The organism is Singulisphaera sp. GP187 (assembly GCF_900129635.1).
Taxonomy (GTDB): Bacteria; Planctomycetota; Planctomycetia; order Isosphaerales; family Isosphaeraceae; genus Singulisphaera.
Map to the genome: position 1 here is coordinate 1,038,088 of NZ_FSRB01000003.1, position 115,343 is coordinate 1,153,430.

The following is a 115,343-nucleotide window of genomic DNA, read 5'->3' on the forward strand; positions in this document are numbered from 1 at the left end:
AAAAAAACGGGTAAACTCGGGAGGCGGGGGGTACTCCTTTTGCATGAGATGAGGCGACACCCCGCACTTCGGCTGACGCCCCCCGGTGGAGAGGCCGCGAGGGACCGCAACGTCTCTTCACCGCCGTGGAGACATGTTCCCATGTCGTGGAAAGACCTTGGACGGACCGGGGCGCGATCTGCGTCCCGCCTCGTTTTCCGCCCGGCCGTCGACGGCCTCGAAGACCGAAGATTGCTGACGACGCTTCCGACCGGATTCGTCGAGACGCCGGTCGCGACCGGCTTGAGCCGGCCGACAACATTCGAGTTCGCCCCCGACGGCCGGATCTTCATCGCACAACAAGGGGGGCAAATCCGGGTCGTCAAGAACGGCCAGTTGCTCGCCACGCCGTTCCTCAGCCTGAACGTGGATTCCAACGGCGAGCGCGGCCTCCTCGGCCTGGCGTTCGATCCCCAGTTCGCCACCAACCACTTCGTCTACGCCTACTACACGGTGCCCGGTTCCCCGGCGCACAATCGAGTGAGCCGGTTCACCGCTAACGGCGACGTCGTCGCACCGGGGAGCGAGGTGCCGATCCTCGACCTCAACGCCCTGAGCGCGGCGACCAACCACAACGGCGGCGCCATCCACTTCGGGGCGGATGGAAAGCTCTACATCGGGGTCGGCGAGAACGCGAACGGGGCGAACGCGCAATCGCTCGACAACCTGCTCGGCAAAGTCCTCCGGATCAACGCCGACGGCACGATCCCGACCGACAATCCGTTCTATAACACCGCGACCGGCCAGAACCGGGCGATCTGGGCCCTTGGCCTGCGTAACCCCTTCTCATTTGCGGTCCAGCCCGGCACGGGCACCATTTTTATCAATGATGTCGGCGAGAACACCTGGGAAGAAATCGACGACGGGATCGCCGGCTCGAATTACGGCTGGCCGGCAACCGAAGGCCCGACCACCGACCCCCGATTCCGCGCTCCGATCTTCGCGTACCCGCACGGTCCGAACAACGTGAACGGCTCAGCGATTACCGACGGCGTTTTCTACGATCCAGCGACCACCCAGTTTCCCACCAGTGCCGTGGGTGATTACTTCTTCACCGACTTGACGGGAGGTTGGATCCATCAGCTCGACCCCCGTACCGGCGTCCTGACCGGGTTCGCCACCGGCCTCCCCCCCCTGATGGTCGCACTCGGGGTCGACCCCGGCGGCAGCCTCTACTACCTCGCGATCGGCAGCGGCGCGAGCACCGGTGTTCTTGCCAAGATCCAGTCCACCGCAACCCCGCCGCCGACGGGCCAGGCTCCTGCCGTAACTCGCGACCCGACGAGCGTCTCTGCTCCTCTGGGAGGGTCGGCGACCTTCTCGGTCGCGGCATCGGGCACGGCCCCGTTGACCTATCAGTGGCAACGCAACGGAGCGAACATCCCGGGAGCCACCGGCGCCTCGTACACGATCGCGACGGTCTCGGCGGGAGACCTCGGCGCCTCGTACCGCGCCGTGGTGATCAACGCGTTCGGTTCCGCCGTCAGCCAACCGGCCGTCCTGACCGCGGATTCGCCCTATGCGCGGCACCTGTTCACCGCCATCTTCGGCCGTACGCCTGACCCAACCGCCCTGTCGACCTTGAGTCTTGCCTTGGCGCAAGGTGTGACCCCGCAGCAACTCGCCGCCGCCTTGCTCGCCTCACCGGAGCGGCACGCGCAGCAAGTGGTCGCCGCCTACCAAACGTCCTTGGATCGAATCCCGACTGCCGCGGAGTTCACGGCGGGGGTCAACCTCCTCAACGCCGGCACCTCCCGCGAAGTCTTCCTCGCCAGCCTGATCAGCTCGCAGGAGTACGCGGCCCGACACGGCGGCACCCCCCGAAGTCTGGTTCAATCGATTTATCAAGAGCTTCTTGGGCGTAGCCCCAACCGGCTCGAGCTGATCCAAGGAACTCGAAGCGTTTCACGTGGGGCAACCAACGCCCTGGTCACTCAACTGCTCGCGGGCGCCGAAGCACGAACCAGGCTCCTCACCGGCTGGTACGGGAATTACCTCGGTCGTCGGCCCACGGCAACCGAACTCAGAACGACTCTCGTCCAGTTCCGCCGCGGCCTCTCCTCCGATCAGGCCGAGGCCGCCATCCTCTCCGGACCCGAGTTCATCGCCCGGAGCTGAGCTCAGTTCCCGGCTCAATCAGCGGACTGACCTGCGTCGGTCCTTGGCTGTCACCGCTTGGTTTCCAAACATCCGAGATTCTGCCGACCCGCAAGCGATTTCAACGTTTCGAGGCCATCTTGACTAATCCGGTGTCGGCACGCTCAATCGTCGGAGCACTGAACGGGGTGTCGTGACCGAAAGGAACCGGACCGATCCATCCATGAACAAGAAGTTCGCGCCCGATCCTGACGGCCCGCCGAACCCGCCCGGGACCTGGTTCACACCAAGCCCCCGGGTCCCTCAGGTTCGCGGGGTCCCCCCATGGTTTGAACCCCTCGGCAATCTCGCCCGCAATGATCGTGTTCGCCGCATTCTCCCGAGCAATCGAACGCAACGCACGGTCGTTGCTGAGGACGTGAACGTTTCCGGCGTAATGGCTCAGTGCGTACCCCTCAGCGCTGCGGAAGGCCCGAATTTCCGGGTTCAAGTAGTAGGGAACCACCCCTTTGAAGTAGGCCGAGTTCTGAGGGTCATTCCAGGGTCGTTCGACATGAAGTGGCCCCCCAAGCGTGAAATTCGTGCCGGACAGGAGTACCGTCATCCAGCTTTGAATCCTCTCGGCGTTCGGACGAGGCTCGCCCGCAAGTACCGACTCCCGGTCATCGTCGACGAGCATGATCAACCCCATTCCGGTCAACCTGAGGTAATCGGCCGACGTGCCCCAGTCGTCTTGAAGCCGAGGTTTGACCTCAAGGAGCGACCGCCGGGACGCAATGAGCCACCCGGCTTGATGCACAACTCCCGTCGCCGAAAGGCCGACGATGAACATCATCACAATCAGAGCCACCAATGAGGTCGTCCACCAGAGGGACCAGGGGCGATGCCCCTCAACCGTCGCGCCACGTGCCTTCTGAACTTCGCCGGAGAACCACCTGAGGGTCAGGTGCAGCCCGATCATGAACAGGATCAAGCAGATGACGCCCGTCGCCGCCCCATCCCAGCCGATCGTGACCCTCGGCAGCACCCGCGCCGAATAAGTCAACCATCCGAAAGCGAGCGTTCCGAGGATCTCGATCGTCAGCATCCCGCGCCAAGCGAACAGCAGGCCGAGGACGATGACAACCGTGGTGATGATGGCGATGGTTCGTTTCACGGCTTCCTCGACGGGAGCAATCGCTCGATCTCCGACGCCGGCAGCCACCGGACAGACCGGTCCGTCATGAGAACGAGCCGGTCGGCACCCACGGAATCTGGCTCGTAGGCAAGAATCGTTGGAGACATCCACATTTCTTCGTCAGGCATTTGGCCGCCCACGTAGAGGTATCGGCCACCAGGGGGAACCGGAACCCTCCAGAGCGGTTCTTCCACCTCGACGGCCTGTTCAGGAGTTGGGAAGACCCCTCGGTGTACCGTCGCGTACTCGGCAAGCTGGTCCCCCAGGCGACGGATGGCCTCATCTCGGACGGCAATCTCGGCCTCAATGGGCGGAGCTGGGGGCGAGGGCGGCACCAGCCGGTGGGTCAGCCCCTGCTTCTCCCAGGCCCCCGGCGTCATCAACTCACGGGCACCCGAGATCATGGTCAGCACCAGGACGAACAGCAGGCCCCAGAGGACGATGATGCCAAGCGCTCTGGCGTACGAGAGCCGAGGGAGCACGGGGAAGTCGTTCCGCAGGCCGTTCCAGACCCACCGGATGACTCCGGTACAGGCGAGCAGTCCCACCAGGAAGAACGAGATGACCTCGAGCCGTTGACGTGCAAGACCCGTCAAACCCGTCTGAGTCAGCCCACCGACCGCTCGGGAAACGTCGGCCAGCGTGACCGACGGCATCCCCGCAGAGGCCACTTGCGGCCAGATCAACACCAAGGTCAGCGTCACGTATTTCGTATATTTCAAAGGGGCCATGAGAGCTCTCGGGCATCGAATTTGTTCGTGTCCCTATCCATCAAATCAGCCTGACCTTTGAAGTGAAGGCATGGAGGATCAGGCCCGCCGAACTGCCATGTCCTCCCGGTCAGTCACCCCGCAAGCACGCAGAACACACCCGGTTGAGCCGAACGACAGGCCTCTCCTCCAAGGAGGCTATGACAAACGTCTTTTACAATCAAGTCAGTCCGTTTTCTTTTCAAGAGTTTCGACGCCCTCGAATCGAGATCGGTCTTCCCTGGCCCGAGCCCAACTCAAATGGACACAGCGACAATGAGCCGCAATAGGATTCTCCACTCCGTTATGTATGAGCGACTCTGGCCAGTACTCCGATACCTCCGAAATCGCAGGCGGAAGGCCTCATGCCCGCACGGCGAGAATGTCACTGGCGCCCGGCCTCGACTCGCTTGACGGGTCCATTCCGATGGGCGAAGATCAAGGGGTAGATGCATCCGTGCAATGAGTGACGACGGCACGGGACGGCCCTCCCGGTCCCTTGGTATTGACCGTCGTCCGCGATTGGGGGAGCCGCTCAATGGTGCGCCGTGGACTGACGTGGGCCGCCTTGGTCGTCGCAACTGCGCTGGGGCAGGCGACGGCTTGGGGCGAGGAGGACATGAGGACCGCCCCGAAGTACCTCCAGGGCCTCCGGGAACGAGGCTATTACGAGCTCGCGGATCAGTTTCTCGAGACCCTTCGCAAAGCGCCGAGCACCCCGGAAGACTTCCGGGTGACGATCGACTACGAGCAGGGCCGGCTCCTGATCGACGAGGCGGCCCGAACGGGCGACCTCGGCCTGAAAAAGGAACTGCTCGATCAGGCGCGCGGCAAGCTCGTCACGTTCACCCAGAAGAATCCCAATCACGCGCTGGCGTCCGAATCATTGGTCCAACTGGCGCGTCTCCTGGTCGAGCGCGGTCACATGGCAATGATCCAGGAGGTGGAGACCGAAGACCCGAAGCTCAAGGCCGCCAAGCTGGTCGAGGCCCGCACCTCGTTCGACCAGGCACGCGACTCTTACGCCAAGGCCGACGAGAAACTCGTGGCCGCCTTCAAGGTCTTTCCGCCGCACCTCCCGGACAACGACCCGCGCAAGGACGAACGCGACCGAACCCACATCGCGATGATGGAAGCCGAGCTTCAAAAGGCGGTCGTCGACTACGAGCAGGGGCAGACCTACCCGCTGGGCTCAAAGGAGCGTGACGAGTACCTTGCCAAGGGCATGACCCAATTTGAAGAGATCTACAAACGCTATCGAACCCAGCTCGCCGGCCTGGTCGCCCGGATGTGGCAGGCCAAGTGTTACGAGGAGAAAGGGGACATCGGCCCCGCCCTCGGGATCTACAACGAGTTGCTCGAGCACCAGGCACCACAGCTCCGCGGCATGCAACGGCACGTCGCCTACTTCAAGATCATCGCGCACGGCAAGCGGAAGGAATACGCCCTGGCCGCCGACCTGGCCAACGCCTGGCTCCAGCGCTATAGCTCGCCTGACGAAGTCCGCTCCCGCGAAGGGCTGGGCGTGCAACTCGAGCTGGCCAAGAACATCCTGGCGCAGTTGCCCGGGGTCTCCGAAAAGGAGCAAGCCCAGGCCGTCAACCGCGTCGTCGACGTCTTGAGCCAGGTGGTCCGTTACTCCTCGCCGTTCAAGGGCGAAGCGCTCACGATCCTCAAAAAATACAAGCCGAAGGTGGCCGCCAACGCCGAGAACCTCTCGCGGATGGGCTACGACGAGCTCGATGGCCAGGCCGACCAGGCGATCGCGTCGCAAGAGTGGGACAAGGCGGCCGAGGCCCTGAAACTGGCCGTCCGCAAGGCCGACCCGGCGAAAGACCCGGACAAGGCCAACCTCGCCCGGTACAAGCTCGCCTTCGTCTACTACATGAACAAGCGATTCTATGAAGCCGACGTCCTGACCGAGCACCTGGCCCGACGCTATCCGCGATTCAGCATGGCGCCCAAGGCGACCGAGATCGCCATGGCCTCGATGGCCGACGCCTACAATACTTATCGCGAGATCGACCGGACCAGCGACCTGAACCGGCTGATCAACGTGGCCAAGTACGCCGCCGAGACCTGGCCCGACAAGGAGGAAGGGGACGCGGCGCGGATGACCTTAGGGCAGGTCTACCACGGCACCGGCCAGTACGCCAAGGCGATCGAGGCCTACCAGTCCGTCCGGCCCAAGGCCTCACGCTGGGTCGAAGCGCAGACGAGGGTCGGGGCCTCCTACTGGGACCAGAGCAAGATCCTCCAGCGCAAAGGCGATGCGAAGGAGGCCGACGCCGAGGCCACCAAAGCGCTGGACGCCCTCAACGTGGCCTTGAAGGCCAGGCGCGACGCCGGCGCTCTGCCCGCCGACCCTGACCTGATCGGCAACGTCTGCGACATCGCGGACATTCAACTCGAGACTGGCAAGGCGCCCGCGGCCCTGGCCCTGCTCGAACCGACCGCCCAGGCGGCCACCGGGGGGGGAGCCACCGGCCCGGCGTTCAGCCGGTTGATGACCGCCTTGCTCCGTGCCCACATCAATGCCGGCCAGATCGAGAAGGCGCAGGCCGACATGGCGGTCCTCGAGAAGCAGGGGGGGGGAGCCAACCTCGCCCAGCTCTACTTCGGACTCGGCAAGCTTCTCGAAGCCGAGATGAAGGTCCTCAAGGACAAAGGGGATCGCGCGGGTCTGGCCAAACGGCAAGCGGACTACTTGAAGTTCCTCACGGCGCTGGCCAACGCGAAGTCGGGCCAGACTTATGAGTCGCTCCAGTGGGCCGGCGAGCAGATGCTCAAGATTCAGAACCCCGGCGAGGCCGGTAAGATCTTCAAGCGAATCCTCGAAACGATGGGTAAGGACAAGGCGTTTCTCGCCCAGGAAGGCGCGGGCAACCTCCTGCTCCGCACCCGAATCAAGTATGCCGAAGCCCTCCGCGGCCAGGCCGACTTCACGGCGGCCGAAGACCTCGTCTCCGAGCTGCTCAAGGAGTTCCCACGGTCGAGCGACCCCCTCTTCGAGCAAGGGATGTTGCTTGAGAATAAGGCGGAAACCAAGCAGGGGACCTGGAAGGCGGCCTTTGCCCACTGGCAAAAGCTGGCGCTCCGACTCGGCACGAGCCGGCCACGGCCGCCGGAGTATTACGACGCCTGGTATCACGCCGCCTATGCACTCGCCAAGGACAACCAGCCGACCAAGGCCAAGCAAACGCTCGGCAGCGTGATGCGGCTCTCGCCCAAGGTGGGCGGGCCCGAGATGAAAGAAAAGTACGACGCCTTGCTCAAGAACATCAAGTAATCGTCATCCCCTTCCAGTTCCAATTCCGCTTCCACGCCGATCTCAGAGGGAACCCGCGCGATGCGATTTCGACGTTTGCTCCCGGCCGGATCGTTGATGCTCGCCCTGGGCGTCTCGGCCGTTGCCGACGATGTGGTCCTGGTTCCCAACTCCACCGTCAAGAACGCGACCGGCGGCCGGGTCCGCGGGACCGTCCAATCCGAATCGGCGAGCGAGGTCGTCGTCAAGCTGGGAACGACCACGACGAACGTGCCGAGCGCGGAGATCATCTCGATCAACTACACGGGGCAGCCCCCGAGCATGGTGCAGGCCGAATCCCGCGAGGCGGCCGGAGCCCTCGCCGAGGCGGCCGACCTCTACAAGAAAGCGGCCGGCGAGGCGGATGGCAAACCGTTCATCCAGCAGGCCGCGCAGTTCCACCACGCCAACGCTCTGGCCGAGCTCGCCCTGGCTGACACCGCACGCGCCCCTGAGGCGATCACGCTGCTCAACGCGTTTGTGAAAGCGCACCCCAACGGCAGGCAGATCGTCTCAGCGCTCGATAGCCTGGCCCGCCTCCAACTCCAAAAGGAGGACTACGCCGCCGTCGAGAAGCTCGTCGCGGAGATGGCGAAACAGCCCCAGAGTGCCGACCGTGCCAGTATCCTTCGCGCCAAGGTCTTCGCCAAGAAGGGGGAGTTCGATAAGGCGATCACCGAATACGACCGACTGATCAAGGACGCTCCCGAGGGCTCGGCACGCCGGCGCGATGCCCAGTTGGCCCGGGCCGAAAGCTTGGCGGGACAGAAGAAATTCGAGGCCGCCGAGACCGAGCTACGTTCGGTCATCAATGCAACCTCCCCCGAAGACTACGCGACCCAGTCGGCCGCCTATAACACCTTGGGCGATTGCCTCCGCGCCGCCGGCAGACCGAAGGAAGCGCTCGACGCCTACCTGCACACCGATATCCTCTACGCCAAGGACAAGGAACAGCATCCTCGGGCCCTGGCACATATCTCGCAACTTTGGCGCGTTCTCAAACGCGACGATCGGGCGGACGAGGTCTGGCAGCAGCTCAAAAAGGACTATCCGAACAGCCGCTGGCTCACGGCCGCGCGATCGACCCCGACTCCCTGAGCGTGCAAAGCACGCCCAAAGGTGTGCGCCCAATCCGGAACGTCGTCGAGCGGTTTCTTAATCGGTTGCGCCAGGTGCCATGGGTTCCGAGTCTGGACTCCATGGCACCCAGAATTCCCTCGTCTTCCGGTTCGGATGGGTTCCAAAGGCACGATGCGGTTCGGGCCGGTTCAGAACGGGGGAGGCGCTGCCCCCTTCGGAGTCGCGGGCGCGGTGGCCGGTGGGACACGCGTCACGGCCGGGGACGAGGCCCGGCTCTTGGTCGACGCCCCGGACGACCCTCTTGAGCCAGTGCGCGGCGGGGTGATCCCGGCGATTTCACCCCCTTCGGCGGGGTCGGGATTGGTCGGTTCGACCCCACCGTGGGCCGCCGCGGCGCCGCTGAATCGAATCAGGGTGCCGGCGATCAGGGGAACCGACGACGAAACGACCAGGGCATCCATCGGCCGAAAGAGACCCGTGACCTGAACCCGCTCGGGGCCGGGATTGCCCAGAATTCGAACCGGGATGTTCGTGACATACTCGTTGCGGATCACCTGAACATGTGACCCTCCTCCGGAAGTCCCTTTCGCCGGCTGGTGAAGCGCCCGCGCGGGGATCGTGGCCAGGGTTGAGGTTGGCAGCGACGGGCTCAGGGCCCGCTGCCCCGGCTCGAGTTCCCCCTTCTCATTGGGGAGAATGACCCAGGCGGCCGTAAAGGCCGTGGCCAGTTCACGAAGTGGGGCGAGGGTTTCGGGCAGCGGCAATGACGCCTGGACCTTGCCCGCAATCACCTGGCCTTCCACGTTGATTTTGACCGTCGAGCCCACCGTCGCGGCCGTCCGTTCGAGCGGGATCAGCACCCGCAGGCTCGTGTCATCGGCCAGTTCGGCGACCTTCGCCCCCTTGGGGAGAAACTGGCCGGGGCTGACCGCCACGTCGATCAGGCGACCGGCAAACGGCGCCCGTAGGGTGCAGCGATCGAGGTCGAGGGTCGCCAGTTCGGCCCTGGCCTGGGCCGCTTCCAACTGCGCCTGGGCGACCGCCGCGTTGGGGGTCTGCTTCAACAGGGCTAACGTCGCCTGCATCTCCTTGACGTTCGCGTCCGCAATCTTGACCCGCGCCAGCGCCTCGGCACGATCGAGCTGAGCGATCTCCTGCCGATCGCGGACCGAGGAGCCGACCGGCAACTCCAGGCTCCGCAAGATGTTGTCGCTCGGCGCGGTGATCGTGACCCGTCGAATCGGCTCGAGGAGCGAGGGAATCTGGTAGCGGTCGGGCGATTTCAGCTCGAGCGGAATCGACTCGACCTTGGCCGAGTCGGGAACCTGTTGCGCGTGCGTGACTCGCGTTGTCGAAGCCACGAGTGAGAGACCCAAGAGCGCCGTCGTCCATCCCCGGACCATCATTGGCAAACCTCGGGTTGGAAGCCTGAGGGAGAAGGGACCAGATCGGCCCCGGATGTGCGTCCCGCAATTCTCCACCCTAATCCGGAGCCCAGAGCACGTCAACACGCCGGCTCCCCGCGCCCGACGCGGCCGATTCCCGAGTCGATCGCCATCAGTTCGCGTTGACCAAATCACGAGAATCACCTAGAACGCCGTAAGCAAGGTCTTTTGCATTCTCCGGAGGAGGCGCAACGGATGCGCAACGACCGATCGGGCGTGGTCACGCGGGCCGTCAATCGTGTCAAACACTGGTCGGTCAGGGCAAGGGATCGGGTCCGCAGTCTGCCCGTCCGCGCCTCGCACCGCGGTCAGGGGCCGCCACTTCCCCCGGCCCGCCTGATGCATCTCGTCGCCGCGTCCGAGGACGTCTCCTGGTTCCTGGACGGTGGCAAGCAAGCCGCCGCGAGCCTCCGGACCATTCTCGCCAAGAACAACGTGGCCATCGAGTCGCTGGGGGCGATCCTCGACTTCGGCTGCGGCGCCGGACGCGTCCTGCGACACTGGGAGAAGCTCCAAGGGCCCACCCTTCACGGCACCGACTACAACCCGACCCTGATCGGCTGGTGCCAGAAGAACTTGCCGTTCGTGCAGTTCCAGCTCAACGAGCTGGGAGGCGGCCTCGGCTACCAGGACGAGTCATTCGACCTGATCTACGCCCTTTCCGTCTTCACCCATCTCGACGAACCGCTTCAATTCTTCTGGATCCGTGAGCTCTCACGAATCCTCCGTCCGGGCGGATACTTGTTCATCACCACACACGGTGAGCATTACCTTCCCCAGCTCGCGGCCGACGAGCAGGAACGGTTCCGCCGCGGCGAGATCGTGGTCGTGGGCTCGCGTCGCGAGGGGAGCAACGACTGCGCGACGTTCCATCCCGAAGCCTACATGCGATCGACCTTGGCGGCCGACCTCGAAGTGGTCGACTTCGTGCCCGAAGGGGCGCTCGGCAACCCGCGGCAAGATGTCTTCCTGTTGCGCAAACCGCGCGTCTAATCATCTCAGGTTATACGTACATTTTGTAGTCCTGAAACGGCGATCGTCCGAGCGAGTTCTCCACGTTGGACGGTCGCCCAAAGCATCGACGTAATTGGATGGGTACCAGCGGCGAGAGCTTCGTTTCCCTCCCTCCCCCCCCCCCGACCGGGAACGCCGGAGCGATTGCCGACCATGATCACGTTGCTCCAGATGGCGCTCTCCGTCGGCCTGAACGCCATCCCGGTCGGCGGAGTTGTCCTTCGCGGCTGGACCCCGGCCACGGCGTTGACGCTCTACTGGTGTGAGAATCTGGTCGCCGCGCTCCTGATCGCGCTGCGGATCGCGATCCACCGGCGGCTGACGCGACGACGCGGCCACTACCGGCTCCAGATCAATGCCAAAGGCAATCCTGGCAAGGGAGAGTCCCAAGCCCAAGGCACCTACCTGGGCGAGTTCCTCACGATCAGCCTGGCCTTCACCCTGGTTCACGGCATCTTCCTCGCCGCGGTGCTGGCCGTCGTGGTCAAGGTCGGCCCTCATCCCGCCCAGCTCGTTCAAGGATTGCGCTGGATGGTCGCCGTGCAGGTGGGGAGTTTCGTGCTGGACCTGTTCCAAGTGCGAAAGTGGCCATTCGCCGATCTGAAGAAGAACGCGGATCGGATCCTCGGCCGGGTCATCCTGATTCAGCTCGCAATCATTGGGGGCATGATGTTCGCGGCCTTCAGTTCGCGACCCGAGGCATTCTTCGCGGTCTTTGGATTTCTGAAGACGCTGTCGGACGTCGCCAGTCGGATCCCGTACACCCCCAAGCCCGGGGTGGAAGCCCCGCGTTGGTTCCTCTGGTTCGCCAATCGATTCGACAAGGGCAAGCACTGGAAGACCGGCCAGGACGCCGCAACCTGGTGGCGCGAGACGAGACTGGCCGAGCGGCGCCGGGTTGACGAGGACGAGTTGGTGATCGAGTCACCCGAGGGAGCGTAGGGATCAATGGGATCACATTAACGAAGGAACAACTGATAGACCGGGCTTTCCGTCTCGTCGACGCACGGATAGGCCAAGGTCTCAATGAAATCCTGGAAGGCCGCCCGCTCGTTGCTCGGGATCTGCATTCCGATCAGGATGCGACCATAATCAGCGCCTTGATTGCGATAATGAAAAAGGGTGATGTTCCAGTCCGGATGCATACTTGAAAGAAACCGCATCAGAGCGCCGGGTCGTTCGGGAAACTCGAAGCGGTAGAGCCGCTCATCGCTGGCCAACTGGCTGCGTCCGCCGACCATGTGCCGCACGTGCTCTTTGGAGAGTTCATCACCGGTCAGGTCCACGGTGGCAAAGCCATGTTCGGTGAAACGACCGGAGATCGCCGCGGATTCTTCGCGGTTGGTGGTGGCAAGGCCGACGAAAACGTGGGCGTGCTGTGCGTCGGAGATCCGATAGTTGAACTCGGTCACGCTGCGAGGGCCGATGATCTCACAGAGGCGTTTGAAGCTGCCACGTTGCTCGGGGATCGTGACCGCGAACAGCGCCTCACGCTCTTCACCGACCTCGGCCCGCTCGGCGACAAAGCGGAGCCGATCGAAATTCATGTTGGCCCCGCAGGTGATCGCCACCAACGCTTCGTTTTTGAGGCCGTACCGGGCGACATATTGCTTCAACGCGGCGACGCCCAGCGCCCCGGCCGGCTCGAGGATGCTCCGTGTGTCCTCGAACACATCTTTGATGGCGGCACACACGGCGTCGGTGTCGACCACGAGGAAGTCATCGACCAGGGCACGCGTGATCCGGAACGTTTCCTCGCCGACCAGTTTCACGGCCGTGCCGTCGGAGAACAGGCCGACGTCCTCCAGTTGGATCCGTTGGCCGGCCTTGACCGAGCGGATCATCGCGTCGGAGTCCACCATTTGCACCCCGATGACCTTGATCTCGGGCCTCACGGCCTTGATATAGGCGGCGACGCCGGAGATCAGGCCGCCGCCGCCGATCGCGACGAAGACCGCCTGAATCGGGTGCTGATGCTGACGCAAGATCTCCATGCCGATCGTGCCCTGGCCCGCGATCACGTCCGGGTCATCGAAGGGATGCACAAACGTGTAACCAAACGTTTTGCTCAGTTCGAGGGCATGAAGGTAGGCGTCGGAATAACTGTCGCCGTGGAGGACCACCTCTCCCTTGAGGGCATGGACGGCGTCGACCTTTAATTTCGGAGTCGTCACCGGCATGACGATCGTCGCCCGGCAGCCCAAGCGGTGCGCGCTCAGTGCCACGCCTTGGGCATGGTTGCCCGCCGAGGCGCAAATCACCCCACGACTCCGTTGCTCGGGCGAGAGGTGGACCATCTTGTTGTAGGCCCCGCGCAGCTTGAAGCTGAACACGGGCTGGCTGTCTTCGCGTTTGAGCCAGACCTGGTTCCCCAAACGCTCCGACAACTTCTTGGCCAGCTCCATCGGCGATTCGATCGCCACGTCATAGACCCGAGCCGTCAAGATTTTCTGAAGGTAGTCCATCAGTCCGAGCGGACCGTTGGGTGTCGCTTCGGAAGCGTCAGAATGAGCGTCCCTGGGCCGGCCTGGTCCGAGCATATTCACGTCTCGTCGATCACACCTGGGGTTGTCAGCTCAATGCGCCAAGCCGGTCAGAGCCGACACCATGTGGTCGGCTCGAGTCCTCAGCTTCGTCGGGTTGCAGCCCCCGAGCCCACGGTTCCGAGTCGCTCCAAACCGTGATCCGCCTCAAGCTGACATCGTACCCGAAACCCCGGGTCAGAGCGATCTCAGCAGAAATCGGGGCCGTGGGATCATTGACATCAAAAGACTGACAATTACAAAACCACGGATTCAAGCAACAATACGCAGGGCGATGTACGGAACGAGGTTAAACAGGATGATGCCGATCTTATAGAACGTCATCCCGGCGAGTTGGATCAGATCCATCTGCTCGGCCGTCATGCGATACCAGCGGCCGAGTCGATGCATCCAGTCGCGTGCAAACAGGAACAACAAGGCCCACAACACGAGCACCCCGTAGTTGATGATCGTCGACCACAGGAGGACACCACGCACCACCTCGATGTTCATGCTCCACCTCCACGTGACTTGGGGAAGCCCATTTCGGTCAAGCTACCTTTCAGCTTAACGTAGCCTGGTCGCCGTTTGCCACAGCCCAGCCCGGGGCGGAACCGCCCTGTGCGCGCTGAGCTCGCCGAGGCTTTGGAAACATGGGTCCCCCCTGGCGATGGGGGGGCGGGGCCGCTAGCATCGGTCGGAGACGCGGTCGCGGCCCGGGTGCACCGCGGTCTCGACCCCAACAGCCGAACCAAAAAAATGACGAGGGGAGAACCCAGCATGGCGACGGATCGGATTACCAGGCGCGGTTTCGTGGGTGCGGTGGGGGTCACGGCCGGTTCGGCCGCGGTCCTGGGCGCGAGTGGGCAGGCGGTCGCGGCCAACGACAAGATCCGGCTCGGCATTATCGGCTCGGGCAGCCGGGGAATGCAGGTCCTCGAAACCTTTCTGACCAACCCCGAAGTCGACATCGTGGCCGTCGCCGACGTGGACGACAAGCACGCCGAGCATTGCGCGAAGCACGTGAAGTCGAAGCGAGGGAATGACCCGGTCACCGCACGCGACTACCACGCGATGCTCGATCGCAAGGACGTCGACGCGGTGATCATCGCCACTCCCGACCACTGGCACGCCCTGCCCGCGATCGAAGCGGTGCTCGCCGGCAAGGACGTTTACGTCGAGAAGCCGGTCGCGCACAACGTGGCCGAAGGGCAGGCGATGCTCCGGGCCGCCCGGAAGACGAACAAGGTCATGGCCGTCGGCACCCAGCAGCGGTCGTCGTCGCACTTCCAGGAAGCCGTCGAGACCGTGCGCTCGGGGAAACTCGGCAAGGTGTTCTGGGTGCAAACCTGGAACTATGAAAACATCAGTCCCGTCGGTCTCGGCCGGCCTTCCGACACGGAACCGCCGGCGAGCGTCGACTACGACCGCTGGCTCGGCCCCGCGCCCAAGCGAGCGTTCAACCCGAACCGGTTCCATCTCCTCTTCCGCTGGTTCTCCGACTACGCCGGCGGGATGATGAGCGACTGGGGCGTCCACCTCAACGACATCGTCCTCTGGGCGCTCGACGCCAAGGGGCCCGAATCCGTCACGTCGACCGGCGGGATCTTCACGTCCGACGACAACCGTGACACGCCCGACACCTTGCAGGTCGTTTATGACTTCCCGGGCTGCACCCTGACCTACTCGATGCGGAAGGGGAACGGCCTGCCGCTCAACGGCCATGACTATGGCATCCTCTTTTGCGGAACCGACGGCAGCCTGCTCCTCGATCGGTCCGGCTTCGAGATCATCCCGGACAAAGTCATCCTGCCGTATGGGATCAGGCAGGCGCAGGGCGACCGGCCACTCCGCAAGATCGACCTCGAAGGGCGGAAGGTCAAAGGGGTCGACGGCCAAGGGCCCCACATCAGGAACTTCCTCGACTGCCTCAAGTCGCGGGAACGTCCCACCTGCGATATCGAAATCGCCCATCGCTCGACCAACACCTGCCACCTCGGGAACATCGCCTTCAAGCTCGGGCGAAAACTCGTCTGGGACAACGCCACCGAATCGTTTAAGAACGACAACGAAGCCAACGCGTTGCTCTCGCGCGAACCGAGGCGCGGCTACGAGTTGCCCCAAGTCTAAATCGTTGGTCTGGCGGCTTGGAATCGGAATCGAAGAGGTAGGCATGACTCCGCAAACCGGTCTGAAACTCCGACTCGTCGCCTACCTCATCGAAGCGATCTCCATGATCGGCCTCGTCTTCGCCTCCAGGCAGCGAGTCGAGCCCCGGCTGTTTGCCGGGCTCGACCCGCGCCAGTGGAGCGCGGGCCTCGCTTTCGGCCTTGTCCTCTGGATCATCAGCACCGCGATCATCCAATGGCCTCGAAAGAAGGGGGCCGGGCCGGCCGAGTAGCCCCCGAGCACGTCACATGGGTCCGAATTCTCAACTCAAGCCGAGTGGGTCCTACGCGCCTGGTTCGCGCGACGAGAGTTCCGGCTTCATCTCCTCGAAATCCGGCGACGAGGGGGGATCCACCTTCTGCCCGTACGTCTTCCCGAGCGGGGACGCGTCTTCAATAATCTTGTTCTGCTCGGCGGCGGTGAGGACGACTACGCTCGAGATCCAGAACCAGAAGAGCAAGACCATCACGCCTCCGAGCGACCCGTACGCCTGGTTGTAATTGGCAAAATTCTGAACATAGATCCGAAATCCAAACGTCTGGACCATGAAGGCAAACGTTCCCACAACACTGCCAGGGGTGATCCATTCCCAACGCTGCTGGGCGTCGGGGCCGTTGTAGAAGGTCAGGGCGAAGCTGACCGAGACCATCAAAAAGACCACGACCCACTGAATGATCGTGGCGACGATCTGGGCGGGCGTGCTTAATCCGAGCCAGCTCAAAATCTGCGGCCAAGCGACGATCGCAAGCAGAGAGCCGACCAGAATGATCGCCTGGATCAAGGTCATCACAATCGCCGTGAGCCGCAGCTTCCAGAACGGTCGGGTCTCGGTCACCCCATAGATCCGGTTCATCGCGTCGATCACGGCGAGGAAAAGGCTTGAGGCCAGCCAGATCGTGACCGCCAGGCCCAACGAGATCAGACCGAGATGTGAATCCTTCTGGATTCTCACGATCTGGTCCTTGATCACCCCATACGCTTCCTTGGGAAACATCGTCCGCAACGTCGAATCGAGTTGCTCGACGGTCAAGTTCGCCACGCCGACCGTATTTCCTGAGCGTCCAGTCAAGTCGGGCAAGAGCTGGACCACCAGGGTCAGAACCAGGCCGAGAAACGGCACGAGCGCCAGCATCGCGTAAAAGGCGACGGCCGCGGCCCTGGTGAAGACTTCGTGTTCCTCAACCTTGTGCCACGTTCTGACGATGAGCTCGCGGACGCTCAGACCGCCGAGCGTCAGCGCCTCGCGGAGTCGAAACGGAAGAAACATAGTCGCCTTCATTCCTTTCGATTCCGGGCCTGTTCCTGTGCCACCAAACAAGAGCGGCCCCCGGGTCGATTCTCCCGAGGGCCGCTGGTGTCGCTTCGATTCAACGGTCTCGGTCGCCCAAGGTTTACTTCGGGTTGGCGGTGGCGTCCTCGGCGACCGCCCCTTGGAAAACAAGGCGATTGAGGCCTTCCTGCAAGGCCTCCCGGTGCGCCTGGTCTTCGGTCAAGACGACGGCCAGCTCACGCGCGCTTTCCGCGTCGCCCAGGTTCTGGAACGTCTGGACCCAGGCGGTACACCAGTGAATCGCGTTGGCCTTGGCGACCAAGTCGTGGGCGACCCGCTGGTGTGCTGAGCTCCCCATTTCGCTGACCCGCTCCTTGAGCCGGCCCAGGGTCTCGCCGATCCCGCCCGTGACACTCCGGGAGGGCGTGTAGCCATAGCGGGTGGCGATGGTTTCGACGATCGCAAGGTGCCGTTCATCGGCCGCGGCAATCTCATGGTAGATCACCCCGAGCGAAGGGTCGGGCGGTGCCTGCGACCGCGCCTTGGCTTCGTCGAGCAGGCATTGTTCCGCGCCGATCCCCTTGGAGAACTCCGTTGCGATCCAGGTGCGATTGATTGTGGATGCACTCGCCATCAAGGGCCTGACTTTCTGATCTGAGGTGATGATCGATTGGCCTGTCCCTGGATTCTCGCGGTCCGACCGCTCGATCCTTTGCAGGGCAACCTTCATGCCAAGCTCAGGAATTGCTCCCCCTGACGTCACTTCGTTTCCGACCGTGCCGGCCAATCGAGGATGATGGTACTCCCACGCGTCTCGTCCACCTCGAGCCGGGCGGCTCCGCCGAACATCTCGCTGATCCGCGCCGCGATCGCCAGGTCCATGCCGCGCCGTTCGGCGGCCGTCCCGCACAGCCGCTCGAACAGGTCGGAGCGAAGTTCGACCGACGTGACCGTCGGAGGCGGGGGATGCTTGACGCTAAACTCGGTGACCCAGCGGTCCGGCCCGCCGTGCAGGGTGACATGGACCCCCTCGACCTTGGACGCGGCCAAGGCGTTGCCGAGCGCATACTGGATGGCCTGTTTCGCCCGACTCTGGTCAAGCAAGGCCTCCGGCGGACACGACTGGTGAACCTCAAGATGGATCGGGACCGCCTTGGCCCCCGCCTTCAAGACACGCGTTTCCACGACTTCGCTCAAGAGCCGCGCCGGGCTAAACTCCATCGATTCCACCGGCGCCTCGGGCTCGAAGAGTCGGTAGTAATCACTGAGTTGCGAGAGCATGCGCTCGATCTGCTTGAAGCTCTCCTCGACAAACCGCAGGTCCTCCTCGAGGTCGGGATTTCCCCGCGGCAACGCTTGATCGATCATCCGCAACGAGAGGCCGACGACGTTGAGCGGGGTTCTCAGGTCGTGGACGATGAGCGGAAAAAAGCGGGGGTCGGTGGGCATCGTCGACGCCGTCGGACCACTTTCCGCCTTACGGGCTTGACGATGGAGTAACCCGGCCACGCGGGCGGACAACTCGCTCGGCACGCTGGCGCGGGCGACCCAGTCGAAGAATTCAAGATTCTGATCGAGCAATGCCTTAAGATCGCCGCCCGGTTCGAGAATCACGAGCGTCGGGAGACTCAACTCTCGAGCGAGGGCAAAAAGTTCGTGGGCGGAGGAGGTGTTCGTTCCCGCCGGAGCCGGATCCGTCGCCAGAATCAAGAGCGCGGGACGTGCGGGATCCCTGAGCGAGGCAATGGCCTCGGTCGTCGAGTTGTAGCGACGAACTCGATATCCTTGAGCCTCTAACGGTAACGAGATCTCAGACCCTTTTGTGGGGTCGACCTCGAACACCGCGAGTTCGAGTCCTTTCGTCGTCGTCCTCGCGTGCCCAGCCGACTGCGCCGTCAGTAGCATGCTAAATCGTATCCTTTATTTTCAGAGAGTGGGCGTGACGTCCGCGTCAAGAACTCAGGAACTCCCTCGAATTGCAAGCTGACGAACGACGAAAAGCCAATCGGCCGAGATCGATCCGCCAGGCCTGGCACCAATCCGAAGCGAGTCTATCGAAGGACCTAAGGGATTCGGCTCAAGGTCGACGACGCGACCATTCTTGGTTGAGGTCTCCCAAAGGTCCCAACTCCATCGATTCGGGCCCCTCGTGATTCCTCTCCCCCGCATTTTAACTTCGCGTTCCAAAGGAGCCCACCACCCCCAGGACCCACGGCCGGAAACGGCTCCGGGAGCTGGGATCGCCCCAGGAAAGCGTGCCCCCAATTCGAAGGCTCGGTCCCGCATAAAACGGACAAGGGCCGCCCGCTCAGGACCGCGCCTCCGTTCCGTTCATTCACCAGGGCTTAAGTTTCCAGCCGAGCACAAAACCGATGCCCAACGCCCAGAGCGCCACCGAAGTCGGATGCTCCCGCGCATACGCTTTGAACGAATCCATGGCGTCGTTGGCGATGTTCTCGAGGGTGCCCATCTCTGGGAAGTCCGCCGCTCGCGCCATGTCCGCGGGGAATTCCGTCTTCAACGTGTCGATCATCACGACCGCTCCTTCCTCCGAACCGGCGGCTCGAAATCCTTCACGCGAAGGCTTCGAAAACCTCAGAGAGACCAAGGGAATCTCGTGCAGCAATTTTCATACCTCAGAACGGCGACCGCACCCCTTTTCGGCGCATCACTGGACGCCGATCCTCCCTTTGACCTAACCTAGGAAATGATTCGCTCACCTCTCCGCGAGCAAATGAGGCTTCCGTGAATAATCCCATCGATTCAGGAAAAGCAATTCGCGAAGGAACCGAATTTGCTCACGGCCGAGCAGACGTTCGCGCGGAAGACGAACGACCCGATGAGCGTCAAGGTTCCCCCGACGTGAGAGAGAAGGACGATCGCATGCGTCGAAAACTGCTGGTAGTCGATGACGACCCTTACTTGACGACTCAGTTGCGCAAGCTCCTGGAATCCGACGAACTGAGCGTCGACACGGTCTCGAGTGCCCAGGAGGCGTTGACCGCCTTGGGAGAGACCGATTACAGCGTGCTGATCACCGATTTGAAGATGCCGGGCATGGGGGGCATGGACCTGATCCGCGAAGTGGCGCAACGGCGGGTCTTGGTGACCACGATCGTGACGACCGGATTCGGCTCGATCGACCGGGTGGTCGAGGCGATGCGGCTCGGCGCGTACGACTTTTTGACCAAGCCAATCGACCCCAACAACTTGAAGCTCGTCATGGATCGAGCGCTCAAGAAAAGGGCGCTCCAGGACGAGGTGCTCAAGCTCCGTCAGCAGCTCAAAGAGAACTACAGCTTCAACAGCATCATCAGCAAAAACCCGACGATGCACGGGATCTTCGAGTTGATCCGGCACATCGCGGGTACCAAGAGCACGGTGCTGATCGAAGGCGAGACGGGGACCGGCAAGGAGTTGATCGCCAAGGCCGTGCACTACGCCAGTGAGGAGCGGCTAGGGAACTTAGTGGCGATCAACTGCGCGGCATTGCCCGAGAATCTGCTCGAGAGCGAGCTCTTCGGCCACGAGAAAGGGTCGTTCACCTCGGCCGACGCGCGACGCAAGGGGCGGTTCGAGCTGGCCGACAAGGGCACGATCTTCCTCGACGAGATCGGCGACATTTCCCAGGCGATGCAGGCCAAGCTGCTGCGCGTGCTCCAGGAGAAGCGATTCGAGCGGGTCGGCGGCCACGAAAGCATCGAGGTCGATGTCCGGGTCGTGGCGGCCACCAACAAGAACCTCGAGAAGGAGGTCAAGGAGGGCCGGTTCCGCGAAGACCTGTTCTACCGCCTCAATGTGATCAAGGTCGACGTCCCCCCGTTGCGCGACCGCCCCGAAGACATCCCCTTGCTCGTGACCCACTTCCTCAACAAGTACGCCAGGCCCAACGAGCCCCCCAAAAAGATGGCGCCCGAAGCCATGGAGCGACTGCTCGCCTATCGCTGGCCGGGGAACGTTCGGGAACTCGAGAACGCCATCGAGCGCTCTTCGGTCACGACCGTTGGCGACACGATCAATCCGGACAAGCTCCCCGCGCGAGTCACCGGGATCTCGGACGAGGAAAAACCCCACTACGACATCGACTTGCAGCACCCGTTGCCCTACTACCTCAAGGAAGCCACCGAGCAGATCGAGAAACAGTACATTCTCAAGGCGCTCGAAAAGAGCCGAGGGAACGTCGGTCGCTGCGCGGAACTCTGCGGCCTCTCCCGACGAAGTGTTTCGGGAAAGATCAGCCAGTACGAAATCGACAAGTACCCATTCAAATCGACATGAGTGGGCGTCTGGTCCAAGACTTGCACGGGAGAGTTCTCAAGGATTGCGTCGGCTTGACCCCCTAATTCCCTTGGAGTGCGTCCCCATGGCCGAACCCTCCCGCTCGAAGCTCACGGCCGCTGACGTGATGACGCCCGCCCCCCGCACCTGTTCGATTTTCAGCACCGTGCTCGAAGCGGTTCTCCTGTTTCGCGACGCCGATTGCGGGGCGGTTCCCGTCATTGAGGACGGCAAGCCGGTGGGTATCCTCACCGACCGCGACGTCGCCTTGGCCTTGGCCGAACACGAGGAGAACCTCCCCGACTTGCCGGTCGGCAAGATCATGACCCAAGGTGTTTTCACGGTCGCGCCCGAGCTGGACATCGACACCTTGGTCGGCCAGTTCGGCGATCGTCGCGTCCGTCGGCTGCTGGTCGTGGGCGCGGACGAACGCCTGCTCGGAATCGTCTCCTGGGCCGACGTCGCACCCTACGTTCCCGATCGTGAGGTTGGCGAGGCCGTCACTGAGGTCGTCGAAAAGCCCTGAGTGCGCCCCGGTTTCGATCCGTCGCCCCGCCGACGAGCGGGCGACGGAACCCGAAACCCCGCCAATCGAAAGCATGACCGCGCGGTGCCGTCTGTCCCGGACTCGAGACAGACGGCACCGCGCGGTCGAGCGTTTGGGCTCACCAGCGACGTTTCGGCACGGCGCGGCCGCTGTAGACGAGCACCGTACGAATCCAGGAGATGTTCCGGATCAGCTCGTCACGCGAACGCTGGAACCCTTCCAGCGATGCGCCCAGCTTGCGGCCGGCAACGACCACGACGACCGACGCCAGGCCGAGGGTGACGATGGCGGTCACCAGCAGGGCCCCGCCGATGCTGAGTTGCGTCACCTGGGCAATCAAGAGCGCGACGCCCCCGATCGCGACCGGCACGCTGCCCAGAATCACGACCAAGGCGACCACGACCAGGGCGAGCGGGACAAGGGCCCGGGCCGACGTTTCCTTGAAATCGAGCGCGGCGAGCTTGAGCTGAAGCTCGGCGAGGGTCGCCACATCGTTGCCGAAGCCGGCGATACTTCCCACCATGCTCTCGGCGGACCCGTTGGTCGAATCGTTTTTTACCTTCGCTTGATCATCCATCCCAGCAGCACCCCCACTCCCAGCGCGATGCCCAAAGCGCGCGCCGGTTCTTTGGCAACGTATTCTTTGATCCGCTCGCTCCCCTCGGCCAGTCGCTCGCGCGCGGTCGCCGCGTACTCGAGCGCCCGCTCCTTGAGTTCCTCGGCTTGAGGACCAAGGTTCGCTTCCAGGCCTTGCATGCGGTCGATCATCGTCATTCGCCTCCTCAACTCGAAACCTTCGAGCCTTTTCGGGATGAATCGATCAAAACGTCGTCTTCTCCCGCGGATGCCCGGCGCTTTCGGGCCGATCCGGCGGAGCAGGGGACGGCCCCCCGCCATCGCTTGCGCTTGCTGTTGGGCGATCCAGTTCTCCAAATACTGCACGGCGTAGCCTTGCACGGCCCGCATCGCCACCGGAGTCACGAAGCTCAACGCCGAGGCCAACAGCCCCTTGCGTTCCGCCCCTTTGACCTCGCCCTGCACCTTTTCGATCACCTCGCGCACCTCGGCCGCGTCAGTCGTCGGGATGGCCACGGGCATCGGGACGATTTTATGGCGCCGGGGGACGATCAGATAACCGATGGCGGCCGACACGCCCAGGGCGGTCCAGGGATACATCCGGATGTAGCGACGCCAGTCGGCCGCCGCCTCGGCGTTGGCCACGACGTCGCGGACGTCCGCATGGAGCTCGCGGCGAATCTGCGCCATTTTGAGTCGGAGTTCGTCAGCGTCATTGGTCGCGGTGGCCACAACCATTGCTCCCGTCGGGGTCGTTCGGACTCAGTCTCGAGGAACCGCGGCGGAAACAGCGCCCCACCGGTCACCCTTGGAGTCACCAGCAACCGCAATGCCAAGGAGAATTGTCCGCCGCCACTTTGGGAAGTTCAGAACCAATCACCGTATGATTGCGCCGGGCATTCCCTTACATGCGCAAAACAGTGCTCAGTTGCATCGTACTCAACCTTGCGGGGTCTTGCTCCCGGCCTTGCGCTTCCCTCGGGCCGCGCGGAGGTTCTCCCAGATCGACCGCCCCTGCTGGCCCACCTGCGCGATCAACCGGCTCGCTTTCGAGCGCGTGGAGACGCGGTGCAGGTGGCGGATCAGGGCGGTCCGCTCCGCCCGATGGAACAGGGAGGCGAGTGCGGGGAGCAACAGCTCGATGATCCCGAACGGCGAGCTTTCCGAGAGGCCGACCGCGACCACCTCGGTAATCGTCGGGGGAAGTGCGGCGCGGGTGGCGTCGAGCCGCGTTCTGACGGCCGTCTCGCGGCTCCGCTGGCCGCTGCCCCAGTTGTAAGGCGGGCTCCAGGCGGCGCCGAAGTCGGATTTATCCACCATGGTGACGACGGCCATGGCGGGGGGAATCTCCAGCCTTGGATGTTCGACATACCAGCGATCCCAGGCCTGAGCGAAGGACACGTCGGCGGTGATCGAGTCGCGACGACCATCGATCACCAGGATCATCAGGTCGGCCTCCACCGCCTCCTCCACGGCCTCGCGGCGGGTCGCCCGGTCGCGGGCCGACTCCCCCCCTGGGTTCGTCGTGTAGCCCGGTGTCTCCACGAACTGGGCCGTCCGCAGCCGTTCGATGAGCGCCTCGTCGAGCCCCCCCGCCGCCAGCTTGGCCTTCACCAGCGACAGGTCGCCCGCGCACGCCTGCTTCAACGACTCGATCAACCGGCTCTTGCCCGCTCCCCGGGCTCCGGCGACCGCCACGACCAGCGTGGCCAGTTCGTTGTCGATCGCCTGGACCGTCTTGGCCGACTTGCGGGTCAGCCGTCGGTATTGATCGGTCCCGATCGCCAGGCGGCCGCTGTAGAGCTCGATCAGGTGCATTCCCAGGCGGTTGACGAACGCCCGGTAAAACCAGCGCAGCAGATTCTGCTGCATGTTCTTCCAGGCCGGTTTCACCATCCACTGCTGTGTCCCCAGCCGCGCCAGGCCCGTGATCGGGCTGAAGATCGGCAGGAGATACGAATAGATGTCGTTGGCTTTCTGAAAGTAACCGGCCACTTGCACGGCCTGCTTCCAGTGCGACGCCGTGAGCATGTCACCGCCGGGCACCTGGTGGCAGAGGTTGTTGAGATCCTCGGCCGCCAGCTCCATGGCAGTCAAGAATTCCACGACCGGAACGTGCCCGATCGGGTCTCCGGTCAGCGGGTGATAGTGCTCCGCGAGCTTACGGGCCAGGCGACGGGAGGTCTCGATGTAGATGTCGATGTCGCTGAGGGCCTCCAGCGCGATCGTGTCCCCGTGGTCGGCCTCGTTCTCGACGAACTCCCAGGCTTTGCGGTCGAACGCCGTGAACGTCTGGGGCGCATCCCAATCGAGCGGCGGCAAGAGCGGAGTCGTCGCTTTCGTCCACCGCGCCGCGAGGATCGCAAAGACGATTCCCGAGGCCACCCAGAGCGCTCCGGCCGGCCAGAGCCATCTCCGCTCATACAACCAGAGGGTTCCGAAGCCAATGTAGGCCAGGAACGGACCGACCAAGAGGAGCAGGAGAACCCACGCCCGCCAGTTTTTGATCACCGCCAAGCCCCCGGACCGAGACGAGACCCCATCACCACCGAAATCAAAACGTCACCCGTCATTGACTTGTTCGCCGCGACCCTCCGCATCTTTCCCCAAATGGTCCGGCCGGAGCAAGGCCCTGGCGGCAAGTCGTTGGAAATCGTGGCCCCCCATTCGAAGGGACGGAAACGACGATCCGGCTCGCCGCTCGACCAGGATCGGGGTCGAATGACGGGCCGGAACCGAGGCCCTCAGGGCCGACGTTCGGGGCGAACCACTAAGGCCACTATGGAACGCGGTCACGTGGGTACGGTCAACTATTCCTCATGGCGTTGGGCAGGTGGCGGGCGATTGCTTCAGGAAGGTTGCGAAGCGTGTCCGCCAGGTGGCCGAGCGAGTCGGGCGCGTTGCGAAGTCGATCGGGAAGATGGCGCTCGGCCCAGGTTTCCTCGGGTCGAGGTCGCGTGAGCAGGGTGGTGAGGACGATCCCAAAGCCAAAACCGATCCCGAACCCGATCAAAACCGATGGCGCGGGGTTCCGGGCCACCATCCCCTCGGCGAGTCGGAGGCGTCGCGCGGCGTCCTCACGTGCCGAGTCGTAACCCTCGCCAAGCCGCTGGCCGACCTGGGCGACCCCTTCATGAATTTGGTGGCCCACCGCCTGAACCTGGTCGCGAACGCCACGGTTCTCGCCGCCACGCTCGGGTTCGCCGCGACCCATTCCACCGTTCTGTCGCTCTGAATTACCCTTTGGCATTGCCGTGACTCCTAAGCAGAAGGTGCATCATGAGGCCCGAAAAAGGACGGGGCCTGACGTCGGATTACCTCGTGCAACGACCATGCCGTCGCTCCTTTGTTTCCGCTGGGAACTTGACTGCATGCTCCAGGGTGGTAACGTACCCAGCGAGAACTCTGAAATCCTTCTTGAGAAGGGGTTGACCCTCTGCCATAGAGGTTGCGATCATCTCAAGAGACTTCGCGGCGTCACCGGCCCCATTGGGGGGTCCTCTCGTCGCCGATCGTTTGAAGTTCTCCTTCCCCAAGGGAAAATCTCCAATGAAGCGTTTCCTGGCTCTGTCGTTGATCCTTGGCGTCACCTCGTTCGGCTTGGTTGGCTGCGGCGAAGAAACCAAGGTTGAAGAACCGAAGGTCGAAGCCCCCGGCGAACCCGCGAAGGACGCCAAGACCGACGCGCCCGCCGCTCCGGACAAGGCTGAAGCCCCGGCCGTTCCCCCGGCCGACGCCCCCGCCGTTCCCCCGGCCGACGCCCCGAAGTAATTTCGGAACCGGCGACACTGCCTGCCTCGCCCCCCGGACTCAATCGGGGGGCGTTTTTTTTTGGCCAATCCTTGAGTTCAAAACCTGGTGATTCCCGAGGGTTGGCATTGCGGTTGCACTCCCTCACCTCCCAAGAAGCCCGGCTGTGTGGCCGGCCAAACGGGGGAATGACGGGAGAATCATCACCATGGCGATCAACGCACAAGAGCTGCAGGGTCAGTGGAACAAGCTACGCGGGCAGGTGAAGGAGAAGTGGGGTCAGCTCACTGATGATGACCTGCAAATCCAGGGCGGCAACATCGACCAACTCGTGGGTCGAATCCAGCAGAAAACCGGTGAGGGGCGTGAGAACATCGAGCGGTATCTCACCGAATTGACCTCACGAGGGGCGTCGGCCGTCTCCCAGGCGGCGGAGTCCGTCAGCCAGTACGCCCAGCACGCGGGGGGCCGGCTTCGTGAGCACTACAGCGAGTTCGCCGACGTGGCCCGCGAGCGAATCGACTCGGTGCAAGAACACGTGCGGCACAACCCGACCCAGTCCGTCGCCACCGCCTTCGGTGTCGGTCTGGTCGCCGGCCTGATCGTGGGCCTGGCCTTGCGTTCCCGATAACCCGTCAGACCGCGGAACGGACCGGGCGGACGCACGCACGAACGAATGAACGCCCGGTCGACTCCCGGCTAAGTTCGCACGGTTGACGTGATCTTGGCTCTGACAAAAAATGACAATTCTGACTGAGGAGACACGACAATGCTGCGCTGGGCCATTCTGTTCGCCATCGTCGCGCTGATCGCTGGCGTCCTCGGATTCGGCGGCATCGGTGGCATGGCATCCGACATCGCCCGAATCTGCTTCGTCCTCTTCCTGGTTCTGTTCGTGGTCTCGCTCGTGATGGGCCGACGGGCGCTCGACGGCCCGACGATCTAGGCCAAGCCGTTGGACGAGTCTGCCTTCGAGGGACACACGGGCACCCGGAACCGATCAGAAAATCAAGAAAAAATCGTGTTCAACGGCTGAGCGAATGACAGTGACCGGTCCCGACCGTGATCCCCAGAATGCCGCGAGGCGAGGCGCTCCTGATTAGGAGCGCCTCGCCTCGCGGCCGTTTTTTTTTGAGCGCGGGGGCTGGGGTTCTCACCCCAGTTGACCCCACAGGCTCAGGCTCGCCCCAGGCAACACTTCTTGTACTTCTTCCCCGAACCGCATGGGCAAGGGTCATTGCGGCCCGCCGAGGAGACCTCGGCCGGCCTACGGATCGGCACGCCTTTGACGCCTCCGCCCGGCTTGAGCCGCTCGTTGTACGACCGGGCGATCACGCGGATCTGCGCGGCCCAGTCCGCCCCTTCGCCGACCCGGCCGCTCTCTCGGAGATATTCGAGAAACTGCGCAATCACCTCGGGCACGAGCGGGCGGGCCTCCTCCGGCAGCACCAGCCGGGGCATCCGCTCGGTCAGTACGGTCGCAAACGTCCCCGGCGACACCTCGTCGGGAAAGTCACGGTCGATCGACCGGACAGACTGGCCGAAGTGAGACAGGATTTCGGAAACGGATCCAAGAACCCGCGGGTCGAGTTGCCCCGCCACGAACGATTCGGCGAAATCTCCCGACCAATTGTCCCAACGATTATCGAACATAGACTCACAATTCTCAGTAAAAGATCACGATCGCAACGTGGCACCAAGGCGATCCGCGCAGGCGGCAATCACCGTCTGGATCGCCTGTTCGACCTCCTCGCCGGTCAAGGTTCGCTCCGCGTGGCGGAACCGGAGGCCGAAGTGCAGGCTCTGGCGGTCGTCGTCGAGGTTCCCACCGCGGAAGGTGTCGAGGTAGTCGACCGCCTCCAGGGTCGGGCCAGCCGCGTCGCGAACGGCCCGCGCGAGCTCCGACCAGGCGAGACTTCGCGCAACGACAAGCGAAAGATCGCGCATCACCGCCGGAAACGGGGGGAGCGGATGATGGAGCGGAACCAGATTGGCCTTGGCCATCAGGACGTCGAGCTCGAGCTCGACGGCTGAGCTCGCGGCTCGAAGCTCGAGCGCGGAGAGCCGAGCGGGGTCAACTTCGCCGAGATAGCCCAGGTGCGTTCCCGCCAGGAGCAGCTCGGCGCCACGACCAGGGGCAAAATAAGCCAGGGCCGCGGGGCGAACCTCGAGCTCGTGGTCGGCATGCAAGCGGGTCAGGAGCGCCTCAACCACCCCTTTGAGCCCGCGATAGTCGCGGCCGCTCACCAGGGCCAGGCGGGTCGGTTCCGCGGGCAGGACCGACCCGGGACGCGGTCGATAGACGTTGGCGATTTCAAAGAGCTCAGCGTCGGGGTTGCCGTGCGCTTCGTTATGACGGCGGACGGCCAGCAAGCTCGGCACGAGGCTCCGCCTCAGGGCGTTTTCGCGTTTTCGGCTCGAGTGGTCGACCCGGATCGCCGTCGTCTCGGGATCGGGGTCGAGCGGAGCGCTGAGCTCGTCCGCCACGAGGCTGAATGTGACCGCCTCGTCGAACCCGCAGGCCGTCAGGGCCCCTCGGATCTCGGATTCGACCCGTTCCCGCAACCCGCGCGGGGAACTGGCCAGAGGGACCAGCCGATTCTCGGGAATATGCTCGTAGCCGTGGATCCGCGCGACTTCCTCGATCAGGTCGATCTCACGGTCGAGGTCGCTCCGCCAGCTCGGCGGCTGGAACTCGCCCCACTCGCTCGTGCCGCCGCGCGGCTCGAGCCCCAGATCTTGGAGGATCGCCTGAACCCGTGGCTGAGGAACATCGATCCCGAGCACCCGAGGGATCTGCGCATAGCGAAGCTGGATCGACGGCCGAGCGGGCAGGGGGGTGCTCACGTCGATCAAGCCGGGGTGAAGCGTTCCCCCGGCCAGTTCGAGGATCAGCTCCGCACACCGCCGACTGGCCCATTCCGTGCGTTCGGGGTCGAGCGTGCGCTCGAACCGGTAGCTCGACGGGCTGTGCAGCCCCAGCGCCCGGGCCGTCCGACGAATGGACATCGAATCAAACCGGGCGGCTTCGATCAGCACGTTCGTGGTCGTCGCGCCGATTTCGGTATCCAGGCCCCCCATCACCCCGGCCAGGCCGACCGGCCGTTCGGCGTCGGCGATCACAAGCATCTCGGGAGCGAGCTCATAGACCTTGTTGTTGATCGCGGTCAGGGTCTCCCCCTTGCGCGCACGGCGAACCACGAGCCGGTGGCCCGCGAGTCGGTCGAGGTCGTAGGCATGGAGCGGCTGGCCGCACTCGAACATGACGTAGTTCGTGATGTCGACGATGTTGCTGATCGGCCGCACGCCGATCGTCTCGAGTCGCTTGCGGAGCCACCAGGGGCTCTCGCCGACCTTCACGCCCGAGATCACCCGCGCGGTGAATCGCGCGCAGAGCGCAGGATCGTCGACGGTGATCCCAGTCCGGGTCGCGACGGCCGGCCCGGACTCCGGGGGCCTGGGATCGAGCGCGTTGAGCGTGCGTTCGAACAGGACCGAGACCTCACGGGCGACTCCCAGGTGCCCCAGGCAGTCGGCCCGGTTGCTGGTCACCTCCAGGTCGATCGCGAGGTCGCCACCGACCTCGGTCGTCGACTCGTGGTTCAAACCCGTCAGGGCGAGCCGCTCGGTCAAAATGTCCACCGGCATGTCGAGCCGGACATATTGTGCCAACCAGTTCCAACTAACGATCATCGGCTTCCCTAACCCAGGATGGAGTCAACGGCGAGGACGAGGTCGGGAAACGCCTCGGGAGAGACACTCTCTCCACGCGGCCGGATCTGGATCTCAGTGTGAACACCCGAGATCGGGCGACGATGGACTTCGATCCATTCCTTGTTCAGGTCGACGAGCCAGACCTCGGCGACCCCTTCGCGGGCATAGAGCCCCAGCTTGATTCCTCGATCGTACCCGGCCGACGAGTCCATGACCTCAATGAGAGTCAAGACATCGCTCGGCGACGCGGGGATCGCAGCGTAATAATCTTGCCGGGGCCGGAGCAGAACGAGGTCGGGTTCCGGCTCGGAACGATTACTCAATCGAATCGACCCCTGGACGCGGACGATCGCTCGAGGGCGGACCCCAGGAACCAACAGTTCTGTGAGACGGTCCACGCAAGCGAGATGACGCGAGCCGATGGGGCTCATGGTAACGATTTCCCCCTCGATCAGCTCGACGCGAGCATCCTCACTCAGAATGCCGGCCTCAGCCATCCGATGATAATCTTCAACGGAAAATCGATAGGTCTCGTACGGTGATGATGCGCTGGCCATGAGATATCCTCCCGAGAGCTCGAAGGAATTATTCCGCCTTCCGCCCAACCCGCGACCAGAGAAAGTAAACCGGGATTCCCGCCAGCACGATCAGGACGCCGATCCCCGACGTCTCGGGGGTCATCACGATGAAGTCGAGCACCACGAGCACGGCCAGACCGAGGTAGATCAGGGCGGGCAGCGGGTAGCCGAACGTACGGTAGGGACGTTCCGCCCCGGGCACTTTCCGTCTCAAGGCGATGACAGCCCCAACCATCAACATGTAGAACGCCACATCGACCGGAATGATGTATTCGAGAAGCTGGCTGTAGAGGTTGCCGTAGCTCGCCTTCTGGGTGGAAGCATCAATCGCGACCGTCACCGGCAGAGTCAGCAAGCAGGCCCAGACGCCCTGAGCCACCAGCGCGACGCCCGGCACGTGCTGGCGATTGGTCGTTCCCACCCGCTCGAAGAAGAGGCCGTCACGAGCCATCGCGTAATAGACCCGGGCCCCGGCCAGGATCAGGCCGTTCACGCAGCCAAACGTCGAGATCAAGATCGCGACCGCCATCGCGACCGTCCCCGCCCGGCCGAACACCGCATGCATGACGGCGGTTCCGACCCGGTCCTGAGGCGCCCCCTGGATCTGGTCGAACGGGAGCGTGACGAGGTAGGCGATATTGGCCAGCAGGTAGAGGAGGATGACCGTTCCACAGCCGAGCACCAAGGCGCGGGGAAGGTTGCGCCCGGGGTTGCGGACTTCACCGCCGGTGAAGGTGACGTTGTTCCAGGCCGACTGCGAGAACAAGGGGCCGATCATCGCGCGGCCCAGGAGCATCGCCAGGGCGACCCCGCCGGTCGCGCGGAAGCCGGTCTGAACTTGCGCGGGGTCCCAACCGTTGGCCACCGGGTTCCACCACGAGGAGGTCCAGGCCGCGGCCTTGGGGTTGAGCCCCAGAGTGAGGCCGACCACGATCAGGCCGAACAGGGCGGCGGTCTTGGTGAAGGTGAACGAGTTCTGGATCAGCTTCCCCGCTCTCAGGCCGCGGGTGTTCGTTACCGTCAACGCGACGATCAAGAGGATCGCGACCAGTTGCTGGGACGAAAGGCTGATCGCATAGTGGCCCCAGGCGCGGGGGGCGACCAGGTATTGGTCGGCGGCGACCGCGGGGATGAGCACGCCGAGGAACTTGGCGAAGGCGACGGCCACGGCGGCGATCGTCCCGGTCTGCACGACCAGGAACATCGACCAGCCGAACAGGAAGCCCAGCGAGGGGCCATACGCCTCGCGGAGGAAGACGTATTGTCCCCCTGCCTTGGGCATCATCGCCGCGAGCTCGGCACAGCAGAGGGCGCCTGTGATCGTCATCAGGCCGGCCAGAGCCCAGGCCACCAGCAGCCAGCCGGGGGAGCCGACCAGGCGGGCCGACTCGGCCGAGGTGATGAAGATGCCCGACCCGATCATCGAGCCCATCACGATCATGGTGGCGTCGACCAGCCCGAGCGCGCGGACCAAGGTCGGGGTCGGCTCGCTCGGCTCGATTGTCGTCGTCGGCATCGCGTCTCCTGCCTTGCGCCGGTCGCTCGTTTGATTCGGTTAAGAACCCTTGGCGACGACGAAGGCCTGAACGTCGGCGATCGCCTGACTCATGGTTTCCCGCCGCCACGGGGTCAGGGCGCTGTCGAGGGCGCGGGTCAGGTGGTTGACCAGGTACGCGGCCGCATCTTCCGGATTCTGTCCCTCAGCGCGAATCTCGGGGAAGTTGTGATGATGGACGCTCACGGTATGAGCCGTGGCACCAATCGTCACGATGATTCGGCTCTCGTCGGTCGCCATGGGAAGGGGCCTCATCGGGGGATCGAGTCCCGAGGCGGACTAGGCCGAGTCCAGGACTCCGATCCGGTCACGGTCGGAGCCCGGTCATGTCCTGGTCATTGATCCGCACCAGTGGACTCAGAACTGGGAGAGGAACCGCACATCGTTCTGGTAGAGCAGTCGGATATCATCGATCTTGTGTCGCCGCATGCAGAGCCGCTCGATGCCCAGCCCGAAGGCGAATCCAGTCACCTCGTCCGGGTCATAGCCGACGGCGCGGAAGACGTTGGGATCGACCATCCCCGCACCTCCCATTTCAACCCAACGGTCGCCGCCGTGCCAGAGCATATCGACCTCAACGCTCGGTTCCGTGAACGGAAAGAACGAGGGTCGGAACCGGATCTGCACATCTTCCCCGAGATAGCTCTGGGCAAATAAGCGGAGCACCGTCTTGAGATCGGCCATGGTCACACCGCGATCGACCATGAGCCCTTCGATCTGGTGAAACATGAACGAGTGGGTCGCATCCACCGTATCGGGCCGATAGACCCGGCCGATGGCGATCACGCGAACCGGCGGGGGCTGGTTCTCCATCACCCGGATCTGCACCGTGCTCGTCTGACTGCGCAGCATCGTGCCTTCGCTCAGATAGAAGTTATCGAGCGGATCGCGGGCGGGGTGGGACGGGGGAATGTTCAGCGCTTCAAAGTTGTGGCGGACATCTTCCACCTCGGGTCCGCGCGCCACGGCAAAGCCAAACCGACCGAAGAGGTCGATCAGCTCGTCGGCCGTCTGGGTGAGCGGGTGGCGATGACCGAGCCGGGGCCGATGCCCGGGCAGGGTCAGGTCGATCCCGCGATCGGCGAGGGCGGCAGGCCGCTCCAGGCGGATCTTGGCCTGGTCACAGGCCGCCTCGAGCGCCTGCTTGACAGCGTTGAAACGCTGGCCGTAGCCGCGTTTGGCGGCCGGTTCCAGCGTTTTGAGTCGTTCCTGAGCGGCCTTGAGCCGACCTTGCTTCTGGCCCAGGAACTCGATCCGGGCCTCTTCGACCCCTTCGGCGGACTCAACCTGACCGAAGGCGGCAAGGCCCGCCGATTCCAAGGAGTCAAGATCGGCGAGGGCCTGGGAATTTGGGTCGGCGGAGCTCATTGGCCTCGTTCCATCGGGCCGTGACCGGGCGCGAACCGATCCGGCCCTCTTCAGATCGGAGAGATGGCTTCAATCGCTCAGACATTGAGAGACAGAAGGCGCGTCTCGCTCGGCTCAGGCCGTCTTGACTTTGGCCGCCTGACGGTCGCGAATCTTGGCGTCGTGCTGGTCGAGCTCGTGACGAATCCGACCGACAATGACGTCAAACGTCTCGGGGTCGAGGATCGCCAACTCGGACAGGCTCTTGCGATCGAGGCCGATGTTGGCCAGGTGCAAGCCATGAATAAAGCGGCTGTAGCGAAGTCCGCGCATTTCGGCGGCGGCGCTCAGGCGGGTGATGAACAGACGGCGAAAATGACGCTTCTTGGCCCGGCGATCGCGAAAGGCGAACATGCCGGCTCGGAGCAGCGTCTCCTTGGCGGTCCGGAGCAGGCGGCGGCGACCGCCGACAAACCCCTCGACGGCCTTGAACAGTCGCTTCTTCGCCTTATTGCGGGCCGCGCCCTTCGTTGCACGCATCGTAGATTCTCAATTTCCAACACGACGCCCAGCGCCTTTCGGCGAACTGAATAAGGGCGTCTCAGGCCTGGTGAATCGTCGTGATCAGTCGTGATCCAACGGGACGTCGGTCGAGACGTCGCAGCAATGCAATTAGGCTGTGGGGGCAGCGGCGGCAGCCGCAGCCGCGGCACGTTCAGCTTTCCGTTCGGCAAGGAACTGGAGCCGGGCCGACTTGATGGCGTCGGGCTGCGAGCTCTCGCGAGTATCCAAGGCGCGACGCAGCCGATGGGCTTCGGCAGAAATCGACAGGATGGATTTCTTCCGGAGCCGACGAACCTGCTTGCCACTCTTGTGGCTCATCAAGTGCGACGACCCGCAGCGTTTGTGGCTGACCTTGCCGGTGGCCGAAACCGTGAACCGCTTCTTCGTTCCCTTGTGCGTTTTGAGCTTCGGCATAATGACCCTATCCTAACCGATCGCCTGGCGGTATCGCGCAGAAGGCCGGCGGGAAGTCCGCGAAATCGGCCGAGTCGATTAACATAACACGGCGACGGTCCCCCGGCCAACTCCAATTGACCGGCAAACCGCAAAAAAAATCCCTCTCCGACCGCAACGCCGAAGCTTCGCGACGGAGAGGGTTGTTTCGAGGCAAGTCAGGCATGACGGAGCGAGGCGGGTGCGGCGACCGGGGCGATCAGGCGCGCGGGGCGACGATCGCCGTCATCCGTTTCCCTTCCATCGAGGGGTTCTTCTCGACTTTCGCCACGTCATCGAGCGCCTGGAGCACTTCGTCCATGACCTTGCGGCCTTCGTCGATGTGCGCCAGCTCGCGACCGCGGAAGAGGACGTTGACCAGCACCTTGTCCTTGTGTTCAAGGAATTCGCGGGCGCGCTTGACCTTGACCTCGATATCGTGGTCGCCGGTCTTGGGGCGAACCCGAATTTCCTTGACCTGAACCTGGTGCTGCTTCTGCTTCGACGCCCGTTTCTTCTGCGAGTACTTGAACTTACCAAAGTCCATGATCTTGCAGACTGGTGGGCGCTCGTTGGGAGCGACCTCCACCAGGTCCTGACCCGCTTCGCGGGCCGCTTCCATGGCTTTGCCTGTCGGCATGACGCCGAGCATGGCTCCTTCGGCGTTGATCACCCGCACCGGTGAGATGCGGATCTGCTCGTTAACCCTGAGATTCCGGTCGATAGCGTCCTCCCCAGGACGATGGGATCAGCCTCACCAAAGGCGGGGCGCGGCCCGGCCCTCCCTCGCAGGGGAGAGAGACCGACAACCCCCGGACGTCCACGAAGCTCACCCCCGCGGCAAGCCCTCGTCCGTCGCGAGGCAACCTTATGCTCTACAATCGATCAATTTTACTGTCAAGAGGGTATTTCCGCAAGCCGCAATAAGCGTGCCGACCGCACCTTGCCTCAGAACTGTCCCTTGGCAGAGGCCGCGACCTTGGATTAGGCTGGAGTTCGCGCGCTCCCGGGGGGTCGGTTGGAGACGCCTTTTTTTTTCTGGCGCCTCCTCGGTTTTCGCGGCAGTCAGTTTGCGGCGTGACGGGCCGAACCGGCGTTGTGGGTCGGGGGGCGACCGTCCGCCTTTGGTTCTTGGGAACGGAAAGGCCGGCCGTCGGGCCGGGCGTGGGGCCATGGTCCAGATCAAGCTTCCGGATGGATCGCTCAAGGAATACCCCGAAGGGGTGCGACCGCGCGAGATCGCCGAGGGAATCGGCCGCCGCCTGGCCGAAGCCGCGGTCGCCGCGGTGGCCGACGGCACGATCGTCGACCTCGATCGCCCGCTCGAGAACGGCCGGGAACAGCCGATCGAGCTCCGCCTCCTGACCTCCAAAGACCGCGAGGCGCTCGACGTCCTCCGGCATTCGACCGCGCACATCATGGCGCGGGCGATCATGCGGCTCTTCCCAGGCGCCAAGCTCGCCTTCGGCCCGACCACCGCCACCGGTTTCTACTACGACGTCGTCCTCGCCGGCCGCCCCTTGTCCGAGGATGACTTCCCGGCCATCGAAGCCGAGATGGCCGTGATCCTCAAGGCGGCCGAGCCGTTCGAACGGTTCAGCCTCCCCGTCGACGAGGCCAGGCAGTTCGTCGACGAGCTCGGCCAGTCGTTCAAGGTTGAGCACATCAACGACGAGTTGTATAAGTACGGCATTCTCAGCTTCTACCGCCAGGGAGAGTTCGTCGACCTCTGCCGCGGCCCCCACATCCCCCACGCCGGCAAGGTCGGCGCCTTCAAGCTGATGTCGATCGCGGGGGCCTACTGGAAAGGCCGAACCGACGGCCCGGTCCTCCAGCGGGTCTACGGCACCGCCTACTTCGATAAGAAAGAGCTCGACGCGTTCCTCGCCCAGGTCGAAGAAGCGAAGAAACGCGATCACCGCCGGCTGGGCAAAGATCTCAACCTGTTCACGATCTCACAACTGGTAGGCTCGGGCCTGATCCTCTGGATGCCCAAGGGAGCGGTCGTCCGGGGCGTCCTCGAGAACTTCCTCAAAGACGAGCTGATGAAGCGCGGGTATCAGCCGGTCTACACCCCGCACATCGGCAAGGTGGAGCTCTACAAGACGAGCGGCCACTACCCCTACTACAAGGACTCGCAGTTCCCGGTCCTCCGCTTGCTCGACGACGCCGCGATGACCCTGCTCGTGGGGCTCGAGAAGGACGAGCTCGACGAACCCACCCAGAAGGCCCTGCTCGCCAAGGCGGGCATCCCCGAGTCGATGCCCCAGAGCAAGGCAGGCCAGGAAGGGCAGCTCGCGCCGGCGTTCACCGATTCGTTCTTCGCGCTCGACAAGGCCTCGAAGATCAAGTACGTCGAGCAACTCGGCGTGAGCGAGGAATACCTCCTCAAGCCGATGAACTGCCCGCACCACATCCAGATCTTCGCCGCGCAGCCGAGGAGCTACCGCGACCTGCCGGTCCGCCTGGCCGAGTTCGGCACGGTCTACCGCTACGAGCAGTCGGGCGAGCTCTCGGGCCTGACCCGGGTCCGCGGGTTCACCCAGGACGACGCCCACCTGTTCTGCACCGTCGACCAGGTCCGCGACGAGTTCCGGGCCACGATGGAGCTCACCCAGTACGTCCTCGGCAGCCTCGGCCTGACCGACTACAAGCTCCGGCTGTCGAAGCACGACCCGGAAGATCCGAAGTACGCCGGAGCGGCCGGCGACACCTGGCGCCGCGCCGAGGATGATATCCGCTCGGTGCTCGACGAGATGAAGCTCCCCTATGAAGAAGCGGCCGGCGAGGCCGCCTTCTACGGCCCCAAGGCCGACTTCATCATCCGCGACTGCATCGGCCGCCAGTGGCAGCTCGGCACCGTCCAGCTCGACTACGTCCTCCCCGAGCGGTTCGGCCTCGAGTACACTGGCCCGGACAACCAACCGCACCGCCCCGTGATGATCCACCGCGCCCCGTTCGGCAGCATGGAGCGGTTCATGGGGATCCTGATCGAGCACTTCGCGGGCGCCTTCCCCCTCTGGCTCGCCCCCGAACAGGTCCGCGTCCTGCCAATCTCCGATAAGGTCGCCGACTACGCCAAGCGCGTCCTCGCCGACCTCCAGGCGGCCGGCCTCCGCACGAGCATCGACCTCCGCCCCGAGAAGATCGGCGCCAAGATCCGCGACGCGCAGCTCGAGAAGATCCCGGTCATGCTCGTCGTCGGCGCCAAGGAGGCCGAGCAAGAGACCGTCTCCTACCGCGACAGGATCGACGGCGACCGCGGCGCCATGCCCCTGGCCCAGGCCATCGCCCAGCTCAAGGCGGAGTCCGAAGCCCGGACCATCCGCCAAACCGCCCCCCCGGCCGCCATCCCGGTGGCGACCGAGGATACCACGGAGAAGCACGCCTATTGACGGAGTGACGGGGAATCGCGAAGGACAGGCAGCCAGCCTGTCCTTCGCTCGCCTCGAAATCGAAAGAGGATTCCCTCCGCCTCGATACCTGCGTGGTGGCGACACACGCCGGCCTTCGCGATAATCCCCGCCGGATCTGGCTCCAACCATCACGCACGGATCGAGGGGAGTCCGCGATGAGCTTTGACGGGGATGCAGCGGAAGAGACCGAGGTCGTCATCCATCGCCTGATCAGTCCTCCCGAACGATGGGGCCAGGACGACGCCGGTCTCCTCTGGAATGAGGTCCTGGCCGATGGCAACGTCAAGACCCACTTCTGGATCGCCGACGACGCCGACGACCGCGCAAGGCTCGAAGCGTTCTGGCAGGCATGCCAGCAGGTCGACTGGGACGAAGTCCAGATCCACGAAGTCCCCGCGACCTCGATCAGGAAGCCGAAGTTCACCATGCCGAGCCCGGTGGAACCTCCCCCCCGGCCTCAAGGTTCGCTTCCTGAATTCACCGACCAAGGACTGATCCGCCGGGTCCCCCACGATCCCGCTCCGGTGGCCGAGTCCTGGCAACGGATCGAGGCCTGGATGGCGAGGCATTGCCCCGAGGTCGTCGCCAGGCTCCTGCCCGGCGTTTCGGAGAAGCATATCGCCGCTTTCGAACAGGCGATCGGCCAGAAGCTGCCGGAAGACGTCAAGGCATCGTACCGGATCCACGAAGGGATCGGCTGGGTGCCACGCGAATACGTGGAGATGTTCAAAGGAGACGACGAGGACGCGGACGAGCCCGATTTCATCAACACTGTCTTCTACGACTACGGGCTCGACTCGATTCGTGACGATCCCCGGAACGGGTGCGAGGAGATCCTGCCACACTGGCAGCAGTGGACCGACTTCGCCGATTTCGAAGACGAGGGGGCCCCGGAAGGGGGCAGTTTCAGCGACTCCGAGGTCTTCCCCGTCGATGCGATCCAGGTCCGCTACGCATGTCGCGGCTGGATCCCGCTCTACGCCTCACACAGCAACTACCTGGGGATCGACCTCGCCCCGGGGCCGAGGGGGGTAGTCGGCCAGGTGATCAACTTCGGCCGGGACGAGAACGAACACAAGTCCGTCCTGGCCACAAGTTGGGCCCAGTTCCTTGAAGACTACGCCGACGAGCTGGAGGCGGGGAATTTCCACTTCACCGGCGGCCCCGACGACGAGATCGGCGATCGATACCTCTACATGAAACGCCCCAGGGTGTCGTCGATCTGCCATCAATGGAAACACTGGGCCGAGGCCAAGCTCGCCCCGGAGTTTCAAGGGGTCAACACGCCTCCACCGCCCGATCCCACACTCGCCGACCCCGAGACCGACCGCGAGTGTCGAAGTGTGGTCGATGGCTTCCTCGCCGACTATCGCGCCTGGGAACTCCGATGGCTCGCCGTCCGACCCCTCGAGCAACTCGGCTTCGAGTCCATCAACGAACGCCCCGATGGTCAGATCCGGGGGAGCATCCACCCGCTCCGCAAATACGTCGACGAGGGCCTGCCGGTCCCCGAGGCGGTCGCGTTCGGCAAGGCGCATGAGGATCTGGATTACGACGAATTCTGGGAACATCCGTGGTTGAAGGACCGTCTCAATATCGGCCCTCACTACGCGCCGGCGATGGCCGAGCGATCGGCGATCTTCGCCAAATACCTGACCGCCTGGGCCCAGCGGAGCCAGAGCGACAACTTCACCCTCAACGACTCGCCCCGGTTCGCCCCAAAGACGTTCGAAGAGGTGTTTGTCTACCGAGGTGACGAGGAGACGGCCTACGTCTGGTCGACGCATATCTCGGATTCCTTGGAGGGAGAGCGAAACTGGCGGGTCCTCCTCAAGCGAGAAGGAGGCGGCTGGCGGATCGAGCGGTTGCAGAGTTCGACTGAGGGCAAGCCGTACCGGTCCAAGACGATCGGCTGAGACGTCGGGGGACGTCAACGTGATCAACCCCGCGCCCGCCACGCGTGCGATCGAGGGCTCCCTTCGCAATTGGACACACGCACAGTAACTCGAAAACCGTTTGAGCCGGCGCTGCGCGAACCTCCCGATCAGCGTGGCGTCTGACCCTGGTATACTTGCAGACAAGTCGGCATGCGCGACGCTCGAGTCTCACGGCCCCCAATCCGCGGTTGCTGGACTGCGTCCACCTCGACAAGCTGATGACTACTGATTTTCTGATGATTTGAACGAGGGTCGAGCTTCGTTCCCGATCCGTCACGCCAGTCCTCCAGGAGCCCTATCGCCGTGAACGACCAGTCCCAACCCGCGACCGCCTCGATCGACGTTGACGACATCCGACAAGCGGCCGAGCGACTCAAGCCGTGGGCTCACGTCACGCCCATCATGAGCTCGCGGACCCTGAACGAGCGCTGCGGCGGATCGGTCGTCCTGAAGTGCGAGAACTTCCAGCGGATCGGGGCGTTCAAATTCCGCGGAGCCATGAACGCGCTCTTGCAACTGGATGAGGCCAAGCGCGCGACCGGCGTCGTGACCCACTCCTCGGGCAACCATGGGCAGGCCTTGGCCTTGGCCGGCCAATTGCTCGGGATTCCCGTCTGCGTGGTCATGCCCCACACCGCGCCGGCGATCAAGCACGCGGCGACCCAAGGGTACGGCGCCCGGATCGTCTCGTGCGAGCCGACCCTGGCCGCGCGTGAGGCGGCCGTCGCCCTCGAGATCGAGCGGCATGGATCCACTCTCATTCACCCGTTCGACAACTGGCAGGTGATCGCGGGGCAGGGGACTGTCGCCTGGGAATTGCTCGACCAGGCCGGGCCGCTCGACATGATCCTCTGCCCGGTCGGGGGCGGCGGCTTGCTGGCGGGAACCGGGCTCGCGGTCAAGGGGCGATCTCCATCCACAAAAGTCATCGGTGTGGAACCGAAGCGGGCCGACGATGCCAAGCGGTCGCTCGAATCCGGCACCATCGAATCCTCGGGCGACCCCCGCACGATTGCCGACGGACTCCGCACCTCGCTCGGCGTTCGCACCTTCTCGGTGATCCGCCACCACGTCGATGCGATCGTGACCGCCACCGAGTCGGAGATCCTCGATACGATGCGGTTCCTCTGGGAGCGGTTCAAGATCATCGTCGAGCCGTCGAGCGCGGTGGCCGTCGCACCCGTCCTGACCGGGACACTGCCGGTGCGTGACCTCAAGGTTGGGATTATCATCAGTGGGGGGAACGTCGACCTCGAGCCCTTGTTCCAGGCGCTGGCCGCGAAGTGGTTGACCCAGGGAGAATAATCGATCATGGCAACGATTCGTGCGGATCACGAGCCTGGCGAGCGCTACGTCGGCCTGCGAATCATCAGCCTGATCTTCACGTGGATCGGGGTGATCCTACTGATCGTCGGCACCCTCCTCCTCGCCTTCGGACTCTATTACCTGACCAGCCAAATGGTCAGGCCGGCCAACGGCGGAGCTCCAGTCGCCGCTCCGCTGGTTGGCGACTCGTTCATGAATTCCCTGACCGGCCTCATCATCAGGCCGACCAGCGGCGGAGCCCCAGTCGCCGCGCCGCCGGTTGGCGGCTCGTTCAAGAACTTCCTGAGCCTGTTCGTCATCTTGTGGGCGATGGGTCCGCTGGGTGCCGGCCTCCAATTCCTGGCCATGGGCTACCTCATCCGCCTGGCGATCGACGTGGAAGAGAACACCAGGACCTCCGCTCGCTGCCTGGAAAAGCTCGCCGCCGCCGTGCCAAGAGCCGAGTCCCCCGGGCCTTTCTTTGTTTCCTGAGGTGATTTGCCTCGCGCGAGACTTCGCTTGCTTTCGGCATCTCGATCGCCCTCACCTTTTTGCAGTGGGGTCCCTCTTGATCGGCTCCTACAATGCAGTGAGGCCGCCGACTCGAACGACCAGCGTGTACTCGTCGTGCCGCACCGAGGCGCACCCATGCCATTGCCTCAGTACCCGATTCGCTCGATGCGATCGCGGGACCTGCTGTCGATCATAATCGCTGCATCTCTCTGCACCATTGGCGTGAGCATTCGCTTGCTTGGATGTCCCCCAGGCACCGGCGACCATGGAAACCGCACCGCGACGGCCGGACGGCTTGCCTGACACGACAGGGCATGATTTAAACACGAATTTCAGACACCAATACAAAACAACAAAAATTCGTACCAATTTGACCGACTCATCTCTGACGTCCACGAATCCGGTTAAACTGTCAATGCAAGGTAAAGGACGACGAGCCGAGCGCAGACCGACCGAGAGCAGAAGGCGAGGGTGGATCAGTGAACTCCGAGCCTCTCAATCGGGCAACTGACGAGCCGATCCATGGCAAGCCTGGGATCGAGCAGCCCTCATCGGGTCCTGCCTTCAACGAGCCCGCGCTGCTCGAGCAGATCATGCGGCTGCGGGCCGTCGACAACGTGACCAACCTGGCGTGCCTCGCGAAAGAGTATCTTTGCCTTGTAGCCGTGATCGGCGGGGCCATTGGATTCTGCGAGTACCGAAGGGCCTGGGGGTTGGCCTGGGCGTGGGATATTCCGGTCGTGAGCCTGGCCGCGGTGTTGATCGGTGCATTGCAGCACCGCCTGGCCGGGTTGGGACACGAGGCATCCCATTACACTCTCCTCAAGAATAAGTTCTTGAACGACTTGATCGGCGACCTCTTCTGCATGTTCCCGATCCTTGCGACGCTGCATTTCTACCGCCTGTTCCATCTGGCGCACCACCAATACACGAATGACCCGGAACGCGACCCGGACCTCGTGAGCTTGGGCGGAAGTAAGATGCTGGACCGGTTCCCGATGTCGCGAAAGTCGTTCATCAATGCATTTCATCTACGACCGTTCACTGAACCGCGAGCATTTCTGAGATACCAGCGCGATTATGTCGACATCAATGTGCTCGGAAGATCGGAGAACGTTTATTTGCGGCGATTGCCGGAGCGCGGCGCATCGAGCCGTCAATGGCCACGGCTCGGCACCGCGCTCGCGGGAGTCTACCTCGTTGCGTATATCGCGGGGCTCTGGGTGATCACCGCGCTGGGGCGGCCGGACTGGCTCGTGATTCAAGGGTTGGTCGGCACGCTTCTCGTGATCGGAGTCGGGTTCGCGCTACCGGAGCAGGCGTACTTCCGGTCGCCGTTGCGCCCGCCCCTCTCCGCCCGGTTCGTGAGCCTGCTGCGGCTCAGTTACTACTCGTGGTTCCTCGTGGCCCTGAGATCGCTCGGGATCGCGACCGCCGGAAGGGCCTCGGTCTATTTCTACCTGCTCTGGGTCCTCCCTCTGTGTACTTCGTTCCTTTACTTTATGCTCCTCCGTGACGTCTACCAGCACACAAACGCCGACGATGGCCGCCTGACCAACACGCGGGTGTTCCTCGTCGATCCGTTCACCCGCTGGGCAATCTTCGTCTACGGGCAGGATATGCATGTCCCCCACCACCTGTTTCCCGGGATCCCCCACTACCGGCTCTCCCTGCTCCACAAGCTCTTGAAAGAGCAACACGCCGAATACGCGACCCGAGTGGTGGAGTGCCACGGGACGTTCGCCAATCACAACGGGCGGCCCACCATCCTCGACCTGCTGGCCGAGCCACGGCCGGTGAACACAAGCCAAAGGCGGGGCTGATCCAAGAGCCGCCGGCAAGGCTGCAACCCATTCAACACACATCAATTCGACGGTCATCGCCTCGATGGGATCGTCGAAGAGGGGGCACATTCCCTGACCGCACGGAGTCCGTGGGGTCATCCCCAAGTCGGGTGAGAACCCGAATTCGAAAGAATTCTGGATAAAATCGCCCCCTGGTCTGCTTTATCAAGGCAGAAGACAACCGAACGCCCAGGGGGAGCGGCTCGTGGCGCAAGAAATCGGCGGGGCATCACGGCACGATCTCACGATCCTGTTTCAAGTCGGGAGCCTCGCCGGCCTGACCGACGGGCAACTCCTGGAGCGGTTTGCGACCGGCCGGGGCGATGCGGCCGAACTGGCGTTCTCGGCCCTGGTCGAGCGGCATGGTCCGATGGTGCAGCGCGTCTGTCGCACGATCGTTCGCGACGAGCACGAGGCGATGGACGCGTTCCAGGCGACCTTCCTCGTCCTGGTCCGCAAAGGCCGCTCGCTCTGGGTCCGCGACTCGCTCGGGCCTTGGCTCCATCGCGTCGCCTGTCGAGCGGCGGGCCGAGCCAGGGCCCAGGCCGATCGCCGGTGGGCGCTCGAGCGCAAGCTCGCGGCAATGACCGTCGGCCACACCGGGGATGACGACCGGAGCAAGCTGGCGGCCGCCGTGCAAGAGGAGGTCGACGGCTTGCCCGACCGGTTCCGCGTGCCGATCATCCTCTGCGACCTGCAAGGCCAGACCTGCGAGGAGGCAGCCCGCCACCTGGGCTGCCCGATCGGGACGATCGGCAGCCGCCTGGCCCGCGGTCGCGAACGGTTGCGGGGCCGATTGATCCGCCGTGGACTCGCCCCGGCAGTCGGAACCGTGGTCACCCTATCCTCAAGCGAGTCGCGAGGGGGAGGCGTGTCCGCCACGCTGATGGAATCCACAGTCCGTCTTGGGCTGGGCGTCGCGGCGCGCCAAACGGAGGCTGGCGTCTCCTCGGCCGCTTCCGCCAAGTTGGCCGAGGAGATTTTAAAGGGTTTGCACATGACCAATCTCATATCGGTGGGGACCGCCACGGCTGCTGTCGGGATCGTCTTTGTGACGAGTTGGGTGCTTCAGCCCGACAGCGGGACTCGGGGCCAGCCCATCGAGGTCAAGGCTCCGGCCAAGGTGAAGCGGGTGCGCTCGCCGGCGGACCGGTTCCCGTTCATGAATGACAAGGACCGGTTCGTCGACATGCAGTATGCGGAATTCGGCAACATGCGTCCGGTGATCCACGATGAGGACGGATACCGGTTCCAAAGCCGGCAAGCCATCCTCTACAAGGACGGAACGGCAAAACTCTGGAGCCTCGAACAGAAGGACCCGATCGCACCGGCCTTGAGTCACGAGGGCCCAATCCGAGAGCTGACATTTTTCGCTGAGTCGAACCTCTTGATCACAACTTCAGACCGATCGATCAAGGTCTGGAACGCCCTCACGGGCGAGCTTCGAGCCGAGCTGGACGGGCAGGGATTCCAGCCGCTGTGGCTCGCCTTCGCTCCCAAGTCGAAGCGATTCGTCACGCTCGAGACCGAGCGAAAGACCGTGACGGTCTGGGACGCGGTCAGCCTCAAGGCCATCGCCACACTCCAGCTCAAAGGGACCAAGGGGCAAGGCGTCGCGACCGGCCTGTCCGATGACGGTAAATCCGTCGTGACGTTCGATTTCGGCACCGATCCATCCGTCGAACTCTGGGACGTCGCATCGGGCCAGTCCTTCGCCACCCTGCGGCCACCGTCATCGGCCGTCGCCAGCGTTTTCAGCGAAAAAGGTACAAATCTGAACAAGAACGGCCTCATCCTGTCCAATACCGACCGCGGCACTCCATTCTGGGGGATCGTCCGTGACCTGGCACCGCGGGCCGGGAAATGACCAGAAAAACACATTTACATTTATCGATTCACTAATTGCAAACACGCGAACACTTTTCGTAACAACAAGAAAACCGAGTCTGTAGCAAGGATACCGGGATCTCGTTCCCACGCTCTACGCCATCATGCATTACCCACAAGTCGTAAGTCTCTGGCGTTCGGGCGGTTGGAAGAAGGGTCGGCGGGCACCGAACGAAGCCGCAACATGAGTGATTCCAACCGTTTACGTCGATCGCCCTCGCCAGGAACCGGGCCAGAACGGGACAAGTGGGTAATGCATAGGCTCTACGTAGGAATGCCGTACGCGACGCTCCGCGTCGTCTTCCCCGGCGGGTGGGGCCACAGAGCGGCCAGAACGGCATTCCCACGCCGAGCGCCTTGCATTACAAACAAGTCCTAACACGTTTACATGTTGTGACTTACTCGCAAGGATCCTGAAAACGGCCTCGCATCGCAATTACTGATTTTCCAAGCACTTGCGTCGATGACCTCCGACCAGAGCCGGACATGCCCCCGACTTGTGGGTAATGCATAGCGCCGAGCGTGGGAACGAGTTTCTCCCGCGAATTTCGGCCTCCGGGACAGACAGCCCGGTTTACTTGCGACAGACTCAGAAAACCTCGATCGTTCTCCGAGAATGGTGGAATGATCGAGCCACGGTCAAGCATGGAAGGGGGAACGGACACGTTAGCCTCTCGATAGGCACAACGGTCGCCGCCTATGTCGACCAGAGGACCAGCCCCACCAGGAGGATCCCACCCAGGACAATGACGGTCGTCAAGACCGTCACGGTCAGGGAGTCGGGTTCATAGCGGCCCGCGTCGATCGCCTGTCGGGTTCGAAAATAGAGCCGGCCCGACCAGGCGCAGAGCAAGGACCCGAGCACCAGGAAGACGATCCCCGTGATCATAAACTCATGGCTGCCTTGAGGAACATGAGCCGGGGGACTGCCGCTGACCAAGGCCAATTGCCGCAAGAGCAAGCCCATCCGGGCGATCACGAACCCGAGGCCGATCAACCCCAGCGAGGTGCGGATCCAGGCCAAAAAGGTTCGCTCGTTGGCCAGGTGATCCCTCGTCCGGCTCGAGGCGTCGGCGGGACGGAATGGTTCAGGATCGCGCTGCGGCATCTTGGTCCTCAATGATTTCCGGGCTCATTCCCCTCAGGAGTGGCCGGAGTCGAACCGGGCAGACGCCGTACCGCCAGGGGAAAAGGTCGCTTTCGGGCCGATTTCCCAGCGCTCGCGGCGGTCTGATTTTGATTATAATAGAGGCCTAACCTGAACTTACAGGACGAGGCCGAATGAGCCGAGGTCTGCCCTCGCCGATTCGACCATTCCCCGACCGGAGCGTTGAAAGCCGTGGCCGACAACCATGCATTCGATATTGTCAGCGAGATCAACAGCGCCGAGATGCACAACGCGGTCGTGCAGGCGCAGCACGAGATCGCAGTTCGCTATGACTTCAAGGGGACGCGGGCCTCGATCGAGTACAACAAGAAGGACAACAATCTGACCCTGCTGGCCGACCACAAAGGGCAGCTTGACACCGTGATCCAGGTGCTCAAGGAGAAGATGGCCAAGCGCGGGGTGGCGGTCAATGCCTTGAAGCGCGGCAAGCTCGAGGAGGCGACCCACGACTCGGTCCGCGAGATCCTCACGCTTCATACCGGCATCGAGACCGACGACGCCAAGAAGCTCGTCAAGCAGATCAAGCAAATCGGCATCAAGGTGCAAGCCCAGATCATGGACAGCAAGGTCCGGGTCACGGGCAAAAAAATCGACGAGCTCCAATCGGTGATCGCCTACCTGAAGGAGAACGGACCGGAATATCCTCTCCAGTACATCAATTTTACGTGAGTGGCGTTCTAGGCACGGCCCGCAGCCCGTCTCGCCCAAGGAGCAAGCTTCCTATCGAGTACCCCGGCGGAACCGGCCGATGTAATGAGGGTCCCGGATGGCCGGGCGGTTGGCCGTTGCGTTGAGTTCGCCGCGGCGCAGTACAAGGAGGATCTTCGCGATGGGGTTCTTGAACGGGCGCATCACCTACGTGCGATTTCGGGTCAGCGGCTCAAGCCCCTTGCCTTTCGGGGACGAAACCCTCGAGCAAATTCAATTGCACGCCCTCGGCCGGCACGGCGGGCCCGACCCCACCGACGGCATCACGATCGGCTGGGCCGGGGGGGACCATGTGCTCGACCTGACGTTCGACCCGGTCAAGAACATCCTCAACGACGCGCTTCACCTCTCGATTCGAATCGACACCAATAAGATTCCCGGCACGCTGCTCAAGGCCTACACCAAGATCGAAACCGATGCCCGGGCCCAACTTAACCCGAGCGGCTACCCGACCAAAGCTCAGCGTCAGGAGGCCAAAGAGGCCGCCATCGCCCGCGCCGAGTCTGAGGCGTCCGACGGCCGGTTCCGCCGGATGTCGCACTATCCGGTGCTCTGGGACGCTCAGTCCAACGTGCTCTACGCCGGGATGACCAGCCTGACCGCGATCGAACGGCTGAAAACCCTGTTTCGCGAAACGTTCGACCGCACGCTCGAGCCGATCACCGCGGGGAGCCTGGCGTACTCGCAGGCCGAGGTCCACGGCCTCGAGCGCTCGGTCGAGGATTTCGGGCCGGTCGGCTTCGTGGGCGAGGGGGGGGTTACTCCACCGTCGCCTGGGCGGATTCGGACGCCTCGAGCCGCGACTTCTGGGGCAACGAGTTCCTGATCTGGCTCTGGCACACCTTGCAGATCGACGGCGACACGATCAAGCTCCGGGACGACTCGGAAGTGACCGTGATGATGGCCAAAACGCTGACCTTGGACTGTCCGCTCGGCGAGCACGGCCGCGACGCCCTGACCACCGAAGGGCCGACCAAGCTCCCCGAGGCGTTCCGGGCGATCCAGGCGGGCAAGTTGCCGCGCAAGGCCGGCCTGATCCTGGTGCGTGACGGGCTCCAATACGAGCTGACCCTGCAAGCCGAAACCCTCGCCGTGTCGGGGGCCAACCTGCCCAAGCCCGAGGGGATCTCGCGAGAGGATGCCAAGCCCGCGCGGATTGAAGGGCTGAGACATCTGGTCGAGACACTCGACCTGCTGTACGATGCCTACGGTCGGTGCCGGACCGGGCCGGAGTGGAGCGGCGAAATCGGCCGCATTCGTCTCTGGCTCAACGCGGCGTGACACCCCGCCCCATATGTGTGGTTGAGGGGGGACACGCCTTTGCAAGGAGGCGTGGAGCTCACGCTCGACCCCGTTGGGCAACTACCGACAGCATATTAGCTTCGCGGCGGCGCTCGGGTGCCTCTATGCGTGGGCGACCTTCGTGTTCGCCGGCGTCCACTGGCTCTACGGCTCCGTCGCGGCGCTTCTGGCGACCCTCAGCGGCCTCCTGCCCGACCTCGACTCCCAGACCGGGTTCGGGATGAAGGGATTCACCGGAATCCTCGGAGTCCTGGTCGCCCTGATTGTCTGGCAGAAGATGGGGAATTTCAGCCCCGAACCCGCCTTCGAGTTCCACCTCTGGGCGGTCATCGCCGCCTTCGCTTTGGTGCGCCACGGCTTGCGACGGATCGTGGGCCGCCTGACGGTCCACCGGGGGATGTGCCACAGCATTCCCACGTGCGCGGTCTGGGGGGCAGTCGCCTATCTCTACTACCCGACCGACAATCAAGTTCTCCGGATCGTTATGGCCGTGGCGGTGATGACCGGCTATTTCTCGCACCTGCTGCTCGACGAGATCTGCAGCGTCGACCTCAAGGGAGCGCGGGTCAATAAGGCGTTCGGAACCGCCATGAAGTTCTGGGCCCCCTCACCGTGGTCGACGCTCGGGATGTATGCCTTATTGAGTTATCTGACCTGGCGAATCATCCAGGGTTGGCCGGAAGGCCCGCTGATTCTCACCCCACCCATCCCTCCGAAGATCCCGATTACGCTCCCTGAGAACCTTCGGATCCTCATTCCGAACTGGGAGCTCGAGCGCTGAGACTCGCAGTCGAAGTGCGAGGGGCGACTCCGAATATTTTCTCGCGCGATTCGCGCGGCAATATTTTCGCGAAATCCGTATAATCGCTCAAGTTTACGGCTCGACGGCCTGTCTGAGCTTCGTGAGTAGGGCGTTTTCGAAACTGTAGGGAGACGAGTTCGATGCGAGCGATTGTCCGACCCGTTTGGTTCGCCACGACCGCGCTGGGGGTGCTCGCAATGCCCCTCACCACCCACGCACAGGCCCAGGCACCCGCGACGAAGGGAACGACTCCCGCGGCGAATGCGGCGGCTCCCGCTCCAGCCCCAGCCCCGGCCCCAGCCATGCGGATCTCGTCAGCAAAGCTGACCGAGGTGCTCGCGACGGTGAACGGCGAGAAGATCACCCGGGGCGACCTGCTCGACTTCCTCAGTCGTTATGAGATTCCCCCCGAGAACGAAGAGCAGATCTACAACGACGCGATCGAAACGCTGGTCAACATGAAGCTGGTCAGTCAATTCCTCACCCGCCAGAACATCAAAGTCAGCGACGATCGCGTGACCGAGGCGGTCAATCAGCTCGAGAAACAGCTCAAGGCGGACGGCAGCAGCCTGGCCCAGGCCCTGGTGGAAAGCAACAAGTCGATGAACGAGGTTCGCGAGGAGTACGCGAACCGGATCCGCTGGATCGACTACGTCAAGCTTCGGGGGACGGACGCCGAGCTGAAGAAATACGCCGAGAGTCATAAGGACCTGCTCAGCGGATCTCAGATCCGGGCGAGCCACATCCTCAAACGGGTGGAGCCCACGACCACGCCCGCCGAGAAAGAAGCGATCAAGCAGAAGCTGATCAGCCTCAAGAAGGACATCGAGGCCAAGAAGATCACGTTCGCCGAGGCCGCGAACAAGAATTCGGAAGACCCCGCGAACTCCGAGAACGGCGGCGGCGACATCGGATTCTTCGGACTCAACAGCGGCATCGTCGAGGAGTTCGGCCAGGCGGCGTTCGCCCTCAAGCCGGGCGTCATCTCCGACCCGGTCGAAACGCCGTACGGCTTCCACCTGATCCTGATCACCGACCGTCAGGAAAAGCCCAAGGTCGACTACGAGCAGAACAAGCCGTTGATCTTGAACGCCTACGCCGCCGAGCTCCAGAAGGATCTCCTGATGTCTCAACGCAAGTCGGCCAAGATCGAAATCAAGCCGATGCCGACCGACCTCTTCGTCAAGGCTCCGGCCCCCACCACCGCCCCCGTCCCCGCCGGTGCGACCAAGAACGCGGCCCCTGGTACGCCCAAACCCGCGAAGTGACCGGAACGCGAGTCCGCCGGAATTCGTTGCAAGCCAACCCAAAGAAGGGGGCCATCATGGCCCCCTTCTTTTTTTTGGGGATGCGCTCGCCCGTCCGAACCGGTGGGTGCGCTACGCCAAGTCGGAGAGGTCGAGCCGTCCTTGAGCCTTGAGGGTCGCGAACCGCCGGTAGGTCTCGGCGATGCCGTCGCGGAGCGAGGTCCGGGGGAGGGGGCCGAGCCGGGCGTCGAGTCGGGAGTCGTCCAGGTCGGGGGCGATCGGAAGCCGGAGGTCACCGTGCGTGACCAGGTCGGCGGCCTCGGGGGCCACCTCCGCCAGGGTGGTCAGGAAGGTCTCCATCGGCACGACTGCGCCTCGGACGTTGAACGCGTCGGCTCCTTCGAATGGGGCCGACAGCGCGCGAAGGAAGGTCGCCGCGACATCGCCCACGTACTGAAAGTCTTGGAGGCCGCCGTAGCTGATCTTGAACGGTTTGCCGATCACGACCGACTTGATCGCCTTGGTCGGCTCGCTCGTCATCCCGAAGTCGCGGCCCACACCGTAGACGGTCCACGGCCTGAGTCCGACGCTCGAGATCTTCTGATCGAGCCAGTAGACCCGGGCGTTGAGTTCGTTGCACACCTTGTAGGCGCCATAGTGCGTCGACGGGGCGAGCCGAACCTCATCACCGAGCGGCCCGGTCGCGTGGGGATCGGCGGGCCCGTGCACGGCAGCCGAACTCGCATAGACGACGCGTTCGACCTGTCCCTTCAGGGCCACAGCGGCCTCGAAGATCGCGAGCGTCCCGAGCACGTTGACCTTCGCCCCGAGGATCGGGTTCGCCCGACAAGTGGGGGCTTGCAGGCCCGCCAGATGGAGCAGGTGGGTCGCCCCGACTTGCTCGATCGTCTTGAGGACCGCGGGCAGGTCGGACACGTCCCCGGGTAGGAAGTGAACCCGTTCCTTCTGCTCGGGTTCGAGGAGCAGGTCGAGCCGATGCGTGTCCTCTTTGAGGTCGAAGATCCAGATTTCCTGTCCCTGATCGACCAGTTGCTTGGCCACCCAGGACCCGATGCAGCCGTAGCCGCCTGTCATCAGCACTCGCACGCGGCACCCTCCGAAATCGATGTCGGCTCACGAATTCCGGGTGGTCAGGATACCAGAACGGATCTTCGAAAACGCGAAGGTTGCCTTGGCGACAACCAGGTCGCCGCCGCAATTTCGGCACAATGCGTATCAAGGGAGTGAAAAAAGGGGGGGGGGAAGACGAACCATCAATTCGCGGCGGGAACAAGCGGGGCGGGGGGGAGCAGGTGGTGGCTCAACCAGCGATAGGCGGCGGCGTGATTGGCGCGGAAGTAGGGCAAATTGTGATGGCCATTGGGAGCACACTCGAGCGTGACCTCGACCCCCTTCTGGGCGGCCAACCAGGCGAACGACCGGGCCTGGGCGTCGAAGTTATAGTTGTCATCGCCGGGGTAGTGCAGGTAGATGTCGAGTTGCCCCGGCTGGAGGTCGGTCGTGAAGATCAGGTCGGCCGGATTCTCGCGACGGATTCTCTCATGGACATCCGGCCCGGTGCCGAAGACGGGGGTGACATACTTCTCCGCATACACCGGCCTGAGGTCGAGGTAGAACCGGCCAATGACCAGCTTCGGGTCATAGTGGTCGTTCCAGCGATAGGTCGCCGGGTCGAACGGGGCGAGGCAATCGTCGTTGCAGGTGGTGTAGCGCATGTTGGCTGGCCCCGCCATCGTCACTACCGCCCCGAAGAAGGCTCGATCCTTGATCGCCAGGTTCAGCGCCCCGAACCCGCCCGCCGAAATTCCAAAAAGGGCATGCGCCCCGCTCTCCGGCCGGATCGAGTAACAGCGCAACAGAAACGGCAGGACTTCCTGGACGAGATGATCCTGGAACCGGCCGTGGCAGCCGTTGACGTAAAACGAGTGCGCATCAAAGACCCGATCCTCACCGCCGATCACGCCATCAGGGCAGGCGACCACGACCGGCGGGAACTCCCCGCGCTGAATCATCTGGTCGAGCTGCACGATGTAGTTCGACCCAATAAAGATATGCTCGTCGATATTGGCCAGGTGGAGGTAGATAATGAGCGGATAGGCCTTATCCGGCGAATAGCCGGGCGGCAGATAGAGGTAAAGATCGCGGGGCATCCCCAGGATCGGGGAAAAGATCCGGCGATCCTGGCCATGGTTGTGGGTGTAGTCGACCACCTGGCCGGCTAACTGGCGATTGATTCCTCGGAGGGTCGCCAACGACTTGACCTGGGCCTCTACAGGCTGAGTCGTACCCATGACAACCAGGAATGCACCGAGCCAGCCGACCGCCGTCGGCCAACGGAAGCGTGCTGCTGGGCCGGCCGCATTGTGAGTCGCTTGCACGGGCAATCCCTTCCCTCTGTGCTTCGAAGCCAATCTCAAGCAATATCGGCAGGGTTCGACCCCCGACGCGAGGAATCCACCACAACGCCCGCCGACCGTGCTCCCCGGCACCCTTCGATCGCCCCGAGGAACCTAGATTCGGGAATGGTCGGCACACCCTTCGACGACGAAAAATCGGTTCGCGGAATCAGAATCGATTGACACGGTATCCGGTTGCTCACGCATCACCCTCAAGCTACGCTCTTGAGCAGACCTCCGCCGCTCGAGGCCGCTGCGTCCTAAAGGGGTGAGGATCGTAACCGTTGAACATCCAATCTCGTCGACTGGCCGCTCTGGCCTGCTCGATCACGTCTGTTGTCGTCCTTGCCCTGGTCGCGGGTTGTGAGCAAGGCAATGCCTATGTCCCGCCGCCACCGCCCGAAGTCACGGTGAGCCACCCCACCCAGAAGTCGGTGACCAACTACGTCCAATACACGGGCACGACCAAGGCGGTCGAGACGGTCGACCTCCGCGCGCGGGTCCGTGGATTCCTCAAAGAGCGGAATTTCCAGCCTGGGGGCGACGTCAAGGAAGGCGACCTCCTCCTGGTCATCGATGAGGAACCGTTCCAGGTTCAGCTCGACGTGGCCAAGGCCAAGGTGGATGAAACCAAGGCGGCGCTGCTCACAGCCGAGCAATCCAAGAGCCGCGAAGTCGCCGCGGCACAGCTTGCCCTGGACGATGCGCTCCTGATGCTCGCCCGGGTCGAGGAGACGCGTCAGCGCAACCTGTACACGCGTAACGCCGCCTCGCGCGAAGACCTCGACCGGACCCAGGCCGAACTCAAGAAGAACGCCGCCCAGGTCGAGGCCGACAAGGCCAAGCTCGACCAGTCCCGGGCCGACTACGATACCCAGATCCTCGCGGCCAGGGCCAAGCTCGAGGCGGCCAATGCCGACTTCCGCAACGCCGAGATCAACCTCAGCTATTGCCGGATCAAGGCCCCGATCCGCGGCCGAATCAGCCGGAGCCTGGTCGATGTCGGCAACCTCGTCGGCGATGGCGAGGCCACACTCCTGGCGACGATCCTCAAAGAGGACCCAATCTACGCCTACATGAGCATTAGCGAGTCCGACGTGCTCGCCTTCCGGTCCCAGGTCCGCCAGGGCCATCGGGTCGACTACAAGAAGGAAACAGTGCGGCTCGACCTTGGCCTGGCCAATGAGAAGGGGTTCCCCCATGAAGGGCGGCTCGACTACGCCGATCCCGGGGTCGACCCCGCCACCGGCACCCTGATCGCGCGGGGAATCTTCCCCAACCCCAACGACGAAATCGTCTCGGGGCTGTTCGTTCGGGTTCGGATCGCGCTCGAGGCACGTCCCAACGCCTTGCTGGTGCCGGAGCGTGCCCTGGGGGCCGACCAGGTCGGCCCGTTCCTCCTGGTGGTGGACAAGCAGAACCTCGTCGAACGCAGGGCCGTGACGCTCGGGGCCGAGATCGACGGTCAGCGCGTGATCGAGGAGAACCTCAAGCCGGACGACCTGATCGTGATCAACGGCCTCCAACGAGCCCGGCCCGGCTCGAAGGTCTCCCCCAAACGCATCGCCAACTCGACCTCGACCTCGGCCTCAAGCGTAGGCGACACGAAATCGGTCTCTCCTGCCGGCGAGGCCAAGCCGGCCGCCGCCAAGGCAGCCACTCCGCCGGCCAAGACCTCATCTCCCTGAGCCCGATCGAGCGCCCACGATGCTGTACCGCTTCTTTATCGAGCGGCCGATCTTCGCCAATGTCCTCGCTTACGCCACGATGCTGATCGGCGCGGTCTGCCTGTTCGTGCTGCCGATCGAGCAGTATCCCTCGATCACGCCGCCGACGGTGCAGGTCTCGACCAACTACCCAGGGGCCGACGCCGGGGTCCTCTCCGACACCGTCGCCTCCCCGATCGAGCAGGAGGTCAACGGCGTCGAGGGGATGATCTACATGTCATCCACCTGCGCCAGCGATGGGTCGTACAACCTGACCGTGACCTTCGAGGTCGGCACCAACCTCGACATGGCCCAGGTGCTCGTCCAGAACCGGGTGGCGATCGCCCTGCCCAAGCTTCCCGAAGAAGTCCAGCGCCAGGGGATCACCACCAAAAAGAAGTCGACCAGCATCATCATGGTCGTTGCCCTCACCTCGACCGACGACAGCTACGACAGCCTCTTCCTGAGCAACTACGCCACGTTGCGCGTCAAGGACGTGCTGAGCCGGATCCGCGGGGTCGGCGATATCAATATCTTCGGCAGCAGCAACTACGGAATGCGGATCTGGCTCGACCCCGAGAAGCTCAAGGCGCGAAACCTCACGAACCTCGACGTCCTCGACGCGATCCGCGAGCAAAACGTGCAGGTCGCCGCCGGCCAGATCGGCCAACCCCCCGCGCCCGCCGATCAGGACTTCCAATACACCGTCACGACCTTGGGCCGATTGGCCGACCCCGAGCAGTTCGGCAACATCATCCTCAAGACCGCGCCGACCGAGAAACTCGGCAGCGCCGCCCGGCTGACCCGGGTGAAGGACGTGGCCCGCGTCGAGCTCGGCGGCCAGACCTACGACCAGTGGTGCGACGTGGGGGGCAAGCCCGCCGCCGGAGTCGCCGTCTATCAGCTCCCCGGGGCCAACGCCCTCGACGTGGCCACCAAGATCCGCGCGGCGATGGACGAGCTCAAGAAGTCGTTCCCCCGCGGCCTGGAATACTCGATCCCATTCAACACCACGATCTTCGTCGAAGAATCGATTCATGAAGTGTACAAAACCCTGTTCGAGGCAGGGGTCCTGGTCCTGATCGTGATCCTCGTGTTCCTGCAGGATTGGCGGGCGACGCTCGTCCCGGCGACCACAGTCCCGGTCACGATCATCGGCGCCTTCGCCGCCATGTACGCGCTCGGCTTCAGCGTCAACATGCTCACCCTGTTCGGCCTGGTGCTCGCCATCGGCATCGTGGTCGACGACGCCATCGTGATCGTCGAAAACGCGGCGCACCACATCGACCACGACGGCCTCCCTCCCAAGGAAGCCACGATCAAGGCCATGGGCGAAGTGCTCGGACCGGTCATCGGGATCACGCTCGTCTTGATGGCCGTGTTCCTGCCGACCGCCTTCCTGGGCGGGATCACGGGGCAGCTCTACCGCCAGTTCGCCCTGACCATTGCCGCGACCGCGGTCATCAGCGCGATCAACGCGGTGACTCTCAAGCCCGCGCAGTGCGCCACCTATCTGCGCCGGTCCCCGGAACGTCGAAATGCGTTCTACCGGGGGTTCAACGCCGTGTACGACCGTTGCGAGGCCGTCTACGTCGCGATCGTCCGCGTGTTGCTCCGCCAAACGCTCCTGGTGATGCTCGCCTTTGTGGCCTTGGTCGCATTGACCGGGTGGTCGTTCACCCGACTGCCCACCGGTTTTCTCCCCACCGAGGACCAAGGCTACGCCATCGTCGGCCTCCAGCTTCCCGACGCCGCCTCGCAGGCGAGAACCCGCGCGGTGGTCAATCGGGTCGAGTCGATCCTCAAGAAGACGCCGGGAATCGCCACCTGGGTCCAGATCGGCGGCAACTCGATCCTCGACTCCACGGTCGCCTCGAACGCCGCGACCTTCTTCGTGATCTGGAAGCCCTGGGAAGAACGGAGCGGGCACGACCAGAGCCAGCCAGCGATCCTGGGCAAGCTCCGGCAACAGTTCCAGGGGATCGAGGAGGCGATCGTCTTCGCCTTCCCTCCGCCGGCCATTCAAGGGCTCGGTGTGGCTGGTGGCTTCCAGATCCAGCTCGAGGATCGCGGCGGCGTCGGCCTCGCCGAGCTCCAGATGGTCAGCGACGAGATGATCGCCGACGGCAATGCCCAGTCGGGGTTGCGCGCACTCAACACGACCTTCCGCGCGGGGGTCCCCCAACTGTTCGCCGACATCGATCGGGTCAAGGCCAAGAGCCTCGACATCCCGCTCAGCGTCATCTTCGGCACGCTCCAAGCCTCGCTCGGCTCGGCCTATGTGAACGACTTCAACAAGTTCGGCCGCACCTACCAGGTCCGGGTGCAGGCGGACGAGCGATTCCGCAAGCGTCCCGAGGACATCAAGCGGCTGGAGGTCCGAGACCAGCGCGGGGACATGATCCCGCTCGGCACGATCGCCACCGTGAAGGAAGCGCTCGGGCCGCAGATCATCACCCGCTATAACCTCTACCCCTCGGCGTCGATCACCGGCGAGGCCGCCCCCGGGTTCAGCTCCGGGGAAGCGCTCAGGCTGATGGAACAGATGGCCGAGGACAAGCTCCCCTCGTCGATGGGATATGAGTGGACCGCGATGTCGTATCAGGAGAAGCTGGTCGGCTCACAGGCGATTTATATTTTCGCCCTCGCGGTGCTCCTGGTCTATATGGTCTTGGCCGGCCAGTACGAAAGCTGGCTCCTGCCGATCGCCGTGATCCTGGTCGTCCCGCTCGCCCTGCTCGGGACCATGATCGCCGTCGCGGCAAGAGGGATGGATGTTAACATCTACACCCAGATTGGCATCGTTCTGATCATTGCCCTGGCGAGCAAGAATGCGATCTTGATCGTCGAGTTCGCGCGGGATTTACGGCTCCAAGGTCATGGGATCGTCGAGGCCGCCACGCAATCGGCGCGGCTACGGTTCCGGCCGATCTTGATGACCTCGTTCGCGTTCATCCTCGGGATCGCTCCGCTCGTGGTCGCCGAGGGGGCCGGAGCCGCGAGTCGCCAGGCGCTCGGCACGGCCGTTTTCGGCGGCATGATCGCGGCGACCGTGCTGGCCGTCTTCTTCGTCCCCGTCTTCTACGTGGTGGTCCAAAGGCTCATCGAGTGGCGGAGCGGGCCTCCCGCCTCCACTACCAGTTCGCCCCCAACGCCAAACCACGATCCGGCTCCCACACTCCCTGAGCCGCACGAGGCGTGAACCAACTTCACCGCTTCCCGCCGGCCAAATGGCGGCGACGATTCGCCTGATGATATTTGCAAAATTTAATTGTCGGCATTTTCCAACACCAATGCTTGAACGGTTGTCGGGAAAGAAGAAGAATATGACCAACCCGGAAAACTACGACGTGGTGGTGCTTGGCAGCGGCGAGGCGGGCAAGTACCTCGCCTGGACCCTCGCGTCGAAAGGGAAGCGTGTGGTCGTCATCGAACGACGCTTTATCGGCGGCTCTTGCCCCAACATCGCCTGTCTCCCGAGCAAGAACGTCATTCACAGCGCAAAGGTCGTCTCCTATTTCCGAAGGGCCGCTGAGTTCGGGATCGACGCGGGCGACTGGAAAGTCGCGATGCCCGGCGTGCGCGAGCGCAAGCGGACGATGGTCGACGGGTTGGTCGCGATGCACCTCGACAAGTTCAAGGCCAGCGGCGCAGAGCTCCTCCTGGGGGAGGGACGGTTCGTCTCGCCCAAGACGGTCGAAGTGACCCTCCCCGACGGCGGGACTCGTGTCGTGCGCGGGGACATCGTTGTGGTCAACACCGGGACGCGGGCGCGGATCGACCCGATTCCGGGCCTCAGCATGGCGCGGCCCTTGACGCACATCGAGGCCCTCGATCTGGACCAGGTCCCCGAGCACCTCCTGATCCTGGGAGGGGGATTCGTCGGCTTGGAGCTGGCCCAGGCTTTCCGCCGCCTGGGGAGTCACGTAACCATCGTTGAGCGCAACGGGCGGCTGGCCCACCGGGAGGACCGGGACGTCTCCGTAGCTCTCCAGGAACTCTTCCGCGACGAGGGGATCAAGATTGTCACGGATACGAGCGTCGACCGAGTGGCGGGGCTGTCCGGTGGGTCGGTGACGCTGCACGCGACCCGGGATGAGGCCGAGATCACGATTGAGGGAAGCCATCTCCTGGTGGCGAGTGGGCGGGTGCCGAACACGGATGGCATCGGCCTGGAGCACGCCGGGGTCGAGACCGATGCCCGCGGTTTCGTGAAGGTCGACGAGCGGCTCCAGACGACGGCGGCGGAGGTGTGGGCGGTGGGCGACTGCGCCGGCAGTCCGCAGTTCACCCACATCGGCTTCGACGACTTCCGCGTCGTGCGCGATCAGCTCGCGGGCGGCCACCGCGTGACGACCGGCCGACCGGTTCCGTCCTGTTTGTTCACGGACCCGGAACTAGCCCGGATCGGCCTCAGCGAAACCGAGGCGCAAAATCGCGGCATCGCCTACCGCCTCGCCAAGCTTCCCATGGCGGCGGTGCTCCGGACGCGCACCCTCTCCGAGACTCGTGGATTCATGAAAGCACTGATCGAGGCGGAAGGCGACCGGATCCTTGGCTTCACCATGTTCGGCGCCGAGGCCGGGGAAATGATGGCCATCGTCCAGCTCGCCATGAGCGCAGGCCTTCCCTATACCGTCCTGCGGGATTCGATCCTGACCCACCCCACGATGGCGGAAGGACTCGGCTCACTCTTCGCAGGCGTGCCCGCCGAACCAACAGCAAACGTCGGAACACATTAGGATCCTGACTGCTGGCCCGATGAGCACTTGTTGCCGGCTTTCCCCTGGGCAACGGAACGGCATGACGCGACCGCATTCTCCAGGCGAGCGATTTTCCCAGCTCCACTGCAATGCGGCGTCAAAAAAAAGACAGAAGGCCGACGCTCCCCGCTCGCCTGCTGAGAAGGCGAGCGAATTCCCCGGGCGAGCGAGGAGCGACGACGACGACTTAGCTTCCCACCTTCTGGGTCACCTTCGACTGGGCGTACTTCTCGAGCTTGCGGGCATCGGCGTAGAACTTACGAATGCCATCGCTCAGCTTCTCGACGGCCATCGCGTCTTCGTTGTGCATCCAGCGGAAGGTCTTCTCGTCGAGGTGGATCTTGGCGTCCTTGCTCTCCTGGGCCGACTCGGGCGAGAGTCGACGGGTCAGCTCGCCTTCGGTCTCGCCAAGTTTCGCGAGCAGGTCGGTGCTGATGGTCAAGAGGTCGCAGCCGGCCAGGAGGGTGATCTGCTCGACCTTGCGGAAGCTCGCACCCATCACCTGGGTCTGATAGCCGTACTTCTTGTAGTACTGATAGATCCGGGTCACGGACTCGACCCCCGGATCCTCGTTGGGAGCAATGTCGGCGACCCCTTGGTCTTTCTTGTACCAGTCGTAGATCCGACCGACGAACGGCGAGATCAAGGTCACGCCGGCCTCAGCGCAGGCGACCGCCTGAGCGAAGCTGAAGAGCAGGGTCAGGTTGCAGTGGATTCCCTCGCGTTCGAGCTTCTCGGCCGCGCGAATCCCTTCCCAGGTGCTGGCCACCTTGATCAAGACCCGCTTGCGATCCACGCCGGCCTGCTCGTAGAGCGCGATCAGCCGATGGGCCTTGGCGATCGTCCGCTCGGTATCGAAGCTCAGTCCCGCATCCACTTCGGTCGAGACCCGGCCGGGAATGATTTTGAGGATCTCACGGCCGAACCCCACAAACAGGTGGTCCATGAAGGCTTCGGTCTGCGCGGCGTGATCGCCCCCTTCCTCGGCGGCGTCCTGAAGCGCCTGCTCGACCAGGTGGGCGTACTCCGCCTGCTTCGCGGCGTTGAACAGCAACGAGGGGTTGGTCGTCGCGTCCTGGGGCTTGAACTTGGCGATCGAGTTGATGTCCCCAGTATCGGCGACAACGGTGGTGTACTTCTTGAGTGATTCCAAGAGCGACATGACGGTTTCCTTCGGGAGTGATGACCTCGTCGAACCTCCATTCTACTAGATGCCGCCGGGAAGCGGCCAGCCGCGTTGGCAAGGTGAGCGAGGAAACGTTTGTCCATGCACCCGAACGCCTGCACTCGACGAAAAAAAGCGGACCGGCGGACGGGGCATGGGTTCCACCGGCCCGCCCGCGGTCCGCTTGATGGCAATCAGGAACATCGCATCGAAACCGGCGGATTCAGATCGTGTAGGGTGCGCGATGCGGCCGGGAGACCATGGCCGCCGCCTCGTCATCGCCGACGATCCGTTCGGCGGCCGGATCCCACTGGATCTTGCGACCGAGGCGAATCGCGATGTTCCCGAGGTGACAGATCGTCGCGCTCCGGTGTCCGATCTCGACGTCGCAGACCGGCTTCTTGCGGCTCTTCACGCTGTCGAGGAAATTCTGATAGTGGTTCGTGCTCTCGTAGAGATGAACGTCGCTCGCGGAAAGAGGGGTCTCGAGGATCGTGGACGGAGTGCTCTTCTTCTTGCCGCGATCGACGTAGAGCGTCCCTTCGGAGCCGGTGAACGTGGTCCCGCCGGGAATATCTTTCTGGGCCTGGCCGATGATCAAGGTCACACCGTTGGCATAGGTGTGGGTGACCCGGCAACTGTTGGGGACCTCGAACTTGTGCTCGGGATCGTAGGTGGCGGTCGCCTCGGTCGCGATCGGGCCGGTATCGTCGGTCCCCAGGCCCCACTGGGCGATGTCGATGTTGTGGGCGCCGAAGTTGGTCATCTGGCCGCCCGAGTAGTCCCAGAAGAAGCGGAACAGATAGTGAACATGCTTCGAGTTATAGGGACGGAGCGGGGCGGGGCCAAGCCAGCGGTCGTAGTTGAGGTGCGGGGGCGGGGTCGAGTCGGCAACGGCCTTGCCGTCGAAGTTCACCTCGGGGATCCCGACCAGGACCTTTTGAACCTTGCCGATCCGGCCCGACCGGACCAGTTCGCAGACCTCGCGGAACCCGGGCGATGAGCGCTGTTGCGACCCGGTCTGGACGATCCGGTTGTTGGTCCGCGCGGCCTCGACCATCTTCCGGCCTTCGCTGATCGTCAGCGAAAGCGGCTTCTCGCAATAGACGTCCTTGCCGGCCTGGCAGGCATGGATTTCCATGAGCGCGTGCCAGTGGTCGGGGGTCGAAATGACGACGGCGTCGATGTCTTTCCGATCGAGAAGCTTGCGATAGTCGTCATAGCCGTCACACTTGTTTTTATGGGCTTTCTCGACCTTCTCGACCGCCTCCCCCAGGAACCGGGTGTCAACGTCGCAGATCGCGGCGGGGGTGGTGAGCTTCAAGAAGGCGTTGAGGTTGGCCGTTCCCTGGTTGCGGACCCCGATGTGCCCCGTGATGACCCGCTCGTTCGCCCCGAAGACGCTGCGCGGGAGGATCGTCGGAATCGCCAAGGTGGCCGTGGCGGCCGTGAGGAACTGCCGGCGACTGGAATGTGCACGAATTGACATAAACACCTTTCGGGGCAACAGTTCGAGAGTCATGGGATCAGAGGGCGGGGCCGACGACCGACCATCCTCGGCCCCACAATATGACCGGATGGACCGGGCCCCACCCGACAAGAGCGGCAAACGTCTCTTTGATGTCTCGGGATTTCGCTAGTGTTTCCCACGGGCGCACCCGTTGCAAGAGGGGAGACGCCCGTTCCTCGGACGCGAGGATCAGTAGGTCCGGCCGAGCGACTTGACGATGGCGCGACGGACTTCCAGCGGGTCGAACGCGCCGACCTTGCGGTACACGATCTTGCCCCCGGGCTCGATCAACAAGGTATACGGGATCGGGCCGGGCCATTCCTTGTCGAGCGACTCGGCAAAGTGGTCACGATCCTTGGTCTCGAGCAAATAGTTGGTGGCCGCGACGTGGTGTTTCCGGAGGACGTCCCCCGCGTCTTCCTTCTTCTCGGGCTCGTCGATACTGATGGTCACGAGCCGGAAGTTACGGTTGCGGTACATCCGGTTGATCGTGACCAGCTCGGGCAACTCAGCCACACAAGGGCCGCACCAGGTCGCCCAGAGATTGACGAGCAGCAGATTCTTCCCGTCGTTTTTGACGAGCTTCGCCACCGCCGCATCGTCGATCGCGTCGAGCGTCACCGGCTCTGCGTCCCACTTCGCCAGCGACTCCACCGCGCTGGCCCGCTTGTCGGACCACTTGGTCGAGCAGCCGGCGACCCGCGTCTTCTCAACCGGCACCGGCGTGCCCGCGAGCAAGGCGTCGACCGCGTTGCGGGCATCGTGCGACTTCACGGTCTTGACTTCGGAGTCGTCGAACCGGCCCACATAGCGCAGCGTTCGCTTGGCGTCGAAGATGTAGACATGGGGGGTCGCGAGCACCCCGTAGGCCTTGGCCGTGGCTTGGGTCTCGCCGTCATAGAGGTACGGATACGGATAGCCGGCCTCCTTGGCACGCAGCTTCATATCCTCGAACGAGTCTCCCAGGTCGGTGTAGCCGAGCTCGTCGAGCCGGACCGCCTTGTCGTCGTTGGGCGAGATCGCGACCAGGGCGACCCCTTTGTCGCGGTAGTCGGTGGTGAGCTTCGCCAGCCGACCTTCATAGGCTTGCGCGGTCGGGCAATGGTTGCAGGTGAAAACCACGACCAGCACCTTGGCCTCGGCAAAATCCTTCAAGCTGTACGTTTTGCCGTCCACCCCCGGCAACCGGAAGTCAGGGGCTTCGGCGCCGATCGCCAAGGTTTTCAATCCAGGGGGATCCGCCACCGCCAGACCCACGGTGCCACCGAGCAACAAGACCGTCATCAACCCATACGTGCTGGCTCGAATCATCGTCTCGCACTCCCTCTTGTGAGTGTGTGTCTTGGATCAGGATCTGGCTCAAGCCGGTATTGTGTCACCCCACCGATGGGCTGCCAAGGGCCGAGTCCGGTTCCTCAAATCCCCGACGAAAGGAGCGATCTCAAGGGGATGCCTGACCGCGTGCGTGGTCTGATCAAAATGACAGTCGGCGTCGCCAATGATCAGGATCGGAGCCTCGACACCCCTGAGAACCGGACGCTCCCCAACCGAGGCTGGAACGCTCAGGGCTGGCATTTCGGGACCGAATTCGCCATAATTGCTTCACTCTTGAGCCGGAGGATTGCACCAGGACATCCTCTAGGAATCGACTCCGGCGAATTCGCGTGGTCGTCCTGCCGCTCTTGTTCACGGTTCCAACCAGCCCAGTCGACCTCTCCTTGATCCACGGTGCCCCGATGCCGCGACTTCCCTTGCGGACGATGCTCCTGGTGGCCGGTCTCACCGGCGCTTCGGCCACGCTCAGCCTGGCGGAAGAGTCTCCACCCACGGCGGAGCAGGCCCGGTTTTTCGAGACCCGGGTACGTCCCGCACTGGTCGAGCACTGCGCCAAATGCCACGGTGCCACCAAACAAAAAGCGGGCCTTCGACTCGACAATCGGGCCGCGACGCTCGCCGGGGGCGACTCCGGGCCGGCCATCGTGCCGGGGAACCCCGAGGAGAGCCTGCTCCTCACCGCGATCAGCCACGAAGACGCTGACCTCAAGATGCCCCCGTCGAAGAAGCTCGACGCCCGGCTCATCGCCGACCTCACCCTCTGGGTCAAGATGGGCGCTCCCTGGCCCGGAAGCGAGGACAGCCCCGCCGCCGCCAGCGCCGGGCCCGCGCCCCGCAAAGGGGCATTTACGATCAGCGATCAGGATCGGGCCCACTGGGCCTTCCAGCCGGTCCGCCGACCACCGGTGCCGAAGGTCAAAAATGACGCCTGGCTGACCAACCCGATCGATGGCTTCATCCTCGCCGGGCTCGAGGCCAAAGGGCTGACACCCAACCCGGCCGCAACCAAGCAAGAGCTGATCCGCCGCGCCTCCTACGACTTGACCGGCCTTCCCCCCACCCCGAAGGAAGTCGAGACGTTCCTGGCGGACCAATCGCCCACCGCCTATGAAGACCTGATCGATCGACTGCTCGACTCCCCCCGCTATGGCGAGAAGTGGGGCCGGCACTGGCTCGACCTGGTCCGCTTCGCCGAAACCAACAGCTACGAACGCGATAACCCCAAACCCAACGCCTGGCGCTACCGCGATTACGTCGTTCGCGCCTTCAATCGCGACCTCCCCTACACTCGCTTCATCCGCGAACAGCTCGCCGGCGACGAACTCCCCAACGCCGATGCCGACGCCCTGATCGCCACCGGCTTCTACCGACTCGGGATCTGGGACGACGAGCCGACCGACCGCGAAGCCGCCTTCTACGACGGCCTCGACGATCTCGTGGCGACGACCAGCCAGGTCTTCCTCGGCCTCACGGTCGACTGCGCCCGCTGCCACGACCACAAGCTCGACCCAATCCCCCAGAAGGACTACTATCGCCTCGTCTCGTTCTTCCGCAACATCAATCATTTCCGCAACGGCGGGCCCACCGACGAACGGCCGATCTTCGCCAACGATGAGGAACGGAATTCGTACGCCCGCCTGCTCAAGGAGCGGAAGCAGCAAGCCAACGTCGTCCAGACCGAAATCAGCGCCTTCGAAACCGAGATCCGCGTCCGGCTCGAGCAAGAGCAGGGGGGGGGAACCGGCTTCCAGCAGGCGGACATGGACGATCTCCACTATCGCTTCTATCGCGACACCTGGGATCTCCTGCCCGACTTCAACGTCATCAAGCCGGAAGAAGTCGGCACCCTGCGCCGTCCTTTCTTCGACCTCTCGCCCCGGACCCGCAACGAGGCGTTCGGCTTCGTCTTCGAAGGCGTTCTGGTCGTCCCCGAGGACGGGCTCTACACGTTCCACCTCGACTCCGACGACGGTTCCCGCCTGAGTATCGCGGGCCGATCGGTCGTGGAATACGACGGGATCCACGGCACAGGGGACGAGCGGACCGCGTCGGTCACCCTCCCCAAGGGACGCGTGCCTATCCGCCTGGACTATTTCCAGAAGACGAACGGCCTCGGCCTGAGCGTCGCCTGGTCGGGTCCGGGCTTCAAGCGGCGGCTCCTCTCGACGGCAAGCGATGCGGAAAAGGCTCCTGACCTCGCCGAACTCATCAAGAGTGAGGCGAAGCGGATCCTCGGCCCGGCGCGGGCGGAACGCTACAAGCAAGCCAAACACGCCTTGAAGGAACTCGAGAAAACGGTGGACCCGGCCTCAATGGCCCTCTGCGTCACCGAGGCCGGGGCCGAGGCTCCCGACACGTTCGTGCTCCTGCGTGGGAATGCCCACGTCAAGGGTGACAAGGTCGAACCCGCCTTCCTCGAGGTTCTCGGCGGTTCCAAACCAGCACTCTCCACGCCCTCCCCGGACGCGAAAACGTCGGGCCGCCGACTCGCCTTGGCCGACTGGATCGCGGCCGCCGAGAACCCGCTCTCCCCTCGGGTCATGGCCAATCGGATCTGGCAGCACCACTTCGGCCGGGGGATCGTTCGCTCCTCGAACAACCTCGGGCTCCAAGGGGACAAGCCGACCCACCCCGAACTGCTCGACTGGCTGGCGGCCGAGTTCATCGCCCAGGGCTGGCGGCTCAAGCCGCTGCATCGCGCAATCATGACCTCGAGCACTTACCGGATGTCCTCCAAGCCGAACGAAGAGGCGTTGGCGAAAGATCCGATCAACGACTCGTTCTGGCGGTTCGAGATGCGGAGGCTGTCGGCCGAGGAGATCCGCGACTCGATCCTCGCCGTGACCGGTGCACTGAACCTCAAGATGTACGGGCCGGGGGTCTACCCCGAGATCCCGCCCGAGGTGATGGCCGGCCAGTCCCAGCCGGGCAAGGGCTGGGGCAAGTCGACCCCCGAGGAGCAGGCCCGGCGGAGCGTCTACGTCCATGTGAAGCGGTCGCTGATCACGCCGATCCTCGAGATCTTCGACGTCCCCGAGACCGATCGGCCCTCGCCGGTCCGGTTCAGCACGACCCAGCCGACCCAAGCGTTGGCGATGCTCAACGGCGGATTCTTGAATGAGCAGGCGGGTGTCCTGGCCGCGCGGCTGCGACGAGAGGCCGGCGAAAACCCGGCGAAACAGGCCGAGCTGGCCCTCAAGTTGATCACGGGCCGACGTCCCGCGGAGGCGGACGTGAACCGCGGACTCGAGTTGATCGAGACGCTTCGGTCGCGATACCACTCCGACGCCAACGAGGCGCTGCGGTCGTTCTGCCTTGTGGTCTTGAACCTCAACGAATTCATCTACCTCGATTGAACCCGAACGAGGAAGTTGCCCGATGAACCAGCCTTCGGACCGATCGACGCCCCCCGGATCCTTCTGCGGCCGGACCCGCCGCGAATTTCTCTGGGAAGCAGGGGCCGGCTTCACGGGTCTGGCCCTCGCCGGCCTCCTCTCCGGTGACAAGGGCCTCGCGACGAGGGCTTCGGCCGCCGAGCTCGTCAAGAAGGCGAGCGCCAACCCGCTCGCGCCCAAGCTGCCGATGTTGCCGGCAAAGGCGAAGAGTGTCATTTTCTTGTTCATGTATGGGGGACCGAGCCAGGTCGATACGTTCGACTACAAGCCGAAGCTTTACGACCTCGACGGCAAGACGATCACCGTCAAGACGTTCGGCCGGGGCGGCAAGAAGAACGAAGGGCGAGTCGTCGGGCCGAAGTGGAAATTCCGCCCCTACGGCCAGTGCGGCAAGATGGTCAGCGACCTGTTCCCGCACCTGGCCACCTGCGTCGACGACATCGCGTTCCTCCACTCGATGACTGCCGACTCGCCGATCCACGGCTCGGCCATGCTCCAGATGAACACGGGGAAGATCCTCTCGGGGAGTCCTTGCCTGGGTTCGTGGGTGAACTACGGACTCGGCAGCGAGAACGAGAACTTGCCCGGCTTCGTCGTCATGCTCGACCCGACCGGCGGCCCGATCAGTGGCGCCAAGAACTGGTCGAGCGGCTACATGCCGGCGAGCTATCAGGGGACCATCCTCCGCTCAGGCGGAACCCCGGTGCTCGACCTGGCGCGGCCCTCGGGAAGCTCCGAGGCCATGCAGCGCCAGCTCCTCGACACCCTCAACGCCTATAACTCCGATCACCTGACCAGCCGGGCCGACAACAGCAACCTCGCCGCGCGCATCGCCAGCTACGAGATGGCCTTCTCGATGCAGCGGCACGCGCCCGAGGCCGTCGACATCGCCCAGGAGCCGGAAGAGACCAAGGAACTGTACGGCCTGAACGACGATCGGACCAAAGACTTCGGCAGGCGCTGCTTGCTCGCCCGCCGACTGGTCGAACGCGGCGTCCGGTTTGTCCAGCTCTACGCCGGTGGCGCGCACAACGACAGCAACTGGGACGCCCACGGCGACCTCGTCACCAACCACACCCATCACGCCGGCCGGACCGACAAGCCGATCGCCGCCCTTCTGATCGACCTCAAGCGGCGCGGCCTGCTCGACGAAACGCTGGTCATCTGGGGTGGTGAGTTCGGCCGTCAGCCAACCGCCGAGTACGCCGAAGGGACCGGGCGCGACCATAACGCCTACGGCTTCACGATGTGGATGGCCGGCGGCGGCATCAAAGGGGGCGTCAGCGTCGGCGAGACCGACGAGCTCGGCGGCACCGCCGTCACCGACCGGTTCCACGTCAAGAACCTGCACGCGACGGTGCTCCAGCAGATGGGCCTCGACCCCGAAGGGCTCACCTACTTCTACAACGGTCTCGACCAGAAACTGGTCGGCGTCGAAGGCGCCGAGTCGATCCCTCAGATCATCTGACGCGAGCTCTTGTCGGGTGGGCACGGCCCACCCAACAAGAGGGTACGCCTTACCAGGCCTCGCTTCAGGAGGCGTGGGTCGACGCGACAAGCTCAGGCCGGGGCGCCTTGGCCGGCGCTGGGATTGGGGCCGCCGCGTCGGCATGGCGTCCCAGGGGGAGTCGCGCGAGGTAGGCCCAGGAGAACAGGCCCGCTACGAACACGATGACGCTGATCCCTTGCGACATCGTCAAGCCGGCGAAGAAGACTCCTTCATCGCCCCGAAGCCCTTCGATCAAGAATCGGGTGATCGGATAGGTCACCATCAGCAGGGCCATCACCTCACCGTCACGACGACGGCGGGGGAAGTAGACGGTGAGCAAGGCCAGGATGACCAGCCCGTCGAGGGCCGCATAGACCTGCGTCGGCTGCACGGCCAGCGAATAGGCGTCATAAGGGGGGATCAAGCCGTCGGTGACATGACGGACCCAGGGGAGCGACTGCGCGGGGAACCGGATCGCCCAGGGGAGGTTCGACGGATCGCCATAGCAGCACCCGTTGAGCAGGCAACCGACGCGGCCGATCGCGCACCCAATGGCCAGGGCGGGGGCAACCGCGTCGGCCATCGGTCGGAACGGGAACGGGTGTCTCGCCCAGTAGAGCAGCGAACCGATCAGGCCCCCGATCAGGCACCCGTAGTAGACAAGGCCCCCTTGCCAGACCTTGAAGAGGTCGCTGAACCGCGCGACCGACTCCGGGTGCTGGAGGACGAAAAAGACCCGCGCCCCGATGATTCCGCCGGTGAGCAGCCAGACCGCCAACTCGGAGACGATGGCCGGGTCGAGCTTCTCGCGCCGGGCGCGCCAGGCGGTCAGGTAGAGAGCGGCGAAGCACGCCAGAAGGACCAGCACGCTGAAGCTATAGATCGTGATCTGCAGCCCCGGAACAACGAACAGTTCCCTGTACATGCCGATCGCCCTCCTGGCGCAAGCTGTCCCGTTCGCGTCCGTTCAACCCACCTCAGCGCCAGGAGCATGCCGAGAAAGCCGATTTCCGACAAGGCCAGATCGCGGTTCCGCACATCAAGGCTCGTCCTGCGCACGACGATGGGTGGTATTCCGACCGCTCGACGACTACGATCAAAGAGAATGGAAACGAACAACCAAAAGGCTGTGCGCCAGGCCCGCTTGATTCCGGGACACAAGGGTCATTTCGATGATGCGACGGTTCAGCGTTCCCCTGTTCACGACTCTCTTCATCCTACCGCTCGGGGCAGGTGCCTGGGGCGATGAGCCGGCCAGTCCGGCCGCGAAGGCCGAGTCCAAGAAGAAGACCGAGACAAAGCTCCTGGAGGGGATCAAGGCCCCGCCCGGCTTCGCGGTCACGCTGTTCGCCGCCCCGCCCGACATCCGTTACCCGGCCTGCCTCGCCGCCGCGGCGACGGGCGAAGTCTACGTCGGCGTTGATGAGAACGGCTCGCTCGACGCCAAGGCGGACCGAGGGCGGGTCGTCCGCTGCATTGATGACGACGGCGACGGCAGGGCCGACCGATTCAACGTGTTCGCCAAAATGGACAGTCCGCGCGGCCTGATCTTCGACGCCGGCACTCTCTACGTGCTCCACCCGCCCAAGCTGACCGCGTTTCACGACGATGATGGCGACGGTATCGCGGAGCGCTCCGAAGTCCTGGTCGACGGCATCGGCTTCGACCTGAAGTTCCGAGGCGCTGACCATACGACCAACGGGATCCGCCTGGGTATCGACGGTTGGATCTATGTGGCCGTCGGCGACTACGGCTTCATCAAGGCCGTCGGCAAGGACGGAACGATCCTGCAACTCCACGGCGGCGGTGTCGCCCGCGTTCGGACCGACGGCTCGGGGCTGGAGCAGTTCTCTCGCGGTCAGCGCAACATTTACGACGTTGCAATCGATCCCTTGATGAACGTTTTCACCCGCGACAACACCAACGACGGCGGCGGCTGGGACGTCCGGCTCAGCCAGGTCATCCAGACCGGCCAATATGGTTATCCGTCACTCTTCACCCGGTTCTCCGACGAGATCGTTCCGCCACTGGCCGACTACGGCGGCGGCTCCCCCACCGGCTCATTGTACATTCAGGAACCGGGCCTCCCTCCTGGTTTCGGCGATGCCCTCTACACCTGCGAGTGGGGCCGAAGCGTCGTCGACCGGCACCCGTTGGAGCCCAAGGGAGCCGGCTTCAAAGCGGGCAAAGAGCCGTTCGTCGAACTCCCCCGGCCAACTGACATGGACATCGACGGCCGATCGCAGATTTATGTCGCGAGCTGGCGTGAAGGGGGATTCGTCTACGACAAGCCCGACGTCGGCTACGTCGTCCGGGTCTCGCCCACGGGCCTGGCAACCCCCAAATTCCCCGACCTCAAGGCCGCGAGCGACGACCAGCTCGTGCGACACCTCGCCGCCCCCAGCGACGTGCTCCGCCTGAACGCCCAGCGCGAGATTTTGCGGCGTGGCAAGCCCTCGTTCGCCCCCGGACTCGAGGCCCTGGCGCTCGCGGACGGCCCGCTCCCCTCCCGCGTCGCGGCGCTCTTCACGCTCAAACAATTGCTTGGTCGAAAGGCGCAAGAAAGTCTCCTCCGCATGGCGAAGGTCGATCCACTCCGCGAGTTCGCCCTCCGCGCCCTGGCCGACCGGAAGCAGGAAGCCCCCCCGATCCCGGTCGAGCCATTCCTGAGCGCACTGGCCGACACCAATCCGCGGGTCCGCCTGCAGGCCGTCATCGGCTTGGCCCGCCTCGGCCACCGTGACGCGACCCAAGCGATCCTCCCCCGCGTCGAGGACGACGACCCTCTCGTTGCCCATGCAGCAATCAACGCCCTGGTTGCGCTCGATGCGGTCAACGTCTGCCTCAAGGCACTCGACTCGACGACACCGCGGCTGATCCCAGGGGCGGTGCGCGTGCTCCAGGGTCTGCACGAGTCGCGGACGGTCGACGGCCTCATTCAGAAGCTTCAGAACGACCGTGACGAGACGACCCAACGCGCCTGCTTGAAAGCACTCTGCCGGCTCTATCATCGCGAGGCCGACTGGGACGGACGGTGGTGGGGAACCCGGCCCGACACGAGCGGCCCCTACTTCACGGCCGCGACCTGGACCGAGACGGATCGGATCGACCGGACACTGTCCGAGGCGCTCAAGAAGGCCGATACAGGCCTGGCCCGCTGGCTACTCATCGAATTGTTCAAAAACAAGGTCGACCTGAAGGGATCCACCGCGTTGGCCATCAAATTGGCGGGCGACGACCCGACCTTGCGCGCGGCCTTGGTGGAATCGCTCGTCGGTCAACAAAACCTGACGGACGACGGAATCCGCTTCCTCGGTGCCGTCGCGGCCGCCGGCCGGGAAACCCCCGCCCTCAGAACCAAAGCGTTGCGGGGCCTGGTCCGCCACCTCGACCGGCCGTTGGCCTTGGACGCCGCGATCACGGGGTTCGCAACCGTCGCCGGTCAGGAGTCGCGTGACAGCGCCTTGAACGGGGTCCTCCAAGACTTTCTCCGCGAAGGCCGGCACGCGCGGGACCTCAAGCCGATCCTCGCATTCGTGAATGACACCGATCCGGCCCGGAGCACCTTGGCCTTCGCCGTACTCCTGGAGATCGACCGCAACACGCATTCGCCGGCCGAGGCCAAAGCCACCGTCCGAAAGGCGATCGACGCCGCCTGGAGCAAGCCCCAAACGGCCGCCAACCTGTTGCGGGCGATCGGTCATAGCCGCGCCGGCGTCTACGCCCTCCAGGTTCGCAACCACTTGCAGGATCCCAACCTGGACGTCCGTGACGCCGCGACCGTCGCCGCCCGCCGCCTCGACCTCGATCACGCGGCCCGCCGCGGCGGCAAGCCCGCGCCCACCGTCGCGACCCTTCCGTTCGACCAGGTCGTCGCCGGGCTTCAAAAAGTGAAGGGAGACCCGGCGCTCGGTGCCGAGCTCGTCCAGAAGCAAGGCTGCCTGGCCTGCCATACCATCTCGGCCGACGAGCCCCCCAAGGGTCCCTTCCTCGGCGGTATCGGAACCCGTTACAGTCGGGCGGAGCTGACCGAGTCGATCCTCAAGCCCAGCGCCAAGTTCGCCCAGGGCTTCGAGACCCAGAAGTTCGCCACCGTCGCCGGCCTGCAATACGAAGGCTTCGTCGTTCGCGAAGCCGGTGACGAAGTCGAGCTCCGCAACTCCGCCGGCGAAGTCACCGTTCTCCCCAAGAAAGACATCGAGGAACGGGGCAAATCCGAAACCTCCGTCATGCCAACCGGCCTGGCCGATACCCTGACGGTCGACGATCTCGCTTCACTCCTGGCCTATCTGGAGTCACTCAAGGCGAAGTGAGCCGAAACGGTTCCGACACCCATCTCAAGATGCCACGGGTTCCGTACTCAACCCGTGTGGGAAAACCACGGCCTGCCCGTCACGGGTTGGGTACAACCCGTGGCACCCATTAAAATCTTCAATGCAAGATTTGTCGTTACGATCCACATGGGTGCCACGGGTTCCGTACTCGGAACCCGTGTGGGAAAACCACGGCCTGTCACACCAGGACGGAGAGCAACTCGCAGTATTCCCCTCAGATCTCACGACTCGTAGGTTCGAGGCAGAGTTGAATCCATCTCCAGTGGCACAGGTCGGCACCCCGCATACCATCGTGCACTCGACCATTCCCATTCCACGGGCAAGTCGACCAGACCCCGTCGAACTGGGTTCTGGTGAAAGTAGTCGATGACTCGGATCAATGTATCCGGCTCGATGATATTTCGGTCGTATCCTCCGCCTGCCTGCCAGAATTGCCGAGCGATCGATCCGTCGGCTCGATGCACAGTGAGTTTCTCCAGCCATATCTGTGAATTCTGCTTAAGAAATCCGATGGCTTTTCGACCCACCGGTTGCTTCATCCTCCAAAGCATTTCAGAGATGTCATAGTCTACCACTCTTGGACAAACGAGGATGTGAGCGTGCTCTGGCATGACCACGTAGGCCCAAAGGTCGAATTGAGCCTGACGCCTTGCTTTATTGATCGACTCGACCAGCCACCGACAGGTACGTTCTTTCGACAAGAGCGGGAGTCGCTTATAGCAAGAGAACGTGAGTTCGTGGGCGTCGCCAGGAGCATTCGCTCGCCGACACGTCTTCCGATGCATCGTTACTCCACCGCAATAAGGCTGAGATCATCACCATGGCAACCGCTAACGTCGCACGATTTCCAAGGATAGAACCCGCCCCCATTCGAACAATCCCAATAGCCCATACGGAAGAAATCTTGCTTGAGTGCCACGGGTTTCACTCAACACGTACATGGCATGCCGTGGCTCTCCCTCACGGGTTCCGAGTACGGAACCCGTGGCACCCACCCACACAAACGACCGTGCTTCCCCACAAGAAAAGACTTCTCAATTGTTACTGCCATTCGAATCAGGCGGTGTCACTTCCCGGGCGAGCCGACTCCCACGGGTGGTTCAGTCGTGGCCACCGAGGGACCACCACGGCCGCAGGTCCAATCGACGGCGTTGCGTAGCAAGCGATTGAACTGAGGATCCGCGAAGTCGTCGACGTGCCCGAGCGAGGTGTAGAAGACCCGGCCGCCGCTGGCAGGGGCATTGACCCAGGCGATGGGTTCGGAAGGCTCGCCCGGGATGGTTCCGACGAGGAGTGGGGTCGCGGTCTTGGCCAGCGGGCTGACCTTGTAGAGCGAGCCGTGGCCGACCAGCTTGGTGGCATCGACCCCCTGTCGGATCGGGTGCGCGGTTTCCATGGGGGAGGGCTCGACAGTCACTTTCTCCCCGGCTTTGTGGTGGCCGTGGTAGTTACCGCCAAGGACCTCGGGGTCAAACGCCCCCCACGACGTGTGCCCGGCGGGGGCCGGCTTGTTGCCGGCGGCGGCGAAGGCGTGGCTCGCCGTTCGGATCCCGATGAGCGACTTGCCGCCGGCCACGTAGGCGCGAATCAGGGCGAGTTGAGGGTCGGGCAAGACGCGCCGGCGAACGCTGATCACGGCCGTGTCGGCGACGGCGAGGATCCCGAGGCCGGGGAGGTCGTTCCGCTCCGTGGTGCTGCCCAGGACATAGCTGACGTGGTAGTTTCGCCCAAGTTGCGCCGCGGCGAACACCGGAAGCGTGGTCTCGGTCTTGTACTCGTCCTCGGCGATCACAAAGACGACGTGCTGCCGTTTGTCCCCTTGAAATCGTGCGGGGGTGCCCCCCAGAAGCTGGTCGCTGGTGACGGTGGGACAGACGAACTTCTCGACGTGCTCGACCATCAGGTCGGTGCCGGCAAAATGGCTGACCCGCGGCGCGGAATGCGGGTCATACATCGTATCGGTCATGTCGCGCATCAAGACGACGTTCCGACCGTTCTTGGCCATCTGGCGAAGCCCGAACGGCCGCCCGAGCACACACATATTCAAATGAACGCCCAAAAGGACAACATTCTTGATTCCTCGGTGCTCGAGGACACTCCAGATTTCCTCGCCGCTGTCGCTGATCAAGTCGGTCTCGGGGACGATCGTGAGCAGCTCGGTCTGCGACTTCCAGGGCGCCTTGGGGTTGCGGCCCATCTTCGCGAGCGAGGCGGCCCAGGCCGCGTGTTCGGCCGGGTCGTCGTCCTCACCGCCGTTCGACTGGTCGATCGGGTAGGTCCCCTTTTCCTCGGCTGGAATCTGATAGCACCACTTGCCGATCTCGGCGGGAAGGGACTTCGAGCGGGGGGTCTCAATCGCCCGCCGCCGCGCTTCGTGATCTTTGTAGGCGTCCATGCAGCCGCTGGGGGCGTGGATGATCTGGACTCCGCGCTCGCGTGCCAGCTTGAGCACTTGATCCATCCTCGGCGCCATTTCCTTGGCGCGGCGGACGGCATTGAGGCAGTGGTGCAAGTCCCACATATCACAGACGATGATCGCGGTCTGTGTCGGCTCCCACGCCTCGGCCTTCTCCACGACCTGACATTGGCCGCTCGCCGGCGCGGTCTCCACGCGCGAGCGGAGGCGAAGATCGAGCTTCGGCCCGGCTCCCGCCGTGGGGAGTGTCTGTCCGAGCCCGGCCAGCAGCAGGGCTGGCATGAGGATTCGTCCCCAGCTTCGATCAAGGTGGAGCCGCACGGTTCGCATCGTTCTCTCCCTCGAGACACTCAAGCCAATGAGCGGAATCTTGTTTCATTCACGAATGAAATCGCCGAAGCGATCCCAAAAGGCCCGAACTCGCCGAGTATACCGCCCCGATGACACCGAGGGGAGAATGGGCCGAACCGTTCAGGTTCCCCGGCGAGATTGCTCTTTGTCAACGCCCCGCTGATGGGGTGCTTCGGGCATCACGAACTGCACACACTGGGAAATTCAGGCAAATAAGGCTGTCCTCCCCGTGGTCGAATTCCGTAAATTCCCAAGGACTCTGGAGTCGTGCCCGCTTCGTAGACGACGGTAATGACACGTCCAAAGCGTGGAAAGACGTGGTGGGCCGTGCCCACCAGTCCCGCTTGAGGAGAGCGGCCCGGCTCATTCGCAAGCCAAGGAGGCGACCGATGACGAGGTTGAGGATCGCGAGTCGTTACCGGAGCGGGGCGATTCTGATCGCTCTCTTTGCCGTCATCGGTAGTGGTTGTTCGGGCGATCGAGGGATGCGGCTGCGCTCCGAACGAGCCGGCCAAGATTCGGCGACCATCGCCAAGGACCGAAGGTCGTTCCCGCGAGGCCAGGTCATCCCCCCCGCAGGGCTCGGAGTCGACCTGGTCCGGGCCAACGGCGGCGGCGAGCCGCCCCAAGCTGAGGTGGGATTGGCCGGGTTCACCCACAATGGCGTACCCGGCCGTAACCCTTGATGCCAGAGGGGCCAGTCCGGTCAGCGAGGGCGGCTCTTGAACTCGCCGATCCCGACATCGACGTACTGGCCGCCACCGGTTTGATGACAGTGCACCGCGATGACGTTCTTTTTGCCGGGGCGGAGCGTCGCCCGAGCGGCGTCCGAGATCGGCATCTCTTCATACTCCGTCCCGTACCCGGCTGCCTTGGCGGCGAGAACGCCGTTGAGATAGACCTCCAGGTCTTCGTCGTGGTGCACTACCAGAACGAGACTGGCCACATCCGACGCGGGCAGTTCGACCTCTCTGCGGATCCAGATATCAGGGGACGACCAGTCGGTGCGGACCACCGCGTTCGGGGTTCCCTTGGTGCCGAAGCCGCCGGGGCCGGTCTTCCAGCTCGAGGCGTCGAAGTCGGGCTGGAACCACGCCGCGGCGGGCGCCTCGAACGTGTAACTCCAATCCTGCGGTGTTTCTCGTGAAGTCGGGACGACTTCCCGTTCCTCCAGGACGGTGGTGAACGTGCCGTTGTTCACGGCGGCCACCCGCGCGACGTCGACCTTGATGATCTCACGGTCGTAGGTCAGGAGACCGTTGGCCTCGGTCTCGACGTCGGTGATCTGGGTATAGATCGCCGCGCTCAGGCCACTCGACTCCTTCAAGTTCCACGATCGCTGAAGCAGTCGCTCATATTTGCGAGTCAGATCGTCCTTGCTCGCGGCCCCGCGATAGCCCCAGGTCTTCTCGGCCCAGGTGTGGCCGTCGACGCCCAGGCCAAGCCCGCCGAACTCGCCGAGCACGGCCGCGCGGTTCGGCTCGGTCGGAGGAGCGGCCGGACCGGGGTAAACGTGGATGTCGTGGAGGTCTCCCACGCCGGCGTGGTCGTTCCAACCGCTGGCGCAGTTGGCCAGTCTCGACGGGTCGAGCGACTTCGTCAGGGCGGTCATCCGCGCGGTCTCGAACTGGCCCCAGCCTTCGTTGAAGACCACCCACATAATAATGCTCGGATGGTTCGAGAACCCGGCGATCATTGCCTTGAGCTCGACCTCGTACTGCTTCGCGGACTCCGGGGTTCGCACCAGGTCCGGTTTGCCGGGCGCGATGCTCTGGTCGCCCGAGGGCATGTCCTGCCAGACGAGCAGGCCCAGGCGGTCGCACCAGTAGTACCAGCGATCGGGCTCGACTTTCACATGCTTGCGCGTGGTGTTATAGCCAAGCTTCTTGGTGATCTCGATGTCGTACCGAAGCGCCTCATCGGTCGGGGCCGTGTAGAGCCCGTCGGGCCAGAACCCCTGGTCGAGCGGGCCGACCTGGAAGACGAACTTGCCGTTGACCAGGAGTCGGGTAATCCCCTTCTCATCCGGTCCCAGCGCGACCTTCCGCATCCCGAAGTAGCTCGTGGCCGAGTCGACCACTTCGCCGTCGCGCTTCAGTTCGACGCGCAAGTCGTAAAGGAACGGACTGTCGGGAGACCAGAGCTTGGCCTGGGCGATCGGCAGATCGATCGGCTGGCCGACGCTCCCTCGGACGGTGGCCACGGTCTTCTCGCCGTCGAGGGCGACAACCTCGGCCGTGAGTCCTGCGTTGTCCCCCGCGCCCACGACCGTAATCTGTGCCTTGCCGCCGTCGACGTCAGGCACGATCTTCAGAGACTTGATCCGTGCGGGGGAAACCGGCTCGAGCCAGACGGTCTGCCAGATCCCGGTGATCGGAGTGTAGTAAATGCCGTTGGGGTTGAGGACCTGCTTGCCTCGAGGCTGGGTCCCTCGATCGGTCGGGTCGAAGACCCTGACGATCAGTTCCTGGTCACCTTCTGGTTTGAGGAAATCGGTCACGTCGAGCTCGAAGGGGTCGTAACCGCCTCGGTGGGTCCCCAGCTCCTTGCCGTTGACCCAGACCGTCGCTTCCCAGTCGACCGCGCCGAAGTGGAGCAACACGCGCCGGCCGTTCCACTGCTTGGGCACATGGAAGGCGCGTCGATACCAGAGGCGATCCGCATGCTTCATCACCCCCGAAAGGGCCGACTCGACCGGAAAGGGCACGAGAATCTGCTCGTCGAGCGCCCGCCCCACGGGCGGGGCCTCTCCCTCCTTGCCAAAGCCGAGTTGCCAGAGACCGTTGAGGTTGAGCCAGTCCTTCCGGACCAGTTGCGGCCGAGGGTACTCGGGATGGACCCGGTCAGGCTGGACGTCCTTGGCCCAACGGGTTGTTAACGGCCCCTGTTTCGGCTTCCAATCCGCCGCACGGACCAGGCTTAAGCCGGATCCGACGGCCAACCCGAGCCACAAGAGGGCCACTCGTTTGGTGTTCATGTTCGGTTGTTCCCTTCCACGACCTGACCTTACCAGACTCCTCGCACGATGGGCCTTCTACTATAACGAGTCTTCAACGGGGTGGGCACATAGCTCCCTGCCTGGGGGATTCTCCCTGGTCTGGGCGATCAAGACAGGGGGAACTCCGGAACGCTGACGAACCGACTTCCCGAAATCGGGCCACCCTGTGCCCCTGAATTCAGGAAGTAAACGCTGGTGGGCCGTGCCCACCCTACGAAAAAAAAAGTCGCTCATAACACTTGACCTGTCATGAACGACTTTAGTGATACATGATGATCAATTTCGCAATCAGGCCAGGAGCGGCGTAACGACGTGCGCCGGTTCGACTCCGGTCAGCTTCTGGTCGAGACCTTGATAGCGATAGGTGAACCGTTCGTGGTCGTAGCCCAGCAGGCGGAGGACAGTGGCGTGGAAGTCGCGAATATGGACCGGGTCTTTGACGATGTTGTACGAGAAGTCGTCGGTCTCGCCGTAAACCATCCCCGGCTTCGAGCCACCGCCGGCCATCCACATCGTGAAGCAGCGCGGATGGTGGTCGCGCCCGTAGTTCGTGGTGGACAGGCCCCCTTGTGAGTAGATCGTCCGGCCAAACTCGCCGCCCCAGATGACCAGGGTCTCGTCGAGCAAACCACGCTGTTTGAGGTCCTGGACGAGCCCCCAGCACGGCTGATCGACATCCTTACACTGGCTCGGCAGGCGGCCCGCCACGTTGCCGTGGGTGTCCCAGTTGTTGTGATAGACCTGGATGAACCGCACTCCGCGCTCCACCATCCTGCGTGCCAGGAGCACGGTGTGGGCGAAGCTGCCCGGCTTCTTGGCTTCCTCACCGTAGAGCTTGTAGGTCGTTGCCGACTCGTTGCTGATGGCCGTCAGGTCGGGGACGCTCGCCTGCATCCGGAACGCGAGCTCGTACTGTTGGATCCGGGTATGCGTCTCCGGGTCGCCCAGCGACTGATAGGTCATCTCGTTGAGCGACCGCAGGCCGTCGAGCATCTTGCGGCGGATCGCCGACGGGACACCGGGCGGGTTGTTGATATAAAGGATCGGGTCGCCACCGCTCCGGAACGAGACGCCCGCGTGCTCGCCCGGCAGATACCCCGACGACCAGAGCCGCGCTGAGATCGCCTGCACCTGCTCGGTGTTGCTCGGCTTGGCGACCAGCACGACAAACGTCGGCAAGTCGTCGTTGAGCGACCCCAGGCCGTACGAGACCCACGACCCCAGGCAAGGGCGGCCGGTGATCTGGTTCCCCGTCTGCATGTAGCTGATCGCCGGCTCGTGGTTGATCGCTTCAGTGTTCATGCTTCGGATGAAGCACATGTCATCAACCATTTTCGACGTATAGGGGAGCAGCTCGGAGACCGACATCCCGCTCTGACCATACTGGGCGAACTTGTACATCGACGGAGCGATTGGGAACCGTTTCTGCCCCGAGGTCATGGTCGTCAGCCGCTGACCTTTGCGGACCGACTCGGGCAAATCCTTGTCATACCACTCCTTCATCGTCGGCTTGTGGTCGTAGAGGTCGAGCTGCGAAGGCCCGCCGACCATGTGGAGGTAGATGACGTGCTTCGCCTTGGGCGCGAAGTGGGTCAGGATCGCCTGTTGCGTTTCCTTCTCGATTGCCGCGGCCCCCGCGCCTCGGCCGATCCCCGCGAGCGAGGCGAGCGCGGCCATTCCGACGGCGTTCGCCCCCCGACCGAAGAACTGGCGGCGCGTCTCGTAGCGAACCCATTCCTGAAAGAGACTCATCGCACGGTCCTCCGCAAAGAAAAGTGAGAGAAGGGGTGGCTCGCTTGACCGGTCAAAGGGACGGAAATCACGGCGGGCCATGCCCGACCGACTCGTTTATTTGTTGAGAACTTCGTCGAGGTTCATCAACTCGTTGGCCGTCATGGTCCAGGCGGCCAGGGCGGCCGGGTCGAGCCCGGAGTCGGGCTTCGACTCGCCGACGGTGATCAGCTCGGTCGCGTCCTTGGGATGTTCCTGGTAATAGGCGAACAGTTCTTCAAACGCATTCTGAATCACTTGCCCTTCCTCGGGGCGGAGTGGCCGGGCCAGCAGCCGCATCGCCATGAACTCGGCGCGGGTTTCGACCGATGTTCCCCCGCCCTTGATCGCGAGTTGGGCCAGGTTTCGCGCGGACTCAATGAACTGCGGGTCGTTGAGGGTCACGAGCGCTTGCAGCGGCGTGTTCGTTCGTTCGCGGCGGACCGTGCAGACCTCGCGGCTCGGTGCATTAAAGATATCCATTGATGCGGGGGGCGCAGCGCGTTTCCAGAAGGTGTAGAGGCTCCGGCGGTAGAGCTTCGCGCCGGCATCGCGAGCGTAGTCGCGGGTGTTGCTGCCGATCATCGCCACGGCTTCCCAGACCCCCTCGGGCTGATACGGCTTCACGCTCGGCCCGCCCAGCGTGTCCACCATGAGACCGCTGGCGGCCAGGGCGTAGTCGCGAACCATCTCGGCGTCCATCCGGAACCGAGGACCACGCGAGAGCATTCGGTTCGCGGGGTCCTTGGCCAGCTTCTCGGGCGACACGAGGGCCGACTGGCGGTAGGCGGCGGACGTGACCAGGGTCTTGAAGAACGACTTGACGTCCCAGCCTCGCTCCCGGAAGTCGAGGGCGAGCCAGTCGAGGAGCTCAGGGTGCGAGGGAGTTTCGCCGGTCACACCGAAGTCGCCCGTGGTCCGGACCAGCCCGGTCCCGAACACCTCCTGCCAGAACCGGTTGACGGTGACGCGGGCGGTGAGCGGGTGCTCGGCCCGGAGCAGCCACTGGGCCAGGCCGAGACGGTTGCGCGGCAGGTCGGCCGGCATCGGCGGCAGCACGGCGGGCGTCTCGGGCGTGACCTTGTCGCGTCGCTTGTCGTACTCGCCTCGGAACAAGATGTAGGCCATCGCCTCGTCTTTGCGCTCGTTCATCACGTGGGCCACCGTCGCCCGCGCCTGGATCGCCGCGTTCTCTTGCTCGAGCCCGGCCAACGTTGCGGCGAGCTTGCCGTATTCGAGGTCGAAGCTGGGGAGCCACCAGGAGAAAAGCTCGTCGTTCTCAGCGCTGGTCCGCTTGGGGTGGGACGCGTCGACAAGCCAGGTCGCGCGGCTGGTCTTCGCGAGCCGATCGACCTCCTCGGCGGGCAGCGCCCGCCCGTAGATCCGCACGTCCTGGATCAACAAGTTCGCCAAGACTGATGTGGAGTGCCGCTGCCCGAGCTTGAGGGGGACCGTCGTCTGGATCGACTCGGTGAGCGTGTCGGCCTGCACCTCGTGTTCCTGGCGCTGACCGTTGAGGTAGAGCGTCACACCGGCGGCCTTGCCGGAGCCATCGTAGGTGACGAGCAAATGGGCCCACTCGCCCGACTTCGGTTGAGTGTTGGCGAGGACCTTGATGGCGTTGCCGGGCCACTGATGAATGATGTGCGTGCCGATCCGCCCGTTCTCGAACCAGAGGTCCCAGCCGCGGTGGTCGTGCGCATCGTCCATCCGCGCCATGAACGCCCCGGTCGCGCTCGCTTTGGGGATCTTGACCCAGGCGCCGTAGGAGAAGGGCTGGCCCTTGTCGAAGTTGCCGGCTTCGGGCACCTGGGCCACCCCAGCCGCCTGGCTCTTGAAGGCCTTCGCGGAGAGATGCCCCGCCCCCCAGGCGGCGGACGGGACGGTCAGGGTCTTCGGGCGACCATCGACGGCCACGAACAAGGTCTTTCCGCTTCCCTCGCCGAGATAGGCGTGGAATCGAAGGCCGTCACTCGGGATCAAGGAGGCCAACGCGACGGCCGAAGTCGACCCGAGCCACTGGTCGAACTCGGGGCGGGCCGCTGGTTTGCGGGCGTCGGCTTGCTGCCTCGCCTCGACAAGCTTGCCCGCGATTTCTTTCGCGCGCGGCCGGTCGGCCGGCAGCGGCACGATGACGATCGGAGGCGTATCCTTGATATTCCCATCCCTGGCGATTTGCGTGGTGTTGTTGAAGAAGGCCGCCAGGGAATAGAACTCTTTCTGGCTGATCGGGTCGAACTTATGATCGTGGCAGACCGCGCAGCCGGTCGTCATCCCCAGCCAGACGAGCGAGGTGGTCTCGGTACGGTCGCGGGTGTAGAGGACGAGGTATTCCTCATCGATCAACCCACCCTCATTGGTCGTAATATTGCAGCGATTGAAGCCCGAGGCCACTTGCTGGTCGAGCGTCGGGTTGGGGAGCAAGTCGCCGGCAAGCTGCTCGACCGTGAACTGATCGAACGGCAAGTTCCGGTTGAAGGCTTTGATCACCCAGTCGCGATAGGTCCACATCTCTCGATAATTGTCGAAGTGGATTCCGTGCGTATCGGCATAGCGGGCGGCGTCGAGCCAGTAGCGGCCGCGATGCTCGCCCCAATGCGCGGAGGCCATCATCTGATCGACGAACCGCTCGTAGGCGTCCGGGGCCGGGTCGCGCAGGAAGGCTTCAACCACGGCCGGGCTCGGCGGCAGACCGGTCAGATCGAGGCTGAGGCGGCGTGCCAAGGTCCGGCGATCGGCCTCGGGCGCGGGGGCCAGGCCCGACGCTTCCAGCTTCGCCAACACAAAGCGATCGATCGGGTTGCGGACCCAGGCCTCGTTCTTGACGACCGGCGGCTCGGGCCGCGTCGGCGCGATCAGGGACCAGTGGGGTTGATACTCGGCGCCTGATTCGACCCAGCGTTTGAGGATCTGCTTCTGTTCGGCCGTCAGCGTCTTCTTGGTCGCGAGCGGTGGCATCACCTCATCCCGCTCCTCCGACTGGATTCGCTGGATCAGTTCGCTGCCGGCCAGGTCGCCCGGCGTGAGGGCGCCTGCCTTGATGGCCGGGTCGCGCTGGTCCAGACGGAGGTCGGCCTTGCGGCTCGCGCTATCCGGCCCGTGGCACGAAAAGCAATTCTCGGCCAGAATCGGGCGAACATCGCGGTTGTATTCGATCGCCCCGTCCCCCTCCGCCGCCCATGCCAACGCGGGCACGATCGAGAGGAAGAGTGCAGCCCCGATGACGGCGGTTCGCTTCATGACGTAACCTCGGGTCGTATCGAAGAGGAGGGAGTCGGCAGACCCCTTCCTCCCCACAGCGGGTGTGATCAGGCAGGAAAGTCGGGGGCAGGAATGCAAGCTGAGTGCAATTCTATAAAATACACGATCGCAATGCCAGCCTCGAGCGTTCCTCAGACGCGGGACGTACGGATCGCAACGCGGGCTGGTTCGTTGCGACCGTTGACCTGCTTCCGCGTTGATCCCGCGTCCTTCTCGGTCCTCCTGGCTTGTCACTTCGGTACTGAAGCGAGATGATCGGGCGATGAACGACGATCCCTCGGCACTGGAATACACCGGCGAACGAATGGTCCCCGAGCGGGCGAGCGGCCGGACCTTCTGGGAGCATCTCGGCCGCTATCGATTCGCCCGAAAGTTTGCGCGGGGGAGGCGGGTGCTCGACATCGCGTGCGGCGAGGGTTACGGGGCCGCGGCACTGGCCAAAGCCGGGGCGGCGAGCGTGATCGGCGTCGACCTCTCGGCCGAGGCCTGCGAACACGCCCGCAGCAAGTACGGGCTCGACGCCAGGTCCGGCGACGCCCTCGCCATCCCGCTGCCGGACCGTTCCCTTGACCTGGTCGTCTCGTTCGAGACGATCGAGCATGTCGACGACCCCGCCGCCTTCCTTGATGAATGCGCTCGGGTCCTGGCCCCCGACGGGGTCCTGATCGTCTCGACCCCGAACCGGCCGGTGTATAGCGCGGAGGGCGCGCACAACCCGTTCCACCGAATCGAGTGCGACGAACGCGAGTTCGAGGACTTGCTGCGCCCTCGGTTCAAGACCGTGCGCCTGTTTACCCAGTTCCCCGAATCCAGCGGCTGGTGGAGTCTCCGCGGGCTTGCGGCCGAACGCTCTCCCTGGCTTCGGATCAAGGGCTTCTGGCGCCTCTCGACCTGGCTCTGCCCCGCCAAGCGTCGTGAGGTCGATCCGGCGATCCGCAACTCGGCCGTCGACGTCATCCAGACCGACGAACCGTTCGCGTCCGCACTCTTCAGCCCGTACGTCGTGCGGCCGCGCTCACCCTGGAGTCGCGAGCGCCCCTATTATCTGATCGCCGTGGCCGAGGGGGTCAACCCGCCGACCGGCTGACGGTCCGAACTCAAGGCTCACTCAATTGGCCGGTTTCTCGACGTGTCCGCCGAACTCGTAGCGCAACGCCGAGAGCAGCTTGTCGGCGAAGTCGGACTCGCCCCGCGAGTAGAACCGTTCGAAGAGCGCGGTGGTCAAGACCGGGGCCGGCACGGCCTCGTCGATGGCGGCCTTGACGGTCCACCGCCCCTCGCCCGAGTCGGAGACCCGGCCCGAGAATGTCGCGAGGGCTGGATCCTTGAGCAGGGCGGACGCCGTCAGGTCGAGGAGCCACGAGGAGATCACGCTCCCACGCCGCCAGACCTCGGCCACGTCCCGAACATTAATGTCGTATTGATAGTGCTCAGGGTTGCGCAGCGGGGTGGTCTCGGCATCGACCTCGTGACTGCGTTTGCCGACATTCGCATGATTGAGGATCGCCATCCCTTCGGCGTAGGCGGCCATGATCCCATACTCGATCCCATTGTGGACCATCTTGACGAAATGCCCCGCGCCGCTGGGGCCGCAGTGGAGGTAGCCGTGCTCGGCGGTCCCCCCCAGCGCCTCGCGTCCCGGGGTGCTCGGTGCGGACTCGATCGGCGGCGCCAGGGTCTGGAAGATCGGGTCGAGGTGAGTGACGACCGGCCCTTCGCCACCGATCATCATGCAGTAGCCCCGCTCCAGGCCCCAGACTCCGCCGCTGGTGCCGACGTCGACGTAGTGTACGCCCTTCGCTTTCAGCTCGGCGGCGCGGCGGATGTCGTCGACGTAGTAGGAGTTGCCGCCGTCGATCACGATGTCGCCCTCTTCCAGGAGCGGCACGAGTTCCTCAAGCGTCTTGTCGACGACGGCCGCGGGAACCATCAGCCAGACCGCGCGCGGCTTGGCGAGCGTCCGGACGAACTCGGGGAGCGAGGCCGCTCCCACCGCCCCTTCCTTGACGACCGCGGCCACGGCGTTGGGGAACACGTCGAAGGCCACGCATGTGTGGCCTCCGCCGAGCAGCCTGCGCACCATGTTCGACCCCATCCGGCCCAGTCCGATCATTCCGAGCTGCATCGACCTCTCCTTTGGCTTCGGTTCGGTTCGCGTCTCGCTTGGTCCCGGTCCGGGCCGGTCGGTCCGGCAACGGGTTCTACGAAGTCCGTTTGAGGCGCCGGTAGCGGCGGATCAAACTGTTGGTGGAGCTGTCGTGAGCGAGTGGGGGCTCGGTCTCGCCGTCCAGTTCCGGAATGATCCGCATGGCCAGCACCTTGCCGAGCTCGACGCCCCACTGGTCGAACGAGTCGATGTTCCAGATCACCCCTTGGGTGAACACGACTTGCTCGTAGAGTGCGACCAGGGTCCCGAGCACCTCGGGGGTCAGCCGATCGGCCAGGATCACGTTCGTGGGCCGGTTCCCCTCGAAGGTCCGATGCGGCACGAGCCAATCCGGAGTCCCTTCGGCCTTGACCTGTTCGGCCGTCTTGCCGAAGGCCAAGGCTTCGGCCTGCGCGAAGACATTGGACATCAGAATGTCGTGGTGTTCGCCCCGGGGGTTGAGCGACTGGCAGAACCCGATCAGGTCGCACGGGATCAGCCGCGTCCCCTGGTGAATGAGCTGGTAGAACGAGTGCTGACCGTTGGTCCCGGGCTCCCCCCAGTAGACCGGGCTGGTGGCATAATCCACCGTCGCGCCCTCGAGCGTGACGTGCTTGCCGTTGCTTTCCATCGTCAACTGCTGGAGGTAGGCGGGGAACCGCTTCAAGTACTGGTCGTAGGGGAGGACGGCGACCGTCTCCGCCCCGAAGAAGTCGGTGTACCAGATCCCCAGCAGGCCGAGCAGGACGGGCAGGTTGCGTTCGATCGGAGTCGTGCGGAAGTGCACATCCATCGCATGCGAGCCCGCGAGCATCGCATGGAAGTTGTCGGGACCAATCGCGATCATCGTCGACAGGCCGATCGCCGACTCCATCGAGTAGCGACCGCCGACCCAGTCCCAGAAGCCGAACATATTCGCGGTGTCGATTCCGAACGCCTCGACCGCCTTGGCGTTGGTGGAGACCGCGACGAAGTGCTTGGCGATCGCCGCTTCGTCGCGGAGCGCGGCCAGGGACCAAGTGCGAGCCGTCTGGGCGTTGGTCATCGTCTCCAGAGTTGTGAATGTCTTTGAAGCCACGATAAAGAGCGTTTCGGTCGGGTCGAGGTCGCTCGTGGCCTCGGCGAAGTCGGTGCCGTCGACGTTGGAGACGAACCGCAGCGTCAACGAGCGATCGCTGTAGTGCTTGAGTGCCTCGTAGGCCATGACCGGCCCGAGGTCCGAGCCGCCGATCCCGATGTTGACAATGTTCTTGATCCGCTTCCCCGTCGCCCCCCTCCAGGCGCCGCTGCGGACCCGCTGGGAGAACTCGGCCATGCGGTCGAGCACGGCATGGACCTCGGGCACGACGTCCTTGCCGTCGAGGAGGATCGACTCCCCCTTCGGAGCCCGGAGCGCCGTGTGCAGGACCGCGCGTTGCTCGGTGACGTTGATCTTCTCGCCGCGGAACATCGCCTCGATGCATTCGGAGAGGCGGGCCTCCTGGGCGAGCCGAAACAGGAGCGTGAGCGTCTCGTCGGTGACCCGGTTCTTCGAATAGTCGACGTAGAGCCCCACCGCCTCGAGTGAGAGCCGCTCGCCCCGGCCGGGGTCGTCGGCAAACAACTGACGCAGGTGCAGGCCGCGGACCTGCTGGTAGTGGGCTTCGAGCGCTCTCCAGACCGGAAGTCGGGTCGCGGGCACGCCTGCTGTCGTCATCTCAGGGGTCTCCAATCGCCGTCGGCCTTACATTTTTTGTCGAGGGACGGCCAAGCGATCCGGGAGCAGACTCGCCCGCCCACAAATTCCGCGTTGGTCCATCACTACATAATCGCGCATGAGGGCCGCGGTCAACCGGGACCTGACGGTGGAGAAGTGCGAAATCATTCGACTTTGATTGAGAAGCGACCGAGCAACTGAGCAACCGAGCAGCGCAGCGGAGTAAGTGATCTGGCCCCGCTCGGCATCACGGAACGTCGATCCGGGATCGCTTACTCCGCTGCGCTGCGTGCGAGGCTCGGTTCAAGAAGGCTCACTTCAAGACGCCTCGCGGTCGCAACGCGATTTGGGCTCACGGAGAAATCGAAAAACGGGGGGGAAGAAAAGAAGAGGAAAAGGCCGGGCGTCAATGCCGGGAAAGACCAGGCTCCCCAGCCTCCGACTCCGTGGCTGGGCGGTACTCCGCGGGCGAACCGACCGGGCGAGTCCACGCCGCCGGATCAAGCTGTTCGAGCCGTCGAAGCGCCTGACGCATCAAGGCTTCATCCACCTCGTGGACGTCGACCGGGTCTCCGACGCCGCGGAGCATCGTCAGGGTCAGCCGCCCCCCCAGGTGCTGGCGGAACTCTTCCAGCCCCTCGAACAGGGCCGTTCCATCACGCAGGGCAGGGTGCCCCAAGGGGAGGCCCAGGTCGGTCAGACAGCGGAGCACCCGGTCAGCGACCTCGGTCGGCAGGCCGAGTGCCAGTGAAGAGTAGACCGTGTCAAGCGCCACGCCGATCGCGACGGCCTCGCCATGCCGCACCTGGAAGTCGGTCATCGCCTCCAACCGGTGGGCCGACCAGTGGCCGAAGTCGAGCGGCCGCGCCTCGCGTGCCTCAAACGGATCGCCCCCGCGGGTGATGTGCCGGCGATGCCACTCCGCCGAAGCCCGGATCGCCGGCAGGGCCGCCGTCAAGTCGCGCTGGCGAATCCGCGTCGCCGACGCGCACAACTCCGCGAACATCCCGGGATCCTTGAGCAACGCGACCTTCACCGCTTCGGAGAAGCCGCAAACGAAGTCGCGATCGGGCAAGGTCGCGAGTAGCGCGGTGTCGTTGATAACGGCCCAGGGGACCGCGAAGCTGCCGAGCCAGTTCTTCTTGCCGAACAGGTTGACCGCGTTCTTGACCCCCACGCCCGAATCGCCTTGAGCCAGCGTGGTGGTTGGCAGGCGAACCAGCCGCAAGCCGCGGTGTGCGATCGCCGCGGCAAAGCCGACCGCGTCCAGCACCGCACCACCACCAACCACGACCACGTAACTCCGCCGATCCAGGCCGGCGGCGTTGAACACCTTGAGCATGCGTTCAAGGATGTGGATATCATTCTTGACCGCCTCGCCCCCTTCGACGACCTGCACGTTTCCGGCCAGCGTGATGCGGCCGGCATGCGCGGCGGTGAAGGCACGGAGCCGGTGTCGGAGTTCGGGCTGAGCACGCGCCACGTGATCGTCGAGCCAGAACTGGACCCGCGCGGGGCGGTCTCCGGAGGGCTCGAGCACGTCGGCCAGCACCCCCTGATCGGCACCGAGCACGTCGTCAGTGAAATGCAGCCGATGGACGAACGAGGGGGCGAACGACACCTCAGCGCGAACCGGATCGATTTCGTAGTCCATCGCGGCAAGACTTCCCGGGTAGGTGGCGGGAGCTCGTCGGGCCGTCGAGTTCGGCCGCGACGCGCGGGTGGGTACTGATGGTTCTCAAAGTATACAGGCGCGTCAAGGCTCGGTCGAGACCTCAGAACCAACGGGCGGCACGAAGTCGATCCGCAGGAATCACCCGAGACACCGCCCAGCGCAGCGAAACGGCCACCGGCCCTCGCGTCGCCGCGTGGGCCGGTGGCCGGTCAGTTCGGTTTCAACTCATCCCGAAAAAACCTAGGAGCGGACCAACCTCTGTCTCAAAGACCGCTCAGGTCGGCCGCGATCACGCGGATCCCCTTCTTCAAGCCGAGTGCTTTGACCATCTCGTCGGTCGCGGGCAAGGTCAGGCTCCGCTGCGGCGAGATGCTGATACCCGCGAGCACCTTCGAGTCGGTCTCGCTCCCCTTGCCGAGGACCGCGATTCCGTTCAGGATCAGCGGCGAGGCGTTTTCGATCTTGATCTTGTAGGTCGGCTTCCCCTTCAAACGCGGGCCGGGAGAGAGCTGGGCCCGCACCATGCGGTCGAGGATCCCCTCGGCCAGACCGTCGGCCACCGCCGCCACGTTCAGCTCACCCGTCTTGGTCCGCGCGAGCGGAAGCGTGAACTTGCCCGCCGCCGCCCAAGCCCGAGCCGGGCCGTCGCTGGTCGCCACCTGCACGGTCGCCTCGTCCCCATTGACCTGAACCTTGCAGGCCACGGCCGGTCCCTTCGGCTCCGAAGGAACGCCCGAAACCCCCTTCAGACCCAGGAGCGTCTTTTCTTTGAGCGCGTCACGCAGTTCTTGAGCTGCCGACTCGCCGGCCGTCCCCTTGGCAACGATCTCGTACTGCAAGACCCCCGTCTCCTCGGCGGGGAGCGACCCCAAGCCGTCGACGAAGTTTCGGGCCAGGGTCAACTCGTGGGCATTCGACCAGGACTTCGACATCCCCTCGATCGCGTCCCACTCCCGACCAGAGGCGACCCGCAACATGACAAGCTGGGCCACAGCCTGAGGCGCCTTGTCTTCGGCCAGCCGCTTCATCGCCCCCTGAACCCGGGCATCATCGGTCAACTGGCTGATCTCGCCAAGCCGGAGCTTCTCGCCCTTGGCCGGCATCGCCATCGACTGATCCGCATTCGGGTCCGACAACCGCACCAGGCGGGTGGGAAGATGCCGGGTCTGCTTGGGGCTCAGCGCGGCGAACGGGAGGCCCGTCGGAGGAACCGACCGGAATCCACCCCCTCGCCCCCCCATACCACCGCCCATGCCACCCATACCGCCGCCCATGCCACCCATGCCACCGCCCATGCCGCCCATCATTCCGGACATGAGCGACTGCTGGTCCCAACTATCCCGCTCGCCGACCAGGGACATGATCAGGCGTCCGAGCATCATCATGCCCATCGAAGCCGGCATGGTTCCGCCACCACCCCCCATACCGCCGCCCATGCCGCCACCGCCCATACCGCCACCGCCCATGCCTCCCATACCACCACCGCCCATGCCTCCCATACCGCCACCGCCCATGCCTCCCATGCCACCACCCATGCCGCCGCCGCCCATGCCACCGCCACCCATGCCGCCCATGCCACCGAATTGGCCGGTGGCTCCCGAGGCGATCAGACCGGGGGGAAGCACGACTCGGAGGGGGCGCTTGGTTTTGTTCGTGAGCGACAAGGTCATCCGGCCGTCGCCACTCCCCTCGGCGTTGACGGAGACATCGCCTTGTCGAACGGCATCAAACAGACTGACCGGCTTGGTCTCGGAGGAAGTCGCCTGATCTTCGGCCTTGGCCGCAGGCTCATCCGCAATGCTTGGCGTCGCGGATACGGAGAGACAGAGACCAGCCGCCAAGGCGGCCAAGCGCCCAGGCGCAAAGAGTGCGCGTCGCATTGGGGGGAAACCTTTCTGGTGCTCACCTGAGCACGCGGGGGGAATATTCGGACAAATAATCGTGGAGGTCAGAGTAAGCAGGAGAATCAACGTGCTCGATCGGATCCGGCTCAGGAGAAGAAAGGAGAACCTCGAGAGCCGGAGGAACGTGAGGGTGAAGTCGCGTTCGACTTGATCTTGGACGCCGGCCGACCCGTAGATATTCAGACTTCCGCCAAAAAGAAAAAAAACGGGGTCTCAAGGCCAACCGTGCGCCCCACGGCTCACTTGGGGTTTGGTGTCGGCATGGGTGCATGAATCTGCTTACGCCAAGCAAGCATCTTGGCGTGGAGTTCCTTCACGCGCTCGGGCAATGAGGCGGCCAGGTCGATCTTTTCTCCGACATCATTTCGTTTGTTGTAGAGTTCAAGTTTACCGGTTTCGAAGAACTCCATGAGTTTCCAGTCCCCCGACCGGATGACGCCGACGGGGGTGGTCCGCCAGCTTCCCTTGCCCGCCCCCAGGTAGCCGGGGAAGTGCCAGTAGAGGTCCTCCCGGTCCCACGTTCCCTGGCCGCCGCTGGTCAAGAGGCTGACGTAGCTGGTCCCATCGAGCGGGTAGTCTTCCGCCACTTTGCCGCCAGCCAAGGCAACCAGGGTGGGGTAGAGGTCCACGCTGTTGATCGAACGATCACAGACGGTGCCCGCGGGGATCTTGCCAGGCCAGCGGAACAGGTACGGGACCCGGATTCCCCCTTCGTAAAGCATGCCCTTGCCCCCACGCAACGGCGCGTTGTCGGTCACGGCTCCCGCCTTGCCGATCCCTTCCCGAGCATATCCGCCAACCCCGCCGTTATCGCTCGAGAAGATCACCAGCGTCTCGTCGGAGAGGCCGAGCTCATCGAGCGTCTTGACAACGCGACCGACGCTCTCATCAACGCTGGCGAGCATGGCGGCATAGGTGGGGTCATGATGCCCTCCGGCCGCCGGCTTTGCGGCGAACTTCTCGATCAACGCTTTCTTCGCCTGGTAGGGCGCGTGGACTCCGAAGTGAGGCAGGTAGAGAAAGAACGGCTCGGCCTTGTGCCGCGTGATGAAGTCGACCGCCTTGTCGGTCAGGAAATCGGCGAGGTAGGTCCCGTCGGGATAGGTCACCTTGGGACTGGTCGTGAACTCGAAATGCTGGCCCATCGAGACGATCGCTTCGTCGAACCCACGGCGCCGGGGATGATAGTCCCCTTGCTGACCGAGATGCCACTTGCCGAACATCCCCGTAGCATACCCTGCCGACTTGAGGGCCTGGGCGATCGTCACCTTCTCCAATGGTAGCCCCTGGGCATTGTCGACCGGGCGCAGGGGACGGCTCTTCCAGTCGAACCGGTCAATCGAGCCGACGGTATAAACGCCGGTTCGCGGCCCGTACTGGCCGCTCATCAAGGCGGCACGCGTCGGCTGGCAGTTGGGACCGCACGAGTAGCCATCGGTGAACTTCAAGCCCTGGGCCGCGAGCCGGTCGATGTTGGGCGTCTCGTAATAGCGGCTCCCGTAGCAAGCGACGTCGGTGTAACCGAGGTCGTCGGCCAAGATAAACACAATGTTCGGCTTGCGGTCCGCCGCCCAACTGTTCCGCGGCGCCTGGGCAGCCGCAGCCAGCAACAGCAAGGCCACCATTCCACGAACGACGCTCCGGCTCATCCTGACCTCACTTGAAAGGATCCTTATACTGGACTGGCACGCGAAACGCGTTTGCTGATGCTAGTCGGTTCGCCGATCCGCCGCCACCAGATCGTTCGCGCCGACGAAAGACAACATCGCGATCGCTTTCGAGCCGCCCGCCCCCCTCTGGAGCGCCGCTCAACGCGTGCCTAAGATCAGAAGCTCCGCGAGTGATGGAGCCTCGCCAACCCGATTGGCGTCATCGCCCGCGAATCTCAACCTGGCTTGATCCCTCGCGGAGTTCAGCGACCATGCCCCAGATCCTCAAGACCGTCGCCCTGCTTCTGCCGACGACTTGCCTCTTGTTCCTGCCCTTGCTCTCGCTCCAGGCGCAACAGCCCGCGGCGAACCAGCCGACGGCCGAGGACGTCATCAAGGCGGTCGAGGCCAAGAAAGGCCCGGCCAAAGCCGCGAACGATCCGATCGAGCGGATCAAGGAGGAAGGGCTGAAGCGGTCGCAGGTCATGGCGACCTTGAGCTACCTGACCGACGTGATCGGCCCCAGGCTCACCGGTTCGCCGGGGCTGACCCGAGCGAACGAGTGGACCCGGGACAAACTCTCCGGGTGGGGCGCGGAGAACGCTCACCTCGAGCCGTGGGGGCCGTTCGGACGCGGTTGGTCGCTTCAGCGGTTCTCGGCCCAGGTCGTTGAGCCCCACGCCATCCCCTTGATCGGCTACCCCAAGGCATGGTCACCCGGCCTCGAAGGAACGCTCGTTGCCCCGGTCGTCCACCTCGACGCCAAGTCGGAAGCGGATCTAACCAAGTTCAAGGGGACGCTCAAGGGGGCGATCGTGCTGGTCGGGCCGGCGCGTGACCTCGACGCCCGAGTCGAGCCGCTCGCCACCCGGCTGACGGACAGCGAGCTGCTCACGTTGGCCAATGCCAATGAGCCCAGCAACGGGCGAGCGCAACCACGCCGCCGCGAGGCCCCCTCATTCGAGCGGCAACGGCTGCAATTCCTCGTGGACGAAGGCGCCGCGCTGGTCGCTGAGCCCAGCCCACTCGGTGACGGCGGCACCCTGTTCGTCAGCGGGGCCCGTCTTCCCGGCCCCGCGGCCGCGCCCGGCTCCAATGCCAGGCGGCCCTCGGCCTGGGACAAGGACGCACCTCGGACCGTGCCCCAGATCGTCCTCGCCATCGAGCACTATAACCGGCTCGTCCGCATGATCGGCCAGGGGGAATCGCTCAAGATGGCCGTCGACCTGTCCGTCCAATTTCATGAGGACGACTTGATGGGATACAACACGATCGCCGAAATTCCCGGCACCGACCTGAAACAGGAGGTCGTCATGCTCGGCGGGCACCTCGACTCCTGGCACAGCTCCACCGGCGCCACCGACAATGCGGCCGGCGTCGCGGTCGCCATGGAGGCCGTCCGAATCCTCAAGGCCCTCGACTTGCACCCCCGCCGGACCGTCCGGATCGCGCTCTGGACCGGAGAAGAGCAGGGGCTCCGCGGCTCGCGGGCCTACGCCTCCAAGCACTTCAGCACCGGAGACGACCCCGCCGGGTTCGATCACCCCAGAGATACGGAGGCTGAGGAGTCCGAGGAGGCTGAGGAGTCTGAAGAATTCGAGGAATCCGAAGAGTCTGAAGAATCCGAGGGGTCCGAGGCCGAATCGACGCCCACCCCCGAGTTCAAGTCATTCTCGGGCTACTTCAACCTCGACAACGGGACAGGGAAAATCCGCGGAGTCTACCTCCAAGGGAACGAGGCGGTGCGGCCGATCTTCCGCAAGTGGCTCGAGCCCTTCCGCGCGATGGGGGCTACGACCCTCTCGTCCGCCAACACCGGAGGCACCGACCACCTCTCGTTCGACGGCCTCGGCTTGCCTGGCTTCCAGTTCATCCAAGACCCCGTCGAATACTCGACCCGAACCCACCACTCGAACCAGGACGTGTTCGACCGCATCCAGGCCAACGACATGAAGCAGGCCGCGATCATCATGGCCGCGTTCGTTTACAACACCGCCGTCCTGGACGAGAAACTGCCGCGGAAACCAAGACCGAAGCCCACCGCCACCACCGTCGTCACAAACCCCGGAGCCAAGGCTTCGCCCCATTGAAAACAAGGCGTCCGAAGCCCCCACGCCACGATCGCGTCCCCGAACCCCATCCAGTTTCGACGAGCCGCCTGAGGGTTCGGGGAATCCGAATATGCTTGTTTTGCGCTCCTCTTGACTCCACTGAACAATCAACGATGATGGTAGAGGAACTTTGTCGATTGCGATGACGCTCGACAGGAAGCCGGGCCGAAGGCTGGCCCAAATCGGCCCGATTGGGACTCGAAAGTCGCGCAAACCTTGTCCGGGCCCGAGTTTCCCAGGTTTCCCGCGCCCGGCAAGTCGGAAGCTTGAGCGGCCGGTGTCCCTGACGACTCGCAATCGAGAGGTCACGATGTCGTGCAATTCTCGGTTCTCCAAAAGCAGGGCCAGGTGACGATTCCGCCGCACTCCTTCCCAGGCAGGCGGCGGTCTCGGTCCTCGACCCTTGTGCCGAAGGAGCGGGCATGGCTCATCGCATTCTGTCGAAGCGAGCAAAAGTCCGTGCATTGCTCGCGAGAACGGGCCTGACCGCGGTTCGTTGGCACACGCTCGGCCGCGGCCTTTATTGCTTCAACTACCACCGGATCGGTGATCCGGAGGCCTGCGCATTCGACCGAGGGGTCTATTCCTGCTCGACCGCTCACTTTCGGGAGCATGTCGCCATGCTCAAGGAACGGTTCGAGGTGGTCAACCTGGCGCGGCTTCTCGAGGAGGGGGGACGTCCACCCCGGAAACCGTTGGCCCTGATCACGTTTGACGACGGCTATGCGGACAACTATGAGGTCGCCTTCCCGACCTTGAGGGAGTTGGGGGTCACGGCCGCCTTCTTCATCCCGACGGCCTTTATTGGGGGCTCGCAACTCCCCTGGTGGGACGAGATTGCCTGGTCGCTCCGCAACGCGACCATCGAGCGGATCCGCCTTGAGGACGCCGAGGGAGACTTTGATTTGGGGGCCGAGGGGATTGAGCGGTCGATCGAAGCCGTTCTCGAACGGGTCAAGCTCCGCACACGCATCCCGATGGACGAGCAAGTCAGGGAGATCCGCGCGCGTTGCCGCCCGGCCGGGTCGATGCGGGACGCTGGTGCCCGCCTGTTCATGGATCGGGAACAGCTTCGCGAGATGCGGCGGGCGGGAATGGACATCGGCTCACATACGCACTCGCACCGCATTCTCTCGCACCTCAACGGCGACACCCAGCGCGAGGAGCTGGAACAGTCCAAGACGATCCTCGAAGGCTTGCTCGATGAGCCCATTACCTCGGTCGCCTACCCCGTTGGCAGGTCGTCTTCCTACACCCCGGAGACTTGCCAGATCGCGGAGTCGCTTGGCTACCGCGTCGGGTTCAACTTCATCTGCCAATCCAATCGCCTGCCGCTGAGCAAGCCGTTCGACATTTTTCGGTTTGGCATCCATCGCGATATCGATTCCCATGAACTGAAATCCCACACCTGTTTTCAATGGATTTAAATTGAAACGGGAGCCGATTCCAGGCAGCGAGAGCGATTCCCAAGAGGGGGAGGGAACTCGATGGGACACAAGGTGCTGGTTCTCGGGCACGACAGCCGATCATTCCTCAGCGTCGTTCGCTCCCTCGGGCGCGGCGGCATCGAAGTACACGCGGCCTGGCACCGGCCGGGAGATCCGGCTGCGCGGTCGCGTTATCTCGCAAGACGGCACGACCTGCCGGCTTACCGCGAGCACGACGACCAGTGGAAAGTCGACTTGATCGCGTTGTTGTGCCGTGAGCAATTCGACCTGGTCATTCCCTGTCACGACTCGTGCCTGGTCCCGCTCCAGCAACACCGAACGGAATTGGAGCCGCACGGCCGACTCGCCCTCCTGAGCGACGAATCGTTCGCGGTCTTCTTCGACAAGTTTCAGACGAACGAGTTGGCCAGATCCGTCGGGGTCCGGGTTCCTCGCGAGACGATTCTTTCAGATTTACACAACTCAGAATACCTGATTTCTGAGTTCACGCTGCCGGTCGTTCTGAAGCCCCGCGAGTCGTTCAATCCAGGCACCCCGGACTCCCGGCACGAGGTCCGCAAAGTCTACACACGCGACGAGTTGGACCAGGCGCTCGAGGCAATGATCGGCGCGGGCCCGGTCGCCATCCAGGAGAACGTTCTCGGCCGAGGGGTGGGTGTCGAGCTCCTGATGAGGGGGGGGAGGTGCTGATGGCGTTTCAGCATGTGCGCGTCCACGAGCCGCCACGCGGCGGGGGCAGTTCCTATCGCATGAGCACGCGACCGAGTCCGGAATTGGTCGACGCCTCGGTGCGGCTCCTGAAGGCCCTCGACTACACCGGGGTCGCGATGGTCGAGTTCAAGGTCGATTCCCGGACCGGCCGGTGGGCCCTCATCGAAGTCAACGGACGGTTCTGGGGCTCGCTCCCGCTGGCCCTGGCCGCCGGGGCCGACTTCCCCCTAGCTCTGGTCCAGATGCTCCTCGAGGGTCGGACCGCGTTTCCGCAGACCTACCGCGTGGGACTCTGTTGCCGCAACTGGGAGGGAGACGTGGAGTGGCTCTCGGCCAATCTCAGAGCCGACCGGTCGGACCCGACGCTGACGACTCGCCCGCTGGTTGGGGTCCTCGCCGAGACGCTCAAGAACCTGACACTCTTCCGCGAGCGGAGCGACACCTTCGTCCTCGACGACCCGACCCCCGCGTGGCACGAGCTGTCGGGGATCGGCCGCCGGAAATGGTTGGGCTTCCGCGGCAAACTCGCGTGCCGTTTCCTCCAGTCGAGCCGATCGCGTCGCGGCCTCGCGAAGCGATTCCGAGAACGGGTCCGCGTGGCCCGGCAGGTGCTCTTCCTCTGCGCGGGAAATATCTGTCGGAGCCCATACGCCGCCGCCGTCGCCGTCAAGAATCTGGGGCACCGCCTGGAAATCGACTCGGCGGGCTACCTGCCGCTCCCCGGGCGACCGTCCCCGGAAGTGGCCGTCGCCGTGGCGGCCGCCCGCGGCATCGACCTCTCGGACCACGCATCGCAAGTCCTGACGGAAACCCTCGTCCGCCAGTCCCATCTGATCATCGTATTCGACTACGCCAACTACCAACAGTTCCGGCGGACCTATCCGTTCGCTCGAGACCGTGTCTTTCCCCTTGGGGCGATCCGGCCCGAGGGTCCGCTTTTCATCGAGGACCCTTGGAATGGCGGGGCCGAGGAATTCGAGAGGTGCTATCAGGAGATTGACGAGAACCTCGAACGGGTGATCGAAGAAGTCGGGCGAGCTGGACCGACCACATCCCCCAAGGCGACGACCACCGAACCGCGGAACCTGGCATGATCGAATCACGATGAGGGTCCGCAGACGACCTCTCGGAAGCGTGCGCGAGGAATCCATCTGGCTCTTGTCTGGCCAGCACGGCCCACCCTACAAAAACCCCTTCTCACACACGCCCTCAGACGGAGATCGCTTCGGCGTGTCTCGAAAACGCCCGCCAACCCATGCAATCGCGACACGGGTCATGGAGGCAATTGCCAGAAAATTGCATTGGCTTGTGCCGCCGGCTCGAGAGAGGTAGAATAATTGTTCGACTCGAGCCCGTCACGGCGCTCGACCCTCATTCCGCGCGCTTGGGTTCCGGTTTTCCTTGGTCGCTGCCTTCGCGTTCGCTGCTGCCGACCTGCCGACAGCCGGTGCATAATCTCTCCGGTCGGTGGTCAGTCCTGCCTGCCTCCGCCTCCTTGGTTTGAGGAGATCCCGGCTCCGCCATGGTTAGCCCCTCAAAGCAGACCCAACCCTTCGCCCTGTTCCGTCGCACCGTGGCCGCGACCGGGGTCGCCCTCGTCTGGCTCGCGATTGTGCCGGCCCCGCGCATCGTCGAGGCGGCCGAAGGGAACAGCGGAGAACAAATCTACGCTCGTCAGTGCGCTTCGTGCCATGGGGCGAAGGGGGAGGGGACCCCTGAGGATTATCCGCATCCCCTGATCGGCGATCGGACCTTGCCCCGGCTCACAAGCTACATCGCCAAGTCGATGCCCGAGGACGCTCCGGGGTCGTGTGTCGGCGAGGATGCCGAGAAGGTCGCCGCCTACATTCACGACGCATTCTATTCGAAAGCGGCCCAGGCCCGCGCCAAGCCGCCCCGAATCGAACTCTCCCACCTGACCGTGCGCCAATATCGCAACGCCGTGACCGACCTCATCGGCCGGTTCCGCGAGCCGAGCGTGCGGGGCGATCGTCGCGGCTTGCACGGGGACTACTTCAAGTCGAAGCAGATCCGCAACGACGGGGTCTTCAGCCGGGTCGACCCCCAGGTGCGGTTCGACTTCTCCAAGTCGAGCCCCGACCCCGAGAAGATCGAACCCAAGGAATTCGCGATCCGTTGGCAGGGGTCGGTCCTTGCGCCCGAGACGGGGGAGTATGAATTCATCGTCAAGACTGAGAACAGTGCTCGGTTGTGGGTCAACGACCTCAAACGACCGCTGATCGACGCCTTTGTCAAGTCGGGCAGCGACACCGAATACCGCGGTTCGATCCGCCTGCTGGCCGGTCGGGCCTATCCGTTGCGGCTCGAGTACTCCAAGGCCACCCAGGGGGTCAAGAAAGACGACAAGAAGGCCGAAGTGGCGCCGGGGTCGATCGCCCTCGAGTGGGCGCTGCCGCATCGAGTCGCCGAGGTCATTCCCCAGCACAACCTCGCTCCCGACCTGCTCCCTGAATCCTTCGTCCTGGCGAGTCCGTTCCCGCCCGACGACCGGAGCGTCGGCTATGAACGCGGGTCGTCGGTCTCCAAGGAGTGGGAGCAGGCCACGACGGACGCCGCGATCGAGGTGGCCGACTACGTCGTGGCGCACCTCCGCGAGCTGACCGGGGTCAAAGACGACGATCCGGACCGCGAGCCTCGGCTCCGCGCGTTCTGCCTCCAATTCGCCGAGCGCGCGTTTCGCCGCCCGCTGACCGACGACCAGCGCGAGCTCTACGTCGAGCGTCAGTTCAAGGACGTCCGCGACTTCGACACGGCCGTCAAACGGGTCGTGCTGCTCGTCCTCAAGTCGCCTCGGTTCCTCTATCAAGAGATCGGCGGGGAAGGGGACGCCTACGACGTGGCCGCGCGCCTTTCATTCGGCCTCTGGGACTCGCTCCCGGACAAGCCGCTCCTGCAAGCTGCCGCGTCCGGCCAGCTCAAAACGAGCGACCAGGTCACCGGCCAGGCGGAACGGATGGCGTCCGACCCGCGGTGCCGCGCCAAGCTTCGCGACTTCTTCTTTCAGTGGCTGAAGGTCGAGCAGATCCCCGACCTGGCGAAGGATCCCAAGCGGTTCGGCGACTTTGACGAGGCGATGGCGTCGGACTTGCGAACCTCGCTCGACCTGCTCCTGGAAGACCTGGTCTGGAGCGACGCTTCCGACTTCCGCCAGCTCCTGCTCACCGACGCGCTCTACCTCAACGGCCGGCTCGCCCAATTCTACGGCGCCTCGCTTCCGACCGACGCCCCGTTCCAGAAGGTCACGCCGGAGCCTCGCGAGCGTGCCGGAGTGTTGACCCACCCGTACCTGATGACGAGTTTCGCCTACACGGCGACCAGCTCACCGATCCATCGCGGCGTGTTCATCGCTCGAAGCGTCCTCGGCCTGGCACTGCGGCCGCCGCCCGAGGCCTTCCCGCCGCTGGCGCCCGACCTTCATCCCCAGTTGAGCACCCGGGAACGGGTCGCGCTGCAGACCAGCCCCGAGTCGTGCCAGGCCTGCCACGCGATGATCAACCCGCTCGGATTCACCTTGGAGCCGTTCGACGCCGTCGGCCGGTTCCGACGCGAGGAGAACGGGCGGTCGATCGACGCGACCGGGGCCTATCAAACGCGCACCGGGGAACTCGTCAAGTTCGCCGGCGCCCGCGACCTGGCGGCCTTCCTGGCGGGCAGCCCGGAAACGCACAACGCCTTTATCGAACAGGTCTTCCACAACATCGTCAAGCAACCGGTCCGGGCGTTCGGACCGCACGAGCTCGAGAACCTGCGTGCGGCGTTTGCCGAGGGGAATTTCAACATCCGAAAGCTCGTTGTCAAGATCGCGGCCGACACCGCCTTGATCGCGCGGGCCACCCCACCGTAGCTCGCTCCGTAGGTTCGTGCCGCCGAGTCTGCCTTGAATTCATCCCGTTCGATTGGTTTTATTCGCCGGCTTTCTTCAGGAGAAATGACGTGGCCCAGAGATCGACACGACGCGAGTTCATTCGCGACCTCGGCATCGGCGCGGCGTCCCTCCCGTTCATCCTGAATTTGCCTAGCCTCGGCTTCGCGAACCAAGCGAAGCGCAAGCAACGGCTGGTGGTCTTGTTCAGCCCGAACGGCATCGTTCCCTCGACGTTCTGGCCCGACGAAGCCGGCGAAGAGTTCGCCTTCAAGGAAAGCCTGACGCCCCTGGAGGCATTCCGCAAGCAGACCCTCATCCTCGGTGGAGTTTGCGACAAGGTCCGCGGCGACGGCGACAGCCACATGCGCGGGATCGGCTGCCTGTTGACGGGAACCGAGCTGTTCCCCGGCAATATCCAAGGGGGATCGCATACCCCGGCCGGGTGGTCGAGCGGCATTTCCATCGATCAAGAGATCAAGAATCATCTTCAGCAAGCGCCCGACTCGCGAACCCGGTTCGGATCGCTCGAGTTCGGCGTGATGGTGCCGGACCGCGCGGACACCTGGACCCGGATGGTCTACACCGGCCCGAACAAGCCGGTCGCGCCGATCGACGATCCGTACCAGATGTTCGCCAAGCTCTACGGACGCATGAAGGACCGCGAGAGCCTCAAGAGCATCCTCGACGCACTCGGCGACGACCTGGGCAAAGTCCGCTCGGTCGTCAGCGCCGAGGACCGGCACCTGCTCGAAGCGCACGCGACCTTCGTTCGCGAGATGGAGCACGAGCTCAAGTCGAGTCAGAACGAGGCGCTCGACCATGCGGTCCCCGAGCTCGAGTCAGGGGTCAAGGAAGAGAACGACGAGATCCCCCGGATCAGCAAGATGCAGATTGACCTGATGGTCAACAGCTTCGCGTCCGACTTCGCCCGCGTGGCCACCTTGCAGTACACCAACTCGGTCGGCGGGGCGAAAATGCGCTGGCTGCAGGTGGACGAAGGGCACCACGAGCTCTCCCACGAGCCGGACAGTAACGCCAGCGCCCAGGAGAAGCTGACCCGGATCAACAAGTGGTATTGCGAGCAGCTCGCCTATCTCGCGAAACGGCTCGCCGACACGCCCGAACCGGGCGGGCAGGGGAGCCTGCTCGACAACACGCTCATCGTCTGGACCAACGAGCTGGGCAAGGGGAATTCGCACACCCTCGATAACATCCCGTTCGTGCTCGTCGGCAACGGCCTCGACTTCCGGATGGGCCGGTCGATCCAGTACAAGAAGGTGGCCCACAACCGGCTCCTATTGGCGTTGGCCCACGGCATGGGCCATCGGATCGACACGTTCGGTAACCCGAACTTCTGCGGCGACGGCGTGCTGCACGACTTGACTTGATCTGACTTGACCTGAGTGAGCGGGGAGCTGACCGGCTCCCCGTCCCTCATCTCCTCCTGTCGGAATCCCTGGTGGGCCGTGCCCACCATCTTCGTCTTCTCTCCCCAGGAAGACCGGAAACCCGCGCCCTCTCATCCCCCCCCAAAAAAACCTTTCCACCAAACCAGTTACGGCAATTCCCCACGGCATTCGCCGATCGTCTCCAAAAAACTTGGGACCACGCAATCCGACTGTTGTCATACTTCATAGAGTGACCAGTGCGGCCGGTGAGTCCCCAACGCATGGATTCAGCAGAGCTCGGACGCTTGATCGATCGGCTGGCCGGACCACTCGAGCTTTACGCTCGCCAGTGGTGCGATACGCCCGAGGATGTCGTCCAGGAAGCGTTCGTGAAGCTGGCTTCGCAGCGTAAGCCGCTTCTGTCGCTCGATGCCTGGCTGTTCCGGACGGTCCGCAACGGTGCGATCAACGCCGGAATCGCCAGCCAGCGCCGGAAACGCCACGAGGCCGAGGCCGCGGCCACGGTTCCCGCTTGGTTCGAGCCCGAACCGTTGAGTCGAGGTACGACTGCCGTGGATCCCGAGCTCGCCCAGTCGGCGCTCGCGGCGTTGCCCCTCGCGCAGCGTGAAGTCATCGTGGCCCATCTCTGGGGGGCCTTAGCCTTTGAACAGATCGCCGAGCTCGCCGGCATCTCCGCGAGTTCGGCGCACCGCCTCTATCACGCAGGTCTGACAGCCCTGCGAGAACGCCTGGGGATCCCATGTCGCACGAGCAGCACAACGCGGTCGATCTCGAGTTGAACGCAATCGAGCACGCCCTCGGCTCGCTCACGCCGTCACGCAGCCGCCTCGATCGCGACCAGTTGATGTTCCGCGCCGGGCAGGCCGCGACGGCGCGGCCGGCGTCGGCCGGCAGGCGGCTCTGGATTGCGGTGGCCGCGGGCACCGGGCTGATCGCCTTGGGCGAAGCGGCCCTGCTCGCGCACCGGCCCGCTCCTCAGATCATCGAGAAGGTCATTGTCGTCCGGGACCGGGAACCGGTCGTTCGCGACGCCCCCACTGACCCGGTCGTGACCCAGGCGCCGGCGGCAATCCGCGGCTTTGGTGCCGCTCCTTCGTTCGGGTCGACCGCCTACGAGCGGCTGACCTCGCAGGTGTTCCGCTACGGACTCGACGGCCTGCCCACCCCACCGTCGACCCGAGCAAACCTGGATGCCCACAAGCCGTCGCCGCCGCTCACGCGTCAACTGTGGCAAGAAGAACTCCTGAAAACCCTCGAGCCCGGAGCCCCCTCGTGAGACGGACATTCGCTCTGTTTGCCCTGGCCGCGGCCATGGGACCGCTGGCCGCCCCGACCCCGGCCCCAGCCCAATCGCCACCCGCCCCGCAACCGACCGTGATCACCCTGCGGCCGGCCGCCGCGCCCCGACCGGCCCTGAAGTACCGGCTCGTGCCCGAGCGCCGCACGCTCGTGCCGGGCAACGCCGCGATCTTCTACCATCGCGCCATCCAGATGCTGCTCGAGCTCCGGAGAAACGACACTGCCCAGACCAAGAAGGAGGAACCCGGATCCCGCCCCGAGTCGATCGACGAACGGATCTCGCGCTGGGGGACCGTTCCGCTCGACGAGTTCCCGCGCGACGAGGCGAGAAAGGAACTCGAGCCCTACCAACGGGTCCTGAACGAGATCGAGCTGGGCGCAATCCGCACGACCTGCGACTGGGAATTCGACCTGCGCAAGGAAGGCATCGAGCTCTTGCTCCCCGAGATCCAGGAAATGCGCGCCCTGGCAAGGCTCGTGAAGGTGCGGACCCGTCTGGAAATCCTTGATGGCAAAACCGACGAGGCCATGCGTTGGATCCAGATCGGCCTGGTCATGGGACGGCACGTCAGCCAAGGACCGATCGTGATCCAGGCGTTGGTCGGTGTCGCAATCGACACCGTGATGATCGACTGCCTGATCGACCTGATCCAGGCCCCGGGCACCCCCAGCTTGTTCTGGGCCCTGGCCGACCGACCCCAGCCGTTCATCGACATGAGGCCGTCCCTGGAAGGGGAACGATACCTCCTCGAACGGGAACTGCCCGAGCTGAACGATCTCGATCGCGAAGGAGTCTGGAGCCTCGACGAAGCGCGACGGTTCACCAGCGAGCTGCAACGCAAGCTCTACAGCTTCGCGACGGGCGAGACGATCCCCGGCATCAACGCGGCCTTACCGAATCTGTCTGGATCAGCGCGTCGACTCGGCATCGCCGCGATGGCCGCCAAGATCTATCCCGAGGCCAGGCGGACCCTGATCGCCGAGGGGCGGCCCGAAGCCGAAGTGGAGGAGATGCCCATCGTCCAAGTCGCCTCGCTCTTTACTCTTCAAGAATACCGGAGACACCGAGACGAAAGCTACAAGTGGATGAATCTTCCTTACTGGCAGTCGTTCAGCCGGGCCGAACAGGAGACTGTACACACCATGGAGAACAAACTCGCCAACCCCCTGCTCACGATGTTCCAACTGCTTTCTCCAGCCCTGAACACGGCGCGTCTTGCCGCCCTCCGGGTCGATCGCAAGTTCGACGCACTTGAATGCGTTGAAGCGATCCGGCTGCACGTTCATGCTCACCCGGGCAAGCTCCCCGCGAGCCTCGAAGACATCACCGACGCCCCCGTGCCGCGCGATCCCGCGACGGGCCTGCCCTTCGTTTACCGGGTCCATGGCGACACGGCCACCCTGACGGCTCCCGTCCCCCCCGGTGCCCCGAACCATCCCGTCTACGCGATTGACTACCTGCTGAAACTGGCCCATTGATCGATTGATTGATCGTCCCCGCTTCCCGTTCCCGAGGAGAACCGCCCATGATGCTTTCAGCCCCCTTGATTGTGCTTCTAGCGATCGGAGCGCCACCGCCCGAGGCGGAGGGAACCGCCAAGGCCGCCGCCATCGCTGTCGCTCCGTTCCTCGGTGACGAGGTGGCGGCAGTGGCCCACTTTGAACTCGCCAAGCTCAACGTCCAGAGTTTTGTCCGTGGCATGCTCAGCGCCACGGCCGACGAAGCCGATGTGAGCCAGAGCACAAAACCGGTGAGCGACTGGGTCGATGCCCTGCGAAAGGCCGGCGTCAAGGACCTGTTCCTGCTGGTCGACCCGACCGACCTCCCTGGCGTGCCGGTCCTGGTGATACCACTGGGCGACGCGACCGACGGCCGCGCGGTGGCTAAAGTACTCGCGGAAGGCGGACCGCGCGGGCCCGGCCGATGGCCAAACAACGAGACGATCCGAGGCGCTCTGGTCGCCGGCTCACCCGCCGCCATCGCCCGAATTCGCGAGGCCAAACCCGAACCGCGCCCCGACATCGCCACCGCGCTCGCCGCCGGCGGCGACGCCGCGATCCGGATCGCCATCGTGCCGAGCACCACTCAGCGCCGGGCTCTCGAAGAGAGCATGCCGAACCTCCCGCCCGAGCTCGGCGAGGTCCCGATCACGACGCTCTCCCGCGGCCTCCGCTGGGCCTCGCTCGCGATCGCGGCCGAACCCAAGCCCGCCCTCCACGTCGTCGTCCAGGCGCAGAATGCCGACGCCGCCAAGTCGATTCAGACCCTCGCTCAGAACGCGTTCAAACTCCTCGCCCGAAACGCTCAGGCCGATCCCGGTTTGACCGAGTTGGTCAAGACGCTCAACCAGACCACCACGCCCCAGATCCAGGGCGACCGGATCATCCTCGAGACCGACCTCGAGAAAACGGCCGCCCTGGTCGCCGTACCGATCCGCAAGGCACGCGAGGCGGCCCGCCGGTCCCAGTGCATGAATAACCTGAAGCAGATCGGTCTGGCCATGCATAACTATCACTCAGCTTTCAATGCTTTCCCCCCCGCCTACAGCGCGGGCAAGGACGGTACGCCCCTCCTGAGCTGGCGGGTCCACATCCTGCCTTATCTCGATCAGCAGTCGCTCTACAAGCAATTCAAGCTCGACGAACCCTGGGACAGCGCGACCAATAAAGCCCTGATCTCGCGGATGCCGCCCATGCTCGCTTGCCCCACCGGCAGTCGAAAACTCGCGGGCGAGGGCAAGACGACCTATCTCACGCCTCGAGGCGCCAACACGATTTTCCCGGGCGCAACCGGGATCAAGATCCAGGAGATCACCGACGGCACCTCGAACACGATCTTCGTCATCGAGGCGAACGACGACTCCGCCGTGACCTGGACCAAACCGGACGACTGGAACGTCCCCACGCCGTTCACCACCCAGGGGCTGTTCGGGCATCATCCGGGGGGCACGAGCGCCGGGTTCGCCGACGGCTCGGTCCGCTTCCTCAGAGACACAATCTCCCCCAAAGTCTTCCTGAACCTGTTGACCCGCAACGGGGGCGAAGTCATCTCGTCGGACGACTTTTAAACGGCCGACCGGCAAGAGCAACGCCAACCCATCCCAGCATTGCTCTCCCCCTTGCCTGACCGGTTCCCGGAACGATAATAGGGGCGGAGCCGACCGCTCTTTGGGAGAGACACCCGGTCGTGACGTCTCTCGGTCGGACCGCATCCTCCGTCTCAAGACGGAGGATGCGGTCCGACCACCCAGGCGGTACTGGCCAACACACACGCAAGCACGAGGCACAACCGCCATGGGCTCGGATCCAACCCGAAGAACATTCCTGCGGAACTCCACCGTCACGGCGGCGGCCCTGACGTCACTGGCCTCGACCCGCCCGGCAGGCGCGGCGGCGGCCGATTCTCCTGAAGCTGTCCCTTATGTGTGCGTGACCTGCGGTTCCCAGTTCACCGAATCCTCCAAGCCCCCCGACCGGTGCCCCGTCTGCGAAGACGAGCGGCAGTACGTGAACCCCGACGGCCAGGAGTGGCAGACCCTCGAGCAGATCCAAGCCACGCACAAGAACACGATCAAGCAAGAGGAAGAGCATCTCTACTCGATCAACACCGTGCCGAAGTACAGCATCGGCCAGCGTGCCTTCCTGATCCAGACGCCGCAAGGAAACGTCCTCTGGGACTGCGTCTCGCTGATCGACGACGCCACGATCGCCCGGATCAAAGAACTGGGCGGGATCGCCGAGATCGCGATTTCCCATCCCCACTATTACACGACCATGGTCGAGTGGAGCCGCGCCTTCGGCAATGTCCCGGTCCACATCCACGAGGCGGAGCGTCCCTGGGTGATGCGCCCCGACCCTTGCATTCGCTTCTGGAAAGGCGAGACCCTCAAACTACGCGGCGGTTTGGACCTGGTCCGCACCGGCGGCCACTTCGAGGGTTACCAGGTCCTCCACTGGCCCGCCGGAGCCGGCGGCCTCGGCGCCTTGATGGCCGGCGATCAGCCACAGATTTGCATGGACCCGAAGCAAGTCAGTTTCATGTACAGTTACCCTAACTTCATCCCCCTGAACGCGCCTGCGATCCGCCACGTCGTCGAATGCCTCGAGCCGCTGGCCTATGACCGAATCTATGGCGCCTTCGTCGTCCGCGGCAAGGGGATCATCCCAACGGGGGGCAAGGAAGTCGTCCGCCGTTCCGCCGACCGCTACCTGAAGGCGATCCAGAGCTGAAAGCCACCGCCTCCGAGCTTTCGCTCGCCCGAAAGGCAAAATCTGGTGGGCCGTGCCCCCTACAAAACATCGAAACGCAAAACTTGCAAACACTCGACTATATTTAAGATCACAGCAAGGATACCAGAAACTCGTTCCCACGCTCTGCGTGGGAATGCCGTCCCCGACGCTCTGCGTCGTCTTCTCCGGCGGGTGGGGCCGCGGAACTGCCAAAACGGCATTCCCACGCGGAGCGTGAGAACGAGTTTCTCCCGCGAATTTCGGCCTCCGGGGCCGACAGTCGGCCCGGTTTCCTGGCGACAGATTCCATGATTCACAGAATCAACTTGGTGGAGTTTCGCGACCACGACTTTCAATCACCAGAGACGACTGCTTATTGAATGATTAGTAAGGCCTCAACGGCCCTTACTTCGCCACCTTCTTTTTGCTCGCCTTGGTGGCCGCACCCGGGCCGTTGGGAGCGGCCAAGGGCTTGGTGGCTCCCTTGGCCGCGGCGACTTCGGCCGGTTCCGGGGTTCGGCCTTGATCGTTCGACTCCTCGATCCAGCGCTCGAGCTCAGCGCGAAGCCGCTGTAACACGGCCTGGTTCGCCGGATCTTGGGAATCCGTGAGGTTCTGGATCTCGTGCGGATCATTCTCGAGGTCGTACAACTCTTCCGGAGGCATGGTGGGCGCCGCCAGGACGGCCTGGACGGGGGTCAACTTGCCCTGGGCGGAGAGCTCCTTGATCAGGTTCCAGACCGGGTACGACCGCTCCTTGTAGTCGTTCGCCTGGAGGAACGGGCGCTCAGGCATGAAGTTGCGAATGTAGCGATAGCGGTCATCTCGAACCGTGCGGAATCGGAAGACGGTCTCGTCGCAGCGGTCACGGGCACCGAAGACGTAGCGTCGCGGGGCCTCGGCCCGATCACCAAGAAAGACTTGCCCCTGCATCTCACTCGGTTTTTTCTGGCCGGCGGCCACGACGAGGAGGGTCGGCAACAGGTCGATCGCCGCCACCAGGCGATCGTCCACCGCGCCCGCGCGATAGTGAGCAGGGACAGGGAAGGAAGCGGGCCAACGGACGATCAAGGGGATGTGCAGACCTTCCTCGTAGCAGAACTGCTTGCCGCGGACGTGCGCTTCGCCATGGTCGGACATGAACACGACGATCGTGTTCGCGGCCAGGCCATCGGCGTCGAGTTGCTGGAGGATCCGGCCGACCTTGGCGTCGAGCTCGGTGGCGGCGTCGAGGTACTTGGCATAGTCGTCGCGGGTGACGGGATGGTCGGGATAATAGGGGGGAATGACCACCTTGGCCGGATCGGCCCGCCGGGGTGAGACGAACGCGCGGTGCGTCTCTTTAAAGTTCACTTGCGCGATGAACGGCTGATGGGATTTCAACTCATCCCAACGGCCGGAGTCGAACGGCTTGCCGTCGGAGCTGAAATTCCAGTCGGTCTTGCCCGTGCCGGTCACATTCACGCCGGCGGGAAAAGTCCGGACGTTGGCGGTGAAGTAGCCGGCATCACGGAACCAGGCGGGGGCGATCCGAACACCGAGGGGAAGCTGATAGCCATCATCGCGGTGCGACCGATGATTGTGGGCGCCGATGGTGGTCTGATACATGCCCGTCATGAACGCCGAGCGACTCACCGAACAGACCGGGGCCGTGGTGTAGGCCCTCGTATAGCGAACCCCTTCGGCGGCAAGCTTGTCGAGGTTCGGGGTCCAGACTTGCGCGGTGCCGTAGCATCCCAGGTGGGGCCCAAAGTCCTCGGCGACGAGCCAGAGGATATTCGGGCGATCGGGAGACGCGGCGAGGCACGGACTCGCAACAAGGATCGTTCCAAGCACCATGGCCAAGGCCGGCAAGCGATGGCTTCGCATGACAAACTCCCATCAACATCGCAAAAAAGTACAACGCCCCGATCCAGGGCTAGAAAGCCGCTCGCGACTCGTTCCCACGGTCCCCCGTGGGAATGCAGTCTGGAACGCGCTGCGTCCTCGGCTTTCGCGGGCCAGACGACGCGGAGCGTCGGGGACGGCATTCCCACGGAGGACCGTGGGAACGAGGGTGATTCTTAGCTCGATGGCGGGTCGTTGAAAAAATATCGTGGTGTGACATCAACAGCAGGCGAGCGAAACTTAGGGCTACAGCCGGTTCGTCGTGGCGGGCCACCAGGCGTTGATGAGCGTCTTCAAATGCTCAACTTTTTCCGGGTTTTGGGCGGCGAGGTTTGTCGTCTCGCCCGGATCGTGAGCGAGGTCGTAGAGTTCCGCGGTCGTGTCGGGCGTGTTCTGAGGCGCGGGGAGGATGAGCTTCCAGTCGCCTTCGACGGCCCAGCGATTGCGGAGGCTACTGGCAGGGTCTCGGATGTCCACGGCGTTATGGGTGAAGATCTCGCCGAAGATCGCCTTGCGGCGGTCGACCGCGTCGTTGTCGAGCAGGTTGATCCCCTGCATCTCGGACGCCGGCTGAAGCCCGACGGCGGTCAGGATCGTCGGGGCGAGGTCGATCGAGAGCACCGGCTGGTCCGAAACCCGAGGCACAACGTGGCCGGGCCAACGGATCATGATCGGGGTCCGGATTCCCCCCTCATTGGGCGACTGCTTGGAGCGCGGGGCGAACCGGTCGGCATTCGGATCCTGGATCCAGCCGTTGTCGGCGAGAAACAGAACCATCGTGTTCTCGGCCAACCCTTGCTTGTCGAGATGGTCGAGCAGTTGTCCACAGGTTTCATCGAACCACTCGCACATTGCCCAGTATTTGGCGATTTCGAGGGTGGGGGCCGAGGCCTTGTACTTCTCGAGCAGCCGCGCCGGGGGCGTGTGCGGCGAGTGCGGCATCATCGGCGCGTACCAGAGGAAAAAGGGCGTTTTCTCGCGGTTCGCCTTATCGACAAACTCGAAGACCTCGGTCATCCCTTGCCGGCCGATCTTCAACCCTTCGTCGCCATGACGGCCCCCCTTATCGGGATCGCCCTGAGTCATCCCCGCGGTGAAGCCGCCGTGCCGGTAGTTCCCGCCCCACCACTTGCCTGCCTGAAAGCTCTGATAGTTCCGGGTCGCAAGCGCCTTCGGCAAGCTCGGTGATCGATCGAAGTTCGCAATCATCTCTTCGCGTGCCGCACGATAGCCAGGGTCTCGAACCGCGGCGAGTCCCACCTTGCCGGCGGGCAGGGGGGGGTCGTTGCTCGTCACCTTGTGCTGGTGCGGGTAAAGCCCGGTCAGGATCGACGCCAGGCTCGGCGAGCAGAGGCTCGAGGGGACGTAGCCGCGGCGAAAGGTCAACGACTGGGTCGAGAGCCGGTCCAGATTCGGGGTCCGGATTTGCGGGTGGCCCATGAACGAAAAGTCGCCGAACGCCTGGTCGTCGGAAATGATCATAACGACGTTCGGAGGAGCGGCGAGCGCGGGGGCGGTCATCCCCAGGGCGAGGGCCAGCCCAACGAAGCGAAGAAGGACTCTCGACGTCATCATCCATTACTCCTTACCAAAAAGCAGCACAGCTGTTTATTCAACGATATGTCTCCCGATGAATCCGGACCGAGCCGTTGTTCTCCCGCGCGGGTCCGGGGGTGCTGCGACCCTCGGCCACATAGCGCTCCAGGAGCTTTGTGAGCCGGTCGACGACCTCGGGATGATCGGCTTGGAGGTTCTCGCGTTCGCCCAGGTCACGCTCGAGGTTAAAGAGTTGGACCGGGGGAAGCGACTTCACCTCGGGGCGGCCGGGGCGGGGATCGCTCCAACCCCCGGAGTCGGGGCAGAGGGCGAGCTTCCAGGGTCCCTGGCGGATCGCGAACGAGCCGTCGATCGAGTGGTGGACGGTGGCCTCACGCACCGGTGCCTGGGCCGTGCCCAGGAGGTCGGGGAGAATGCTCACGCTGTCTTCACCGGCGTCCGCCGGCAGCGTGGCACCGACGATCGCGGCACAGGTGGCCAGCAAGTCGGTCAGGCAGGTCGTGTCGTTGCAGGTGGCTCCCGCGCGAACCTTGCCGGGCCAGCGGGCGAGGAACGGAATGCGGTGGCCCCCCTCGAAGATATCCGCCTTGTGACCGCGAAGCGGACCGCTCGGATGATGCCCCTGGCGGGCGAGCGCGGGGAAGTCGGCCGAAGGCGAGCAGCCGTTGTCGCTCGCGAACAGGACCAAGGTCGTGCCGGTCATCCCGTTCCGGTCGAGCGCATCGAGCACGCGGCCGACCGTGGCATCGACTTGCATCACAAAATCGCCATAAGTGCCGACCTTGCTCCGACCTCGAAATGCATCGTCGGGGACGATCGGGGTGTGCGGGGCGGTCAGGGGGAAATAGAGGAAAAACGGCTTCGCCTTGCCGTTCTCAAGCTTGCCACACCCATCGATGAACTCGACCGCCTTGGCCGTGAGCGTGGGGAGAACGCCAACCGCCTCGAAATCCGCGTGCGCAGGTCCTTTCCGGATGTACGTCTTCTCGGTCGTGGGCACTCCCACGCTGCGGTCATTGTGAATATACAGATACGGAGGCATGTCGAGCGACGCACTGATGCCATAGTAGGTGTCGAACCCCACCGACGTGGGTCCGTGTGCGATCGGCCGGGTGTAGTCGACGGCCTTCATCTTCGCTTTGGGGTCGATCTCATCGCCAAACGCGATGGCGTGCGTGGTCCCCCAGTCGAACCCGAGGTGCCACTTGCCGACGCAGGCGGTCTGATAGCCCTGTTGGCGGAGCAGCGCGGCGACGGTCAATCGACCGGGCTCGATCAGTGGGGGGGAGTAGCCGCCGAGGACCCCTTTTTTCAGCCGCGAGCGCCACGCGTACCGCCCTGTCAAGATGCCATAACGGGTCGGGGTGCAGACCGAGGAACCGGAGTGCGCATCGGTGAAGGTCATGCCTTGATCGGCCAGACGGTCGAGGTTCGGCGTGGTGATCTTCGAGTCGGGGTTCAGGCGGTGAACGTCGCCATAACCCAGGTCATCGGCCAGGATATAGACGATGTTCGGCCGGTCGGCGGTCGCCTGGGTCTCGGCACAAGCCGAGGAGATGACGGCGAGCAGGGCCAGTAGGAAGCCTGACACCAGGGACACGTGAAGTCCGTGAAGTTCGGTTGGCTTTCGCATGGGCTCTCCCCCCCACACACGGAGTCCGTTGAGGGTAGGTTCCAACGTTCGGGATTCACGAGCACGCCGGCCCTCGCACAGGCAAGGGGATCGGCCAGTGTATGGCAACAACCCTCGAAAAGCCATGAGCCTGCCTGGTGACGCCCGCACACGCCCCTCTTGTAGGGTGGACACCGCCCACCATCTTAGAAGTGCCGCGATGGCGTGACCAGTCCGCCGGTTCCCCCCAAGCCTGTGCCGGGCGGGATCGCCGGCCCAGGACTGGTCTCCTTCGTGCTGGCCAGCAAGTTTGCCGATCATCTCCCGCTTTACCGGATCGAAGACATCTTGATGCGTCACGGTGTGTCGCTCTCGCGGAGCACCTTGTGCGACTGGGTCAGAAATGCCGCGGACTGCTCAGGCGCCTGGCGGAACTCCAGAAGTCGCGGGTCTTGCAGTCGCCGGTCTTGTGGACCGACGCCCCCCCCCTGTGACCGTGCTCGGAGGAAAGAAGCCCGGCAGCACCAAGGGGCGGATCTGGGCCTACATCGGCGACGCCGAGCACCCGTACAGCGTTTACGACTTCACCATGAGCCAGGCCCGTGACGGCCCGGCGACGTTCCTCACCGGTTACCACGGTTTCCTCCAGGCCGATGCCTACACAGGACATGAAGGAATCTACATCGATTCTCAGGGAACGATCCTCGAGCTCGCCTGCTGGGCGCATGCGCGACGGAAATTCTACGACGCGCGGACCAATGCGCCGCGCAATGCGAACCAGGTACTGGAGTTGATTCACCAACTCTACGATGTGGAGGACCGAGGCCTGTCGATCGGGGAGCGTCACACGCTGCGTCAGCAGAAGTCGACGCCGATTCTCGATCGAATGGAGCGGGCAGTGAACAAAATGTCCGTGCGGAACTTACCCAAATCGGCGATGGGGTGTTCCCCCTGCTAACAAACGACCGCAAGCTGACGGCGACCGAGGTGCTGCAGGCGTACAAACGGCAGCCGACGATAGAGAAGCGGTTCTCGCAGTTCAAGACGGACTTCGCCGTGGCGCCGGTGCATTTGAGGAACGTGACGCGGATTCAAGGGATCCCGGCAGCGTACTTCTTCGCGTTGATGGCGCAAACGTCGATCGAGCGGGAATTGCGTCAAGGGAGGGCTGCTGCCGATCGGAGATCGTTGCCCTTGTATCCGGAGGACCGGGCGTGCTCACGCCCCACGACGCATCGGGTGATTGAAGTGTTCTCGTCGATCCAACGCCACGAGGTTCGAGTCGGTGAGGGGCCGGCTCAGGTCATGGTGACCCAACTGACGAAAACGTAACGCCTGATCATTCGACTCCTGGGCCTGAATCCGAAAAACCACGGTCAAGCATAGCCACTCGCTCAACCAGCTACGGAAAATGCGGAGATACAGGCAGGGACGTACAAGAGCGACATCCTTTCCACGCTCTACGTTCAGACATATCCCTCTCTATGGAATTGTTCGCGTACACAACCCCACACAAACAGCTGCATGTGAATCTCAGCAGGTAAGTCCGTAGAGCCATACATCCATTTTCCTCTATTCCCCAAATATCAGCCACATGACGCCAACGAAAACTCATGGCCCACTCTTTACTACTTCACCACCGGCACGTGTAGATAACGCCCTCCACACCATGAGGTTGATCGTACCGGCAACCGGCCTGACCGTTCCATCCATAAAAAGACAGGTTACGCTGCCCGAATGATAGGAGTGCGCAGAAACGGAACCACCGGAGAGCTCACCTTCGACGATCGGACCACCGGCGCTACAATCAGAAACCTTGCCACTCGGGTCGGCGACATGGCTATAGAGCGTAAACTCAAAGCCACCTCTCAGCCAGCGCTCACCGGAGCGACTCCAGAAGCTCGAAAACGCACCCGCCAACCCAGAACACACACTATTCATTAAATCACTATCGACATCTGTCGTTACAGTCAAAATATTCGACGAAACCACATCTCTGTATTTATTGTAGCCGCGAGATTCACTGCTGCCGATTACCCTTTCACTAAATCCCACGGTGTTAGCTAGCCCATCCAAGAACTCTTGCGAACGTGTCGCCTTAAGCCCCGGAAATGCCCCACCACCACCCACCCATTTCGAACCCTCTTGTTCAAACGGATTTGGTCCGGTAGTGGCCCGATAACTACACCCAGGCAACAGGTAACGTGCGGAATCGGATGAACAAAGAAAGGTCTCCACAACTAAGTTGAGAACAGTAGCATTTGCAGCCACTGGAATCGAAGCGTTCATATTATCTTTAGACACATCAAATGCCATAAAATTAATATGGTTGTACAATGCACTGTTATCCAAATAAGGAAGAATCTCCGAATGCACGGAGAAGGGATAAACAGAGTAAAGCCGAGATGAACCCAATGCAGAAGGACGCATTCCGGCGGGAAAGGTTTGATTCGTTGCGTGCGAGCTCGCCAATGCGATGCCAATATTCTTAAGGTTATTAGCACATCCAGCCCGACGACCCGATTCTCGTGCCGACTGGACAGCGGGAACAAGAAGTGAGGCAAGTATTCCAAGGATACAGATCACAACTAACGTCTCGATTAAGGTGAATCCGACACAACGTGCGTGGACTCGCCCGGCCCTAAGCTTCCTGTCGATGCGCATACTATTCTCCATCATAGGCGGCCGATTATTGTCCATGTCAACTGACATGGTGACAACCAGCCGGCTTGAATGCGACCTGGTCGCCCTGAAATGCAGGCAAGGTGAGCATTGACTAAATCCGACAAGAACTTCCAGCGGGACGTCTTCGCACCAACCACAACTGCGTCGATCCGCGAGACTCACACGGCCGTGACACTGCTACAAAAGCAA

General features: G+C 63.8%; 87 protein-coding genes and 1 pseudogene. 45 read left to right on the forward strand and 43 right to left on the reverse strand.

The window, feature by feature from the left end:
* The first annotated feature begins 141 nt into the window (after nt 1-141).
* Nucleotides 142-2,157 (forward strand): PQQ-dependent sugar dehydrogenase, encoded by a 2,016-nt coding sequence (locus tag BUS42_RS40145; protein WP_074317271.1) that lies wholly within the window; start codon nt 142-144, stop codon nt 2,155-2,157.
* Nucleotides 2,158-2,280: 123 nt separating this feature from the next.
* Here the strand turns inward: BUS42_RS40145 and BUS42_RS46880 are convergent, their stop codons facing one another.
* Entirely contained in the window at nt 2,281-2,361 is an 81-nt protein-coding gene (locus BUS42_RS46880) for a hypothetical protein (RefSeq protein WP_410001742.1), read from the reverse strand.
* 927 nt (nt 2,362-3,288) lie between these two features.
* Nucleotides 3,289-4,044, reverse strand: a complete 756-nt coding sequence (locus tag BUS42_RS40155) for a hypothetical protein (RefSeq protein WP_083671354.1) — start codon at nt 4,042-4,044, stop codon at nt 3,289-3,291.
* Nucleotides 4,045-4,600: 556 nt separating this feature from the next.
* Between BUS42_RS40155 and BUS42_RS40160 the strand changes: the two genes are divergently transcribed.
* Together BUS42_RS40160 and BUS42_RS40165 are read left to right on the forward strand one after the other, a co-directional pair.
* Nucleotides 4,601-7,351, forward strand: a complete 2,751-nt coding sequence (locus BUS42_RS40160) for a tetratricopeptide repeat protein (protein WP_074317277.1) — start codon at nt 4,601-4,603, stop codon at nt 7,349-7,351.
* 60 nt (nt 7,352-7,411) lie between these two features.
* On the forward strand, nt 7,412-8,467 hold the full coding sequence (locus tag BUS42_RS40165; protein WP_074317280.1) for a tetratricopeptide repeat protein: 1,056 nt from the start codon (nt 7,412-7,414) through the stop codon (nt 8,465-8,467).
* Nucleotides 8,468-8,637: 170 nt separating this feature from the next.
* On the opposite strand, the gene BUS42_RS40170 is transcribed toward BUS42_RS40165, so the two are convergent.
* Complete coding sequence (locus BUS42_RS40170) at nt 8,638-9,855, reverse strand: efflux RND transporter periplasmic adaptor subunit (protein WP_074317283.1); 1,218 nt, start codon at nt 9,853-9,855, stop codon at nt 8,638-8,640.
* A gap of 234 nt (nt 9,856-10,089) precedes the next feature.
* On the opposite strand from BUS42_RS40170, the gene BUS42_RS40175 reads away from it, so the two are divergent.
* Together BUS42_RS40175 and BUS42_RS40180 are read left to right on the forward strand one after the other, a co-directional pair.
* Nucleotides 10,090-10,887 carry a class I SAM-dependent methyltransferase gene (locus BUS42_RS40175; protein WP_074317285.1) on the forward strand — a complete coding sequence of 266 codons (798 nt, stop codon included), beginning with the start codon at nt 10,090-10,092 and terminating at the stop codon, nt 10,885-10,887.
* A gap of 174 nt (nt 10,888-11,061) precedes the next feature.
* A complete protein-coding gene (locus tag BUS42_RS40180; RefSeq protein ID WP_074317289.1) occupies nt 11,062-11,850 on the forward strand; it encodes a DUF6498-containing protein in 789 nt (262 codons plus the stop codon).
* A gap of 17 nt (nt 11,851-11,867) precedes the next feature.
* Here BUS42_RS40180 and ilvA read toward each other — a convergent pair whose 3' ends face one another.
* A complete protein-coding gene (gene ilvA / locus BUS42_RS40185) occupies nt 11,868-13,448 on the reverse strand; it encodes a threonine ammonia-lyase, biosynthetic (RefSeq protein WP_074317292.1) in 1,581 nt (526 codons plus the stop codon).
* A gap of 255 nt (nt 13,449-13,703) precedes the next feature.
* Nucleotides 13,704-13,943 (reverse strand): DUF6868 family protein, encoded by a 240-nt coding sequence (locus BUS42_RS40190; RefSeq protein ID WP_074317296.1) that lies wholly within the window; start codon nt 13,941-13,943, stop codon nt 13,704-13,706.
* Nucleotides 13,944-14,210: 267 nt separating this feature from the next.
* On the opposite strand from BUS42_RS40190, the gene BUS42_RS40195 reads away from it, so the two are divergent.
* Both BUS42_RS40195 and BUS42_RS40200 read left to right on the forward strand, forming a co-directional pair.
* The gene (locus tag BUS42_RS40195) at nt 14,211-15,560 is read left to right on the forward strand and encodes a Gfo/Idh/MocA family protein (RefSeq protein WP_074317299.1); all 1,350 of its coding nucleotides are present in this window, start codon (nt 14,211-14,213) and stop codon (nt 15,558-15,560) included.
* A 43-nt stretch (nt 15,561-15,603) separates the two neighbouring features.
* Complete coding sequence (locus BUS42_RS40200) at nt 15,604-15,831, forward strand: hypothetical protein (protein WP_074317301.1); 228 nt, start codon at nt 15,604-15,606, stop codon at nt 15,829-15,831.
* A gap of 51 nt (nt 15,832-15,882) precedes the next feature.
* On the opposite strand, the gene BUS42_RS40205 is transcribed toward BUS42_RS40200, so the two are convergent.
* The 4 genes from BUS42_RS40205 to BUS42_RS40220 all read right to left on the reverse strand — a co-directional run bounded on the left by BUS42_RS40205 (nt 15,883) and on the right by BUS42_RS40220 (nt 19,402).
* Nucleotides 15,883-16,866, reverse strand: coding sequence for a YihY/virulence factor BrkB family protein (locus BUS42_RS40205; RefSeq protein WP_074317308.1), 984 nt, complete (start codon nt 16,864-16,866; stop codon nt 15,883-15,885).
* A gap of 124 nt (nt 16,867-16,990) precedes the next feature.
* On the reverse strand, nt 16,991-17,599 hold the full coding sequence (locus BUS42_RS40210; RefSeq protein ID WP_254054104.1) for a hypothetical protein: 609 nt from the start codon (nt 17,597-17,599) through the stop codon (nt 16,991-16,993).
* Nucleotides 17,600-17,628: 29 nt separating this feature from the next.
* Nucleotides 17,629-18,774, reverse strand: a complete 1,146-nt coding sequence (locus BUS42_RS40215) for a sensor histidine kinase (protein WP_074317310.1) — start codon at nt 18,772-18,774, stop codon at nt 17,629-17,631.
* Nucleotides 18,775-19,204: 430 nt separating this feature from the next.
* Complete coding sequence (locus tag BUS42_RS40220; RefSeq protein WP_074317594.1) at nt 19,205-19,402, reverse strand: hypothetical protein; 198 nt, start codon at nt 19,400-19,402, stop codon at nt 19,205-19,207.
* A gap of 350 nt (nt 19,403-19,752) precedes the next feature.
* Between BUS42_RS40220 and BUS42_RS40225 the strand changes: the two genes are divergently transcribed.
* Together BUS42_RS40225 and BUS42_RS40230 are read left to right on the forward strand one after the other, a co-directional pair.
* Nucleotides 19,753-21,147 (forward strand): sigma-54-dependent transcriptional regulator, encoded by a 1,395-nt coding sequence (locus tag BUS42_RS40225; protein WP_074317596.1) that lies wholly within the window; start codon nt 19,753-19,755, stop codon nt 21,145-21,147.
* Between the two features lie 85 nt (nt 21,148-21,232).
* A complete protein-coding gene (locus tag BUS42_RS40230) occupies nt 21,233-21,673 on the forward strand; it encodes a CBS domain-containing protein (protein ID WP_074317312.1) in 441 nt (146 codons plus the stop codon).
* A gap of 139 nt (nt 21,674-21,812) precedes the next feature.
* Here BUS42_RS40230 and BUS42_RS40235 read toward each other — a convergent pair whose 3' ends face one another.
* The 4 genes from BUS42_RS40235 to BUS42_RS40255 all read right to left on the reverse strand — a co-directional run bounded on the left by BUS42_RS40235 (nt 21,813) and on the right by BUS42_RS40255 (nt 25,520).
* Nucleotides 21,813-22,271 carry a phage holin family protein gene (locus BUS42_RS40235; RefSeq protein ID WP_074317314.1) on the reverse strand — a complete coding sequence of 153 codons (459 nt, stop codon included), beginning with the start codon at nt 22,269-22,271 and terminating at the stop codon, nt 21,813-21,815.
* Nucleotides 22,250-23,002 carry an ElaB/YgaM/YqjD family protein gene (locus tag BUS42_RS45845; RefSeq protein ID WP_254054105.1) on the reverse strand — a complete coding sequence of 251 codons (753 nt, stop codon included), beginning with the start codon at nt 23,000-23,002 and terminating at the stop codon, nt 22,250-22,252. Before BUS42_RS45845 ends, BUS42_RS40235 begins: the two co-directional genes overlap by 22 nt.
* 207 nt (nt 23,003-23,209) lie before the next feature.
* Nucleotides 23,210-24,781, reverse strand: coding sequence for a GTPase family protein (locus BUS42_RS40250; RefSeq protein WP_254054106.1), 1,572 nt, complete (start codon nt 24,779-24,781; stop codon nt 23,210-23,212).
* A gap of 295 nt (nt 24,782-25,076) precedes the next feature.
* Nucleotides 25,077-25,520 (reverse strand): hypothetical protein, encoded by a 444-nt coding sequence (locus BUS42_RS40255; protein WP_074317316.1) that lies wholly within the window; start codon nt 25,518-25,520, stop codon nt 25,077-25,079.
* Between the two features lie 299 nt (nt 25,521-25,819).
* Between BUS42_RS40255 and BUS42_RS40265 the strand changes: the two genes are divergently transcribed.
* The 3 genes from BUS42_RS40265 to BUS42_RS40275 all read left to right on the forward strand — a co-directional run bounded on the left by BUS42_RS40265 (nt 25,820) and on the right by BUS42_RS40275 (nt 26,966).
* Nucleotides 25,820-26,041, forward strand: a complete 222-nt coding sequence (locus BUS42_RS40265) for a hypothetical protein (RefSeq protein ID WP_074317320.1) — start codon at nt 25,820-25,822, stop codon at nt 26,039-26,041.
* A gap of 187 nt (nt 26,042-26,228) precedes the next feature.
* Nucleotides 26,229-26,651, forward strand: a complete 423-nt coding sequence (locus tag BUS42_RS40270; RefSeq protein ID WP_074317322.1) for a CsbD family protein — start codon at nt 26,229-26,231, stop codon at nt 26,649-26,651.
* Nucleotides 26,652-26,789: 138 nt separating this feature from the next.
* Nucleotides 26,790-26,966, forward strand: a complete 177-nt coding sequence (locus BUS42_RS40275) for a DUF1328 family protein (RefSeq protein WP_074317324.1) — start codon at nt 26,790-26,792, stop codon at nt 26,964-26,966.
* Between the two features lie 230 nt (nt 26,967-27,196).
* Here the strand turns inward: BUS42_RS40275 and BUS42_RS40280 are convergent, their stop codons facing one another.
* From BUS42_RS40280 to infC, 9 genes are all read right to left on the reverse strand, one after another.
* Entirely contained in the window at nt 27,197-27,673 is a 477-nt protein-coding gene (locus BUS42_RS40280; protein ID WP_074317326.1) for an SEC-C metal-binding domain-containing protein, read from the reverse strand.
* A gap of 24 nt (nt 27,674-27,697) precedes the next feature.
* Nucleotides 27,698-29,713, reverse strand: a complete 2,016-nt coding sequence (gene pheT / locus BUS42_RS40285) for a phenylalanine--tRNA ligase subunit beta (RefSeq protein WP_074317328.1) — start codon at nt 29,711-29,713, stop codon at nt 27,698-27,700.
* Between the two features lie 8 nt (nt 29,714-29,721).
* Nucleotides 29,722-30,291, reverse strand: coding sequence for a Uma2 family endonuclease (locus BUS42_RS40290; RefSeq protein ID WP_074317330.1), 570 nt, complete (start codon nt 30,289-30,291; stop codon nt 29,722-29,724).
* 28 nt (nt 30,292-30,319) lie between these two features.
* Nucleotides 30,320-31,828: an APC family permease gene (locus BUS42_RS40295; protein ID WP_074317332.1), complete on the reverse strand. Its 1,509-nt coding sequence runs from the start codon at nt 31,826-31,828 to the stop codon at nt 30,320-30,322.
* A 39-nt stretch (nt 31,829-31,867) separates the two neighbouring features.
* The gene (locus tag BUS42_RS40300; RefSeq protein ID WP_074317334.1) at nt 31,868-32,107 is read right to left on the reverse strand and encodes a hypothetical protein; all 240 of its coding nucleotides are present in this window, start codon (nt 32,105-32,107) and stop codon (nt 31,868-31,870) included.
* A gap of 117 nt (nt 32,108-32,224) precedes the next feature.
* Nucleotides 32,225-33,235 carry a phenylalanine--tRNA ligase subunit alpha gene (gene pheS / locus BUS42_RS40305; RefSeq protein WP_074317336.1) on the reverse strand — a complete coding sequence of 337 codons (1,011 nt, stop codon included), beginning with the start codon at nt 33,233-33,235 and terminating at the stop codon, nt 32,225-32,227.
* 114 nt (nt 33,236-33,349) lie between these two features.
* Nucleotides 33,350-33,754 carry a 50S ribosomal protein L20 gene (gene rplT / locus BUS42_RS40310; RefSeq protein ID WP_074317338.1) on the reverse strand — a complete coding sequence of 135 codons (405 nt, stop codon included), beginning with the start codon at nt 33,752-33,754 and terminating at the stop codon, nt 33,350-33,352.
* A 132-nt stretch (nt 33,755-33,886) separates the two neighbouring features.
* Nucleotides 33,887-34,192 carry a 50S ribosomal protein L35 gene (gene rpmI / locus BUS42_RS40315; protein WP_074317340.1) on the reverse strand — a complete coding sequence of 102 codons (306 nt, stop codon included), beginning with the start codon at nt 34,190-34,192 and terminating at the stop codon, nt 33,887-33,889.
* Nucleotides 34,193-34,430: 238 nt separating this feature from the next.
* Nucleotides 34,431-34,934 (reverse strand): translation initiation factor IF-3, encoded by a 504-nt coding sequence (gene infC, locus BUS42_RS40320; protein ID WP_074317342.1) that lies wholly within the window; start codon nt 34,932-34,934, stop codon nt 34,431-34,433.
* A gap of 448 nt (nt 34,935-35,382) precedes the next feature.
* Here infC and thrS point away from each other — a divergent pair, with 448 nt between their 5' ends.
* The 6 genes from thrS to BUS42_RS40350 all read left to right on the forward strand — a co-directional run bounded on the left by thrS (nt 35,383) and on the right by BUS42_RS40350 (nt 45,092).
* Nucleotides 35,383-37,605 carry a threonine--tRNA ligase gene (gene thrS, locus BUS42_RS40325; RefSeq protein WP_074317344.1) on the forward strand — a complete coding sequence of 741 codons (2,223 nt, stop codon included), beginning with the start codon at nt 35,383-35,385 and terminating at the stop codon, nt 37,603-37,605.
* 176 nt (nt 37,606-37,781) lie between these two features.
* Complete coding sequence (locus BUS42_RS40330; protein ID WP_074317346.1) at nt 37,782-39,542, forward strand: SMI1/KNR4 family protein; 1,761 nt, start codon at nt 37,782-37,784, stop codon at nt 39,540-39,542.
* Between the two features lie 324 nt (nt 39,543-39,866).
* Entirely contained in the window at nt 39,867-40,868 is a 1,002-nt protein-coding gene (locus BUS42_RS40335) for a pyridoxal-phosphate dependent enzyme (RefSeq protein ID WP_074317348.1), read from the forward strand.
* A gap of 6 nt (nt 40,869-40,874) precedes the next feature.
* Nucleotides 40,875-41,360: a hypothetical protein gene (locus BUS42_RS40340; protein WP_074317351.1), complete on the forward strand. Its 486-nt coding sequence runs from the start codon at nt 40,875-40,877 to the stop codon at nt 41,358-41,360.
* A 500-nt stretch (nt 41,361-41,860) separates the two neighbouring features.
* Nucleotides 41,861-43,204 (forward strand): fatty acid desaturase family protein, encoded by a 1,344-nt coding sequence (locus tag BUS42_RS40345; protein WP_074317354.1) that lies wholly within the window; start codon nt 41,861-41,863, stop codon nt 43,202-43,204.
* Nucleotides 43,205-43,430: 226 nt separating this feature from the next.
* Entirely contained in the window at nt 43,431-45,092 is a 1,662-nt protein-coding gene (locus tag BUS42_RS40350; RefSeq protein WP_074317357.1) for a sigma-70 family RNA polymerase sigma factor, read from the forward strand.
* A gap of 717 nt (nt 45,093-45,809) precedes the next feature.
* On the opposite strand, the gene BUS42_RS40355 is transcribed toward BUS42_RS40350, so the two are convergent.
* A complete protein-coding gene (locus BUS42_RS40355) occupies nt 45,810-46,220 on the reverse strand; it encodes a YidH family protein (protein WP_074317359.1) in 411 nt (136 codons plus the stop codon).
* Between the two features lie 231 nt (nt 46,221-46,451).
* Here BUS42_RS40355 and BUS42_RS40360 point away from each other — a divergent pair, with 231 nt between their 5' ends.
* From BUS42_RS40360 to BUS42_RS40375, 5 genes are all read left to right on the forward strand, one after another.
* Nucleotides 46,452-46,949: a YajQ family cyclic di-GMP-binding protein gene (locus BUS42_RS40360; protein WP_074317601.1), complete on the forward strand. Its 498-nt coding sequence runs from the start codon at nt 46,452-46,454 to the stop codon at nt 46,947-46,949.
* A gap of 160 nt (nt 46,950-47,109) precedes the next feature.
* Nucleotides 47,110-47,814: a hypothetical protein gene (locus tag BUS42_RS45850; protein WP_254054108.1), complete on the forward strand. Its 705-nt coding sequence runs from the start codon at nt 47,110-47,112 to the stop codon at nt 47,812-47,814.
* 17 nt (nt 47,815-47,831) lie between these two features.
* Entirely contained in the window at nt 47,832-48,269 is a 438-nt protein-coding gene (locus tag BUS42_RS45855) for a hypothetical protein (RefSeq protein WP_254054109.1), read from the forward strand.
* A 73-nt stretch (nt 48,270-48,342) separates the two neighbouring features.
* Entirely contained in the window at nt 48,343-49,071 is a 729-nt protein-coding gene (locus tag BUS42_RS40370) for a metal-dependent hydrolase (protein WP_074317362.1), read from the forward strand.
* A gap of 161 nt (nt 49,072-49,232) precedes the next feature.
* A complete protein-coding gene (locus BUS42_RS40375; RefSeq protein ID WP_074317363.1) occupies nt 49,233-50,360 on the forward strand; it encodes a peptidylprolyl isomerase in 1,128 nt (375 codons plus the stop codon).
* A gap of 111 nt (nt 50,361-50,471) precedes the next feature.
* On the opposite strand, the gene BUS42_RS40380 is transcribed toward BUS42_RS40375, so the two are convergent.
* Nucleotides 50,472-51,446: an NAD-dependent epimerase/dehydratase family protein gene (locus BUS42_RS40380; RefSeq protein ID WP_254054110.1), complete on the reverse strand. Its 975-nt coding sequence runs from the start codon at nt 51,444-51,446 to the stop codon at nt 50,472-50,474.
* A gap of 167 nt (nt 51,447-51,613) precedes the next feature.
* Complete coding sequence (locus BUS42_RS40385) at nt 51,614-52,738, reverse strand: alpha/beta hydrolase (RefSeq protein ID WP_074317367.1); 1,125 nt, start codon at nt 52,736-52,738, stop codon at nt 51,614-51,616.
* A 302-nt stretch (nt 52,739-53,040) separates the two neighbouring features.
* On the opposite strand from BUS42_RS40385, the gene BUS42_RS40390 reads away from it, so the two are divergent.
* The 3 genes from BUS42_RS40390 to BUS42_RS40400 all read left to right on the forward strand — a co-directional run bounded on the left by BUS42_RS40390 (nt 53,041) and on the right by BUS42_RS40400 (nt 59,204).
* Nucleotides 53,041-54,444 carry an efflux RND transporter periplasmic adaptor subunit gene (locus BUS42_RS40390; RefSeq protein WP_074317369.1) on the forward strand — a complete coding sequence of 468 codons (1,404 nt, stop codon included), beginning with the start codon at nt 53,041-53,043 and terminating at the stop codon, nt 54,442-54,444.
* A 19-nt stretch (nt 54,445-54,463) separates the two neighbouring features.
* Entirely contained in the window at nt 54,464-57,664 is a 3,201-nt protein-coding gene (locus tag BUS42_RS40395) for an efflux RND transporter permease subunit (protein WP_074317371.1), read from the forward strand.
* A 124-nt stretch (nt 57,665-57,788) separates the two neighbouring features.
* Nucleotides 57,789-59,204: a dihydrolipoyl dehydrogenase family protein gene (locus BUS42_RS40400; protein WP_074317373.1), complete on the forward strand. Its 1,416-nt coding sequence runs from the start codon at nt 57,789-57,791 to the stop codon at nt 59,202-59,204.
* 208 nt (nt 59,205-59,412) lie between these two features.
* Here BUS42_RS40400 and tal read toward each other — a convergent pair whose 3' ends face one another.
* From tal to BUS42_RS40415, 3 genes are all read right to left on the reverse strand, one after another.
* The gene (tal, locus tag BUS42_RS40405; protein ID WP_074317375.1) at nt 59,413-60,387 is read right to left on the reverse strand and encodes a transaldolase; all 975 of its coding nucleotides are present in this window, start codon (nt 60,385-60,387) and stop codon (nt 59,413-59,415) included.
* Between the two features lie 226 nt (nt 60,388-60,613).
* Nucleotides 60,614-61,879, reverse strand: coding sequence for a Gfo/Idh/MocA family protein (locus BUS42_RS40410; RefSeq protein ID WP_074317603.1), 1,266 nt, complete (start codon nt 61,877-61,879; stop codon nt 60,614-60,616).
* A 210-nt stretch (nt 61,880-62,089) separates the two neighbouring features.
* The gene (locus tag BUS42_RS40415; protein WP_074317376.1) at nt 62,090-63,211 is read right to left on the reverse strand and encodes a redoxin family protein; all 1,122 of its coding nucleotides are present in this window, start codon (nt 63,209-63,211) and stop codon (nt 62,090-62,092) included.
* Nucleotides 63,212-63,564: 353 nt separating this feature from the next.
* Between BUS42_RS40415 and BUS42_RS40420 the strand changes: the two genes are divergently transcribed.
* Nucleotides 63,565-66,591 carry a DUF1553 domain-containing protein gene (locus BUS42_RS40420; RefSeq protein ID WP_254054111.1) on the forward strand — a complete coding sequence of 1,009 codons (3,027 nt, stop codon included), beginning with the start codon at nt 63,565-63,567 and terminating at the stop codon, nt 66,589-66,591.
* A 22-nt stretch (nt 66,592-66,613) separates the two neighbouring features.
* On the forward strand, nt 66,614-68,098 hold the full coding sequence (locus BUS42_RS40425; protein ID WP_074317378.1) for a DUF1501 domain-containing protein: 1,485 nt from the start codon (nt 66,614-66,616) through the stop codon (nt 68,096-68,098).
* Nucleotides 68,099-68,162: 64 nt separating this feature from the next.
* On the opposite strand, the gene lgt is transcribed toward BUS42_RS40425, so the two are convergent.
* Complete coding sequence (gene lgt, locus BUS42_RS40430) at nt 68,163-69,044, reverse strand: prolipoprotein diacylglyceryl transferase (protein ID WP_074317380.1); 882 nt, start codon at nt 69,042-69,044, stop codon at nt 68,163-68,165.
* Nucleotides 69,045-69,291: 247 nt separating this feature from the next.
* Here lgt and BUS42_RS40435 point away from each other — a divergent pair, with 247 nt between their 5' ends.
* Nucleotides 69,292-72,432 carry a DUF7133 domain-containing protein gene (locus BUS42_RS40435; RefSeq protein WP_074317383.1) on the forward strand — a complete coding sequence of 1,047 codons (3,141 nt, stop codon included), beginning with the start codon at nt 69,292-69,294 and terminating at the stop codon, nt 72,430-72,432.
* Nucleotides 72,433-72,674: 242 nt separating this feature from the next.
* On the opposite strand, the gene BUS42_RS46885 is transcribed toward BUS42_RS40435, so the two are convergent.
* Nucleotides 72,675-73,238: an REP-associated tyrosine transposase gene (locus tag BUS42_RS46885; RefSeq protein ID WP_074317385.1), complete on the reverse strand. Its 564-nt coding sequence runs from the start codon at nt 73,236-73,238 to the stop codon at nt 72,675-72,677.
* Nucleotides 73,239-73,519: 281 nt separating this feature from the next.
* Complete coding sequence (locus BUS42_RS40445) at nt 73,520-75,199, reverse strand: ThuA domain-containing protein (RefSeq protein ID WP_074317387.1); 1,680 nt, start codon at nt 75,197-75,199, stop codon at nt 73,520-73,522.
* A gap of 410 nt (nt 75,200-75,609) precedes the next feature.
* On the opposite strand from BUS42_RS40445, the gene BUS42_RS40450 reads away from it, so the two are divergent.
* A complete protein-coding gene (locus BUS42_RS40450) occupies nt 75,610-75,906 on the forward strand; it encodes a hypothetical protein (RefSeq protein ID WP_074317389.1) in 297 nt (98 codons plus the stop codon).
* A gap of 20 nt (nt 75,907-75,926) precedes the next feature.
* Here BUS42_RS40450 and BUS42_RS40455 read toward each other — a convergent pair whose 3' ends face one another.
* From BUS42_RS40455 to BUS42_RS40465, 3 genes are all read right to left on the reverse strand, one after another.
* Nucleotides 75,927-78,197 (reverse strand): glycoside hydrolase family 2 protein, encoded by a 2,271-nt coding sequence (locus tag BUS42_RS40455; RefSeq protein ID WP_074317391.1) that lies wholly within the window; start codon nt 78,195-78,197, stop codon nt 75,927-75,929.
* 309 nt (nt 78,198-78,506) lie between these two features.
* Nucleotides 78,507-79,970, reverse strand: a complete 1,464-nt coding sequence (locus BUS42_RS40460) for a DUF1501 domain-containing protein (RefSeq protein ID WP_074317609.1) — start codon at nt 79,968-79,970, stop codon at nt 78,507-78,509.
* 96 nt (nt 79,971-80,066) lie between these two features.
* Nucleotides 80,067-83,228: a DUF1553 domain-containing protein gene (locus BUS42_RS40465; protein WP_074317393.1), complete on the reverse strand. Its 3,162-nt coding sequence runs from the start codon at nt 83,226-83,228 to the stop codon at nt 80,067-80,069.
* A 283-nt stretch (nt 83,229-83,511) separates the two neighbouring features.
* On the opposite strand from BUS42_RS40465, the gene BUS42_RS40470 reads away from it, so the two are divergent.
* The gene (locus BUS42_RS40470) at nt 83,512-84,336 is read left to right on the forward strand and encodes a class I SAM-dependent methyltransferase (RefSeq protein WP_074317396.1); all 825 of its coding nucleotides are present in this window, start codon (nt 83,512-83,514) and stop codon (nt 84,334-84,336) included.
* Between the two features lie 21 nt (nt 84,337-84,357).
* Here the strand turns inward: BUS42_RS40470 and gnd are convergent, their stop codons facing one another.
* The 5 genes from gnd to BUS42_RS40495 form a co-directional block, all read right to left on the reverse strand.
* Entirely contained in the window at nt 84,358-85,374 is a 1,017-nt protein-coding gene (gene gnd / locus BUS42_RS40475; protein ID WP_074317398.1) for a phosphogluconate dehydrogenase (NAD(+)-dependent, decarboxylating), read from the reverse strand.
* 76 nt (nt 85,375-85,450) lie between these two features.
* The gene (gene pgi / locus BUS42_RS40480; RefSeq protein WP_074317401.1) at nt 85,451-87,091 is read right to left on the reverse strand and encodes a glucose-6-phosphate isomerase; all 1,641 of its coding nucleotides are present in this window, start codon (nt 87,089-87,091) and stop codon (nt 85,451-85,453) included.
* Nucleotides 87,092-87,497: 406 nt separating this feature from the next.
* On the reverse strand, nt 87,498-88,745 hold the full coding sequence (locus BUS42_RS40485; RefSeq protein ID WP_074317405.1) for a 3-dehydroquinate synthase: 1,248 nt from the start codon (nt 88,743-88,745) through the stop codon (nt 87,498-87,500).
* A gap of 284 nt (nt 88,746-89,029) precedes the next feature.
* Complete coding sequence (locus tag BUS42_RS40490; protein ID WP_074317407.1) at nt 89,030-90,646, reverse strand: hypothetical protein; 1,617 nt, start codon at nt 90,644-90,646, stop codon at nt 89,030-89,032.
* Between the two features lie 263 nt (nt 90,647-90,909).
* The gene (locus BUS42_RS40495; RefSeq protein ID WP_074317409.1) at nt 90,910-92,319 is read right to left on the reverse strand and encodes a sulfatase; all 1,410 of its coding nucleotides are present in this window, start codon (nt 92,317-92,319) and stop codon (nt 90,910-90,912) included.
* 272 nt (nt 92,320-92,591) lie between these two features.
* On the opposite strand from BUS42_RS40495, the gene BUS42_RS40500 reads away from it, so the two are divergent.
* The 11 genes from BUS42_RS40500 to BUS42_RS40550 all read left to right on the forward strand — a co-directional run bounded on the left by BUS42_RS40500 (nt 92,592) and on the right by BUS42_RS40550 (nt 107,413).
* Nucleotides 92,592-94,409: a M20/M25/M40 family metallo-hydrolase gene (locus BUS42_RS40500; protein WP_074317411.1), complete on the forward strand. Its 1,818-nt coding sequence runs from the start codon at nt 92,592-92,594 to the stop codon at nt 94,407-94,409.
* 443 nt (nt 94,410-94,852) lie between these two features.
* Nucleotides 94,853-95,857 carry a polysaccharide deacetylase family protein gene (locus BUS42_RS40505; protein WP_074317412.1) on the forward strand — a complete coding sequence of 335 codons (1,005 nt, stop codon included), beginning with the start codon at nt 94,853-94,855 and terminating at the stop codon, nt 95,855-95,857.
* 60 nt (nt 95,858-95,917) lie between these two features.
* The gene (locus tag BUS42_RS40510; protein WP_074317414.1) at nt 95,918-96,568 is read left to right on the forward strand and encodes an ATP-grasp domain-containing protein; all 651 of its coding nucleotides are present in this window, start codon (nt 95,918-95,920) and stop codon (nt 96,566-96,568) included.
* The gene (locus BUS42_RS40515) at nt 96,568-97,683 is read left to right on the forward strand and encodes an arsenate reductase/protein-tyrosine-phosphatase family protein (protein WP_074317416.1); all 1,116 of its coding nucleotides are present in this window, start codon (nt 96,568-96,570) and stop codon (nt 97,681-97,683) included. The genes BUS42_RS40510 and BUS42_RS40515 overlap by 1 nt, the downstream gene beginning before the upstream one ends.
* 428 nt (nt 97,684-98,111) lie before the next feature.
* Nucleotides 98,112-100,454, forward strand: a complete 2,343-nt coding sequence (locus BUS42_RS40520; RefSeq protein ID WP_083671360.1) for a DUF1592 domain-containing protein — start codon at nt 98,112-98,114, stop codon at nt 100,452-100,454.
* A gap of 89 nt (nt 100,455-100,543) precedes the next feature.
* On the forward strand, nt 100,544-101,863 hold the full coding sequence (locus BUS42_RS40525; protein ID WP_074317419.1) for a DUF1552 domain-containing protein: 1,320 nt from the start codon (nt 100,544-100,546) through the stop codon (nt 101,861-101,863).
* 281 nt (nt 101,864-102,144) lie between these two features.
* A complete protein-coding gene (locus BUS42_RS40530) occupies nt 102,145-102,663 on the forward strand; it encodes an RNA polymerase sigma factor (RefSeq protein ID WP_074317421.1) in 519 nt (172 codons plus the stop codon).
* Entirely contained in the window at nt 102,624-103,160 is a 537-nt protein-coding gene (locus BUS42_RS40535; RefSeq protein WP_074317423.1) for a hypothetical protein, read from the forward strand. Before BUS42_RS40530 ends, BUS42_RS40535 begins: the two co-directional genes overlap by 40 nt.
* Complete coding sequence (locus tag BUS42_RS40540; RefSeq protein ID WP_074317425.1) at nt 103,157-104,662, forward strand: hypothetical protein; 1,506 nt, start codon at nt 103,157-103,159, stop codon at nt 104,660-104,662. Before BUS42_RS40535 ends, BUS42_RS40540 begins: the two co-directional genes overlap by 4 nt.
* A 47-nt stretch (nt 104,663-104,709) precedes the next feature.
* Nucleotides 104,710-106,251 carry a DUF1559 domain-containing protein gene (locus tag BUS42_RS40545; protein ID WP_074317427.1) on the forward strand — a complete coding sequence of 514 codons (1,542 nt, stop codon included), beginning with the start codon at nt 104,710-104,712 and terminating at the stop codon, nt 106,249-106,251.
* Between the two features lie 226 nt (nt 106,252-106,477).
* Nucleotides 106,478-107,413 carry an MBL fold metallo-hydrolase gene (locus BUS42_RS40550; protein ID WP_074317429.1) on the forward strand — a complete coding sequence of 312 codons (936 nt, stop codon included), beginning with the start codon at nt 106,478-106,480 and terminating at the stop codon, nt 107,411-107,413.
* Between the two features lie 405 nt (nt 107,414-107,818).
* On the opposite strand, the gene BUS42_RS40555 is transcribed toward BUS42_RS40550, so the two are convergent.
* From BUS42_RS40555 to BUS42_RS40565, 3 genes are all read right to left on the reverse strand, one after another.
* Complete coding sequence (locus tag BUS42_RS40555) at nt 107,819-109,282, reverse strand: sulfatase family protein (RefSeq protein WP_074317431.1); 1,464 nt, start codon at nt 109,280-109,282, stop codon at nt 107,819-107,821.
* A gap of 264 nt (nt 109,283-109,546) precedes the next feature.
* The gene (locus BUS42_RS40560) at nt 109,547-110,872 is read right to left on the reverse strand and encodes a sulfatase family protein (RefSeq protein WP_074317612.1); all 1,326 of its coding nucleotides are present in this window, start codon (nt 110,870-110,872) and stop codon (nt 109,547-109,549) included.
* Between the two features lie 40 nt (nt 110,873-110,912).
* Entirely contained in the window at nt 110,913-112,490 is a 1,578-nt protein-coding gene (locus BUS42_RS40565; RefSeq protein WP_074317433.1) for a sulfatase family protein, read from the reverse strand.
* A gap of 273 nt (nt 112,491-112,763) precedes the next feature.
* Between BUS42_RS40565 and BUS42_RS46890 the strand changes: the two are divergent.
* From BUS42_RS46890 to BUS42_RS40580, 3 genes and pseudogenes are all read left to right on the forward strand, one after another.
* Nucleotides 112,764-112,820, forward strand: a pseudogene (locus tag BUS42_RS46890) (hypothetical protein); the annotation flags it as partial.
* A gap of 52 nt (nt 112,821-112,872) precedes the next feature.
* Nucleotides 112,873-113,427, forward strand: a complete 555-nt coding sequence (locus BUS42_RS40575; protein ID WP_083671363.1) for an IS66 family transposase — start codon at nt 112,873-112,875, stop codon at nt 113,425-113,427.
* Nucleotides 113,412-113,801 (forward strand): hypothetical protein, encoded by a 390-nt coding sequence (locus BUS42_RS40580; protein WP_074317439.1) that lies wholly within the window; start codon nt 113,412-113,414, stop codon nt 113,799-113,801. The genes BUS42_RS40575 and BUS42_RS40580 overlap by 16 nt, the downstream gene beginning before the upstream one ends.
* Nucleotides 113,802-114,080: 279 nt before the next feature.
* On the opposite strand, the gene BUS42_RS40585 is transcribed toward BUS42_RS40580, so the two are convergent.
* Nucleotides 114,081-115,133 (reverse strand): DUF1559 family PulG-like putative transporter, encoded by a 1,053-nt coding sequence (locus tag BUS42_RS40585; protein ID WP_074317441.1) that lies wholly within the window; start codon nt 115,131-115,133, stop codon nt 114,081-114,083.
* Nucleotides 115,134-115,343: the final 210 nt, after the last annotated feature.

Coding starts and splice junctions, on each gene's coding strand:
- BUS42_RS40145 (WP_074317271.1), top strand. CDS start 142: ATGTCGTGGAAAGACCTTGGACGGACCGGGGCGCGATCTGCGTCCCGC.
- BUS42_RS46880 (WP_410001742.1), bottom strand. CDS start 2,361: ATGGATGGATCGGTCCGGTTCCTTTCGGTCACGACACCCCGTTCAGTG.
- BUS42_RS40155 (WP_083671354.1), bottom strand. CDS start 4,044: ATGGCCCCTTTGAAATATACGAAATACGTGACGCTGACCTTGGTGTTG.
- BUS42_RS40160 (WP_074317277.1), top strand. CDS start 4,601: ATGGTGCGCCGTGGACTGACGTGGGCCGCCTTGGTCGTCGCAACTGCG.
- BUS42_RS40165 (WP_074317280.1), top strand. CDS start 7,412: ATGCGATTTCGACGTTTGCTCCCGGCCGGATCGTTGATGCTCGCCCTG.
- BUS42_RS40170 (WP_074317283.1), bottom strand. CDS start 9,855: ATGATGGTCCGGGGATGGACGACGGCGCTCTTGGGTCTCTCACTCGTG.
- BUS42_RS40175 (WP_074317285.1), top strand. CDS start 10,090: ATGCGCAACGACCGATCGGGCGTGGTCACGCGGGCCGTCAATCGTGTC.
- BUS42_RS40180 (WP_074317289.1), top strand. CDS start 11,062: ATGATCACGTTGCTCCAGATGGCGCTCTCCGTCGGCCTGAACGCCATC.
- ilvA (WP_074317292.1), bottom strand. CDS start 13,448: ATGCTCGGACCAGGCCGGCCCAGGGACGCTCATTCTGACGCTTCCGAA.
- BUS42_RS40190 (WP_074317296.1), bottom strand. CDS start 13,943: ATGAACATCGAGGTGGTGCGTGGTGTCCTCCTGTGGTCGACGATCATC.
- BUS42_RS40195 (WP_074317299.1), top strand. CDS start 14,211: ATGGCGACGGATCGGATTACCAGGCGCGGTTTCGTGGGTGCGGTGGGG.
- BUS42_RS40200 (WP_074317301.1), top strand. CDS start 15,604: ATGACTCCGCAAACCGGTCTGAAACTCCGACTCGTCGCCTACCTCATC.
- BUS42_RS40205 (WP_074317308.1), bottom strand. CDS start 16,866: ATGTTTCTTCCGTTTCGACTCCGCGAGGCGCTGACGCTCGGCGGTCTG.
- BUS42_RS40210 (WP_254054104.1), bottom strand. CDS start 17,599: ATGAAGGTTGCCCTGCAAAGGATCGAGCGGTCGGACCGCGAGAATCCA.
- BUS42_RS40215 (WP_074317310.1), bottom strand. CDS start 18,774: ATGCTACTGACGGCGCAGTCGGCTGGGCACGCGAGGACGACGACGAAA.
- BUS42_RS40220 (WP_074317594.1), bottom strand. CDS start 19,402: ATGATCGACACGTTGAAGACGGAATTCCCCGCGGACATGGCGCGAGCG.
- BUS42_RS40225 (WP_074317596.1), top strand. CDS start 19,753: ATGCGTCGAAAACTGCTGGTAGTCGATGACGACCCTTACTTGACGACT.
- BUS42_RS40230 (WP_074317312.1), top strand. CDS start 21,233: ATGGCCGAACCCTCCCGCTCGAAGCTCACGGCCGCTGACGTGATGACG.
- BUS42_RS40235 (WP_074317314.1), bottom strand. CDS start 22,271: ATGGATGATCAAGCGAAGGTAAAAAACGATTCGACCAACGGGTCCGCC.
- BUS42_RS40255 (WP_074317316.1), bottom strand. CDS start 25,520: ATGCCAAAGGGTAATTCAGAGCGACAGAACGGTGGAATGGGTCGCGGC.
- BUS42_RS40265 (WP_074317320.1), top strand. CDS start 25,820: ATGAAGCGTTTCCTGGCTCTGTCGTTGATCCTTGGCGTCACCTCGTTC.
- BUS42_RS40270 (WP_074317322.1), top strand. CDS start 26,229: ATGGCGATCAACGCACAAGAGCTGCAGGGTCAGTGGAACAAGCTACGC.
- BUS42_RS40275 (WP_074317324.1), top strand. CDS start 26,790: ATGCTGCGCTGGGCCATTCTGTTCGCCATCGTCGCGCTGATCGCTGGC.
- BUS42_RS40280 (WP_074317326.1), bottom strand. CDS start 27,673: ATGTTCGATAATCGTTGGGACAATTGGTCGGGAGATTTCGCCGAATCG.
- pheT (WP_074317328.1), bottom strand. CDS start 29,713: ATGATCGTTAGTTGGAACTGGTTGGCACAATATGTCCGGCTCGACATG.
- BUS42_RS40290 (WP_074317330.1), bottom strand. CDS start 30,291: ATGGCCAGCGCATCATCACCGTACGAGACCTATCGATTTTCCGTTGAA.
- BUS42_RS40295 (WP_074317332.1), bottom strand. CDS start 31,828: ATGCCGACGACGACAATCGAGCCGAGCGAGCCGACCCCGACCTTGGTC.
- BUS42_RS40300 (WP_074317334.1), bottom strand. CDS start 32,107: ATGGCGACCGACGAGAGCCGAATCATCGTGACGATTGGTGCCACGGCT.
- pheS (WP_074317336.1), bottom strand. CDS start 33,235: ATGAGCTCCGCCGACCCAAATTCCCAGGCCCTCGCCGATCTTGACTCC.
- rplT (WP_074317338.1), bottom strand. CDS start 33,754: ATGCGTGCAACGAAGGGCGCGGCCCGCAATAAGGCGAAGAAGCGACTG.
- rpmI (WP_074317340.1), bottom strand. CDS start 34,192: ATGCCGAAGCTCAAAACGCACAAGGGAACGAAGAAGCGGTTCACGGTT.
- thrS (WP_074317344.1), top strand. CDS start 35,383: ATGGTCCAGATCAAGCTTCCGGATGGATCGCTCAAGGAATACCCCGAA.
- BUS42_RS40330 (WP_074317346.1), top strand. CDS start 37,782: ATGAGCTTTGACGGGGATGCAGCGGAAGAGACCGAGGTCGTCATCCAT.
- BUS42_RS40340 (WP_074317351.1), top strand. CDS start 40,875: ATGGCAACGATTCGTGCGGATCACGAGCCTGGCGAGCGCTACGTCGGC.
- BUS42_RS40355 (WP_074317359.1), bottom strand. CDS start 46,220: ATGCCGCAGCGCGATCCTGAACCATTCCGTCCCGCCGACGCCTCGAGC.
- BUS42_RS45850 (WP_254054108.1), top strand. CDS start 47,110: ATGGGGTTCTTGAACGGGCGCATCACCTACGTGCGATTTCGGGTCAGC.
- BUS42_RS40375 (WP_074317363.1), top strand. CDS start 49,233: ATGCGAGCGATTGTCCGACCCGTTTGGTTCGCCACGACCGCGCTGGGG.
- BUS42_RS40395 (WP_074317371.1), top strand. CDS start 54,464: ATGCTGTACCGCTTCTTTATCGAGCGGCCGATCTTCGCCAATGTCCTC.
- BUS42_RS40400 (WP_074317373.1), top strand. CDS start 57,789: ATGACCAACCCGGAAAACTACGACGTGGTGGTGCTTGGCAGCGGCGAG.
- tal (WP_074317375.1), bottom strand. CDS start 60,387: ATGTCGCTCTTGGAATCACTCAAGAAGTACACCACCGTTGTCGCCGAT.
- BUS42_RS40410 (WP_074317603.1), bottom strand. CDS start 61,879: ATGTCAATTCGTGCACATTCCAGTCGCCGGCAGTTCCTCACGGCCGCC.
- BUS42_RS40415 (WP_074317376.1), bottom strand. CDS start 63,211: ATGATTCGAGCCAGCACGTATGGGTTGATGACGGTCTTGTTGCTCGGT.
- BUS42_RS40425 (WP_074317378.1), top strand. CDS start 66,614: ATGAACCAGCCTTCGGACCGATCGACGCCCCCCGGATCCTTCTGCGGC.
- lgt (WP_074317380.1), bottom strand. CDS start 69,044: ATGTACAGGGAACTGTTCGTTGTTCCGGGGCTGCAGATCACGATCTAT.
- BUS42_RS40435 (WP_074317383.1), top strand. CDS start 69,292: ATGATGCGACGGTTCAGCGTTCCCCTGTTCACGACTCTCTTCATCCTA.
- BUS42_RS46885 (WP_074317385.1), bottom strand. CDS start 73,238: ATGCATCGGAAGACGTGTCGGCGAGCGAATGCTCCTGGCGACGCCCAC.
- BUS42_RS40445 (WP_074317387.1), bottom strand. CDS start 75,199: ATGCGAACCGTGCGGCTCCACCTTGATCGAAGCTGGGGACGAATCCTC.
- BUS42_RS40450 (WP_074317389.1), top strand. CDS start 75,610: ATGACGAGGTTGAGGATCGCGAGTCGTTACCGGAGCGGGGCGATTCTG.
- BUS42_RS40455 (WP_074317391.1), bottom strand. CDS start 78,197: ATGAACACCAAACGAGTGGCCCTCTTGTGGCTCGGGTTGGCCGTCGGA.
- BUS42_RS40460 (WP_074317609.1), bottom strand. CDS start 79,970: ATGAGTCTCTTTCAGGAATGGGTTCGCTACGAGACGCGCCGCCAGTTC.
- BUS42_RS40465 (WP_074317393.1), bottom strand. CDS start 83,228: ATGAAGCGAACCGCCGTCATCGGGGCTGCACTCTTCCTCTCGATCGTG.
- BUS42_RS40470 (WP_074317396.1), top strand. CDS start 83,512: ATGAACGACGATCCCTCGGCACTGGAATACACCGGCGAACGAATGGTC.
- gnd (WP_074317398.1), bottom strand. CDS start 85,374: ATGCAGCTCGGAATGATCGGACTGGGCCGGATGGGGTCGAACATGGTG.
- pgi (WP_074317401.1), bottom strand. CDS start 87,091: ATGACGACAGCAGGCGTGCCCGCGACCCGACTTCCGGTCTGGAGAGCG.
- BUS42_RS40485 (WP_074317405.1), bottom strand. CDS start 88,745: ATGGACTACGAAATCGATCCGGTTCGCGCTGAGGTGTCGTTCGCCCCC.
- BUS42_RS40490 (WP_074317407.1), bottom strand. CDS start 90,646: ATGCGACGCGCACTCTTTGCGCCTGGGCGCTTGGCCGCCTTGGCGGCT.
- BUS42_RS40495 (WP_074317409.1), bottom strand. CDS start 92,319: ATGAGCCGGAGCGTCGTTCGTGGAATGGTGGCCTTGCTGTTGCTGGCT.
- BUS42_RS40500 (WP_074317411.1), top strand. CDS start 92,592: ATGCCCCAGATCCTCAAGACCGTCGCCCTGCTTCTGCCGACGACTTGC.
- BUS42_RS40505 (WP_074317412.1), top strand. CDS start 94,853: ATGGCTCATCGCATTCTGTCGAAGCGAGCAAAAGTCCGTGCATTGCTC.
- BUS42_RS40510 (WP_074317414.1), top strand. CDS start 95,918: ATGGGACACAAGGTGCTGGTTCTCGGGCACGACAGCCGATCATTCCTC.
- BUS42_RS40515 (WP_074317416.1), top strand. CDS start 96,568: ATGGCGTTTCAGCATGTGCGCGTCCACGAGCCGCCACGCGGCGGGGGC.
- BUS42_RS40520 (WP_083671360.1), top strand. CDS start 98,112: ATGGTTAGCCCCTCAAAGCAGACCCAACCCTTCGCCCTGTTCCGTCGC.
- BUS42_RS40530 (WP_074317421.1), top strand. CDS start 102,145: ATGGATTCAGCAGAGCTCGGACGCTTGATCGATCGGCTGGCCGGACCA.
- BUS42_RS40535 (WP_074317423.1), top strand. CDS start 102,624: ATGTCGCACGAGCAGCACAACGCGGTCGATCTCGAGTTGAACGCAATC.
- BUS42_RS40545 (WP_074317427.1), top strand. CDS start 104,710: ATGATGCTTTCAGCCCCCTTGATTGTGCTTCTAGCGATCGGAGCGCCA.
- BUS42_RS40550 (WP_074317429.1), top strand. CDS start 106,478: ATGGGCTCGGATCCAACCCGAAGAACATTCCTGCGGAACTCCACCGTC.
- BUS42_RS40555 (WP_074317431.1), bottom strand. CDS start 109,282: ATGCGAAGCCATCGCTTGCCGGCCTTGGCCATGGTGCTTGGAACGATC.
- BUS42_RS40560 (WP_074317612.1), bottom strand. CDS start 110,872: ATGACGTCGAGAGTCCTTCTTCGCTTCGTTGGGCTGGCCCTCGCCCTG.
- BUS42_RS40565 (WP_074317433.1), bottom strand. CDS start 112,490: ATGCGAAAGCCAACCGAACTTCACGGACTTCACGTGTCCCTGGTGTCA.
- BUS42_RS40575 (WP_083671363.1), top strand. CDS start 112,873: ATGCCGCGGACTGCTCAGGCGCCTGGCGGAACTCCAGAAGTCGCGGGT.
- BUS42_RS40585 (WP_074317441.1), bottom strand. CDS start 115,133: ATGCGCATCGACAGGAAGCTTAGGGCCGGGCGAGTCCACGCACGTTGT.